Annotated in this window: 102 protein-coding genes and 3 tRNA genes (2 of these 105 running past the window's edge); 42 read left to right on the forward strand and 63 right to left on the reverse strand. The window is 66.6% G+C overall.

The features are described from left to right. The 8 genes from octT to ACLMAJ_RS25290 form a co-directional block, all read right to left on the reverse strand. A protein-coding gene (gene octT, locus ACLMAJ_RS25255) for a diglucosylglycerate octanoyltransferase (RefSeq protein ID WP_412016439.1) crosses the window boundary here: on the reverse strand, positions 1-329 show its beginning. The gene continues 394 nt to the left of window position 1, outside the view; the window shows 329 of its 723 coding nt (coding positions 1-329); its start codon is at positions 327-329; its stop codon lies beyond the left edge, outside the window. A gap of 751 nt (positions 330-1,080) precedes the next feature. Beyond that, positions 1,081-1,740 carry a histidine phosphatase family protein gene (locus tag ACLMAJ_RS25260; RefSeq protein WP_412016307.1) on the reverse strand — a complete coding sequence of 220 codons (660 nt, stop codon included), beginning with the start codon at positions 1,738-1,740 and terminating at the stop codon, positions 1,081-1,083. Beyond that, entirely contained in the window at positions 1,737-2,180 is a 444-nt protein-coding gene (gene rsfS / locus ACLMAJ_RS25265) for a ribosome silencing factor (protein ID WP_412016308.1), read from the reverse strand. The genes ACLMAJ_RS25260 and rsfS overlap by 4 nt, the downstream gene beginning before the upstream one ends. Positions 2,181-2,208: 28 nt before the next feature. Beyond that, positions 2,209-2,850, reverse strand: coding sequence for a nicotinate-nucleotide adenylyltransferase (gene nadD / locus ACLMAJ_RS25270; RefSeq protein ID WP_412016309.1), 642 nt, complete (start codon positions 2,848-2,850; stop codon positions 2,209-2,211). Between the two features lie 69 nt (positions 2,851-2,919). Continuing rightward, on the reverse strand, positions 2,920-3,642 hold the full coding sequence (locus tag ACLMAJ_RS25275; RefSeq protein ID WP_412016310.1) for an RsiV family protein: 723 nt from the start codon (positions 3,640-3,642) through the stop codon (positions 2,920-2,922). Positions 3,643-3,739: 97 nt separating this feature from the next. Next, positions 3,740-5,131: a vWA domain-containing protein gene (locus ACLMAJ_RS25280; RefSeq protein ID WP_412016311.1), complete on the reverse strand. Its 1,392-nt coding sequence runs from the start codon at positions 5,129-5,131 to the stop codon at positions 3,740-3,742. A 38-nt stretch (positions 5,132-5,169) separates the two neighbouring features. After that, positions 5,170-6,045, reverse strand: a complete 876-nt coding sequence (locus tag ACLMAJ_RS25285; protein ID WP_412016312.1) for an AAA family ATPase — start codon at positions 6,043-6,045, stop codon at positions 5,170-5,172. 60 nt (positions 6,046-6,105) lie between these two features. Then, positions 6,106-7,368 carry a glutamate-5-semialdehyde dehydrogenase gene (locus ACLMAJ_RS25290; RefSeq protein WP_412016313.1) on the reverse strand — a complete coding sequence of 421 codons (1,263 nt, stop codon included), beginning with the start codon at positions 7,366-7,368 and terminating at the stop codon, positions 6,106-6,108. 227 nt (positions 7,369-7,595) lie between these two features. On the opposite strand from ACLMAJ_RS25290, the gene ACLMAJ_RS25295 reads away from it, so the two are divergent. From ACLMAJ_RS25295 to ACLMAJ_RS25305, 3 genes are all read left to right on the forward strand, one after another. Next, positions 7,596-8,474, forward strand: a complete 879-nt coding sequence (locus tag ACLMAJ_RS25295; protein WP_412016314.1) for a ribokinase — start codon at positions 7,596-7,598, stop codon at positions 8,472-8,474. A gap of 98 nt (positions 8,475-8,572) precedes the next feature. Continuing rightward, a complete protein-coding gene (locus ACLMAJ_RS25300; RefSeq protein WP_412016315.1) occupies positions 8,573-9,949 on the forward strand; it encodes a type I glutamate--ammonia ligase in 1,377 nt (458 codons plus the stop codon). Between the two features lie 236 nt (positions 9,950-10,185). Then, positions 10,186-11,409, forward strand: a complete 1,224-nt coding sequence (locus ACLMAJ_RS25305; protein WP_412016316.1) for an RtcB family protein — start codon at positions 10,186-10,188, stop codon at positions 11,407-11,409. A gap of 62 nt (positions 11,410-11,471) precedes the next feature. Here ACLMAJ_RS25305 and ACLMAJ_RS25310 read toward each other — a convergent pair whose 3' ends face one another. Next, positions 11,472-11,954 carry a hypothetical protein gene (locus tag ACLMAJ_RS25310; RefSeq protein ID WP_412016317.1) on the reverse strand — a complete coding sequence of 161 codons (483 nt, stop codon included), beginning with the start codon at positions 11,952-11,954 and terminating at the stop codon, positions 11,472-11,474. Positions 11,955-12,233: 279 nt separating this feature from the next. On the opposite strand from ACLMAJ_RS25310, the gene ACLMAJ_RS25315 reads away from it, so the two are divergent. After that, positions 12,234-14,357 (forward strand): RecQ family ATP-dependent DNA helicase, encoded by a 2,124-nt coding sequence (locus tag ACLMAJ_RS25315; RefSeq protein ID WP_412016318.1) that lies wholly within the window; start codon positions 12,234-12,236, stop codon positions 14,355-14,357. A 37-nt stretch (positions 14,358-14,394) separates the two neighbouring features. On the opposite strand, the gene ACLMAJ_RS25320 is transcribed toward ACLMAJ_RS25315, so the two are convergent. The 3 genes from ACLMAJ_RS25320 to ACLMAJ_RS25330 all read right to left on the reverse strand — a co-directional run bounded on the left by ACLMAJ_RS25320 (position 14,395) and on the right by ACLMAJ_RS25330 (position 15,219). After that, a complete protein-coding gene (locus ACLMAJ_RS25320; RefSeq protein ID WP_412016319.1) occupies positions 14,395-14,601 on the reverse strand; it encodes a hypothetical protein in 207 nt (68 codons plus the stop codon). A 76-nt stretch (positions 14,602-14,677) separates the two neighbouring features. After that, positions 14,678-14,890 carry a hypothetical protein gene (locus ACLMAJ_RS25325; RefSeq protein WP_412016320.1) on the reverse strand — a complete coding sequence of 71 codons (213 nt, stop codon included), beginning with the start codon at positions 14,888-14,890 and terminating at the stop codon, positions 14,678-14,680. A gap of 92 nt (positions 14,891-14,982) precedes the next feature. After that, positions 14,983-15,219 (reverse strand): hypothetical protein, encoded by a 237-nt coding sequence (locus ACLMAJ_RS25330; RefSeq protein ID WP_412016321.1) that lies wholly within the window; start codon positions 15,217-15,219, stop codon positions 14,983-14,985. A gap of 64 nt (positions 15,220-15,283) precedes the next feature. On the opposite strand from ACLMAJ_RS25330, the gene ligD reads away from it, so the two are divergent. From ligD to ACLMAJ_RS25370, 8 genes are all read left to right on the forward strand, one after another. Then, positions 15,284-16,240: a non-homologous end-joining DNA ligase gene (gene ligD / locus ACLMAJ_RS25335; protein WP_412016322.1), complete on the forward strand. Its 957-nt coding sequence runs from the start codon at positions 15,284-15,286 to the stop codon at positions 16,238-16,240. Between the two features lie 32 nt (positions 16,241-16,272). Beyond that, the gene (locus ACLMAJ_RS25340) at positions 16,273-17,229 is read left to right on the forward strand and encodes a D-isomer specific 2-hydroxyacid dehydrogenase family protein (RefSeq protein WP_412016323.1); all 957 of its coding nucleotides are present in this window, start codon (positions 16,273-16,275) and stop codon (positions 17,227-17,229) included. Between the two features lie 206 nt (positions 17,230-17,435). Continuing rightward, complete coding sequence (locus tag ACLMAJ_RS25345; RefSeq protein WP_412016324.1) at positions 17,436-18,425, forward strand: alpha/beta hydrolase; 990 nt, start codon at positions 17,436-17,438, stop codon at positions 18,423-18,425. 1 nt (position 18,426) lies between these two features. Next, positions 18,427-19,332 carry an SDR family NAD(P)-dependent oxidoreductase gene (locus ACLMAJ_RS25350; RefSeq protein ID WP_412016325.1) on the forward strand — a complete coding sequence of 302 codons (906 nt, stop codon included), beginning with the start codon at positions 18,427-18,429 and terminating at the stop codon, positions 19,330-19,332. Position 19,333: 1 nt separating this feature from the next. Further along, complete coding sequence (locus ACLMAJ_RS25355; protein WP_412016326.1) at positions 19,334-20,260, forward strand: ferritin-like domain-containing protein; 927 nt, start codon at positions 19,334-19,336, stop codon at positions 20,258-20,260. Further along, on the forward strand, positions 20,257-21,765 hold the full coding sequence (locus ACLMAJ_RS25360) for a flavin-containing monooxygenase (RefSeq protein ID WP_412016327.1): 1,509 nt from the start codon (positions 20,257-20,259) through the stop codon (positions 21,763-21,765). The genes ACLMAJ_RS25355 and ACLMAJ_RS25360 overlap by 4 nt, the downstream gene beginning before the upstream one ends. Positions 21,766-21,860: 95 nt before the next feature. Beyond that, a complete protein-coding gene (locus ACLMAJ_RS25365) occupies positions 21,861-22,640 on the forward strand; it encodes a MerR family transcriptional regulator (RefSeq protein WP_412016328.1) in 780 nt (259 codons plus the stop codon). A 99-nt stretch (positions 22,641-22,739) separates the two neighbouring features. Further along, positions 22,740-23,843, forward strand: a complete 1,104-nt coding sequence (locus ACLMAJ_RS25370; protein WP_412016329.1) for a methyltransferase — start codon at positions 22,740-22,742, stop codon at positions 23,841-23,843. A gap of 37 nt (positions 23,844-23,880) precedes the next feature. On the opposite strand, the gene ACLMAJ_RS25375 is transcribed toward ACLMAJ_RS25370, so the two are convergent. From ACLMAJ_RS25375 to ACLMAJ_RS25410, 8 genes are read right to left on the reverse strand one after another with little or no spacing between them, the layout of a single operon-like run. Continuing rightward, positions 23,881-24,822, reverse strand: coding sequence for a UbiA prenyltransferase family protein (locus tag ACLMAJ_RS25375; protein WP_412016330.1), 942 nt, complete (start codon positions 24,820-24,822; stop codon positions 23,881-23,883). Further along, positions 24,819-25,451 carry a nitroreductase family protein gene (locus ACLMAJ_RS25380; RefSeq protein WP_412016331.1) on the reverse strand — a complete coding sequence of 211 codons (633 nt, stop codon included), beginning with the start codon at positions 25,449-25,451 and terminating at the stop codon, positions 24,819-24,821. The genes ACLMAJ_RS25375 and ACLMAJ_RS25380 overlap by 4 nt, the downstream gene beginning before the upstream one ends. Continuing rightward, positions 25,451-26,443: a ScbA/BarX family gamma-butyrolactone biosynthesis protein gene (locus ACLMAJ_RS25385; protein ID WP_412016332.1), complete on the reverse strand. Its 993-nt coding sequence runs from the start codon at positions 26,441-26,443 to the stop codon at positions 25,451-25,453. The genes ACLMAJ_RS25380 and ACLMAJ_RS25385 overlap by 1 nt, the downstream gene beginning before the upstream one ends. After that, a complete protein-coding gene (locus ACLMAJ_RS25390) occupies positions 26,440-27,390 on the reverse strand; it encodes a nucleoside-diphosphate kinase (protein WP_412016333.1) in 951 nt (316 codons plus the stop codon). The genes ACLMAJ_RS25385 and ACLMAJ_RS25390 overlap by 4 nt, the downstream gene beginning before the upstream one ends. Continuing rightward, entirely contained in the window at positions 27,387-28,478 is a 1,092-nt protein-coding gene (locus ACLMAJ_RS25395; RefSeq protein WP_412016334.1) for an SDR family oxidoreductase, read from the reverse strand. The genes ACLMAJ_RS25390 and ACLMAJ_RS25395 overlap by 4 nt, the downstream gene beginning before the upstream one ends. Then, positions 28,475-28,741 (reverse strand): acyl carrier protein, encoded by a 267-nt coding sequence (locus ACLMAJ_RS25400; RefSeq protein WP_412016335.1) that lies wholly within the window; start codon positions 28,739-28,741, stop codon positions 28,475-28,477. The genes ACLMAJ_RS25395 and ACLMAJ_RS25400 overlap by 4 nt, the downstream gene beginning before the upstream one ends. Next, the gene (locus ACLMAJ_RS25405) at positions 28,738-32,244 is read right to left on the reverse strand and encodes an AMP-binding protein (RefSeq protein ID WP_412016336.1); all 3,507 of its coding nucleotides are present in this window, start codon (positions 32,242-32,244) and stop codon (positions 28,738-28,740) included. Before ACLMAJ_RS25405 ends, ACLMAJ_RS25400 begins: the two co-directional genes overlap by 4 nt. Then, a complete protein-coding gene (locus ACLMAJ_RS25410; protein WP_412016337.1) occupies positions 32,234-34,960 on the reverse strand; it encodes a phosphoenolpyruvate synthase in 2,727 nt (908 codons plus the stop codon). Before ACLMAJ_RS25410 ends, ACLMAJ_RS25405 begins: the two co-directional genes overlap by 11 nt. A gap of 221 nt (positions 34,961-35,181) precedes the next feature. Between ACLMAJ_RS25410 and ACLMAJ_RS25415 the strand changes: the two genes are divergently transcribed. The 3 genes from ACLMAJ_RS25415 to ACLMAJ_RS25425 all read left to right on the forward strand — a co-directional run bounded on the left by ACLMAJ_RS25415 (position 35,182) and on the right by ACLMAJ_RS25425 (position 37,832). Then, entirely contained in the window at positions 35,182-35,892 is a 711-nt protein-coding gene (locus ACLMAJ_RS25415; protein WP_412016338.1) for an ESX secretion-associated protein EspG, read from the forward strand. Between the two features lie 136 nt (positions 35,893-36,028). Beyond that, positions 36,029-36,403, forward strand: a complete 375-nt coding sequence (locus ACLMAJ_RS25420; protein ID WP_412016339.1) for a hypothetical protein — start codon at positions 36,029-36,031, stop codon at positions 36,401-36,403. Between the two features lie 43 nt (positions 36,404-36,446). Beyond that, complete coding sequence (locus ACLMAJ_RS25425) at positions 36,447-37,832, forward strand: hypothetical protein (protein ID WP_412016340.1); 1,386 nt, start codon at positions 36,447-36,449, stop codon at positions 37,830-37,832. Between the two features lie 151 nt (positions 37,833-37,983). Here the strand turns inward: ACLMAJ_RS25425 and proB are convergent, their stop codons facing one another. The 9 genes from proB to ACLMAJ_RS25470 all read right to left on the reverse strand — a co-directional run bounded on the left by proB (position 37,984) and on the right by ACLMAJ_RS25470 (position 50,492). After that, positions 37,984-39,099, reverse strand: a complete 1,116-nt coding sequence (gene proB / locus ACLMAJ_RS25430) for a glutamate 5-kinase (RefSeq protein WP_412016440.1) — start codon at positions 39,097-39,099, stop codon at positions 37,984-37,986. A gap of 100 nt (positions 39,100-39,199) precedes the next feature. Beyond that, the gene (gene obgE / locus ACLMAJ_RS25435) at positions 39,200-40,660 is read right to left on the reverse strand and encodes a GTPase ObgE (RefSeq protein ID WP_412016341.1); all 1,461 of its coding nucleotides are present in this window, start codon (positions 40,658-40,660) and stop codon (positions 39,200-39,202) included. Between the two features lie 187 nt (positions 40,661-40,847). After that, a complete protein-coding gene (gene rpmA, locus ACLMAJ_RS25440; RefSeq protein ID WP_412016342.1) occupies positions 40,848-41,114 on the reverse strand; it encodes a 50S ribosomal protein L27 in 267 nt (88 codons plus the stop codon). 40 nt (positions 41,115-41,154) lie between these two features. Beyond that, positions 41,155-41,466 (reverse strand): 50S ribosomal protein L21, encoded by a 312-nt coding sequence (gene rplU / locus ACLMAJ_RS25445; protein ID WP_412016441.1) that lies wholly within the window; start codon positions 41,464-41,466, stop codon positions 41,155-41,157. Between the two features lie 341 nt (positions 41,467-41,807). Further along, entirely contained in the window at positions 41,808-44,837 is a 3,030-nt protein-coding gene (locus tag ACLMAJ_RS25450) for a translation initiation factor IF-2 N-terminal domain-containing protein (protein ID WP_412016343.1), read from the reverse strand. A 412-nt stretch (positions 44,838-45,249) separates the two neighbouring features. Beyond that, positions 45,250-45,666 (reverse strand): nucleoside-diphosphate kinase, encoded by a 417-nt coding sequence (ndk, locus tag ACLMAJ_RS25455; protein WP_412016344.1) that lies wholly within the window; start codon positions 45,664-45,666, stop codon positions 45,250-45,252. 200 nt (positions 45,667-45,866) lie between these two features. Then, positions 45,867-46,208, reverse strand: coding sequence for a DUF4233 domain-containing protein (locus ACLMAJ_RS25460; protein ID WP_412016442.1), 342 nt, complete (start codon positions 46,206-46,208; stop codon positions 45,867-45,869). A 142-nt stretch (positions 46,209-46,350) separates the two neighbouring features. Further along, positions 46,351-47,772 (reverse strand): bifunctional tetrahydrofolate synthase/dihydrofolate synthase, encoded by a 1,422-nt coding sequence (gene folC / locus ACLMAJ_RS25465; protein ID WP_412016443.1) that lies wholly within the window; start codon positions 47,770-47,772, stop codon positions 46,351-46,353. A 41-nt stretch (positions 47,773-47,813) separates the two neighbouring features. Beyond that, positions 47,814-50,492, reverse strand: coding sequence for a valine--tRNA ligase (locus ACLMAJ_RS25470; RefSeq protein ID WP_412016345.1), 2,679 nt, complete (start codon positions 50,490-50,492; stop codon positions 47,814-47,816). A 481-nt stretch (positions 50,493-50,973) separates the two neighbouring features. On the opposite strand from ACLMAJ_RS25470, the gene ACLMAJ_RS25475 reads away from it, so the two are divergent. Then, positions 50,974-51,678 carry an AAA family ATPase gene (locus ACLMAJ_RS25475; protein WP_412016346.1) on the forward strand — a complete coding sequence of 235 codons (705 nt, stop codon included), beginning with the start codon at positions 50,974-50,976 and terminating at the stop codon, positions 51,676-51,678. Positions 51,679-51,718: 40 nt separating this feature from the next. Here the strand turns inward: ACLMAJ_RS25475 and ACLMAJ_RS25480 are convergent, their stop codons facing one another. Together ACLMAJ_RS25480 and ACLMAJ_RS25485 are read right to left on the reverse strand one after the other, a co-directional pair. Then, a complete protein-coding gene (locus ACLMAJ_RS25480) occupies positions 51,719-52,678 on the reverse strand; it encodes a diacylglycerol kinase (RefSeq protein WP_412016347.1) in 960 nt (319 codons plus the stop codon). Next, entirely contained in the window at positions 52,675-54,252 is a 1,578-nt protein-coding gene (locus ACLMAJ_RS25485) for an FAD-binding oxidoreductase (protein WP_412016444.1), read from the reverse strand. The genes ACLMAJ_RS25480 and ACLMAJ_RS25485 overlap by 4 nt, the downstream gene beginning before the upstream one ends. A 167-nt stretch (positions 54,253-54,419) precedes the next feature. On the opposite strand from ACLMAJ_RS25485, the gene ACLMAJ_RS25490 reads away from it, so the two are divergent. Beyond that, entirely contained in the window at positions 54,420-55,088 is a 669-nt protein-coding gene (locus ACLMAJ_RS25490; protein ID WP_412016348.1) for a TetR/AcrR family transcriptional regulator, read from the forward strand. 121 nt (positions 55,089-55,209) lie between these two features. Beyond that, complete coding sequence (locus ACLMAJ_RS25495; RefSeq protein WP_412016349.1) at positions 55,210-56,763, forward strand: glycerol-3-phosphate dehydrogenase/oxidase; 1,554 nt, start codon at positions 55,210-55,212, stop codon at positions 56,761-56,763. A 5-nt stretch (positions 56,764-56,768) separates the two neighbouring features. Here the strand turns inward: ACLMAJ_RS25495 and ACLMAJ_RS25500 are convergent, their stop codons facing one another. Together ACLMAJ_RS25500 and ACLMAJ_RS25505 are read right to left on the reverse strand one after the other, a co-directional pair. After that, positions 56,769-57,296: a GNAT family N-acetyltransferase gene (locus ACLMAJ_RS25500; protein WP_412016350.1), complete on the reverse strand. Its 528-nt coding sequence runs from the start codon at positions 57,294-57,296 to the stop codon at positions 56,769-56,771. Positions 57,297-57,314: 18 nt separating this feature from the next. Continuing rightward, complete coding sequence (locus tag ACLMAJ_RS25505; protein ID WP_412016351.1) at positions 57,315-57,986, reverse strand: TetR/AcrR family transcriptional regulator; 672 nt, start codon at positions 57,984-57,986, stop codon at positions 57,315-57,317. Positions 57,987-58,115: 129 nt separating this feature from the next. Here ACLMAJ_RS25505 and ACLMAJ_RS25510 point away from each other — a divergent pair, with 129 nt between their 5' ends. The 6 genes from ACLMAJ_RS25510 (at position 58,116) to ACLMAJ_RS25535 (ending at position 65,834) form a co-directional block, all read left to right on the forward strand. After that, positions 58,116-59,537 (forward strand): DHA2 family efflux MFS transporter permease subunit, encoded by a 1,422-nt coding sequence (locus tag ACLMAJ_RS25510; protein WP_412016352.1) that lies wholly within the window; start codon positions 58,116-58,118, stop codon positions 59,535-59,537. A 55-nt stretch (positions 59,538-59,592) separates the two neighbouring features. Continuing rightward, on the forward strand, positions 59,593-60,429 hold the full coding sequence (locus ACLMAJ_RS25515; protein WP_412016353.1) for an NAD(P)H-binding protein: 837 nt from the start codon (positions 59,593-59,595) through the stop codon (positions 60,427-60,429). Positions 60,430-60,595: 166 nt separating this feature from the next. Further along, a complete protein-coding gene (locus tag ACLMAJ_RS25520) occupies positions 60,596-61,753 on the forward strand; it encodes an FHA domain-containing protein (protein WP_412016354.1) in 1,158 nt (385 codons plus the stop codon). A gap of 242 nt (positions 61,754-61,995) precedes the next feature. Further along, positions 61,996-64,305, forward strand: a complete 2,310-nt coding sequence (locus tag ACLMAJ_RS25525) for an FdhF/YdeP family oxidoreductase (RefSeq protein WP_412016445.1) — start codon at positions 61,996-61,998, stop codon at positions 64,303-64,305. A gap of 48 nt (positions 64,306-64,353) precedes the next feature. Next, positions 64,354-65,217: a formate dehydrogenase accessory sulfurtransferase FdhD gene (gene fdhD / locus ACLMAJ_RS25530; RefSeq protein ID WP_412016355.1), complete on the forward strand. Its 864-nt coding sequence runs from the start codon at positions 64,354-64,356 to the stop codon at positions 65,215-65,217. A gap of 83 nt (positions 65,218-65,300) precedes the next feature. After that, entirely contained in the window at positions 65,301-65,834 is a 534-nt protein-coding gene (locus ACLMAJ_RS25535) for a hypothetical protein (protein ID WP_412016356.1), read from the forward strand. Between the two features lie 19 nt (positions 65,835-65,853). Here the strand turns inward: ACLMAJ_RS25535 and ACLMAJ_RS25540 are convergent, their stop codons facing one another. Further along, complete coding sequence (locus ACLMAJ_RS25540) at positions 65,854-66,264, reverse strand: NUDIX hydrolase (RefSeq protein ID WP_412016357.1); 411 nt, start codon at positions 66,262-66,264, stop codon at positions 65,854-65,856. A gap of 24 nt (positions 66,265-66,288) precedes the next feature. After that, complete coding sequence (gene mihF / locus ACLMAJ_RS25545; protein ID WP_412016358.1) at positions 66,289-66,603, reverse strand: integration host factor, actinobacterial type; 315 nt, start codon at positions 66,601-66,603, stop codon at positions 66,289-66,291. Positions 66,604-67,235: 632 nt separating this feature from the next. On the opposite strand from mihF, the gene ACLMAJ_RS25550 reads away from it, so the two are divergent. Together ACLMAJ_RS25550 and ACLMAJ_RS25555 are read left to right on the forward strand one after the other, a co-directional pair. Beyond that, on the forward strand, positions 67,236-67,613 hold the full coding sequence (locus ACLMAJ_RS25550) for a nuclear transport factor 2 family protein (RefSeq protein WP_412016359.1): 378 nt from the start codon (positions 67,236-67,238) through the stop codon (positions 67,611-67,613). A gap of 107 nt (positions 67,614-67,720) precedes the next feature. Then, entirely contained in the window at positions 67,721-68,296 is a 576-nt protein-coding gene (locus ACLMAJ_RS25555; protein WP_412016360.1) for a carboxymuconolactone decarboxylase family protein, read from the forward strand. Positions 68,297-68,359: 63 nt separating this feature from the next. Here the strand turns inward: ACLMAJ_RS25555 and ACLMAJ_RS25560 are convergent, their stop codons facing one another. The 7 genes from ACLMAJ_RS25560 to ACLMAJ_RS25590 form a co-directional block, all read right to left on the reverse strand. Continuing rightward, complete coding sequence (locus ACLMAJ_RS25560) at positions 68,360-68,773, reverse strand: STAS domain-containing protein (RefSeq protein WP_412016361.1); 414 nt, start codon at positions 68,771-68,773, stop codon at positions 68,360-68,362. 186 nt (positions 68,774-68,959) lie between these two features. After that, positions 68,960-69,253, reverse strand: a complete 294-nt coding sequence (locus tag ACLMAJ_RS25565; protein WP_412016362.1) for a hypothetical protein — start codon at positions 69,251-69,253, stop codon at positions 68,960-68,962. Positions 69,254-69,280: 27 nt separating this feature from the next. Beyond that, positions 69,281-70,561, reverse strand: coding sequence for an ATP-dependent Clp protease ATP-binding subunit ClpX (gene clpX / locus ACLMAJ_RS25570; protein WP_412016363.1), 1,281 nt, complete (start codon positions 70,559-70,561; stop codon positions 69,281-69,283). 399 nt (positions 70,562-70,960) lie between these two features. Next, positions 70,961-71,629 (reverse strand): ATP-dependent Clp protease proteolytic subunit, encoded by a 669-nt coding sequence (locus ACLMAJ_RS25575; protein WP_412016364.1) that lies wholly within the window; start codon positions 71,627-71,629, stop codon positions 70,961-70,963. Positions 71,630-71,689: 60 nt separating this feature from the next. Beyond that, the gene (locus ACLMAJ_RS25580) at positions 71,690-72,277 is read right to left on the reverse strand and encodes an ATP-dependent Clp protease proteolytic subunit (protein WP_412016365.1); all 588 of its coding nucleotides are present in this window, start codon (positions 72,275-72,277) and stop codon (positions 71,690-71,692) included. 219 nt (positions 72,278-72,496) lie between these two features. Continuing rightward, positions 72,497-73,873 (reverse strand): trigger factor, encoded by a 1,377-nt coding sequence (tig, locus tag ACLMAJ_RS25585; protein WP_412016366.1) that lies wholly within the window; start codon positions 73,871-73,873, stop codon positions 72,497-72,499. 112 nt (positions 73,874-73,985) lie between these two features. Continuing rightward, on the reverse strand, positions 73,986-74,561 hold the full coding sequence (locus ACLMAJ_RS25590; protein WP_412016367.1) for an FKBP-type peptidyl-prolyl cis-trans isomerase: 576 nt from the start codon (positions 74,559-74,561) through the stop codon (positions 73,986-73,988). Between the two features lie 203 nt (positions 74,562-74,764). On the opposite strand from ACLMAJ_RS25590, the gene ACLMAJ_RS25595 reads away from it, so the two are divergent. From ACLMAJ_RS25595 to ACLMAJ_RS25610, 4 genes are all read left to right on the forward strand, one after another. Continuing rightward, a complete protein-coding gene (locus ACLMAJ_RS25595; protein WP_412016368.1) occupies positions 74,765-77,233 on the forward strand; it encodes a phosphoketolase family protein in 2,469 nt (822 codons plus the stop codon). 74 nt (positions 77,234-77,307) lie between these two features. Beyond that, positions 77,308-78,882, forward strand: a complete 1,575-nt coding sequence (locus ACLMAJ_RS25600; RefSeq protein ID WP_412016369.1) for a 3' terminal RNA ribose 2'-O-methyltransferase Hen1 — start codon at positions 77,308-77,310, stop codon at positions 78,880-78,882. Beyond that, the gene (locus tag ACLMAJ_RS25605) at positions 78,882-81,452 is read left to right on the forward strand and encodes a polynucleotide kinase-phosphatase (RefSeq protein WP_412016370.1); all 2,571 of its coding nucleotides are present in this window, start codon (positions 78,882-78,884) and stop codon (positions 81,450-81,452) included. The genes ACLMAJ_RS25600 and ACLMAJ_RS25605 overlap by 1 nt, the downstream gene beginning before the upstream one ends. 25 nt (positions 81,453-81,477) lie before the next feature. Beyond that, a complete protein-coding gene (locus tag ACLMAJ_RS25610; RefSeq protein ID WP_412016446.1) occupies positions 81,478-82,122 on the forward strand; it encodes a serine hydrolase in 645 nt (214 codons plus the stop codon). A gap of 75 nt (positions 82,123-82,197) precedes the next feature. Here the strand turns inward: ACLMAJ_RS25610 and ACLMAJ_RS25615 are convergent, their stop codons facing one another. From ACLMAJ_RS25615 to ACLMAJ_RS25630, 4 genes are all read right to left on the reverse strand, one after another. Beyond that, positions 82,198-82,602, reverse strand: a complete 405-nt coding sequence (locus tag ACLMAJ_RS25615) for a DUF1801 domain-containing protein (RefSeq protein WP_412016371.1) — start codon at positions 82,600-82,602, stop codon at positions 82,198-82,200. 69 nt (positions 82,603-82,671) lie between these two features. Then, positions 82,672-83,088: a hemophore-related protein gene (locus ACLMAJ_RS25620; RefSeq protein ID WP_412016372.1), complete on the reverse strand. Its 417-nt coding sequence runs from the start codon at positions 83,086-83,088 to the stop codon at positions 82,672-82,674. Between the two features lie 320 nt (positions 83,089-83,408). Then, positions 83,409-83,482, reverse strand: a tRNA-Pro gene (locus ACLMAJ_RS25625). 48 nt (positions 83,483-83,530) lie between these two features. Beyond that, positions 83,531-83,604 (reverse strand) — tRNA-Gly (locus tag ACLMAJ_RS25630). A gap of 495 nt (positions 83,605-84,099) precedes the next feature. Here ACLMAJ_RS25630 and ACLMAJ_RS25635 point away from each other — a divergent pair. Continuing rightward, positions 84,100-85,056, forward strand: coding sequence for a diguanylate cyclase domain-containing protein (locus tag ACLMAJ_RS25635; RefSeq protein WP_412016373.1), 957 nt, complete (start codon positions 84,100-84,102; stop codon positions 85,054-85,056). 56 nt (positions 85,057-85,112) lie between these two features. Here ACLMAJ_RS25635 and ACLMAJ_RS25640 read toward each other — a convergent pair whose 3' ends face one another. Next, entirely contained in the window at positions 85,113-85,928 is an 816-nt protein-coding gene (locus ACLMAJ_RS25640) for an Fpg/Nei family DNA glycosylase (RefSeq protein WP_412016374.1), read from the reverse strand. Positions 85,929-85,951: 23 nt separating this feature from the next. Further along, positions 85,952-86,425 (reverse strand): ribose-5-phosphate isomerase, encoded by a 474-nt coding sequence (locus tag ACLMAJ_RS25645; RefSeq protein WP_412016375.1) that lies wholly within the window; start codon positions 86,423-86,425, stop codon positions 85,952-85,954. A 134-nt stretch (positions 86,426-86,559) separates the two neighbouring features. Between ACLMAJ_RS25645 and ACLMAJ_RS25650 the strand changes: the two genes are divergently transcribed. Further along, positions 86,560-87,678 (forward strand): M48 family metallopeptidase, encoded by a 1,119-nt coding sequence (locus ACLMAJ_RS25650; protein ID WP_412016376.1) that lies wholly within the window; start codon positions 86,560-86,562, stop codon positions 87,676-87,678. 56 nt (positions 87,679-87,734) lie between these two features. Here the strand turns inward: ACLMAJ_RS25650 and ACLMAJ_RS25655 are convergent, their stop codons facing one another. Next, positions 87,735-88,373, reverse strand: coding sequence for a mycothiol-dependent nitroreductase Rv2466c family protein (locus ACLMAJ_RS25655; RefSeq protein WP_412016377.1), 639 nt, complete (start codon positions 88,371-88,373; stop codon positions 87,735-87,737). A 196-nt stretch (positions 88,374-88,569) separates the two neighbouring features. Between ACLMAJ_RS25655 and ACLMAJ_RS25660 the strand changes: the two genes are divergently transcribed. The 4 genes from ACLMAJ_RS25660 to ACLMAJ_RS25675 all read left to right on the forward strand — a co-directional run bounded on the left by ACLMAJ_RS25660 (position 88,570) and on the right by ACLMAJ_RS25675 (position 92,264). Next, positions 88,570-89,784, forward strand: coding sequence for an NAD(P)/FAD-dependent oxidoreductase (locus ACLMAJ_RS25660; protein ID WP_412016378.1), 1,215 nt, complete (start codon positions 88,570-88,572; stop codon positions 89,782-89,784). Between the two features lie 115 nt (positions 89,785-89,899). Beyond that, positions 89,900-90,301 (forward strand): YciI family protein, encoded by a 402-nt coding sequence (locus tag ACLMAJ_RS25665; protein ID WP_412016379.1) that lies wholly within the window; start codon positions 89,900-89,902, stop codon positions 90,299-90,301. Positions 90,302-90,420: 119 nt separating this feature from the next. Further along, on the forward strand, positions 90,421-91,650 hold the full coding sequence (locus ACLMAJ_RS25670) for an RNA polymerase sigma factor (protein ID WP_412016380.1): 1,230 nt from the start codon (positions 90,421-90,423) through the stop codon (positions 91,648-91,650). A gap of 134 nt (positions 91,651-91,784) precedes the next feature. Continuing rightward, entirely contained in the window at positions 91,785-92,264 is a 480-nt protein-coding gene (locus tag ACLMAJ_RS25675) for an NUDIX hydrolase (RefSeq protein ID WP_412016381.1), read from the forward strand. 84 nt (positions 92,265-92,348) lie between these two features. Here ACLMAJ_RS25675 and ACLMAJ_RS25680 read toward each other — a convergent pair whose 3' ends face one another. Continuing rightward, the gene (locus ACLMAJ_RS25680) at positions 92,349-93,203 is read right to left on the reverse strand and encodes a phosphoribosylaminoimidazolesuccinocarboxamide synthase (protein ID WP_412016447.1); all 855 of its coding nucleotides are present in this window, start codon (positions 93,201-93,203) and stop codon (positions 92,349-92,351) included. Between the two features lie 102 nt (positions 93,204-93,305). Here ACLMAJ_RS25680 and pepN point away from each other — a divergent pair, with 102 nt between their 5' ends. Next, positions 93,306-95,891 (forward strand): aminopeptidase N, encoded by a 2,586-nt coding sequence (gene pepN / locus ACLMAJ_RS25685; protein ID WP_412016382.1) that lies wholly within the window; start codon positions 93,306-93,308, stop codon positions 95,889-95,891. Between the two features lie 204 nt (positions 95,892-96,095). Here pepN and ACLMAJ_RS25690 read toward each other — a convergent pair whose 3' ends face one another. The 4 genes from ACLMAJ_RS25690 to ACLMAJ_RS25705 form a co-directional block, all read right to left on the reverse strand. Then, entirely contained in the window at positions 96,096-96,560 is a 465-nt protein-coding gene (locus ACLMAJ_RS25690) for a DUF5130 domain-containing protein (RefSeq protein ID WP_412016383.1), read from the reverse strand. Continuing rightward, positions 96,547-96,822, reverse strand: a complete 276-nt coding sequence (gene ctaJ, locus ACLMAJ_RS25695; protein ID WP_412016384.1) for an aa3-type cytochrome oxidase subunit CtaJ — start codon at positions 96,820-96,822, stop codon at positions 96,547-96,549. Before ctaJ ends, ACLMAJ_RS25690 begins: the two co-directional genes overlap by 14 nt. A gap of 69 nt (positions 96,823-96,891) precedes the next feature. Next, on the reverse strand, positions 96,892-98,496 hold the full coding sequence (locus ACLMAJ_RS25700; protein WP_412016385.1) for a glycoside hydrolase family 13 protein: 1,605 nt from the start codon (positions 98,494-98,496) through the stop codon (positions 96,892-96,894). 134 nt (positions 98,497-98,630) lie between these two features. Further along, positions 98,631-99,053 (reverse strand): globin, encoded by a 423-nt coding sequence (locus ACLMAJ_RS25705; protein ID WP_412016448.1) that lies wholly within the window; start codon positions 99,051-99,053, stop codon positions 98,631-98,633. Positions 99,054-99,389: 336 nt separating this feature from the next. Between ACLMAJ_RS25705 and ACLMAJ_RS25710 the strand changes: the two genes are divergently transcribed. Then, complete coding sequence (locus ACLMAJ_RS25710) at positions 99,390-100,124, forward strand: HNH endonuclease (RefSeq protein WP_412016449.1); 735 nt, start codon at positions 99,390-99,392, stop codon at positions 100,122-100,124. A 10-nt stretch (positions 100,125-100,134) separates the two neighbouring features. On the opposite strand, the gene ACLMAJ_RS25715 is transcribed toward ACLMAJ_RS25710, so the two are convergent. Further along, on the reverse strand, positions 100,135-100,704 hold the full coding sequence (locus ACLMAJ_RS25715) for a helix-turn-helix domain-containing protein (protein WP_412016386.1): 570 nt from the start codon (positions 100,702-100,704) through the stop codon (positions 100,135-100,137). Positions 100,705-100,781: 77 nt separating this feature from the next. On the opposite strand from ACLMAJ_RS25715, the gene ACLMAJ_RS25720 reads away from it, so the two are divergent. Together ACLMAJ_RS25720 and ACLMAJ_RS25725 are read left to right on the forward strand one after the other, a co-directional pair. Next, complete coding sequence (locus ACLMAJ_RS25720) at positions 100,782-101,483, forward strand: AzlC family ABC transporter permease (protein WP_412016387.1); 702 nt, start codon at positions 100,782-100,784, stop codon at positions 101,481-101,483. Positions 101,484-101,535: 52 nt separating this feature from the next. Continuing rightward, on the forward strand, positions 101,536-101,856 hold the full coding sequence (locus tag ACLMAJ_RS25725; protein WP_412016388.1) for an AzlD domain-containing protein: 321 nt from the start codon (positions 101,536-101,538) through the stop codon (positions 101,854-101,856). A gap of 56 nt (positions 101,857-101,912) precedes the next feature. On the opposite strand, the gene ACLMAJ_RS25730 is transcribed toward ACLMAJ_RS25725, so the two are convergent. From ACLMAJ_RS25730 to ACLMAJ_RS25760, 7 genes are all read right to left on the reverse strand, one after another. Continuing rightward, entirely contained in the window at positions 101,913-102,605 is a 693-nt protein-coding gene (locus ACLMAJ_RS25730) for a DUF8185 domain-containing protein (protein WP_412016389.1), read from the reverse strand. Further along, the gene (locus ACLMAJ_RS25735) at positions 102,593-103,036 is read right to left on the reverse strand and encodes an acyl-CoA thioesterase (RefSeq protein WP_412016450.1); all 444 of its coding nucleotides are present in this window, start codon (positions 103,034-103,036) and stop codon (positions 102,593-102,595) included. The genes ACLMAJ_RS25730 and ACLMAJ_RS25735 overlap by 13 nt, the downstream gene beginning before the upstream one ends. Before the next feature lie 92 nt (positions 103,037-103,128). Then, positions 103,129-108,069, reverse strand: coding sequence for an NAD-glutamate dehydrogenase (locus tag ACLMAJ_RS25740; protein ID WP_412016390.1), 4,941 nt, complete (start codon positions 108,067-108,069; stop codon positions 103,129-103,131). Positions 108,070-108,486: 417 nt separating this feature from the next. Next, positions 108,487-110,163 (reverse strand): energy-dependent translational throttle protein EttA, encoded by a 1,677-nt coding sequence (ettA, locus tag ACLMAJ_RS25745; RefSeq protein WP_412016391.1) that lies wholly within the window; start codon positions 110,161-110,163, stop codon positions 108,487-108,489. 79 nt (positions 110,164-110,242) lie between these two features. After that, on the reverse strand, positions 110,243-110,767 hold the full coding sequence (locus ACLMAJ_RS25750; protein ID WP_412016392.1) for a single-stranded DNA-binding protein: 525 nt from the start codon (positions 110,765-110,767) through the stop codon (positions 110,243-110,245). A gap of 268 nt (positions 110,768-111,035) precedes the next feature. Continuing rightward, entirely contained in the window at positions 111,036-112,004 is a 969-nt protein-coding gene (locus ACLMAJ_RS25755) for a threonine/serine dehydratase (protein ID WP_412016393.1), read from the reverse strand. Continuing rightward, the gene (locus ACLMAJ_RS25760) at positions 112,001-114,043 is read right to left on the reverse strand and encodes a bifunctional copper resistance protein CopD/cytochrome c oxidase assembly protein (protein WP_412016394.1); all 2,043 of its coding nucleotides are present in this window, start codon (positions 114,041-114,043) and stop codon (positions 112,001-112,003) included. The genes ACLMAJ_RS25755 and ACLMAJ_RS25760 overlap by 4 nt, the downstream gene beginning before the upstream one ends. An 80-nt stretch (positions 114,044-114,123) precedes the next feature. On the opposite strand from ACLMAJ_RS25760, the gene ACLMAJ_RS25765 reads away from it, so the two are divergent. Together ACLMAJ_RS25765 and ACLMAJ_RS25770 are read left to right on the forward strand one after the other, a co-directional pair. After that, entirely contained in the window at positions 114,124-114,498 is a 375-nt protein-coding gene (locus ACLMAJ_RS25765; protein ID WP_412016395.1) for a DUF4345 family protein, read from the forward strand. A 103-nt stretch (positions 114,499-114,601) separates the two neighbouring features. Further along, positions 114,602-114,675: transfer RNA gene (locus tag ACLMAJ_RS25770), tRNA-Arg, on the forward strand. Positions 114,676-114,968: 293 nt separating this feature from the next. Here ACLMAJ_RS25770 and ACLMAJ_RS25775 read toward each other — a convergent pair. Next, positions 114,969-115,343: the 3' portion of an ANTAR domain-containing protein gene (locus tag ACLMAJ_RS25775; RefSeq protein WP_412016396.1), read on the reverse strand. It continues 333 nt past the right edge of the window; 375 of the gene's 708 nt are visible here — the last part of the coding sequence; its start codon lies beyond the right edge, outside the window; the stop codon is at positions 114,969-114,971.

Below are 115,343 nucleotides of genomic sequence, written 5' to 3' on the forward strand. Positions count from 1 at the left end.
AGGGCGGGCGGACGCACGTAGCGAATCAACTCGCGCAACGCGGTCGGCAGTGGCGAGGGCAACGTATCCATCCCACCGACCGCGAACACGACAGCACCAGCGCGCGGCACCGCGGCCCACACTCGCGGGTCGCCGATCAGCGCCCAGTACCCGTCGCGACAGGTCCAGCCGATTCGCCCGACCAGCTCGACATCCCAATCGAGTTCGGCACCAACGAGGTTGGGCCAGATCTGCGGATGATCCGCGGCCAACCCACCCTTCGGCCCGAAGTAGGACAGCGAATCCGCGATCACCAGCAATACCGGCCGCCCCGTGGACTGATTCGCCACCGCGGCGGAGTCCGCAACAGCGCCGACCGCATCCACGGAACTACCGGATTCGGCTGCCGTTGTACCCGATTCGGTAACGGAAACCTCAGTATCCGAGGCTGCCGACTCTCCTTCAAGACACTCGGCTTCTGTTGTGCCGAGCGCGGTGGCAACAGACCCCGCAGAACCGACGCTGCCCGCCGCAGCGGCTGCCGGTGCCCCGGCCTCGTTCGTGAGCGCACCAACGCTGGTAGCCGGTCGGGCCGGTTCGGCCGCGGGCTCGACAACGCCGGGCACAGATTCCACTGCCGCGGCAGACTCGATATCGAGAGCTGGTGCGTCGGCATCGACAGCGACCGTAGCAGCGACCGAATCCGTCTCAACGGGTACGGAATCGGCACCTCCTGGAGGTTCTCCGGCACCACCGGGCGGCGCGGCCGGACCTCCTGCGGACTGGGCGGCGTCTCCCACCGACTCGGCAGTTCCGGATATCGGCTCGGCAACTCCGGAGGCGGATTTCACTCCGCCGGATGCGGATTCGCCCTTGCCGGACGCAGACTCCACCGGCTGTGCTGCGGGTTCCGCTGCGGTGGAATCGGACTCGGCGGTGCCGCGCCCCGATTCCACTGTGCTCGCCTCGGGTTCGGCCGCAGCCTCGGGTTCGACAGGCTTCTGCACCGGCGCGGGTCCGAACAGTGCGTCGGGGGCAGCCCGTTCGGGCTTGGCCGATACGCGCCGGAACAGTTCGTCCGGAACCTGCCGAATCGGATCTTCAGAGGACATCGGGTGCCACTTTCGCCGCTGCGTTCCACACATCCAGGCGCCAGCCGGGTTGATCGATGCTCGGGCCGTGGCTGCTCAGCTGCACCCAGCTGGTATTGGCCAAACCCCCAAGGGCAGGCCAGTTCCGCGGCGGCAGGTCGAGCAGCGCGGCCGTGAGGGCGGCGATCAGCCCGCCGTGCGCCACCAGGATGATAGTCCGGCCCGGCCAATCCTGCCGGTCGGCGAACAATTCTCGCACCACCGGAAGTGACCGCGCGCCGACCTCGAGCTTGCTCTCGCCGCCGGGCGGGGTGTAGGCCGCGTCCAATCGCCAGGCCACCCGAGCCCCGGGATAGTCGGCGTCCACGTCGAGGTGGGTCAGGCCCTCCCAGTCGCCGAGATCGGTTTCCCGAAGCCGCGCATCTTTGACGACCGGCACCGTGGTGTGGTCGGCAAGTGCGGAGGCGGTATCGAGAGCGCGCCGCAGATCGGAGGACACGATGGCGATGGCGTTGCGCGAGACCAGCTCACGCGCCGCCTCCTTCGCCTGGCGGCGGCCGAGCTCGGTCAGGTCGGTATCGATCTGACCTTGCATCCGGTCGGAGGCATTCCATTCGGTCTGCCCGTGCCGCAACAGGATCAGGGTGCGGACGCCGGCATGTCTACTCACTCGGCGTCGTCCCCCGCTTCGCCGCGCTCAGACTCGCCGTTCACGGATTCGCCATTGCTCGCGACGGGCACGTTCCGCTCGCCGAGGCCGTCCACCGCGACCACCGGGCAGTCTTTCCAGAGCCGTTCCAGCGCATAGAAATTGCGCTCGTCATTGTGCTGGACATGCACAACCACATCGACGTAGTCGAGCAGCGCCCAGCGACCCTCGCGGGTACCCTCGCGCCGCACGGGCTTGTGCCCGGCCTCGCGCAGCCGCTCCTCGATATTGTCGACGATGGCGTTCACCTGCCGCTCGTTGGGCGCGGAGGCGATCACGAAGCAGTCGGTGATCACCAACTGCTCGGAGACATCGAGCACCACCACGTCGGAGGCCAGCTTCTCGTCGGCCGCACGGGCGGCAACCTGCGCGATCTCTACCGATTCGACAGATGCGCTCATGCCTGCACCTCGCTGCGCTTGCTCACGTTCAGCTACCTTCCGATTCTGCGGGCACGTACAGGTGCCGCTTAGATATGTACTGCACTACCCCGTCAGGGACGAGGTACCACACCGGCCGATTCTCGGCCGCGCGGCGACGGCATTCGCTCGACGAGATCGCCAAGGCCGGGACCTCGATCATGGTTACCGCATCGACCGGCAGGTCGCGCAGATGTTCCGCGAGATGATCGGCATTCAGCTCATACCCCGGTCGGCTCACCCCGACGAACTTCGCCAGTTCGAACAGTTCGGCCCAATCCTGCCATGTCAAGATGTTGGACAGAGCATCCGCTCCAGTGATGAAGTACAGCTCGGCATCCGGATAGGTGCTGCGCATCTCGCGCAGGGTGTCGACCGTGTACGTGGGTTTTCCCCGGTCGATGTCGACCCTGCTGACGGAGAATCGCGGGTTGGAGGCGGTCGCGATCACTGTCATCAGATAGCGATCCTCGGCGGGGCTGACCTGTTTGTCGGCCTTCTGCCAGGGCTGTCCGGCTGGGACGAAGATCACTTCATCCAGGTCGAAACGATTCGCGACCTCGCTGGCCGCGACCAAGTGACCGTGATGGATGGGGTCGAAGGTGCCACCCATCACCCCCAGCTTGCGTCGGCGCCGACCTGTCTCGTGCATGAGTGCCGAGCTTAACGGTTGCCCGCCCGCGACGTCGGCGAGCGTGCGCTCAGCGCGCATTCCCTCCCGTCAACTGCTGACGACTGCCAGCAGACCAGGCTTCAAAACACCCTCCAGCGCGGACCACGGCACGGTGAGGTCGATATAACCCATCGCATGCGAGGCGAGCTCGCCGAGGTAGATGCGCATACCTGCCGGTGTCGCCACCCAGCGCTCGAAGTTCTGTACCTTCGGCTCGAGGTCTTCCTTGAAGTAGAAGTTCGTTCCGACCCGAGTCTTGGGGAGCAGTTCCGTCGCCTGCGTCGAGAGCACATTCAGCCCCTGCTGCAAGTCGGTGAACAGATCGGGCAGGGTGAGCGGCGCCGCGGTGTCGATGTTCGTGACATGGGTGGCCTTGAAGGTCGCCGGATGCGCGCCGCCGGTGTCGACTTCGATCCCCAACACGCCGCTGAGCACGTGACTGCCGATACGAGTGATCTCACTCCGGAATCCGGTGACCTTGACTTCCGGCCCGGCTTCCCGGATGAATTTGTCCGCTTCCGCGCGCATGCCATTGTTGAATTCGGTACGCGCGTCTTCTTTTCCACCGGCCACCTGCGGCAGATCTACGTTGTAGCCCACGCCTTCCAGACGCACCGAGCTCACGGTGAAGCCCCAAGTCGAGTCGGGCGCCGGTGACGTGGTGGTGGAAGTGCTGGGTACCGGGTTGGCCGAGCCGGCCTCCTCGGTGGATCCACATGCGGTGAGCACAACAGCCAACGCGGCGGCCACTATGGCTGCGGTCTTCTTCATTCGCGGTACCTCCCCAGACGATGCCGGTACAGCTTAGTGATCAACCGCGGGATCGTCGGCGATCACCGCCGCATGTCGCACAGGCCGCATCGGGTTCTCACACCGGCAGTAGGCGAGACACCACGGCGGTCAACTGGCTGGCGGAGCGACATTCGTGCATCTCGATCACCTGCCGGTACTTGTCGGCGGCGGAATCACCCGAACCCCAGTTGGTTTGCATCTCCGGATTGAGCCAGTGCGCGTGCTTGGCGGTACGCACCAGCGACCGCAATGTCTCCAGTTCGGGGTCGCGGTAATTGGTGCGCGCGTCGCCGAGGATCAGCAGTGAACTGCGGGCGGTGACAGCATCGGGGAAGTTTCTGGCGAATCCCGCCAGCGCGTGGCCGTAGTCGGAGTGTCCGTCCATGCCGACGACGCCCGACTCGGTGAAGATCCTGGTCATCGCCTCGTCCAACTGGGTGCGCGGATCGAAGAACTGCGTCACCTCGTCGGTCTGGTCGACGAAAGCGAAAATCCGCACCCGCGAGAATTGTTCGCGCAGCGCGCTGACCATCAACAGGGTGAAGTTACTGAAGCCTGCCACCGAGCCGGACACGTCGCACAGCAGGACCAGCTCGGGACGCCCCGGCCGCGGCTTGCGATTCACCAGGTCGACGGGCACGCCGCCGGTCGACATCGACTTGCGCAGCGTCTTGCGCATATCGATCTCCCCGCGACGGGAGTGCCTGCGCCGCACCGCGAGCCGCGAGGCGAGGATGCGCGCGAGCCGTTGGGTGCTTCGCCGCATTTCGATCAGCTCGGATTCCGAGGCGCGCAGGAAGTCGACCTCCTCGGCTTGACGGGCGACACCATAACTCGCGACTCGCTCGCGGCCGATCCGCTCGGCGACTCGCCGCCGGGTCTCCGCTTCCACCGATGCCCGGAACTTGTCGATGCGGGCGCGCGCGGCGCGGCGGGCGATCTCGGTGTCGAACGCGCTGACATCCGGCCCGGCCACCAGTCCGGCCAGAATCTTGGCGAGCAAGGTCTGCGGCTGCACGTCTTTCAATGCCTGATATGCCGAGAACGACGACCGGCTCGCGGACTGATACTGGCCGAGCTGATCGACGAGCTGGGCGGCAAGCGCCTCCAGCTGGGCTTCGGCCGATCCCCCGGTCAACAGTTGCGCGAGCAGTTCCCGCACCGCCTGGATATCCACTTCGCCCGAGGGCGTCCTCGGAATCTCGACCAAGTCCTCGACCCCGGTACGCTCCCCGATCGCGCTCGGAAACCACAGATCGAACAGTCCGTCGAAGGTCGCACGATGGGTGTTGCGACGCAAAAGCGCACAGGCCAGTCCCTCGCGCAATACCTCGCGGTCCATCAGGTCGAGCACGGTCACCACTCGGCCCGCGTCCACCGTCTCCGAGGGACCCACCGGAATACCGCGCGTGCGCATAGCCTCGACGAATCCGACGAGGTGCCCCGGCAATCCGTGTGGCGCGCTCATCGGCGTGAGTTCCGCAGGGCCCGGTCCCGCAGGCATGCTCAGGCCAGCTTCAGCTCGGCGACCGCACGCTGGTGGTCGGCCTGATGTTTGAGCACGACACCGAGGGTGGCGCGCACCGTCTTGTCGTCGAGATCGTTGAGCCCGAGTGCGAGCAGCGTGCGGCCCCAGTCGATCGACTCGGCGACCGAGGGCAGCTTCTTGAGCTGCATGCCGCGCAGCACGTGCACGATCCGCACCAGTTGGGCGGCGACCACGGCGGACAACTCCGGCACCCTGCTGGCAAGGATGCGGCGCTCCAGCTCCTCGTCGGGGAAGTCGAGGTGCAGGTAGAGGCAGCGGCGTTTGAGGGCCTCCGACAGCTCGCGGGTGGCGTTGGAGGTCAGCACAACGAACGGCTTGCGCTCGGCGACGATGGTGCCCAGTTCCGGGACGGTGACCGCGAAGTCGCTGAGCACCTCGAGCAGCAGGCCCTCGATCTCGACGTCGGCCTTGTCGGTCTCGTCGATGAGCAGCACGGTCGGCTCGGTGCGCCGGATCGCGGTCAGCAGCGGCCGGGAGAGCAGGAACTCCTCGGTGAAGACGTCGGCTTTGGTCTCCTCCCAGTCGTTTTCGCTGGAGGCCTGGATGCGCAGGATCTGCTTGGCGTGATTCCACTCGTAGAGTGCGCGGGCCTCGTCCACGCCCTCGTAGCACTGCAGGCGAACCAGCTCGGCGCCCGCGGTCTGCGCCACCGCCCTGGCAAGCTCGGTCTTGCCGACACCGGCGGGTCCCTCGATCAGTAGCGGCTTGCCGAGCCGGTCGGCAAGGAATACCGAAGTGGCGGTGGCCTTGTCGGCCAGGTAGCCGGTGGTCGCCAGCCGTTCGATCACGTCGTCGACCGAGGTGAAAATCGGCTCTTGCGGTGCATCCGCCACGGGGTTGTCCTTCCTGGGGGTGAGCGGACCAGCCGCCGCACGCCTCAACTATCCAGAGCTTTAAACGGGCCGGATCTGGCCTTCGCCCCACACGATCCACTTGGTGGAGGTCAATTCCGGCAGCGCCATCGGGCCGCGGGCGTGCAACTTCTGAGTAGAGATGCCGATCTCCGCGCCGAAGCCGAACTGCTCACCGTCGGTGAACGCGGTGGAAGCGTTCACCATGACCGCGGCCGCATCGACGCGGCTGGTGAATTCGTGCGCCGCGGCGAGCTCGCCGGTGACGATGGCTTCGGTGTGCCCGGTGCCCCAGGTGTTGATGTGCTCGACGGCCGCGTCGAGATCCTCGACCACCTTGAGCGCGATGTCGAGGGTGAGGTACTCCTCGCCCCAATCCTTCTGGTTGGCGGGCACCAGGCCGGGCAGGTCACCGTGGACGGTGACGCCGTGGCGTTCCAGTGCTTCGATCAGGTGCGGCACCGCGGTGGTGGCGATCGCGTCGTCGACGAGCACCGTCTCGATCGCGTTGCACACGCTCGGGCGACGGGTCTTGCCGTTGATCAGGATCTTCTCGGCCATGTCCAGATCCGCGGCGGAATGCACGTAGAGGTGGCAGTTGCCGGTGCCGGTCTCGATGGTCGGCACCGTCGCGTCACGGACGACCGCGTTGATAAGGCCTGCGCCGCCGCGCGGGATAACCACGTCGACAAGGCCGCGCGCTTGGATCAGATGGGTCACACTCGAGCGATCGGCGCTGGGCAGCAGCTGTACGGCGTCTTCCGGAATGCCTTGTGTGGCAAGCGCTTCCCGCAGCACCTCGACGAGGGCGACGTTCGAATGTGCCGCAGAGGACGACCCGCGCAACAGCACGGCATTGCCGGACTTCAGTGCCAGCCCGAACGCGTCGACGGTGACATTCGGCCGCGCCTCGTACACCATGCCGACCACGCCGAGCGGCACCCGAACCTGGCGAATCGCCAGGCCGTTGGGCAGCGTCGAACCGCGAATCACCGTCCCGATCGGATCCGGCAGCCCGGCGACCTGACGCAGGCCGGAGGCGATGCCGTCGACCCTGGACTTGGTCAGCCGCAGCCGGTCGAGCAGCGACTCCTCGATGCCGGCCGACTTCGCCACCAGCAAATCCTCGACATTGGCGTCGAGCACCTTGTCGGCGGAGCCGAGCAGTGCATCGGCCGCGGCATGCAACGCGGCATCCTTCTGCGCGGTGGTCAGCCCAGCAAGTACACGGGACGCGATGCGAGCTTTGCGCGCGGCCTCGTGCACCACCTCGCGGGTATGCTCGGTCGTCGTACCTGACGTCATGGGGTACAGCCTACGCACCCGGTTGCTACCGGTTTCACCCGCTCGAGGCCGTCCGTACTGCCCCGACGAACAGGCCCGCGCGCCCGCGCGAGGTCATAACGAACGTCCGCCGGAATCGGGATCGCGAAGGCCATACGAACGCCCGCCGGAAGCGGGCGCCGTTGCCGAGCAGTGCGCGCACGGCCCATGTGAGACCGAAACCGAGCGCTGGGACTACCGTCGCGCGTATGACCGCCGACTCGAGCAAGCCCGCCATCGCCGTGCTTGGCAGCATCAATATGGACCTTGTCACCACCACTGAACAGCGCCCAGCGCCGGGCGAAACCGTGCTCGGCACCGGATTCACCATGGTGCCCGGCGGCAAGGGCGCCAATCAGGCGATCGCGGCACAGCGCGCCGGCGGTGCCGTGGACTTCCTCGGCGCGGTCGGCGACGACGTGTTCGCCGATGAGCTGCGCGGTGTATTGAGCGATTCGGGTGTCGACACCGGGCGACTGCGGACTGTCGCCGGTCCCAGCGGAATCGCCGCGATCGTTGTCGATTCCGGCGGCGAGAACAGCATCATCGTGGTCGGCGGGGCCAACACGACCATGACCGGCCTCACCGACGAAGATCTTGCGGTCATCGCGGCGGCCGATATTCTGCTGTGCCAGTTGGAAATTCCAGTCGAGACGGTGGTGGCGGCGGTAATGCACGCGAGCGCGAACGAAACCGTCGTCATCCTGAATCCCTCTCCGGCCCAACACCTGATGGCCGATCTGTGGGCGCATGTCGATGTGGCGGTGGTCAATTCGGGCGAAGCCAAGCAACTGGGCTCCGATCTCGATCCCGTCGCGCATCTGGTGGTCACCCACGGTGCGGACGGCGCGACCTACCGCGGCCCCAACGGCCGTGAGCTGTCGCAGCCGAGCCCGCCGGTCGAGGCGATCGACACCACCGGCGCGGGCGACACCTTCACGGGCGCTCTCGCCGCCGCCTGGCACCACGGGCCGCAGACAGCACTGGCGTGGGCGTGCACGGCAGGTGCGCTGGCGACGACCACACTCGGCGCGAGTTCCTCGATACCGACACGGGATCGCATCGAGGCGGCGCTCCCGACGGAATAGCGCACCTGGGCTGCGCTTGCGGCGCGGTTACCCGATATCGAACACGCTGGCGCCGAGTCTGCTCCGACCGTGGCCGCCGACGATTATCGTTACGGTTCGTGCCAACCAAGCCGGAGCGCATACCTGCCGACGACGACGCGGAGGCCATGATCGGCAGGCTGGGCGCCGATATGATCATGCTGTCGTTCGTGGACAACGCCGGTATCACCCGGGTGAAGACGGTGCCGAGATCCCGGCTCGCGCATGCGGTGCAGTATGGGATCGGGGTGTCGCCGTGCTTCGAGACGTTCGCGTTCGACGATCTGATGGCCGTCGGGCGGTATCTCGGTGGCCCTGACGGTGATCTACGCCTGGTTCCTGATATGTCCCGGCTTACCGAACTCGCCTGCCAGCATGGCTGGGCCTGGGCACCCGCCGACAAGTTCACCCAGGACGGCGCGCGTTTCACCGCGTGTCAGCGCGCCTATGCGGCGCGGCAAACCGAGGCGGCGCAGCGAGTGGGCGTGCGATTGTCGATGGCCTTCGAGACCGAGTGGTCGGTCGGACGGGACGATCCCGACGACCGCGCCTTCACCCCCGCCGTGCACGGCCCGGCCTACGGCATAATTCGTTTCGGCCAGGTCGGCGATTACGCCCACGATCTGGTCAACGCGCTACAGCGGCAAGGGATCACCGTCGAGCAGTTCCATCCCGAATACGGGCTGTCACAACTGGAACTGTCTGTCGCCGCGACGGATCCGGTCGCGGCCGCCGACGATGCGGTGCTTGTGCGGCACACCATTCGGCAGGTCAGCCTGCAACACGGTTGGCGAGCGCTGCTCGCGCCCTGCATCGAACCCGGCGGCACCGGTTCCGGTGCCCACCTACACCTTTCGGCACACGACAAGGAAGGGTCACTGTTCGTCCACGGCTCCGGCCCGTATGGCATGCGCCATACCGGCGAGTCGTTCCTGGCCGGTGTGCTGCGCGAACTGCCCGCCCTGATCGCCGTCGGCGCGGGTAATCCGGCGAGCTTCCTGCGCTTGGAACCGTCACGGTGGGCCGGGATTTGGCAATGCTGGGGCCGCGAGACCAGGGAGGCGGCGCTGCGTTACGTCACCGGCGTGCGCGGCACCGAAGCATGGGCGGCAAACGCCGAGGTCAAGTGCTTCGATGCGACCGGAAATCCGTACCTGATCGTCGGCTCGGTCATCGCAGCCGGGCTCGCGGGCATGGATGAAGAACTTCGGCTGCCCGCCGAAATTACCGGCGACCCGGCCACATTCGATGCCGAAGCGATGATGATCTCCGGTGTTCGTCGACTGCCGATCTCACCGGCGGAGGCAGCCGACCGGCTTGCGGAGTCCACCGTGCTCGCCGTGGCCATGGGGCCCGAACTATACGATGCGCTGCTCACCGTGCGTCGCGCCGAGACCGAACGCTATCGGGACGCCACCCCCGCGGAGCTGGTCGAGCTGACGCGCTGGCGGTTCTAGCGGTGCTCACCGACGACGTCCCGCTCACCGATCAGCCGGCAGAAGTCGGTGTCGTTCGCGGGCCTGTACCTGGTGGCAGGCCAGGATCCCCTGGTCCGGCGCGACGAGGCGGCGCATGGAAGCTGTGCGGGCTTTCCGCCGACTTCGTGGTCCGTAACCGCGAATAATGGAGTGCGGAGGCGGACGCACGGCCTCTAGCGTTGTGGAGACAGATCAATCGAGAGAAGGATGTTTCCATGTTTCCCGTCGAGCTGCGCGGTACCCGAGCGCAGACGCTGATGTGGGCCGAAGAGCACGACATCGAGCAGGCCGCGCTGCGGCAGTTGCGCAATATCGCGCAATTGCGCTGGGTGTACGGCGTGCGCGTGATGCCGGACGTGCACCTCGGCAAGGGCGCGACGGTCGGCTCGGTCATCGCGATGAAGGACGCGGTGGCACCCGCCGCCGTCGGTGTCGACATCGGCTGCGGCATGGAGAGCGTGAAGACCGATCTGACCGCCGCCGACCTGCCGGACAACTTGCATTCGCTGCGCTCGCGCATCGAAGCGGCGGTGCCGGTGGGTTTCCAGGCGCACAAGGACGCGGTCGATATCGCTCGGCTCGGCACGGAATTCGCCGCGTCGCACGGCGAGCTCGCCAGGTACAAGACGGGCTGGAATCGGTTCTGGTCGTCCTTCGGTTCGTTGGATTCCGGCGTGCAAGCGCTGGAGTCCAAGGCGCACAGGCAGATCGGCTCGCTGGGCGGCGGCAATCATTTCATCGAGCTATGCCTCGACGAGCACGATTCGGTATGGATTCTGCTGCATTCCGGCAGCAGGAATATCGGTAAGGAACTCGCCGAGCGGCACATGGCCGTGGCACGGACGCTGCCGCACAACACCGATCTGCCAGACCGCGATCTGGCCGTATTCCTTTCCGGCACACCGGAGATGGATGCCTATCGGCGCGATCTGACCTGGGCGCAGGAATATGCGGCGCGTAACCGTGCGGTGATGCTGTCGCTGGTCTGCCGCGCGGTACGAGACGAGTTCGCCGGACGTCATGTGCTTTTCGACGAGCCGGTGTCGTGCCACCACAACTATGTGGCGGAGGAGCTGATCGACGGTATGCCGATGCTGGTGACCCGCAAGGGCGCGGTGCGAGCGGGAGCGGGCGACCTCGCGCTGATCCCCGGCTCGATGGGCACCCGCTCGTATGTGGTGCGCGGCAAGGGAAATCCGGCCTCGTTCCAGTCGGCATCGCATGGTGCGGGACGGCGGATGAGCCGTAATGCGGCCAAGAAGCAGTTCACCGTCGCCGACCTGATCGCCCAGACCGAGGGTGTCGAGTCCCGCAAGGACGCGGGCGTCGTCGACGAGATCCCGGCCGCGTACAAGGACATCGACGAGGTCATCGCCGCGCAGCGGGACCTGGTCGACATCGTCGCCACCCTGCGCCAGGTGCTCTGCGTCAAGGGCTGAGCCGGGTCGGACCGCGCCCACCGGGTGTGTGGGCGCGGTCCGCGGCGGCGGGCCCGGCCGGGTCAGCGGCGGCGCATGGTCGCGGCGATGCCGGAGCCGATCAGGAGCATGCCGGTGATCAGGGCGAAGCCGTTCATCAGCCAGGCGTGCAGCGCTTGATGCATCTCGCCGGAGAGACGGGGTAGGTCTTCGACGAATCGCCAGGTGTCGTCGGGGAAGGTGAAGTGGGCGATGCCAGGGATGATGCCCCAGACCAGGCCCGCGATAACCGTCCCGAACGGCGAGTAGCCTGCCAGCGTCGCGACCAGGAACAGCAGTAGCGCGCCCCCGACCATCTGGGAGGTGGATCCCCACCGCGCGCCCGCGTCACCGAAGATGACCCATTCGCGGGTGTCGAGCGCGCCGTTGGCGGCGAGTCCGATACCGATCGGCGTCACAACCAGCCCGATCAGGGTGCCGACGACCGTCCTGACCCCGTTGCCCCTGGTGCGGAACTGGGCGCCGGGCGGCGACCAACCTGGCGGTGGCTGATAGCTGCTCGACATGGTGTACCTCCTGCGCGGTCCCACGGTGCAGTGCGAATCCTCTCACCCTATTGTCCGTTGTCCAGCGGGATTTCACATTTCGTAACGGGAACGGCTCCAGGACAAGTCGGTGCCCAGCCGGTGTCCGGACGCAACGGGCCGGCCCTGCGGCACCGAGTCGGTTCGCCGTAGCCGATATGCAGAGCCGCCTGCCCGATCACGTCGACGGCGACCGCGTCGCGCGGCCACCTGCGACGGCGGGCCGGACGCCTGTCGGTGCCATCCGGCACGATGGAGCCCATGACCACGGCGGCGCACAGCGAAGCGATCGACCTCACCGCACCAGATCTGCGTGAGCGAGCCGAGGAACTGCTGCGCGAACTCGCGGGACCGCAGGCGCGGCTGCGCGAGGATCAGTGGACCGCGATCGAGGCACTGGTGGTGCAGCGGCGGCGGGCGCTGGTGGTGCAGCGCACCGGCTGGGGTAAGTCGGCGGTGTATTTCATCGCGGCCAAACTGCTGCGCAGGGCGGGGCGCGGGCCGACAGTGATCGTGTCGCCGTTGCTCGCGCTGATGCGTAACCAGGTCGCGGCCGCGCAGCGCGCGGGAGTTGTCGCCGCGACCATCAACTCGGGCAACGTCACCGAATGGGACGAGATCCACGATCAGGTGGCGGCGGGCGATGTGGACGTGCTGCTCGTCAGTCCGGAGCGGCTGAACAACCCCGACTTTCGCGACCAGGTACTGCCGAAACTGGCCGCCGACGCCGGGCTTGTCGTCATCGACGAGGCGCACTGTGTCTCCGACTGGGGGCACGATTTCCGGCCCGACTATCGCCGTATCCGTACGTTGATCGCCGATCTCGGCAGCGATGTTCCGGTACTCGCCACCACCGCGACGGCCAACGATCGGGTGGTCACCGATGTCGCAACACAGATCGGCACCGACACGCTGGTGCTGCGCGGCACACTGGATCGGGAGTCGCTGCATCTATCGGTGGTGCGTTTCGCCGACGCGGTCGAGCGCACCGCCTGGCTGAGCGGCCACCTCGGCAAGCTCTCGGGTTCCGGCATCGTCTACACCCTCACCGTCGCCGCCGCGCACGATCTCGCCGACGTCTTGAATTCGCACGGACACAATGTCGCCGCCTACACCGGGCAGACCGACACCGCCGAACGCGAGGCGCTGGAGACCGCGCTGCTGAACAACGAGGTCAAGGCGCTCATCGCGACCTCAGCACTGGGTATGGGCTTCGACAAACCCGATCTCGGTTTCGTTGTGCACGTCGGCGCGCCGTCCTCCCCCATCGCCTACTACCAGCAGGTCGGCCGTGCGGGTCGCGGGACCGAGCGCGCCGAGGTAGTGCTGCTTCCCGGCCCGGAGGACACCAGGATCTGGAGTTACTTCACCTCGGTCGCCTTTCCGCGTGAACACCTCGTGCGGTCGGTGCTGGACGCGCTCGATTTCGATAGGGCCATATCGACCGCCGCGCTGGAGCCATTGGTCGAGCTGAACCGCTCCCGGCTGGAGATGGTGCTCAAGGTGCTCGATGTCGACGGCGCGGTGCGTAGGGTGCGCGGCGGCTGGATCGCGACCGGCCAGGAATGGACATACGACACCGACCGCTATGAGCGTCTCGCCGCGGCGCGCGAGGTCGAACAGCAGGCCATGATCGATTATCAGTCCACCGCCGGTTGCCGGATGCAATTCCTGCGCCGTCAGCTCGACGACCCGGGATTACCTGCGCTGGAAGGGAATTCACCCGGCTGCGGCCGCTGCGACAACTGCACGGGCACCCGCCCCGACGCCACCGTCGACGCCGAGGCCATCGCCGCCACCCGAGCCCGTCTCGACCGGCCCGGCCTCGATCTCGCACCACGTAAACAGTGGCCGACGGGCATGTCGAAACTCGGAATTCCCTTGTCCGGCAAGATTTCCGGCGGCGCCGAAGTCGGCCGCGTGCTGGGCAGGCTCACCGATCTCGGCTGGGGCCAACGCCTGCGTACCCTCCTGGACGCCCCCGACGACCCTATCCCCGACGCGGTCTTCGACGCCTGCATCGCGGTCCTGCGCGACTGGAACTGGACAACCCGCCCGACCTCGGTGATGGCCCTGGAATCCCCCCGGTACCCGGTCCTGACCGCCACCCTCGCGGCACGCCTTGCCGAAGTAGGCCGCCTCCGCGACCTCGGCACCATGCAAACCCGCCCCGGCAGCCCGCCCGTCTCGGCCGCCAACTCCGCCCACCGGGTGGCCGCCCTGCACAACTCCTGGCTGATCCCCGATCTCGGTTCGGTAGACGGCCCGATCCTGCTGGTGGACACTCTCACCGACACCGGTTGGACCATGACCCTCGCCACCCAAGCCCTCCGCGCCGCCGGAGCACCCGCGATACTTCCCTTCGCCCTGGCCACACCCACATGACGAACTAGGCAGCGCGCCACGATCGGCCGGTCTCACGTCACTGGCGGGGGTCCCGGAAGGTAAGGGTCTTCGGATCCGGGTCGAAGGGGCGCGTTGCGCTCAAATGGTCGTCGGGCGGCGGTGGTTGGAGTGGTTCTCGTACGCCTGCGGCACCGCCGCCGTCGGGGCCGCGACCACCGCCGTTTCCGGCCGATTCCTTCCGCCCGAGCAGTCTGCGGATCGCCCGCAGCAGTTTTCGTTTCATTCCACCAGTGTGCTCGCATAGCAGGCCGGAAGCACCGATGCTCTCGGGCGGCGAAGCCATCGTTGTGGTCCGTCGGCTACAGACTGAGTGTGGCGCGCAGCCGGGCGTCGAGGGAATCGGTTTCGGTCGACGTCAGCTCGCCGAGGCATGTGGTCAGCCAGGGACGGTAGATGCGGTGTAGCTCCAGGGCGTCGGCCCAGCCGTGCGCGGTCTCGGTGGCCAGGACATGGCCGGGGTCGGCGTCGACTATCGGTACGGCGCTCAGCCAGCGGTACGGAGCGGTGATCACCGCACAATCGGATACCAGCACGACTCTGGTGTGCCGTGGAAAAGGCGTTCCGTCACTCAATGTCGGTGCGTAACGCCAGATCTCGCCGCGTCTCATGCCGCATCGTGCGGGCCACGGTCGTCGGCCTCAGCAGCCATGATGTGGTCGAGGTCGGCGTAGGCGGCGGCCAATTCGGCGGCATCGTCTATGGCCAGCGTCGCCACGCTGTCGTGCACCAGTGCGGTGCGCAGCGAGGAGTTGATCACCGACGACAGGCTGCGGTGCTGCCGGTCGGATGCCTGCTCGGCCCACGCGGCCACCTGCGAGTCCAGCGTGATCGTCACACGCATCGCCTTGCTCATACACGAATACATACCAGACCGATGCGGAGGCGAATCGGCTATCGTCGGACTCGTGGCCAGCAAATCTGCGACGCCCGCCATCGAGCTGGATGTCGGCGACCGCACGATTCGTATTTCCAACCCGGACCGGGTCTACTTCCCGGAGACCGGCGCGACCAAGCTCGACCTGGTGCAGTACTACCTGAGCGTCGGGGACGGCATCGTCAACGCGCTGCGGGACCGACCGTGCATGCTGCACCGGTTCCCGAAGGGGCTCGCGGGCGACAAGGTGCACCAGAAGCGGCTGCCCGCCGGTGCGCCGGACTGGATTTCGACGGTGCGAGTCTTCTTCCCGCGCTACGGAAGACACGCCGACGAGCTGTGCGTGCGCGAACTGGCCGATGTCATCTGGGCGGTGCAGATGTCGACAGTCGAGTTCCACCCGTGGAACTCCCGTGCCGCGGATACCGAGAGCCCGGATGAATGGCGCATCGACCTCGATCCGATGCCGGATTGCCCATGGCCGCGGGTGCGTCGCGTGGCAGGTGTCGTGCACGAGGTGCTCGACGAGCTCGGTGCGGTCGGCTGGCCGAAAACCTCCGGCGGTAAGGGCCTGCACGTATACGTCCGCATCGCACCGGAATTCGGCTTCAAGGATGTGCGAAAGGCCGCGCTCGCCTTCGCGAAGGAGGTCGAGCGGCGGGTGCCCGACGACGTGACAACCACCTGGTGGCGGAAGGATCGCGACCCGAAACTGCTGTTCGTCGATTACAACCAGAACGCCCGCGACCACACCATCGCGGCCGCCTATTCGGTGCGTGGCGTGCCGGAGGCCACCGTCTCCACGCCGATACGCTGGGACGAGTTGCCGGATGCGGATCCGCGCGACTTCACCATGAAGACTGTGCCCGCTCGCTACGCCGAACTCGGCGATCTGCACGCGGACATCGACGACGCGGTGTTCCACATCGACCCACTGCTGGAGTGGGCGGAACGCGACGGCGTCGAGGTCGACCTGGACGAGGAATAGCGGCGCGATTGCGCACTGAAGGAGGTCATGAGATGAGCCGACCAGAGGCCCCGGTGCCACTTGCGATCGGACCGACTGTTCCCGCTCCCACGCTGCTGGAGAAGGCCGTGGTCGAAGGCGGAGCAACCCTGTCAGATCTGGACCAGGCCCGGGGATTGATCTGGGCCGGCGGCCCTGGCGAATTCCCCGACAAGCTGCCCGAGAGCCTCGAATGGGTGCAGCTGCCCGCCGCGGGTGTCGAGGAGTGGTTCACCGCGGGCATCTTCACCAGGCACCCGAATATTCGATTCACCTCCGCCGCAGGCGCTTTCGCCGCCAGCGTGGCCGAACACACGCTGATGCTGCTGCTCGCCGGTGTGCGCTACCTGCCCGAGCATCTGCGTGCGGTGAGCTGGCGGCAGCAGGACTTCTTCCCACACGTCGGCACCTTACGCGGCAAGACCGTCACCATCATCGGCGCGGGCGGTATCGGCCGCGCCCTGATCCCCATGCTGGTCCCGCTCGGCGCGCACATCATCGCCGTCAACCGTTCCGGCCGCCGGGTGACCGGCCCGGGAATTCCCGAGACCGTCGAGACGATCTCCACCGACCAACTCGGCAAGGTCTGGTCGCGCACCGACCACGTCGTGATCGCCGCCCCCGCGACCCCGGCCACCGAACACCTGGTCGGCGCGGAGGAACTGGCCCGCCTGAAGCCGTCTTCCTGGGTGGTCAACGTGGCCCGCGGCAGCCTCGTCGACACCGACGCATTGGTCGCCGCCCTGGCCTCCGGCGCGATCGCCGGAGCGGGCCTCGACGTCACCGACCCCGAACCGCTCCCCGACGGGCACCCGCTCTGGCACCTGCCGAATGCCATTGTCACGCCCCATGATTCGAACCCACCGCAGCTGCGTCTGGCGGCCTTCGCCGACCACGTCGCGGCGAACGTCGCACGGTTCGTCGCGGGCCGCGACCTGCTTGCTCCGATCGATACCGAGCGCGGCTACTGAAGTTGCCCCCACCGCCACGGAGCGCGGTCGGCTCAGCCATCGAGGTGCGGTACACACCGAACCGCCACCCATAGCCCGACTCACGCCGTACCGATCGAACGCTCGACTCGAGCGACCGACCCCCGGCCACCGACCTGAGCGCCCATTATCGGCCTGTTTCGAATGTGCCATTGACAACTGGCACATTCGTAGATGACGCTTAGATCATGACAAGGTCAATGCGGACCTCGGTCCCCGGCGTTCCCTCGACGCCATCCGCCCGATCCCGGCTCGCCGCCACGGCGGCGGAGATCGGGATGCGGCCGCTGAACAACGTGGTGCCGATGAACACCCCGGGAGTGTGGTTCGCCCGCAAGCTGATCGCGACGGTGATGGCCGCGGCGGGGCCGCCGGTGCGCGGTACGGCCGTTACCCAAGTCCGATCCGGTGTTGTCCGAGGCGAATGGGTCCGGGCTCCCGGCGTCGATTTCGGGCTGCGTGCGATCTACTACATCCACGGCAGCGGATACGTGCTCTGTTCAGCCCGCACCCATCGCGGACTGGCCTCACAGCTGTCGAGGAAGACCGGGCTTCCGGTCTTCCTCACCGACTACCGGCTCGCGCCGGAGCATCGGTTTCCTGCCGCCGCCGACGATGTCGAGGCAGGATACCGATGGCTGCTCGGCCGCGGCATCGCGCCGCAAGACCTGGTGATCGCCTGTGATTCGGCGGGCGGACACCTGGCGTTGGACCTGCTGATCGAGAACGGGCGCAGATCGAGGCCACAGCCCGCCGCGGTCGCCATGTTCTCGCCGCTGATCGACCTCACCCTCGCCCTCGCGGCCGAACAGGAACGGCGCCAACGCGATCCGATCATCTCCGCGCGCGCGGCGAGCAGGCTGCCCTATGCCTATACCCGCGACCTACCCGCCGACACACCTCGGCTGCGACTGACGGTGCCACCCGGCATCGCGCTGCCACCGATGCTGGTGCAGGCGGGTGGCACCGAAATGCTCAGTGCCGACGCTCGACATCTGCACGAGATGGTGCTGGCCGCGGGCGGCAGCTGTGAACTCGAGATCTGGCCCGGCCAGGTGCACGTGTTCCAGGCACTGCCGCTACTGACCCCCGAAGCGAACCGGGCCCTCGACCGCGTCGCCGACTTCCTGCGCGCCGCAATGATTTCCCCCGCCGACCTATCCGAGAAGGTGAGCTGACATGTTCGGACTCGAGAGGCTCATCCCCCTCGGCATCCGCCCGCGCCGCACCCACAATGCGCGAGCGGTGGTAACCGGTGCCGGCAGCGGCATCGGCCGCGCCTTCGCGCTCGAAATCGCCCAGCGCGGTGGGCAAGTGGTCTGCGCTGACATCGATGAGACACGCGCTGACGAGACCGTTGCCCTCATCGAGCGCGAGCACCCCGGCGTCGCGTACGCATTCCGATGTGATGTCGCGCGCCGCGCAGACGTGGAAGTCCTCGCGCGCTTTGCCGAATCACTGTTCGAGCGCCCCGTCACGCTGGTGATCAACAACGCGGGTGTCGGAATCGGCGGAAAGCACGTCGGTGATATCGGATTCGACGACTGGGAATGGGCACTCGGCATCAACCTGTGGGGCGTCGTGCACGGCTGCGAGATCTTCGCTGCGCAACTGCGCCGAGCCGGCCGCGGCGGCATCATCAACGTGGCGTCGGCGGCCGGGTTCGCCGCCGCGCCATCGATGGCCGTCTACAACACCTCCAAGGCGGCGGTGATGTCGCTCTCGGAGACCATGGCCGCCGAAATGAGCGGCACCGGCGTCGCGGTCACCGTGCTGTGCCCCACCTTCGTCAAGACGAATGTGGCTCGCGACGGCCGCATTACCCACGAGGCGACCCGCCTGGCCGACACCCTCATGCGGTTGACCGGATTCACCCCCGAACAGGTAGCACGCACCACTCTCGACGCGCACGATCGCGGGCAATTGTATGTGCTTCCGCAACTGGACGCGCACATCGTGTGGCGGCTGAAGCGCTACTTCCCCGCCCAGTACACCTATGCCCTCGGCCTGCTGGATCGGCTACTGCCGCAGGAGAACTCGACCACTACCGACCGTCCAACGGTCACCGACAAGACAGGAGTCTGACATGGCCAACGCTATGGACTTCGACGACATGCTCCGCAAGATCAAGGATCGGCAGTGGGCGCTCGCCGACATCGACTGGGACGCACCGGGCGTCGAGACGATCACACCCGAATTGCACGCCAAACTCGCGCCGTTCATGGCCGATCTGATGTGGATCGAGAACGTCGGTGCCCGCGGCTTCGCCGCGATGGCGAAGAAGGCGCCCACCGAGACACTTCGTGAGATCTACCGCTACTTCCACGCCGAGGAGCAGAAGCACGCCAATGCCGAGCTCGCGCTGATGCGGCGCTGGGGCATGCTCGACGGCGACGAGATCCCGCAGCCGAATATCAACGTCAAACTGGTCATCGATTTTCTCGACAAGTACTCCGACGACATGTCGCTGTCGTTCCTCGGCACCGTGATTCCGATGCTCGAGGTCACCCTGGACGGCGCGCTGGTCAAGTTCATCATGGACGAGATCCACGACCCGGTCTGCCAGGAGGTGTTCAAGAAGATCAACGCCGACGAATCACGGCATCTCGCCGTGGATTTCGCGGTCATGGACGTGCTCGGCCACGCCACGCTGCGCAAGCTTGCCGTCGATCTGGTCGGCGGCTGGGCGAAGCCCTCGCTGCTCATCGGCGTGTTGAGCTATGTGCCGCTGCTGAACAAGATGCGCGACAACATCGTGGAGATGGGCGTCGACGAGGAGAAGCTGTACTCCGCGCTCAAGCGATACGCCAATGTCGGTGAGCGCAGCGAATTCGCTCGACGACTTCCGATGTATCAGCTGGTCAAAATGCACGGCAGCTGGGTGATCAACCGCGATCATCCCTACCACCTCGTTGCCGACGCGCTGGTCAAACTCAGTGCCAGGGTCCCCAAGCGCTTCCTGCGGCCGCAACCGACGTGGTCGAAGGAACTGACCTACGAGCCCGCCGCATGACCGAGATCAGCACCGAGACCATCGACGTCGCCATTATCGGCGGCGGGTTCGCCGGTATCGGCGCCGCTATTCGCTTGAAGCAGCAGGGAATCAGCGACTTCGTGATCTTCGAACGCGGCACGGCGATCGGCGGCACCTGGCGCGACAACACCTATCCCGGTGCGGCGTGCGACATTCCGTCGCGGCTGTATTCCTACAGTTTCGCGCCGAATCCGAACTGGTCACACACCTACTCCGGTAGCAACGAGATCCTCGGCTACATCGAGTCGATGGCCTCGGAGCTCGAGCTGCACAGCCATTTCCGCTTCGGCCACAACATCTCCGGCATCGAGTTCGACGAAACGGCCGGGCTGTGGGACATCACCATCGAAGGCAGGACGGATACCGTCCGCGCGCGCGCCGTGGTGCTGGCGTCGGGCCCGCTGGCCAATGCCAGCTTTCCCGCCATACCCGGGCTGGAAAACTATCAGGGCCACAAGATCCACAGTGCCCGTTGGGATCACGACTACGACTTCACCGGCAAGAAGGTCGCGGTCGTCGGCACCGGAGCCAGTGCGGTGCAGATCATTCCGGAGCTCGTCGCAAAGGCCGCCTCGGTCAAGGTGTTCCAGCGGACGCCGGGATGGGTGCTGCCCCGGGTCAATCGACGCACCAACTCGCTGACCAAACAGCTCTACCGGCGGGTGCCCGCCGCCGAGAACCTGGCACGGCGGGCCTGGTTCTACGGGCACGAATCGGTCGCACTCGGTGTCGTCTGGAATACGCCGCTGACCAGGGTGGTCGAGCTCGTCGGTCGGGCGCAGCTGCATCGGCAGGTGAAGGATCCGTGGCTGCGACGCCAGCTCACCCCGGACTTCCGGGCGGGCTGCAAGCGGCTGCTGATGACCGACGATTACTACCCGGCCTTGCAGGCGGAGAACTGCAAGCTGATCTCCTGGCCGATCGCCCGGCTCTCGGAACGAGGCATCCGTACCGCGGAAGGCATTGAGCACCAAGCCGATTGCATTGTCTTCGCCACCGGATTCGATGTGTCCAAGACCGGAACGCCGATCCCGATCACCGGACGCCACGGCCGGGTACTCGCCGAGGAATGGCAGCGGGGTGCTTACGCGTTCAAGAGCATCGCCGTGTCCGGATACCCGAACCTTTTCCTCACCTTCGGCCCGAACTCCGGCCCCGGCCACAACTCGGCGCTGGTGTACATGGAGGCGCAGATCGACTACCTGGTCAGCGGGATCAAGACCATTCTCGATCAGGATCTGCGGATGCTGGATGTGCGACGCGATCGGCAGGACCGCTACAACGCGGGCATGCAGCGCAGGCTCACCGCGACGACGTGGAATTCGGGCTGTAGCAGTTGGTATCTCACCGAGGACGGATTCAACGCGACCATGTACCCGGGCTTCGCGACGCAGTATGTCAATCAACTGCGAACCGTCGATCTCGACGACTACAACGTGGTGCCCGCGGCGGCGCGGACACCACGGATCGCGGCGGTCTCCTAGGGTGACGGTCGCCGGCGGCGAGGACGTTAGAATCGGTCGATCGACGACCGTGTCGTTCGGCTGCCGGCAGACCGGCGCCACCGTGGGCGAGGGAGGTGATTTCGACGCCGGAGTATCGGATCGATGACCTCGCTCGCGCCGCGGGCACCACCACCCGCAACGTCCGCGCCTACCAGGAACGCGGCCTGCTGCCGCCGCCCGCGGGCAAGGACGGCAGAGCCAGCATCTACGATGACGCGCACCTGGAGCGGCTGCGCCTGATCGACGCACTGTTGCAGCGTGGCTTCACCACCGCGCACATCGCCGACTTCATCACCAGCTGGGAGACCGGCAAGGACCTCACCGAGGTGCTCGGCCTCCAGCACGCGGTGACGGCCTCCTGGGCGAAGGACGAAACCTTCGAGGTGTCGCGCGAGCTCATCGGCACCATCCTCGGCGCGGATACCGACGAACTCGTCGACCGGCTCGCGGAGATGAAACTGGTCAGGTTCGAGGGCGACACCGTGGTGTTCACCGACACCCAGCTGCTCGCCTCCTTCGCCGAACTGCACGAGTACGGCATCGAACTGCGCACCCTCATCGAGATCTACGCGAAGGTCGCCGACCGGATCGACGACATCACCCACCTCATGATCACCGCGGCCAAACAACACATCGTCGACGAACACGGACCCGGCTGGCTTCCCGAGACCAGCAACGAAATCGCCGACACCACAACGATGCTCAATAAAATGCGCGAACTCGCCGTCGCCTCGGTGCACACCACTCTTGCCCGCTCCCTCGATGTCACCCTGCGCCATGAACTCGGCGACTACCTCGCTACCGCGGCCGAGCGCGAACGCCAACGCCTCGTCGACAACCCCGCCACCCACTGACGGCATTCCGACCGCGTTGGCATCCATTTCTCCGCGAAAGCGGCGAAATGCCACGTAGCCTCCTTTACACACTGTCGATACCGACGGCATGGAGGCAGGATGGCATCCAACCGATCGAAAATACCGCCGCAGGCGCTGGTCCGGGTCGTCGAATTCGTCCGAAATTCGATGGCCGGGCTGCATCGGCGACTGGTGCCGGGACACATCGCGCTGCTCGAGATGGTCGTCGCGGGGTTCCTGACCCAGGCGATCCACGCGGCCGCCGCGCTCGGTGTCGCCGACGCGCTGGCCGACGGTCCGCGTAGCGGCGCGGAGCTGGCGCGCGCGACCGGCGCGAACGAGGACGCGCTGCATCGACTGCTGCGGCTGCTGATCAGCCACGGTATCTTCGCTCGACGATCGGACGGCAAATACACGCTGACTCCGATGGCGCGGGTGCTGCGCCGGGACGCCGAGGTTTCGTTGCGCGATGCGGTGCTGTTCTTCGGCTCGCCGGTGCATCGCAATCACTGGACGCACCTGGTCGACGCGGTGCGCACCGGCGAAACCGTTGGCACCGACCTCGACGGCATGTCGTTCTTCGACTACGTACAGAAGGACCGCGAGCTCGGCGAATTGTTCGACCGCGCCATGACCAGCATCAGCACCCTGTCGATAGAGCCGCTGTTCGCCGCCTACGACTTCGCCCAGTTCGGCACGATTGTCGATGTCGGCGGCGGCCACGGGACACTACTCACCGAGATCCTTTCTCGCACAAAGACTCCACGCGGGATCCTGTTCGATCTGCCGGAGGTGGTCGCCTCCGCGCCCGCCCGCATCGCCGAACTCGGTCTCACCGACCGCTGCACGGTCGAAGGCGGTTCCTTCTTCGAGACCGTGCCGGAGGGCTGCGACGCCTACATTCTCAAACACATCATCCACGACTGGAGCGACGACAAGGCCGAACAGATCCTGCGCACCCTGCGTGCGCGGATGCCCGAGGGCGCCACCCTCATCCTCATCGAACTCGTTCTCCCCGAAGACAATCAACCGCACCCGGGCAAATACATCGACCTCGAAATGCTCGTCAACGCGGGTGGCCGCGAGCGCACCGAGGCCCAGTACCGAGACCTGCTCGCCGACTCCGGCTTCACCCTCTTGCGCCGAATCCCCACCGCCGCCCCCGACAACATCCTCGAAGCGCGACCCACGAGAGGTTCATGAGTCGGATGCGGGCGGTGGCGTTCGATCGAGCTGGTGATCAGGTCAGGGTCAGGGCCTGGATGATCAGCACGATGTAGAGGGCGAGAATGAACAGGACGGCCGGTACCACCGGGTAGTCCGGTGTGGTGGTGCGCCGGAACTTCGATGCGCCGATGACTGGAATCAACAACAGCGCCACGGGGATCCAGGCGATCAGTGCCTGTGGTGGCGAGTAGGTCCACGGTTGGACCAGGGCAAGGTCGGCGAGGACCGCTACCGTGGCGCAGGCCAGCGAAGCGATCGCACTGCCGTTGGCGCCCAGGGCGTTCGAGTAGTACATCTCGCCGGGGCGCGGTGCTTTGGAAGTCTTGCGGGCGAATTCGAATTGCAGAAACGCGCCGGCGAAGATGATCGCGACGGCCGCTGCCTGCCAATGGAATTCGACCTCGCCGGTGCCGATCGCGGACACGACAACGTAGGCGGTGACCAGTAGCTGCACGGGGTAGGTGATGACCAGGTTCAGCACGATGTCGGTGCGCACGGTCGCCGAAAGGCTATCCAGACCCCACAGGGCAAGTCCATAGGCGAGTACCGCGGCGATCAGGACCGCCGAGCCCCACGAGAGGAACAGGCTGGTCGCGATGGCACCGACCGCGATCACCGCCATGGCGCTACGCAGTTCGTTCGCGCTGATCGCCCCGGTCACCAGGGGGCGGTCGGGGTTGTGCACCCGGTCGTAGTCGAGGTCCTTCTGCTCGTCGACCATGCGCAGATACAGCAGCACGAACGCGACGACGACGATGCGGACGACGGTGGACCCGGTCGGGTGCCACGACGAATCCGGCCGGGAGACAAGAGCTGCCGTGCCTTCGAGTGCGAGCACCCAGAGTATGCCGTACAGCAGATAGTGCGGCTTGTACATCACCGCGGTGAACCGGGCGATGCGAGCAACAGATCCGAACAGACGCGGAGCCGACGGTGTGCCTGCGACCGCGCTCACTGCTCGCCCCACTTATTCCACATCGTCACATCGGCGGCGGGGGTGCGACGCGGCCCTTGGGCCGTTGTGCCGGGGAGGAGGTGGGCTACCGGGAGCATGGCGACCTGGGTTACCTGGTCGAACGGGATGCCGAGCAGGTCGGCGATCTCGCGTTCGTAGAGCAGGTGTGCGGTGGTCATCGTCGAGCCGAGGCCGTGGTCGTGCAGGGCGAGCATGAAGTTCCAGACAGCCGGGTAGATGGAACCGTAGAAGCTGGCGAGGTGCAGGGCCGTGGCGTCGGCGGGTGGGCGGCCGAGGGAACACACGACTACGAGGGCGGGGACCTCGGGCAGGTGGGCGGCGAGGTACCGGCCGGAGGCGAGGTCGCCGAGTTGGTCCGGGCGTGGCGTGCGGGCGGAAAGGTAAGCGGAGAAACCCTTTCGGTAGTAGTCGGCGATCCGCTGCTTGATGTCGGGATCCTCGACGACAAGAAAGCGCCACGGCTGCCGGTTCGTGCCGCTCGGGGCGTGGACCGCAACGTCGAGGCAGTCCAGCAGGTCCTGCCTGGCGACCGGCCTGGTGAGGTCTAGGCGGCGGCGGAAGGCTCGGGTGGTGGTCAGTAGGTCGTTGCCCATGGAACTCCTTGCCATCAGAGGCTTCCTGATTGCGGCTCGGCCTCGGGATCCAGCGTGTCCTCCGCGAATTCGAGATCGATCTGAGCGGCGATGGCATCGGCCTGGCGGATCTCGCAATGGAACACCACGGTGCCCGCACCCTGTTCGACAATCTCCGCTACGCACTCGGCCGGTAGGTCGAGCTCGACAAATCGATCGAAAGTGCTTGCCACGCACTCCAATTGTGGCAGCTCATCGACGATCATCGAAAGCGCGGTCTGACGACACGCTTCGATGAGCAGGCTGCCGGGGACGTGGTCGAGCTGGTGGTCGAACAAGAAGGGGTGGCCGAGGTCGGCGACGAGCGAGGCACGTGCGGTCCCGCCTTCCCCGCGCGGCGAGCCGATGACCACGTTGCGCCAGTTCTCTCGGCCCACCGCGGCAGGCGTGGCGCGTTCGGTCAGCGCGGAGGCACCGTGGAAAGCGCCGAGCCCAAGGCTGTCCCGGAACGCCGAGCGCAGACCCGACCATTGCCGCGAGGTGACCCAGGAGAAGGAGCCGTCGACAGTCAGCATCGGCTCGCCCGCGGATTCGATTTCCAGCACCATGTCGAGACCATGCAGCACACCATCGCGGCGGTGTTGCTCTGGAACACGCACTCGCATCACCAGATCGGCGGGGGCGATGCCGACTTCCCACGCGGCGGTGTCGGCGGCGGTGCCGTTGAATGTCCTCACGACGAACGCCATTTCGGGCGGCACTCCGTAGAACTCGTGGGTCAGCGCGATCGCGGCTTGCCTGGCCGCCTCCATCACCAGCAGCGGATCATGGCGCATCGCAAGCGATCCGGCGTGGTCGCCGTAATAGGCGTGCATCCTCGGCAGCTGCGCGCCCGCGACGAAAACGTCGGGCGCGACGGTGTCCAATGAGGTAACGAAGACCTCGGACACCGCACAGCGGTGCGCCAGCTCGCGGGAGATCGTGCGGACGTGGCTAGCTGTCCATGTCGATGCTGCGTCTATCGTCACGATCGACCCTCCAACCAATCTTTCGCGGACACGGGCCGCAAGGTCTGCGACCGAGTACCGGTCCGCATGGGTAGTACGTAGGAGCCGAGCACGATCACCGACCACGGATCCAGCTGTTGGTCCGCGGCCCAGGCCGAATACAGCAATTGCGCGCAGCCTGCGTCCGTGTCGAGGTCGAGCTCGGGCGGAAGCGCGAATTGTGCCTGTTCGAGATCGCTCAACAGCCGTGCGAGCGCGTCGGCACGGTCGAAGCTGCGGGCGGGAGCGAGTTCGTACAGATCCTGCGCGATCGCGGCGGCATCGGCCGAGCGGTCGGCGCCCGTACTCACTTGCGCGATCACCCTCGCCCGCCGGCCCTCGTCGAAGTAGATGGCCAGCTCCCGCAGCACGTCGGCGGGGTCGTCGGGCGAGTGCACCAGATTCAGCAGATAGTTGTGCCTGCCGAGCAGATAGCGCAGCTCACCTGGTCGGCGTTTGCGTGGGTCGGTCGCGCCTTTCGCCTCGGTGAGCCGCACCGAGACCGGCAGTTGGCCTTCCTGGCCGTGCACAACCAACACGAGCACCTCCGAAATGCCGACCAGCAGATCGGCAAGTCGTCGACGTTCGGGCGATGCGATGTTCCATGCGAAGTACCAGAGCGCGCGGGCCAGATGCCGCTCGACCGGGACACGATAGGCGCCGACCACCCGAAAGTCATTGTCGGCAAGCCAGGTCAGTGTCGGCTCGACGACACGGGCGACGAGCGCGTCCGGCTTGAGCAAGAGCAGCGAATGCTGCATGGCGAACTTCACGGCGTCGACGCCCATCCGGTCGAGCTGGTCTATCGACTCCTGCACATAGGTGTCATCGACGTAGATTTCGACTTTCTCCGCCGAAGGAGTCGAGGCGGCCAGCAACTCCCGGAGCGGATCGCCGATGATCCGCTCCGGCGATGGTCGGTCGCTCATCGCCCTGCTCCGCCGGACTCGTTGCCCGCCAGTACATCTTCGATCGAAGGCAGCGCAACACCCAGGTATCCCGACTCGAGGCAGTAGTCGAGCAGCAAGCGCAAGTACTCCTGGCCACTCGGCGGAGACGGCTCGCCGAGCAGTACGTCGGCTCGCGCGGTGTCGAACTGCAAGCGCCGCTGAAAGTAACTCGTGTAGAGCACACCGATGCGCCGGTAGTACTCCCGCTCGATCGGATCGAGGTCGTCCTCGGAGAACGTCGCCACCGGCACGAAGGTCGCCACCTCGAAGGACGGATATTCGGCGAGTACGTCGGAAATCTCGCGCAGCGAGAGGGTGTCCCGTCCGAGCGCATGGAAGGTGCGGCCGTGCGCGGAGTCGAAATCCAATACGGCCGCGGCGATGACGTCGGCGACGTGGTCGACCGGTGCCAGCGACAGGGTCGCGTCATACCGGCCGGGTAGCGAGCGGAGTTTGCCTTCGACCATGAGCTTCAACACGGTGTACAGGTTCTTGTATTCGCGGATCGCGCCCGTCGCACTGTTGCCGGTCACGATGCCCGGCCGCACGATCGCCCAGCCCAATCCCTCCTCGCCTGCGGCGTGCACCAGCTGTTCGGCGCGAAACTTGCTGTCCTCATAGCCGTTTCCGAACGACTGGCCCACCTCCAGCTCGTCTTCGGTGACCATGCCGCCCCGCATTCCGCACACGTACGCGGTGCTGACGTATACCAACGGTACGTCCCATTGCCTGGCCAGCGCGATGGCGTTGACGGTGCCGCGCACATTCAGTTCTTCGTAGTCGGCGATCGGCGCGTCGAACGCGGTGGTCGCCGCGCAATGCACGATGACCTCGACTCGCTCGCCGAGGTCCGCAGTGTCGCGTTCCGACATGCCGAAACCGCGTGCCCTGACGTCGCCCGCCACCGCCGTACCCGCCTCCAGCACCGTGCCGTCGTTACGGACGATACTCGAGTTGCTGTGCAGCACAGCGGCAATCGGTCGGCTCGCGGCGGCAAGCCGCGCCACTACCTCGGCACCGACCAATCCGGTCGCGCCGGTCACCAACACCGTGTCACGCGAGCTCATGATGGGCTGCCTTCGGCCATGGTCCCCGAGACGAGGGCGATCACTTCCCTGACGCGGCGCACACCGATCAACTGCTCCGGGCGGTAGCGCGGCAAGTCGAAGGTGCGCTCCAGGACCACGGTGAGTTCCATCAGGCGCAGCGAGTCGAAGCCGAGGTCTTCGATCAGCCGCTTCGTGTCTTCGAGTGTGGAGGGACGTGGCGCCATCGTGAGCACGAGGCGACGGACCTTCGCTGCGGTGGCGGTGTCGGCGACGGCGGTCATGCCGACTCTCCTTCCCGTAAATGGGGTTGGTGGCCACCGGAGGTCAGCAGGTCGCGGACCTCGTCGAGCGGCAGGTCGGTATTCAGGTAGCCGGCGATACGCAGCCAGTCGTAGCCGATCGCCAGGGTGCGGCGCCATTGTTCGCGGGAATCGAACGAGGCGGGGAAACCGGTCTCGGAGTCGGAGTCACCTGCGATCCGACGCACCAGTGCGACAAAATCGTCGAGGACCTCGATACCGGCACTGATGTCGCCGCTGGCGTCGATGATGTCCGAGAAGCATACCCGCTGAGCCGATTCCAGTTGGGCGAGCAGCTCGTCACGACGCGGAGCATGCGGCGGCAGTATCCGCCGCAAGGTTTCGGATGGGGCCACGTCGGCGGGCAGCGGGTGAATACCGAAGGCGGACAGCACGACCCGGACACTCATGGCGATGAGCCGGTGGGCGGCGATGTCCGCGACCGCGCCCTGGGAGTTCTTCACCGCGCCCGCGAGATCTTCCCTGGCGTTCTCCAGAACGATGTTGGACCACACCAGATTCAGCGCGCATTCGGTGAATCTGATTGCGGGCAGCGCAGAGAGGGTCGCGATCGGCTCACCTCTCGCTGCTCCTGTCACACCGAGTGCAGGGGCGATCGCGCTCGGCACGGGGGTGAACGGCCGCATCGGCTTGCACATCGCCAACGCGGGCTCGATGAGTTCGTCACCGCGCCACCGCAAGCCGACGAGACCGAGCCGGATGAACTCCGCCAGCTCGGTGCTGATGTCGGACTCGGCACGGGCGAGCACATCGCGCACCGAATGCCGGAACACCACCGAGCGCCAGGCCCGCGCCGCCGGGTCCGACAGCACCAAAACATCTCGGTCGTCGCGAATGACATGCACACGCCCGCCGATCGCCCAGGTAGTGACGCGCGGGCGGCGGGCGAACAGAACCTGATGCGGATCGTCTACCACCGCGGGCACGCCAAGTTCGGCGGCCAATTCCCACACCTGTGCCCAGGTCTGCTGTTCGGTCAGCAGCCCGACTCGGTCGTCGTCGAGCCCGCCCGTGTCCGCGTCGACGATCTTGCGTGCCTGGTCGTCGAACGTCACGGCGCTGGAGCTCCGATAGCGGTCGATGAGTTCGTCACGGCCGATTCGATCCAATTGCTGCGGCAGCCATTTGGTTTCCAGATAGCTTTCGCCGCGCCGGGCCGCCCAGCCCTTCATCGCCTGCAACAGACCATCACGCGCCCAACCGCCCGCCTCGGCGCGCGCACCGAGCGCGCGCAAGGCCACGGCGAAACGCAAAGCCTGTGTCGCGCGGCTGGTCCACCAGTCCGCCATCAGCCCGATGAAGCTGGAATAGGGCAGCAGCGCACGCAATTCGACAACGTCCGGAGCTCCGGCCACGACTACCGTCGCCCGTAGGAACCGCTGGCACCGATTGAGCAGATCCTCCTCGAGTTCAGTAGGTTTGTCCGCCCGTGCGACCTGCGTCAACTGTCTGCGCAGTTGGGCCTGTGAGCGCGTACGTACCTCGACTCGACGCCCATCGATGAACAGCACCGTCGGCAGCGTCGGCATCTCCTCGTCGCCGGGCGCGAGCACAAGGAAGTCCACATCCGAGCCCTCGTTGCCGAACCCTTCGGCAAGCGATCCTTCGAACAGCACCGTCGAATCGAGCGGTATTGCCACGGTTTCCAGTGCACGCGCGAGCAGCTGGCGCATCCGATCGGCAAGCAGAGTCGGCTCGGGCGCAACATCACGAGCGGCGGGATCGAGACCTACGTCGGCGCCCTTGTCGTCCGCGGCGGCGCCTTCCGCTTCGTGGGCGACAGCGCCATCGAGCACCCCATCGCGAAAAAGCTGCCACATGTGGCGGCGGCGTGGTTTGCCGCTGGAGGTGCGGCGGATGGTCCCGCGCGGCCCGGTGACTATCGAGACCGACTGGGCAGGGCCGAGCTCGCCACGAATGATGTCGCGGGCCTCGGCGATCCAGTCACCCGGCGCGGATTCGGCGAACAGGGCGATGCCCTGGGACCCCGCCTCGGTGATCGTGACCGCGGCCAATTTGCCCTTGGTGATCCCCGTTTCCTGGGCGACCCTGGATTCGATGTCCTCCATGAATACCGAGCGACCGCGCACCTTCAGGCTGGAGCCCATCCGGCCGAGCACGAAAACCTCACCGCGATAGAGGAATCCCGCGTCGCCGCTGTACAGCCTGCCGTCGGTGATCCTGGTGGACGAGCTTGCGGCCGACTCCGCCGAATCCGTCACCGAGTACCCGAGCGCCACCGAATCGCCGACCACCACCATTTCGCCGAGCGTGCCGTCGGGTAGCTCGCGGCCGTCCTCGTCGACCACCGTCACCGTCGATTCCGGAGTCGAATATCCGAGCCCGGTGATCCAGCCGGGGCCCTCGACCCGATGGGTGTCGTCGAGCAGTTGCTCGTCCAAGATCGTGACACGGGTGCCGAAGCGCAGTCGCGGGTTGTCGATGCGCAGGGCGGTGATGGGACGGTTACGCGCGGACGAGGTCACCATCAACGTCGCCTCCGCGAGCCCGTAGGCCAGCGTGTACGCCTTCGTCGAGAAGCCTTGTTCGCCAGTCAGATTCGCAAACGATTGCAGGTCGGCGACCTCGACCGGTTCGGAGCCGACCGCGAGCGTGCGCCATCCGGACAGGTCGAGCTCGGCGATGTCGCGCGGCGCGACCCGATGCGCCACATAGCCGAGCGCGAACGACGGGGACGGCGAGTGCTGGGCGTGGGTCATCGCACGCAACCAGCGCAGGGGGTCGCGGACGAACTGATCGGGTCGCATCAGGTATAGATCGCCCTGATTGGTCACGGCGGTGAGGAATGCGCCGACCAGGCCCATGTCGTGATAGAGCGGCAGCCACGAGACCATCGACTCACCCGGTCGCCAGTCGACAAGTGTGGAGATCATCGCGATGTTGTTGGCCAGGTTCTGCCAGCTCACGCGGACCCCGCGCGGCGTGCCTGTGGAGCCGGAGGTGAATTGCAGCAGCGCGCACTCGTCGGGCTCACCGAACTCGCGTTTCACGGGCGGCGGGCCCAAGGTCTCGGCATCGATCACCAGCGGTTCGTCGGTGCGGCCCGCATCGATCGCCGCCTTGCGGACGAACTGCTCGAACTCCGTCGAGGTCACCACCAGCCGAGGACGGGCCTGGGTCAGAATCGCCGCGATGTGAGCGATGATCTGATCGAGATCGCCGAACATCGGCGGGGCGACCGGCGTGAAGACCCCGCCACCGGCCCACACCGCGTAGAACGCTGCGGCGCAAGGGAATCCGGTCGGCATGATCACACAGACACCGTCGCCGCTGCCCATGCCGTGTTCGCGCATCAGCGCGGCGATGGACCAGGTCGTATCGGCGAGATCACGATAGCTGCGGTAGCTCCAGCCGTCACCTTCGTCGGCCAGGTGGATGCCCGCGTCCTCCGCTGGCTCTGTCAACCAATTGCGAACCGCCGCAACATATTTGTCATGCCCCATCGCGGAGATCTCCTTCGGACAGCACAGTAACCGTTCCATTGGTTCCATCGACCCGAATTCGCATACCGGTCCGTATCTTTTTCGTCAGGTCCTTGACTTGCACCACGGTGGGCACTCCCAATTCCCGCGCCACGATAGCGACGTGCGTCAGCGGACTGCCACGCTCGATCACCAGGGCCGATGCCGAGGGCAGCGCGGCCACCCAGCCGGGGTCGGTGCGGTAGGCCACCAGGATGCCGCCTGCCACGTCGCGTGGCTCGTCGACCACGATCGCCGTACCCTCGACGATCCCAGAAGCCGATGGCGTCCCCGGCAGCACCGTTCCGACGGTCGCGGGCGGAGTGTCGGTGACCGGCACCCAGCCCTGACCCGCGAGCTCGGCGCGGCCGAAGGTCGAGCCGGTCGTGACGAAGCGTGCCGGTGCGACCAACACACTATCCCTGGCGCGCTGAGCCTTTCGCGCGGCGACCAGATCGCGCAGCGGCTCGGTCTCGGCGGCTTCGTAGCAACCGCGCAACTCCTGCACGGTCAGGAAGAACACGTCGCCGAACTCGTCGATGACCTCGCGCGCGACCAGGTCGCGGCCCATCACCCGAATCATTCGCTTCACCATGCCGAAGGCTCTCGTTCGGCAGAAGCGCAGCCGCTCGCGGTGCGCCGCACAGCGATTCACCTTGTGGCGCAGACGTTCATAGATGCGGCGCCGGAGGCCGCCGAGGTGAGCGTCGAGATACTCATCGGCCTCCGCACTGCGACTGTGCTGTGTGGTGTCGCCGACTCGGCCGATGGCGCTGCGCAACATGACGAACAGGCTCGCCGGATCTTCCCGCAGGTCGGGTGTCTCCAGCTTCAGCTCGTCCAGGCTGCGGTAACCGTAGCGGTCGATGTAGGAGTCGACACGAGCCAAGAATTCGGCCCGGTCGGATCCCCGCAATTCGGAGTAGATCTGTTCCGGTGGAGTCGAATTGACCAGCGAGACCAGTTCCGGATCGGTGCGGACGAACCGCGCCAGCTCCGTCATCGCGCGGGCCGGCTCCGCCGATTCGACATCCGCGCCAGGGCCGACGACGGCGTACAGGAACCATTCCGGCGCCTTCGGCAACAGCAGCTTCGTCAGCAGAAACATCAAACCGGTACAGGTCAACAGGATCGCGTCCAGCACCATCAGCGGACCCCAGCGGTGCACAAGATCCCGGTCCACCGTGCGGTAGGACGCGTAGGCCCGTTCACCGGACAGTGTCGCGTAGTCCATGGCGTCGTATTCGTCGTAGACGCGGTAGAAGTCGGTGATGAACTGCTCGACCATGTCGTCGATGCCCAACAGCTGCCGCATATAGGTCACCGTGGTGACCGTGCGTGCACGTAGTCGCCCGAGGGGTGAGCGGAAAGTGAACGGCCGCAATGTCTTCGCGAGATCGTCGGCCAGCGGTTCGTCGACGCCGAGCGCGGCCTCCAGGACCTTCCTGTTCAACGGGTAGCCGGGCGCGATGCCGACCATTCGATACCAGTGCAGGAGATTGTAGTAGACGCGGCCGTGGAAATAGCCGAGCAGCACCGGTGTCCAGCGGTCGGTCTGGCGCAGCTGCTCGGCGGGAACCCGCAACGATTTCGCGTAGCCGTGATAGACCCTGCCGTAGATATCGGCCGCCGTGGTGAAGGTCAACGGCGAAGTGATGCCGCTGAAGCTCTCGATGATGTTGGAGTTGTCCCAGATCCGCATGTCGTCGTCGGCGAGGTCCTCACCGGCGCCGCGCAGCTGCGCACCCTCGGATCGGGAGCCCGCGCGCACCGCCGTGGTGATCGGCCGGGTCTGTAGCAGCCAGATCCCGTCGTCGTCGATCGCCCACTCGACATCCTGCGGGGTACCGAGCCCGGCCTCCAGCTTGCGGCCGAGCTCGGCGACCTCGACGAGCTCGGCGTCCGACAGCGCGGCGCGGTCCCTGCGCTCCTTGTCGACCGCACCGACCACGCAGCCCTGCTCGCCCGCGGGCGTGTAGGAGCTCTCCTTGTCCCCCAGCACCGTTTCCAGCACCGTTCCGGAGGATTTGTCGATGGTCACCGAGTCGGCGTCCACCGCGCCCGACACCAGGCCCTCGCCCAGGCCGTACACCGCACTGATCACCATCTCGTCCGCGGCGCCGGTGATCGGGTTCGCGGTGAACATCACCCCGCTGGTCCGCGCCGCGATCAGCCGCTGCAAGACGACGGCAGCGGCGCCGGTCGGTGCGAGCTGGTGCGCGAAGGCATATCGGATGGATCGCTCGGAGAATGCCGAGGCCCAGCACTCGCGTACCCGGGACGTCACGGCGTCGAGGCCGTTCACGTTCAGGAACGAGTCGAACTGGCCCGCGTACGAGTGGCCGGGGCCGTCCTCCGCGGTCACCGACGAGCGCACCGCGATCGCGCCGCCGCCGAGCCGCTCATAGGCGTCGGTGAGCAGCTCGAGGACCGTCGGTGGCAGCGGGACCGCATTGATCTCCGCACGCAGTGCCGCGCCGGCGGCCAACGCCCCTTCCAGGTCGTCGGTGGCCAGGAAGGCCGTCAACTGTCCGGTGAGATCGCCCGCGCGCAGCAGCTGCTCGAACGCATCGGTCCCGAGCACGACCCACTCCGGCACGCGGAAGCCGCCGGTCTGCAAACTGTGCAATCCGCGCGCCTTACCGCCCGCCGACACCGCGATGGTCGCCGTATCGGTCCACGGTCCAAGTACCTGCAAGGCGTCTCTCCCATCGGCCCCTCATCACCAGGAGCGGAGCACGGTGCTCCGGCACAGGGCACGGCGAACAAACTGAGGAGACTGTCTGGATATATCCGAGAATTCACCTCGACGTTAGCCCGCAATCCTGCGGGCACGCTTATCGAAGAGTTGACCGAGACCCTCGACCCGCCGCTAAGCTTCAGACTGATTCGGTGGGTTCGGTGAGGATGTGATTCGACGTGAGTTGGACCTTCACCCCGGACGAGTTCGCCCATATTTGGCGAGAAACCGAGGTAGATCGCCATCCGTACCCCATCCGCATCCTCGAGACACCGCGCACCGAACGCGAGGCCGAGGTACTGCGCGCACAGCTGAACGAGCGTCTGGCGCCGGGCAGCGACCCGGATCTGACCGCGTGCCTTCGGATCCTGGCACGGCCACATACCCGAATCGTTGTAATCGGTGGGGCCCACAGCCCAGGTACCGAGATCCGATTATTGGCAGGCACGATCTTCGATCACGCCGTGCTCGCATTGCAGGAGCCGGGGATCCTCCCGGATTTCGGTGGCCGAGTGCGCATCTCGATCGGGCACAGCGCGAAACTCGGTGCCAGGATCACGGCGCTACTGCCGAAGACTCCGCCAGGACGGGAACCGGCCCGGGCCGCGACCGACGATACGATCCGCGACCAAGAGACCGTCGCGCGTCAGCCCGCCGTGCCGCCGATCCGCAAACTGTTGCTCAAACCGCACACCGCGGAGGGACACATCCGAATCGAGCCGCGGCTGGATAGACCGGAACCGACACCGCCGGTGCATTACACCTGGATCGATGTGCAGGGTGATGGGCGCTATTTGATAAAAGCCGGTTCGACCGTGCACGTCGTGCCCGCATCGGCCGAGCAACTCGCAGCCCAGCTGCAGAAACGCATTCCGGCGCAGGCACGATGACCATCGCCGACAGGTAACCGTTGCTGCGCCCGTCAGGCGTACCTTCGCCTTCGCTCCGGCCATGCGCGGTCTAGGACGGACTTCGTCCGGCTGCGCCCGTTAGGCTAGAACGGACCGACCGATCTCAGGGGTGCGCATGACGATCGAGACCAGCCGGGCCGATATCGCCCGGTTCAAGCAACAGGCGCAGGCAGGAACCGTCAAGTTCGATCCCGCCGCGGCACGGCGCTGTGCCGAGATGTACGACCATCAAGCCGATCGACTGATCTATCTACAACAACGCCTCGACGCGGCGTCCGAATCACAGGGTTTCGGCGGGTTCGTCTCCGCTCAACAGCTGCAGGCCGGGTTCGGCCACAAGGCTCGCGATGCCGCAACGCTGCTCGACCACTACATCGAGGCCGCCTACCGGATGAAGGAGGCGTTCCTGATCAGCGGAGGCCTGATGGAAGAGGCCGACGCGGCGAATGCCGCCGCGGTGCGGGCCATCGAAACGAGGGTGCCGCGATGAGTGAGCGCAGCATGGCGGGGTCGAGCGCCTGCGAGGTACGGCCGTGAGTGGCAATGACCCTGACTACATCAGCTCCATGGAGCACTTCGAGTCGATGCGGCACGAGGAGATCTACGCCAAGACCCAGCAGATCGACGCCGCGCAAATCCTGAACGCCTCGGTCACCTGGCTGGAAGTGGCAGGCACACTGGCTACTTCGTTTCCGCTGACCCGCGCCAGCTCGGATCGGGTGATGAACTCCATGGAATGGGAGGGCGCCGCGGCCGACGCGGCGTATGCCAGCGCCCGCAGCTACGCCGAGTCCGTCGACGAACTCGCCGCCATCATGGGCCAGGTGGGTGCCAGGCTCGGTGGGGTTGCCGCGGCCGCGGAGGCGGTCAAGATCGCGGTCATACCCCCCGGCACTTCGGGCCCCATCGGCGCCATCGCGAAAATGCTCGAGGCGGGCGGCATTATCGACGCCCAGATGGCGGAGGAGGCACTGCGCCAGGAGGCCGTGCTCGCGATGAACATGGTGTACAAACCGGCCTACGGAATGGCAGGCACCGGCATCCCCGCGCTCCCTGACCCGCCACAGCTACCCGGTGCGATAGCGCCGGAAGGGCGCCAACGGCAGGCCCAGCCCGATTACTCCGAACCTGCACTGCCGCGACAGGACCAGCAGCCGACCACGCCGCCGGTTCCGGCTGCTCCGACGCCGCCCGGAACCACCGTTCCGCCACCGGCTCCATCGACACCGGCTCCATCGACACCGGAATCACAAGCCCCCCAGCCTGTTCCGACGCCGTCGACACCATCACCGACACCAACCGCGCCGCCACCGACTCCTGACCCCCAACCAACTCCCACCCCGGACCCAACCCTCGCGCCTGCTCCATCGACCCAGCAGGCACCACCCCCGGACCCACAGCCGCCCGCTCCCCCACCGGAGCCAACCCCGCCGCCTGCTCCCCCGACCGAGCACGCGCCACCCCCGATCCCGACCCCAGAGCCACCCGCTCCCACCGTCGAGCCAACCCCGCCACCAGCTCCCCCGACCGAGCAGGCACCCCCACAGCCACCCGCTCCCACACTGGACCCAACTCCCACACCGGCACCGCCGACCCAGCAAGCGCCGCCTCCCGAACCACCACCGGCACCGGCACCACCAGCGCCGGAGCCATCACCTCCACCTGCCCCGCAGGAACCACAACCAGAGCCACCAGTTCCGACACCGGAGCCACCTCCGCTGCCTGCCCCGCCACCACAACAAACACCACCACCAGCCCCACAACCAGAGCCACCAGCTCCCGTGCCGGGAGAACCCACGCCCCCACTCACCGACCCCGGCGGTCAGCCGGGTGTCACCGGCCCCGTCACGGAAGGCCAAGACCAGCAATCACCTTCGACAACCAACCAGCCCGGAGTCATCCCCGCGCCCCACAAATAGCCAGCGTGAGGACTGGCTGTGGTTGCGTTACAGACACTTTGGTAATCGAGGGTAGTCAAATGGTGGCTGTGAAGGCGTCGGGCGCAACCATTCGACTCCCCGCGATAAAGAACGCTCGAGGAGCGACGTTGCCTCGGTGACCAGGTGTCCGTTAGACGTTGACGAGGTCGTCGGCGTGGATTACGGGGCGTTGCATGGTGTCCGGGAGTTCGGCGGTTGAGCGGCCGAGCATTCCCGCGAGTTCGGTGCTGTCGTATTGCACTACGCCGCGGGCTACCACTTGGTTGTCGGGGGCTACGAGGTCGACTACGTCGCCGCCGTGGAAGCGGCCGCGGACGCCGGTGATGCCCGCGGCGAGCAGGGAGCGGCGGCGGTGGGATACGGCTTGGACCGCGCCGTCGTCGATGAGGACGCCGCCGCGGCTGTCGGCGGCGTGGCGGACCCAGAATTTGCGGGCCGAGAGGCGGACCGGGCGGGCGGCGAAGGCCGTGCCGACTTTGCCCGTAGTCAGTGCGTCAGCGGCTTCGGTTGCGGCCGCGAGGAGTACGGGCACGCCCGCGTCCGCGGCGAGACGCGCGGCGGACAGCTTCGATCCCATGCCGCCGGTACCGAGTGCGCCACCGCCGCCTGCGATAACACCGTCGAGGTCGGCACTGCTACGGACCTCGGGAATGAAGTTGGCGGCGCCCTTGCGTGGGTCGCCGTCGTAGAGGCCCTCCACATCGGAGAGCAGGATCAGCGCGTCCGCGCCGACCAGATGGGCGACAAGCGCGGCGAGTCGATCGTTGTCGCCGAAGCGGATCTCTTCCGTTGCGATGGTGTCGTTTTCATTCACCACGGCAATGGCGCCGAGCGAACGCAATCGGTCGAGGGTGCGCTGCGCATTGCGGTGATGCTCGCGGCGGGAGAAGTCGTCGGCACTGAGCAGCACCTGTCCGACGGTGCGACCGTACCTGGCGAACGAGGTGCCCCACGCATGCGCAAGCGCGAGCTGGCCGACGCTCGCCGCGGCCTGCTTGGTGGCCAGATCACGCGGGCGGGTGGTCAGGCCGAGCGGCGCGATACCCGCGCCGATCGCGCCGGAGGACACCACGACCACATCTGATCCGGCACGCATGCGCGCCTCCACCGCATCGGCGAGCCGATCGAGGCGGGCGGTATCGAGCCCGCCCTTCAGGCTGGTGAGCGCGGACGAGCCGATCTTCACCACCACACTGCGCGCCGAAGCGATCGCAAGCCGGGCCTCACTGAGCCCGTCCCGTGACATCGCATCCGCCATACCAGAACTCACCTGCATCGCAACCGAACTCCCTGTACCGCAACAGAACCCATCCTGGTCCCGGTGAACACCGGGACCAGTAATGGCATCATTCCTGTTCCTCGTCCTCTTTCAGCAGGCCGCGGCGCACTCGGGACGCATGCTTGCGCTCGGCCGCGCCGATTCGATCGTTCTGCTCCAGCCGCAGGTCGGTGCCGCGACCGGTGGGCACCATATCGACACCCGCCGAGATCTGCGGCTCCCACTCGAAGGTGACGTGGCCGATGGTGACGGGCGCTCCAGGAACCGCGCCTTGCTTCACCAGTTCGTCCTCGACACCGAGACGAGCCAACCGGTCGGCGAGATAGCCGACGGCCTCGTCGTTGTCGAACTGGGTCTGGCGCACCCACCGCTCCGGCTGGTTGCCGCGCACGATGAAGCCACCCGGCTCCTCCGGATCGGCGATCACGGTGAAGCCGGTCTCGTTCGTCGCGATCGGCCGGATCACCGGGCGCGTCGGCGCCGCCTTCGGATGCGCCGCGCGGTAGTTCTCCACCAGTTCGGCGAGCGCGAAAGTCAAGGGGCGCAAGCCCGCTCGGCTCACCGCGGAAATCTCGAATACCGGCCAACCGCGTGCGGTGAATTCGGTGGTGACCATCTCCGCCAGTTCGGCGGCGTCGGGCACGTCGATCTTGTTCAGGATCACGATGCGCGGCCGATCGGCAAGATCGCCGAGGCCGGTATCGGCGTTGAGCGCCGACTTGTAGGCCGCCAGCTCCGCCTCCAGCGCATCGACATCGGAGACCGGGTCGCGGCCCGGCTCCAGGGTCGCGCAGTCGACAACGTGCGCGAGCACCGCGCAGCGCTCCAGATGCCGAAGGAAGTCCAGGCCGAGCCCGCGACCGTCGCTGGCGCCGGGGATCAGACCAGGCACATCGGCGATGGTGAATGTGGTGTCGCCGCTCGAGACCACGCCGAGGTTGGGCACCAGCGTCGTGAACGGATAGTCGGCGATCTTCGGTTTGGCCGCCGAGAGCACCGACACCAGCGAAGACTTGCCCGCCGATGGGAATCCGACAAGGCCGACATCGGCGACGGACTTCAGCTCGAGGACGAGATCGCCCTCCTCACCGTCCTCACCGAGCAGCGCGAAACCGGGCGCCTTGCGCGCCTTCGAGGCGAGCGCGGCATTGCCGAGCCCACCGCGACCGCCGCGCGCGACAATGAACCGGTTGCCGATACCGACGAGGTCGACGAGCACCTTACCGTCGTTGTCAAGCACCACGGTGCCGTCGGGCACCTTCAGCAGCAGGTCGGTACCGTGCTTGCCATCCTTGTTACTGCCCTCGCCCGGCTTGCCGTTGGTTCCCTTGGCGTGCGGATGGAAGTGGAAGTCCAGCAGGGTGTGCACGTTCGCGTCGACCTCGAGGATCACGTCCCCACCACGGCCGCCGTTGCCGCCGTCGGGTCCACCGAGCGGCATGAACTTTTCGCGGCGCACGGAGGAACAGCCGTGACCACCCTTGCCCGCACTCACGTGCAATACGACACGGTCGATGAATTTGGACATAAGCCGAATCATCCTCCTTGGTGGTAGCCGTAGCGACTGCTTGCAGGTCGCTCGAAACGGTCGGCTCTGTGGGAACGCGGTCTTTCGAAAACGCGAAAAGCGGGCCAGGGTGAGACCCTGACCCGCTCGCGTCTGTCTGGAGTGGGCGAGAACCGGACTAGGTCCGGTTACGCCCGGGAAGAGGCGGTCAGGCCTCGACCGGCTCCGGGATGACGATGTTGACGGTCTTGCGGCCGCGCTTGGTGCCGAACTCGACCTTGCCCGCCGCGAGGGCGAACAGGGTGTCGTCGCCGCCACGGCCGACGAGCACGCCGGGGTGGAAGTGCGTGCCACGCTGGCGAACCAGGATCTCGCCGGCCGAAACTGCCTGGCCGCCGAACCGCTTGACGCCGAGTCGCTGTGCGTTCGAGTCGCGACCGTTGCGCGAGCTGGATGCACCCTTCTTATGTGCCATTTCTGAACTCCTGTGAAGTAACTGGAGGAAGCGCGGAGGCTTACTTGATGCCGGTGACCTTGATGACCGTCAGCGGCTGACGGTGACCCTGACGCTTGTGGTAGCCGGTCTTGTTCTTGAACTTGTGGATGCGGATCTTCGGGCCCTTGGTGTGCTCGACGACCTCGGCGGCCACGGAGACCTTGGCCAGATCGGCCGCATCGGTGGTCAGATCGGCGCCATCGACGACGAGAACCGGGGCCAGCGCCACGGACGAACCGGGCTTACCCTCGAGCTTCTCGACCTTCACCAGGTCACCGACCGCGACCTTGTACTGCTTTCCGCCGGTCTTGACGATCGCGTACGTTGCCATCGGTCGGCTGCCCTCTTCCTGTAATGCGCGCAGCTGATGCTCACGCGGCCGCATGCTCCCGCCCGGACAATTCCGTTCGGAAACCACAGCACTCTGGTCTGGTTAGTCACCGCCGCCTCAGCGGAACTGAAGGCCCTCGGCTTCGGGGCCGAGTCACAAACACAGCGCGGTAGAGCGCTGTCGCCGGGCAGTGACTGTTCGAGATTACAGGACTCCTACCACCCGATCCAAACCGGCGTCCGCCGAACAGGCCCCGCATGCTCGAAACGCGAGACCCCCGTCACCATCGTGACGGAGGTCTCGGTCATTCAGCACGGTCCGATCAGGTCGGATCGGTCAGTTCACTCGTCCACCGGCGGCCCAGCGGGGCGGCCCGCGGCCCGACGGCGCGTCTTGCGTACGGGGACCTCGACAGGAACCTCGGCCGTGAAATCCACGACCGGCGCCGCGGCCGGCTGGTCTGCCGTCAGCACGAACACCGCGCCGCTGCTGTCGGCAGCGGGTGCGGCGGCCGAACGGGCCACCCTGCGCCTACGACCGGTCGTACGCTGCGCGGCGGGCTCGGGGGTCCCGTTGCTCGCAGTAGCGGCTGCTACCTGCTCAGACGCGGCGGTAGCGGCCGGCTCGGCCGGCTTCTCCGCGACTGGCTCGACCTCGGTAGCCACTGCCTCTTCGGTCACCTCGGCGACGATTTCGGCCGGCTCCGACACCTCGGTCGACACCTCGGTCGCCACAGCCTCGACATCGGCCATCTCGATCGCATCGCCGTCGACATCGATGTCATCGCCGTGGTGCGCGGCCATCGCCAACGCGACTGGATGCGCCCGCTTGACGGCAGCGTCCTCCTCGATGACCTCGGTCACCGGCGCGGTGCCATTGGCCGAGGCGGGCACGGGTGCCGCACCCTTGTCCTTGCCCCTGCGCCTGCGCGAACCGGTCTCCCGGCTCTTGGCGGCGCCTTCCTCGCCGGAGGACGACTCCACCGGATAAGCGTGCACCAGAATGCCGCGGCCGTGGCAATGCTCACAGGTGCTGGAGAAGGCCTCCACCAGTCCGGTGCCCAATTTCTTGCGGGTCATCTGCACCAGGCCGAGCGAGGTCACCTCGGAGACCTGATGGCGGGTCCGGTCGCGGCCGAGCGCCTCGGTCAGTCGACGCAGCACCAGGTCGCGGTTGGACTCGAGGACCATGTCGATGAAGTCGACGACGATCATGCCGCCGATATCGCGCAGCCGCATCTGGCGCACGATCTCCTCGGCCGCCTCCAGATTGTTGCGGGTGACCGTCTCTTCGAGGTTGCTGCCGCCCGCACCGGTGAACTTGCCGGTGTTGACGTCGACCACCGTCATCGCCTCGGTGCGGTCGATCACCAGCGTGCCACCCGAGGGCAGCCACACCTTGCGATCGAGCGCCTTCGCGAGCTGCTCGTCGATCCGGTAGGTCTCGAACACGTCGACACCGTTGTTCTCGTGCCTGGAGACCCGCGCGAGCAGGTCCGGCGCGACGGTGCCGATGTACTTCTCGACGGTGCTCCACGACCGCTCACCCTCGATGACGAGCGTGGAGAAGTCCTCGTTGAACAGGTCACGGATGACCTTCACCAACATGTCGGGCTCTTCGTACAGCGTCTTCGGTGAGCCGGAGTCCTTGCCTTCGGCGGCCTTCTCGATGGTGCGCCAAGTCGCCTGCAACCGCTCGACGTCGCGAGCGAGCTCGTCCTCGGCGACACCCTCCGATGCGGTGCGGATGATCACGCCGGCATCGTTGGGCACGATGTCGCGCAGGATCTCCTTGAGCCGCTTGCGCTCGGTGTCGGGCAGCTTGCGGCTGATGCCGGTGGACGAGCCGCCCGGCACGTACACCAGGAAGCGTCCTGCCAGGCTGATCTGCGTGGTCAGACGGGCGCCCTTGTGCCCGACCGGGTCCTTGCTCACCTGAACGAGCACCTGATCGCCGGGCCTGAGCGCCTGCTCGATCTTGCGCTCCTTGCCGCCGAGTCCGGCGGCCTCCCAATTCACTTCACCGGCGTACAGCACACCGTTGCGGCCGCGGCCGATGTCGACGAACGCCGCCTCCATGCTCGGCAACACATTCTGCACCTTGCCGAGGTAGACGTTACCGACCATCGACGCGGAGCCTGTGCTCGTGACGAAGTGCTCGACGAGGATTTTGTCCTCGAGCACCGCGACCTGGGTGGCGGTCGCCTGATCGGGGAAGGCCTTCTCACGTACCACCATCACCCGGTCCACCGCCTCGCGGCGAGCGAGGAACTCCGACTCTGTCAGGATCGGCGGGCGACGGCGACCGGCCTCGCGGCCGTCACGCCTGCGCTGACGCTTGGCCTCGAGCCGGGTGGAACCGGAGATGCCCTGTACCTCGTCGGACGCGGCGGCGCGGGCGCGGCTCTTGTTCCGCGGTTCGCGTTCGTGCACGACGGTGTTCGGCGGATCGTCCTCGGCGACGGGCTCGGATTCGGCGCCATCGCCCGCCACCTTGCGGCGACGGCGGCGACGGCGACGGCGGGTCGTGCCGTCCGAATTGTCGGCATCGTCGTCATCGGAATCAGCGGCGTCGTCGGTGGTATCGGCGGGCTCGGCGGCAGCGACGCCTGACTCGGCGACCGGCTCGTCCTCGGTGTCGGAGTCAGCGGTGTCGTTCTCATCACCGTCGGCATCACTGTGCTGTTCACCCCGACCGCGGCCACGGCCACGGCGGCCACGGCGCCTGCGGCGCGGCTGGTCGTCGGCATCACCCTGCTGGTCGGGCGAGTCCTGATTGTCTTCGGAGGTGTCGGCCTCTTCCTCGACCACCTCTTCCACCTCGACCGGTGGCTCTTCGGTGCGGCGGGTATCCCGCTCGACTCGACGCTTGCGCCGGGTCTGTTCGGCGGCGGCCGCATCCGGCGGCAGGAACAGCGGTGCCTGCACCGACGCGGCGGCCTCGAACACCGTCGGCGGCGTGACGTGCGGCTCCCCGCGATCCAGGTGTGTGAACAGCTGCACCGACGGCTGGTGGGCGGGCTGGACCGCACCGGTAGTCGCCGATCCGGACTGATCGATCACCGGGTCCGGCGCGGAGAAGAGCAGCCCTGGCTCCCTGGTCGGGGCAGGTTCGGGCTCCGGCGCGGGGGCGGGCGGCTCTGGCGTCGCGACGGCCGCGTCGGGCTCGACCAGCGAGTCACGGACCGTCTGCGCGACCGCTCTATCGACATTCGACTGCGCACTGCGCGCGTCGGACCCCAACTCGGTGAGCTTGGCCAGGATGCGCTTACTCGTCACTCCTAGCAGCTTGGCAAGTGCGTGAACTCGGATTCGCTCCGGCAATTGTTCGGCATCCTGTGATGTTGTTTCCAGCGGCTCTTGATCGGCCACGAAGTCTCCTCGGGACCCCCGGGCGCGTCCCTCCTGGCAGAAGTGACGCGGCCGACGCGGGGGCATCAATCGTTCGCCTCACGCGGTTGACGCAAGGTCATGTGGTCTCGCCCCGCATGCCCGGTTACCACCATGGATATTCGTCGGGCTAACTGGTCACGCGGCGCCTGGCTGTTGGCTGAACTCCACGGAGCGAGCGCTCATCCAGCGTGCCGACGCGAACAATCAACCCCCAACGACCGGGCCGTTTGTCCGTGGCAGCGATGATCGGCATCCAACCGCGGTGTCATCCGGCTGCTTCCGTCACCGATTGCTCGCGTACCAGCGCGAACAGTCGATATCGGTTGCATCCTCTGTCAGTATCCCACACCGCGCGCCGACGGCGAGCCATCGGAAGCTTTCGAACTAGGGATCAGGCCGGGAACTCGGGGAACCAGAGGGCAATCTCGCGCTTGGCCGATTCCGGCGAGTCGGAGCCGTGCACCAGGTTTTCCTGGGTCTGTAGTGCGAGGTCACCGCGGATGCTGCCCGGCACGGCCTTCTCGACCGGATCGGTGCCGCCGGCGAGCTGACGGAATGCCGCGATGGCGCGCGGGCCCTCCAGGATGGCCGCGACAACAGGCCCCGAGGTGATGAACTCGATCAAGGAACCGAAGAACGGCTTCTCGGCGTGCTCGGCGTAGTGGCCGCGGGCGACCTCTTCGGAAACCTGCTTCAGCTCGAGGGCGACGATCTTCAGGCCCTTGCGCTCGATCCGGGCAAGTACCTCGCCGACCAGGCTGCGGGCCACGCCGTCCGGCTTGATGAGTACCAACGTCTGCTCAGTCACGGCGCACAGCCTAACGGACGCGGTCGGACGTAGTCCGTCCCAGACCGCGCATGGCCGGAGCGAAGGCGGAGGTACGCCTCATTAGGCGCAGCCGGACGAAGTCCGTCCGTAACCGGTAACCGCGCATGGCCGGAGCGAAGGCGGAGGTACGCCTCACTGGGAGTCGGGCAAAGTATTCAATTGGCGAGGGTGCAGCGTGACTAAGAGGAGCGTTGGGCGCGCTGGCTCGGCAGCAGGCCCTGCTCCATGCGGCGCTTGACGTCGTGACGCAGTATCAGGATGAAGGCCCACACCACGGCGAACAGAATCCCCATCACCCCGATGGCGACGTGCACGAAGACTCCGAGAATCAGCAGCACCTGAAGGGCGAGGTTGAACGGGACGGCCCACGTGCGACGCTGGAATCCGGCACCGGCGATCATCACCAGCGCCAAGATCACCAGATAGCTGCCCGAGGCCCAGCCGACACCGCCGCCGACGGTCCCGACGACTGGAAGCGCGAGCAACACCGTGATCGCCTCGAGGATCAGGGTGCCCGCCATGACACCGCGCAGCCCCTTCCACGGGTCGGGGACATCAGGAGTGACCGCCTGATCCCCGTCGCTTGTCTCACTCACGCTGTCTCCTCACCGGCATTCGTCGGCCCTCGGTGGTTACCCAGGCAGCCGCTTCCGGGCCACTCGCTCATGCCGGGTCCTTTCCGAACAGCGCGCGGGCCGCGCCCGCTGTGACCACCGAACCGGTAACCACGACGCCCGCGCCGGACACCATCTCGCCGGGGTCGCCGACCTCCTCGGCCATTGCTATAGCCGTTTCGAGGGCGTCGGGCAGTGTCTCGGCGGTGACGACCCGCTCGTCCCCGAAGCGTTGCACGGCCAGGTTGGACAACGTGTCGATATCCATCGCACGCGGCGATCCGTTGCTGGTGACGACGATTTCGTCGAGGACAGGCTCCAGCGCCTCCAGGATGCCCGCGGCGTCCTTGTCGCCGAACACCCCGACGACACCGACCAATTTGCGGAAGTCGAACTCGGAGGTGAGCGTCGTGGCAAGGGCTTTGGCGCCCGCGGGGTTGTGCGCGGCGTCGATGAAGATTGTCGGCGCGCTGCGCATGCGCTCGAGCCTGCCCGGACTCGTGACGCTCGCGAAACCGGCTCGGATCGCCTCGATGTCGAGCTGGCGGTCGGCGCCCGCACCGAAGAACGCCTCCACCGCCGCGAGAGCGAGCACGGCGTTGCGCGCCTGATGCTCACCGTGCAGCGGCAGGAAGATCTCGTCGTACACGCCGCCGAGGCCCTGCAATTCGAGCTGCTGGCCGCCGACCGCGACCTGCCTGGCAAGTACCCGGAACTCCGAGCCCTCGCGAGCCACCGCGGCATCGACCTCGACGGCACGGCGCAGCAGCACCTCCATGGCCTCGGGGTCCTGTTCCGCGATCACCGCGACGGTGTCGCGCGGAATCAGGCTCTCGGGCGCGCGTTTGATGATCCCGGCCTTCTCCCCCGCGATGGAGGTGAGGTCGGGGCCGAGGTAATCGGTGTGGTCGAGGCCGATCGGGGTGATCACCGCGACCTGCCCGTCAACCACATTGGTGGCATCCCAGCTGCCGCCCATGCCGGTCTCGACGATCGCGACATCGACGGGCGCCTCGGCGAAGGCCGCGAAGGCCATGCCGGTGAGCACCTCGAACTTGCTCATCGCCGGACCGTCCGCGGCGGCGGACTGCTTGTCGATCATCTCGATGTAGGGCAGCAGCTCACGATAGGTCGCCACGTACTCGGCGGGCGTGATCGGCTTGTTGTCGATGCTGATCCGCTCGGTCGCCAGTTGCAGGTGCGGGCTGGTGATCCGGCCGGTGCGCCGATGCAGCGCGGTGAGCAGCGCGTCGATCATCCTGGTCACCGAGGTCTTGCCATTGGTGCCCGCGACGTGGATCGCCGGATAGTGCTGCTGCGGCGAGGCGAGCAGATCCATCAGGGTGGAGATGCGGGCGAGCGACGGCTCGATCTTGGTTTCCGGCCAGCGCCGATCGAGTTCCGCCTCGACAAGGGCCATTTCGGCCAGGTCGACCGGGGAGGGCCCGGCACCCAGCCGGGTTGCGGGGATCGGCGAGCCGTCGTCGTCGTACTGGGGTTCGGGTTCGGCGTTCACTTGGCACTCAATTCCGTGAGCCGGGCGCTGATGCGGATGACTTCGGACTCGGCGACATCGCGTCGGCCCTTGATTTTGTCGACCACCGGCTCCGGCGCCTTGGCGAGGAAGGCCTCGTTGCCGAGTTTGGTCGTGGTTGCCGCGAATTCCTTCTCGGCGGCCGCCAGATCCTTCTCCAGACGGCGACGTTCGGCGTCCAGGTCGACCGAACCGGAGGTATCGAGCTCCACGGTGACGGTGGCCGCGCTCAGCCGGATCTCCAGTGACGCGGTCGCGGTGAACTCGTCGCCGGGCTCGGTGAGCCTAGCCAGGTTGGCCACCGAGGCCCGCTGGTCGGTGAGGTCCGCCGGGTCGAGGCCGATCAGCTTGGCCGCGACCTTCTGCTTGTCGGCCAGGCCCTGATCGCTGCGGAACCGGCGGATCTCGGTGATCAACCGCTGCGCGTCCGAAATACGACGCGCCGAGGTCTCATCGGTCGGCACGCCGGTGGCCTGCGGCCATGTGGCGATGACGACCGATTCGCCGCCGGTCAGCGCCTGCCACAGCGATTCGGTGACGAACGGGATCACCGGGTGCAGTAGGCGCAGCACCGAGTCGAGGACATTACCGAGCAGCACTGCGGTCGTTTCGGCGCGCGAGCCCTCCGCGGCGAACTGCACCTTGGCCAATTCCAGGTACCAGTCACACAATTCGTCCCACGCGAAGTGGTAGAGCGCCTCACACGCCTTGCCGAACTCGTAGGCGTCGAACGCCGAATCCACTTCGGCGCGAACCTCTTCGAGCCGGTCGATGATCCAGCGATCGGCGTCGGTGAGCTCGGCGCGCGCGGGAAGATCACCGGTGTGCGCGCCGTTCATCAGCGCGAACTTGGTGGCGTTGAACAGTTTTGTCACGAAGCTGCGCGAGGCGAGCGCGTGCGGTTCGCCGACCGAAAGGTCACCGCCGGGCTGCGCGCCGCGCGCCAGGGTGAAGCGCAGCGCGTCCGCGCCGTAGGACCTGATCCAGTCCAGCGGGTCGATGCCGTTGCCGCGCGACTTGGACATTTTCTTACCGAACTGGTCGCGAATCAGGCCGTGCAGGAACACATCCTTGAAGGGGACCTGCGCCACGTCGTCCTTGCCCGCGGTGAGCACCGGGTCCTCGGCGACGAAGGTGCCGAACATCATCATCCTGGCCACCCAGAAGAACAGGATGTCGTAGCCGGTGACGAGCACGCTTGTCGGATAGAACTTCTCGAGCTCCACGGTGGAGTCCGGCCAGCCCATGGTGGAGAACGGCCACAGACCCGAGGAGAACCAGGTGTCGAGCACGTCGGGGTCCTGCACCCAGCCCGCAGGCGCGGTCTCGTCCGGCCCGACGCACACCACTTCGCCCTCTGGGCCGTACCAGATCGGGATGCGGTGGCCCCACCACAGCTGCCGCGAGATGGTCCAGTCGTGCATGTTGTCGACCCAGTCGAACCAGCGCGGCTCCTGGCTGGCCGGGTGAATCACGGTGTCGCCGTTGCGAACCGCGTCACCGGCGGCCTTGGCCAGCGTCTCCACCTTGACCCACCACTGCATCGAAAGCCGCGGCTCGATCGCCTCGCCGCTGCGCTCGGAGTGCCCGACGCTGTGCATGTAGGGCCGCTTCTCGGCGACGACGCGCCCCTCGGCGGCCAGACGCTCGCGCACCTTGACGCGCGCCTCGAACCGGTCCATGCCGTCGAATTCGGTTCCGGTATCGGTGATCCGGCCACGCTCGTCCATGATCGTCGGCATCGGCAGGTTGTGCCGCAGCCCCATCTCGAAGTCGTTCGGATCATGCGCGGGGGTGATCTTCACTGCGCCGGAACCGAATTCGGGGTCGACATAGTCGTCGGCGACGATCGGGATCTGACGTCCGGTGATCGGGTGATACAGGGTGGTGCCGATCAGGGCGCGGTAGCGCGGGTCCTCCGGATGCACCGCGACGGCGGTGTCGCCGAGCATGGTCTCCACGCGGGTGGTGGCCACGATCACGTGCGGCTCGCTGTCATCGAGTGAGCCGTAGCGCAGCGAGACCAGCTCGCCCGCCACATCCTCGTGCTTGACCTCGATGTCGGAGATGGCGGTGCGCAGTTCCGGCGACCAGTTGACCAGCCGCTCCGCGCGGTAGATCAGGCCCGCCTCGAACAGGCGCTTGAAGATGGTCTGCACGGCCCTCGACAGGCCCTCGTCCATGGTGAACCGGTCACGACTCCAGTCGACGCCGTCGCCGAGCGCGCGCATCTGCCACTGGATAGCGCCACCGGACTCGCGCTTCCAGTCCCAAACCTTGTCGATGAACAGTTCGCGGCCGAAGTCCTCTTTGGTCTTGCCATCCACCGCGAGCTGCTTTTCCACGATGTTCTGGGTGGCAATGCCCGCGTGGTCCATGCCTGGCAGCCACAGCACCTCGAAGCCCTGCATCCGCTTGCGGCGCGAGAGGGTGTCCATCAGGGTGTGGTCCAGCGCGTGGCCCATGTGCAGGCTGCCCGTGACATTCGGCGGCGGCAGCACGATCGAGTAGCCGGGCTTGTCGGTGGAGGTATCGGCGGTGAAATAGCCGTCGGCTACCCAGCGCTCGTACATCTCGGCCTCCACTTCGCTGGGGTTCCAGCTCTTGGGGAGGGCATCGGCACGATTACGCGAGTTGTCAGAGGCTGCGCTGGTCACCCGACGATTCTAGTGGCCGGGTTCGACGAGCTCACACAGGCCACCGGGCATAGAAGAAAGGCGGAGTCTTCGGTGGATGAGGGACACCGAAGACTCCGCCTACGCCCCAGAGCCTACCGTCGATGCTGGCCCGTCCACGGAATCCATAACCAATTCTCAGACTCTTGACGCATTCGATACACAGCCGTTCGACCCGTAGTCGCCGGAACACTTGCGTCCTGTTGCATAGACGATGATCGCGCACGCATCGCAACATGATGCTGAATACGCTGCCGGACCGATTGCGCCTGGTCGCTGCCGAGCATGATGTGGTTCTCGGCCCCGGCGTAGTCGCCGCTTCGATACCGGCAGTCACATGGGTTCGGCAGCGGAGGGCGAGCGCATGGGGTGACGCGACGGGTCAGCGTTTTCATGGAATTCTCAGCGAGAATCAGGGTTTTCCCTGTTGTGTAATCGAATTCGGCTATGGACGCTTGAAGGGGTGAACCCTCCGCTCGACGGGCCGCCTTCCCCTCCCGAGAATTCGCGGCCGCCCGGCTCTGAATCGTTTGTCATCGCACCGGATTCCGTCCACGATCTACGCGGCAGGATCGTCGATGAACTGCGGTACCCGGCCATGGTCGCGCTGATAGTCGCTGGAGTGCCCGGTGCGGGCAAGAGCACCGCGCTGCGAGTGTTCTTCGGTGCGACAGCGGATGCCGACCAGGCGACGAACGGACCTGAGGGGTCCGTCGTGCTCGATTCGAACCAGACTCGCAACTGGTGGCGGCACCGAGTCGGCTGGTTGCCCTATCTGCTGTGGCGTCCTGTGGTGCACATCGCGCACTTCGCCAGGATTCGGAATGCACTGCGCGACAACGCGGGACCGGTGGTGATCCACGACTGCGCCACCTTCGGATGGACGCGGCGACTGCTCGCGCGGTGGGCCGCAGGGTACCGCAGGGAAGTGCATGTGATCCTGCTCGACGTACCCGCCACCACGGCTCGCGCGGGTCAGTTCGCGCGCGGGCGCCGGATCAACGGGCCCGCCTTCAGCCTGCACTGCCGTCGCTGGCGACGCCTGATCCGCGAGCTCGGCGCCGGCCACGTGCCGCGGCCCGCGCCTGCCTCGATCGTGCTCATCGACCGGACAAACGTCGACCGGATCAGCCGAATCGGCTTCGTGAAGTCGGAATCCGACGTTTAACGGACGCGGCCGGACCAAGTCCGTCTCCCGACCGCGGCGCTCAGCGCGGTACCAGCACGGTGAGTGCGCCGGGTACGGCGCTGATAGTGACGGGCAGGTTTCCGGCTGGTTCACCATCGGCGGTCGCCGGAGCACCGCGAGCGGTCAACCTCACCCGCTCGGCCCGATACAGCTTGGTGGCAGGGTGATCGATCCGCTTGCCCGCCGACAGGGCGGGCAGCAGGCGGAGCATATCCAGTCGCGATACCGCGCCGACCACGGTCAGGTCGAGCAGGCCATCGTCCATGCTCGCGTCCGGGCAGATCAGCATGCCGCCGCCGTAGGTGCGGGTGTTACCGACCGCGACCATGACCGCCGCGGTCTCCACGACCGTGTCCGCCGCCGGATTGTCCTGGACGCCGGGCACCACGCCGGTCAGCTCGATACGGTAGGGGACGGTGAAGCGGCCCGAGATCTCGGCCAGCGCCGCGAAGGTGTACCGCAACGGCCCCTTCGGCCAGCGCATATCGTTGGCGCGCAGGGTGACTCGCGCATCGAAGCCGGTGCCCGCGACGGTGGCGAACCACATCGGCTCCGATCCGGCCGATTCGATCCGGCCGAGATCGATGGTCCTGGTGTGGCCGTCGAGTACGAGATCCGCGGCGGCCACCGGATGGTCGGTGGGGACGCCGAGTTCCCTTGCGAGGTCATTGCCGGTGCCCGCGGGCACCAGTCCGAGCGGGACGCCGGTCTCGGCCAGCGCTTCGAGGATGACGTTGATCAGTCCGTCTCCGCCGATGCACACCACCGCGTCCGGCGCGCGGTCGGAGTCCGCGATCGAATCCCGCACCAGGCGAACCGATTCGGCGGCCGAAGGCGCACGCACCTCGGTGACCTCGACGCCGCGTTCGGCGAACCTGGCGAGCGCGGCGGCCGCGACGTCGTGTCCCTTACCGACTCCCGAAATGGGGTTGGTCACCACGGTCACCGCACCGATGGTGCGGGTCGAATCCTGCTTCATGGCACCAGCTTTCCCGGATTGAGGATCCCCGCCGGGTCCAATTCCTCTTTCACCGCGCGCAATACCCGTACGCCCAGGTCTCCGACCTCGGCGGACATCCATGGGCGGTGGTCGGTGCCGACCGCGTGATGGTGGGTGATGGTGCCGCCCGAGGCCACGATGGCGTCGCCGGCCGCCTTTTTGGCGATGTGCCACTGTGCGATCGGATCGTCGAGTTGCTTGGCGATGATCGTGAAGTACAGCGACGCTCCGGTCGGGTAGGTGTGCGAGATGTGGCACATCACCAGTGGCGGTGTGGCCTGTGCCGCAAGCGAATCCGTCAGTGCCGCGGTGACCTTCGCCTTGAGGTCGTCGAGATTCGACCAACTGGTCGCCGTCTCCAGGGTTTCGCACAGCACTGCGACATCGAGTAGCGCGTCACGCATGTAGGGCGCGGCGAAGCGGCCGTGCTCCCACTCCCGAGCCGGGGCCGAACCGAGGTCTGTGCCGCCCGACGCGGCCAAGAGCGCACTCGCCTCGGCGCTGCGCGCAGCGACGTGGGCCTCGGTGCCTTCGAAGGTGGTGATGGCAAGGCAACCCGACACTGGATTGCCGCCGACGTCACCGGAGCGGGCCAGGTTGATACCGGTCTCGACCTCGTCGGACAGCCGAAGCACCGTCGGCGCCGCACCCGCCTGCACTACCGAACGCAGTGCGGCCGCACCGGTGGCGAAGTCGGGGAACGACCAAGCCAGGTAGGAAATGGCTTCCGGTATCGGGTGCACCCGCAGGGTGACCTCGGTGAGCACGCCGAGGGTGCCCTCCGAACCGACGAACAGTTCGCGCAGGTCCGGCCCCGCGGCCGAGGCAGGGGCGCGGCCGAGTTCCAACGTGCCGCTCGGCGTGGCGATCTTCAGGTGCTGGACCATATCGTCGAAGCGGCCATAGCCCGCGGACGCCTGCCCCGAAGACCGGGTCGCCGCGAAACCGCCGATGCTCGCGAATTCGAAGCTCTGCGGGAAGTGACCGAGCGAAAGCCCATGGGCGGCAAGCAGTTCCTCGGCGCGCGGACCGGTGAGACCGGCGCCGAGGGTGGCCGTACCGCTGATCGGATCAATGTCGGTCACGGTGTCGAGGCGGCGCAGATCGAGTGCGATGACGGCCTCGAAGCGGCCGCGCACCGGATCGACACCGCCGACAACGCTGGTGCCGCCGCCGAAGGGGACCACCGCGACTGCGTGTTCGGCGCAATAGGTCAGTACCGCGAACACCTGTTCATGGTCGGCCGGGAAAACGACAGCATCCGGTGCGTCCTGCGGCCCGTCGGCGCGGCGACGCAGTAGGTCGGGGGTGCTCTTGCCGCCCGCGTGCAGCAACCGATCGTGGTGATCGACCGAAACGTTGTCCGCGCCGACCACCTCGATCAACCCGTCTCGTCGGGCAGGGGTCAGGACCGAGTCGCGCAGCGGTACCTCGCCCGCACCGCGGCGCGTCACCGGATCGCCGGACACTCCGAAAACCTGGGTCAGCAGGCCACGGATCTGTGCCGAAAGCGGCTTGTGACCGGCCGGAATACCCCAGGCATCCCAAACCATACCCACTGCCTGTGCCTGCGCGCCCGGCGTTGCCGGGTGGGCGTCCGAGTGGGAAGCCGAATCCTCGTCGGCATGCGGTTGCGTCTCGACCATACGTTACAGTTTTACATAGACTGTCAAGCAGTAACGAAGCTAGTCCGTTCCGATACCCGGTGGTGACACCCGAAATGCCTGCCCCCCACGAGACCGATACCACGCTATCGGCCACCGACCTCGCGATCCTCGACGCCGCACGCGACTGCGTCGAGGAGTTCGGCGTGCGCCGCACCACCCTCACCGAGGTGGCGCGCCGGGCGCGGGTGAGCAGGCCGACCGTCTACCGTCGGTGGCCCGACACCGGCGCGCTGGTTGCCGAACTACTGGTGCGCGAATTGCGCGCGATCGTCACCACGACCATGCCGACCGCAGGTCCCGCCCGCACCCGCCTCGTCAAGGGCATCGTCACCGGCGCGGCGGCGATCAGGGAAAACCCATTGTTCGGCAAGATCTTCCGTACCGACACCGACCTGATGCTCACCTACGTGTTCGGCCGCCTCGGCCGCAACCAACGCCACCTGATCGCCCTGTTCACCGCCGGCATCCGCGAGGGCCAACAGGATTCGTCGATCCGCGACGGCGATCCGGAACACATGGCGACCATGCTGCTGCTGATCGCGCAATCCGCGGTGCAGTCGGCGGGCACCGTCTCTCCCATCCTCGACGGCGCGGCACTCGACACCGAACTGGCGCAGGCCATCGACGGCTACCTGAGTCCACCGAACGGCCCTGCTCACCGAACCACGGCCGACGGCCGCGGTGCCGATCCGGCGAATACCGCAGAGCAGGAGCCGTCATGAATCGGCCCGCCACCGTCGATCCCCGTCCCCACGACACCACTCCCCACGACGCCCGATCCACATCGACAACGCCCGATCACCTCCGCACCGGCGGCAGGTCCGACCTCGGAACGAGACTGTGATGACCGCGAATTCGGCCACTGACGGCGACTCAGCCCTGAACGCCGCCCGCCGCGCGCACGAGCTTGCCCTGCTCGGCGACGAAACCGATATCGATGTGCTGGTGATCGGCGGCGGTGTCACCGGCGCGGGCGCCGCGCTCGATGCCGCCGCGCGAGGGCTGCGCACCGTGCTGGTCGAACGACAGGATTTGGCGTTCGGCACTTCGCGGTGGAGTTCGAAACTCGTCCACGGCGGACTGCGCTATCTGGCAAGCGGTCAGGTCGGAATCGCGCATGAGAGCGCCGTCGAGCGCGGCATCCTGATCGGCACCACCGCACCGCATCTGGTGCGAGCGCTGCCTCAGCTGGTGCCGCTACTACCGGGCATCGGCCCTGCCCGAAGTACCTTGATTCGTGCCGGTTTCGTCGCGGGCGACGTGCTGCGACGTGCCGCCGGAACCCCGGCCGCGATACTGCCCCGCTCGCGTCGCGTCGCGACCGCCGAGGCGCTGCGACTCGCGCCGACCGTCCGACGAGACGGGCTGCGCGGTGGCCTACAGGCCTGGGACGGGCAACTCGTCGACGACGCCCGCCTCGTGGTCGCACTCGCCCGTACCGCGGCGGCCACCGGCGCGACCGTGCTCACCCGGGTGGAAGCCCTTGCTGTCGAGGGTAATTCGGCGACCCTGCGCGACACCCTGACCGGCGAGTCGATGACCGTCCGACCACGCACCGTCATCAACGCCACCGGCGTCTGGGCCGACCAGGTCGATCCGAGCATCGAACTGCGCCCGAGCCGCGGTACCCACCTGGTCTTCGACGCCAAATCCTTCGGCGGCCTCACCGCCGCACTCACGGTGCCGATCCCCGGAACCACCAGCCGGTTCGTGTTCGCATTCCCCGCCGCGCACGGCCGGGTGTACCTCGGCCTCACCGACGAGGACGCCCCCGGCCCCGTCCCCGACGAACCACAGCCCACCGATGCCGAGATCGGCTTCCTGCTCGACACCATCAACACCGCATTGCGAGAACCATTGACCCGCGCGGACATTCGCGGCACCTACGCCGGACTGCGCCCGCTACTGAAGACCGCCGACAACAGCACCGCCGATATCTCCCGTCAGCATGCGGTCCTGCGCTCCCCCACCGGCGTCATCACCATTGTCGGCGGCAAACTCACCACCTACCGCCAAATGGCCGAGGATGCCGTAGATGCCGCCGTCACCCACGGCGGCCTCACCGCGGGCCCCTGCCGCACCAAGCGACTCCCGCTGGTGGGAGCGGTATCCGGGGCCGCACGAGACCGCATCGCCGCCCCACCGATCCTCGTCGAACGCTACGGCAGTGAAGCGCCGGCCGTTCTCGCCGCAGCACAAGACAATTCGGCCGCACTGGATCAGGTGGCTCCCGGCATCGATGTCACCACCGCGGAATTCGCGTTCGGCATCACACACGAAGGCGCTCTCGATACCGACGACCTACTGGACCGGCGCACCCGCATCGGCCTCGTCGCCGCGGACCGCGCCGCCGCCCTCCCCGCAGCGCAAGCCGCCTTCGCCCAGGTGCGGGGCTGATTGCATCAGGCAGGCGGCCAGTGCGCCAGGTCGGCGCGCATACAGGCGCGCGGCCATTGATCCAGGCCGCCGGCGGCCTCGGCGGCACGGATCTCGCGTAGCCCAGACGTCTCATCTTCCACGCTCAGGTACCGAAAGCCGAGGCGCTCGTAGTACGGACCGTTCCACGCGACGCCGGTGAAGGTGGTCAGCGTGATCGCGGGCAGCCCTTGCGCTTTCGCCCACCGTGCCGCGTGGTCGATGAGCCGTTTGCCGATTCGGTTGCCCGCGTGGTCGGGATCCACCGACACCTGGTCGATGTGCGCGTCGCCGTCGACGATGCCGAGGATCAGGTAACCGATCGGGCGGTCGGCCTCGTCGGGGTATACCCACGCACGGCCTGCCTGCTGGAACTCACGCAGGGTGTCCAACGGCGGCGGATCATCCTCGGCGACGGCCGTCATGCCGATGTCCGCGAACGGCTTTCCCGCGGCACGCTCGATATCCTGCATGACCGGCAGGTCGCGCTCGGTCGCCGGTCGAATTGCTCGCATTGCCGCTCCTCGCGGTGCCTACTCGGCCGGGGTGGCCAAGATGCCGTTGATCAGCACCCGCAACGCCCATACTTCACGCTCGTCGCCGTTGCCGCTCATCATTTCCTCGCGCATACCGACAAGCATCGGATACCGGTCCGCGGGCAACTCCGCGAAGTGCCGCTGGACCTCGGCGACATAGTCGCTCTCCTCGCGTCCTCCGGTGTTGTAGGCGCTCTGCTCCGCCGCCTGCGCGGTGATGTGCAAGTAGATCAGGTCGACGGCCCAGGAATTGGTTTTCCTGTCCAGACCCGCCTCGTCGAGCAGCGTCACCAGCCGCTCGACGAGCAGCAGCGCGTTCGGGCTGGTGGGGATCGAGCCGAGCGCGACGAGCGCGAGCCCTTCGTGTTTGCTCATCGCCGCGACGGTCGACTCGACGAGCGCTGCGAGCCGTTCGCGCCAACTGCCGCCGGTCGGTGCGGGCACCGTGCCGAGCACCTGGTCGAGCATCGTGGCCATCAGGTCGTCCCGGTTGGCGACGTAGACGTACAACGACGCCGCGCCGGTATCCAGGTCCTGGGCCACACGACGCATGGTGAGGGCGGCGAGGCCGTCGTTGTCGAGGATGCGGAGGCCGGCCTCGACGATGACCTCACGGCTTAGTGGAGCCTTCGCGGGACGGGCCCTGCGGCTCACGGGTGCGGCGTTCATGACCTCGAGCATACGCCCTAACGAACACCGTTTGACACGAACGTCGTTCGTCTTCTAGAGTTCGAGTCAACCGAACAGTGTTCGTAACGATCGCAGTTCGCCCCACTCTTCCTCGTAAGGAGGTACCCGATGTCCAACATCACCCATCAGGACACCGCGGAAAACACCAAGGTCGGAGCCCGCATGTGGGCGATACTGGCCGTCATCCTCGCGGCCGACGTCCTCGACCTGCTCGACTCGACCATCACCAATATCGCGGCCCCCACCATCGCCGAAGATCTCGGCGGCGGGCAGTCACTGATCCAGTGGCTGGGCGCGGGCTACGCCCTCGCACTCGGCGTCCTGCTCGTCGTCGGCGGCAGGCTCGGCGATCGCTTCGGCAAACGCCGGCTGTTCCTGATCGGCGTCGCCGGATTCACCGTGGCCTCGGTCGCCTGCGGCCTCGCCATCGACCCGACCTCGATCATCACTGCCCGGCTCGTGCAGGGCGCGTTCGGCGCACTGCTCATTCCGCAAGGCTTCGGCATCCTCACCCAGGTCTTTCCACGCGAACAGCTCGGCAAGGCATTCGGCGTATTCGGACCCGCACTCGGCCTTTCCGCGGTCGGCGGTCCGATCCTGGCCGGCTTCCTGATCGACGCCGACCTGTTCGGCCTCGGCTGGCGGTCGATGTTCCTGATCAATATCGTGCTCGGCTCGCTCGCCTTCGCCGCCGCATACCGCCTGCTGCCCGCCGACAACGGCGATCGCACCGTCTCCATCGACGCACTCGGCTCCGCCCTGCTCGGCGCCGCCATGTTCGGTTCGCTGTTCGGCCTCATCGAGGGCTCGTCCAACGGTTGGACTGCCGCGCCCTTCGGCTTTCTCGGCGCGGCTGCCGCCGCCTTCGCACTCTTTGCCCGTCGCCAGCTGACCGCGGCGAACCCACTCATCAAGCCCTCACTGTTCGCCAACCGCGGCTTCACCTCTGGCCTGCTACTCGGCCTTGTGTTCTTCGCCGCGGTCTCCGGACTGCTCTACGTGCTGTCGCTGTTCATGCAGACCGGCCTCGGCTACACCCCCACCGACGCGGCCCTCGGCCTCGCACCGCTGGCCGTCGGCATCATCGCTGCCTCGGTCGCCGCACATCAGCTGCTCGCTGAGCTCGGCCGCAACCTCATCATGATCGGCCTGCTGATCACCCTCGCGGGCACCAGCCTGCTGCTGATCCTCGCGCTGACCGTCGGAACCGGCATTACCGCATGGGCGCTCGCCGCGCCCGTCTTCATCCTCGGCCTCGGCCTCGGCACCTGCTTCGGCACGATCTTCCAAATCACCATCGGCGATATCGACCCCGCGGAGACCGGCAGCGGCAGCGGTTCCCTCTCCGCCGTGCAACAGCTCGCCAATGCCATAGGCGCCGCCGCTGTCACCACCGTCTACTTCCACACCGTCGGCTCCGGCCAGGCGCACGCGCTGATCGTCAGCCTGATCGTCGTCGCCGCGATCGCCCTGGTCAGCTGCGGCCTTGTCCGTCTGCTCCCGCAGCGAGCACCCGCCGACGAGCACTGACCGGCGCACCGCTCGACCACCCACCGATACCTGTACCAATTCCGAAGGAGTCGTCATGATTCTCATCACCGGAGGCCGCGGCGCGGTCGCCACCAACCTCCTGTCCCTGCTGCTCGCCGACGGCCACGCCGTCCGCGTGGGCTCCGCTCTGCCCAGCAAGCTCGAACTACCCGACGGGGTGTCCGCCGTCGCATGCGACCTACAGGACCCGGCCACCTTCCCTGCCGCATTGGCAGACATCACCTCGGTCTTCCTGTACGCCGAGCCCGCACGCATCACCGAATTCGTCACCGCCGCAACCGAAGCCGGTGTCCAGCACATCGTGCTGCTGTCCTCGTCCTCGGTACTCGATCCCGACGCCGCAACCAATCCGGTCGCCAAGTCCCACCTCGAAGCCGAACTCGGGCTCGCGCACGCACCCATGACCGTCAGTGTGCTGCGCCCCGGCGCCTTCGCGGGCAATGCCCGTGGCTGGTCGTTTTCGATCAAGGCCGACCGCCCGGTCAGCCTGCCCTACCCCAACGCCTACGCCGACCCGATTCACGAACTCGACGTCGCCGAGGCCGCCCTCGCCCTGCTCACCAAGCCTGATCACCGTGGCGCCGCCCATAATCTCACCGGCCCGCAGACCCTCACGTTCACAGCGCAAGTCGACCTGATCGCCGAGCTCATCGGCCGTCCGGTCACCATCGACCACCTCACCCCCGACGCGTGGCGCAAGGAGATGGCCGAGTACATCCCCGACCGCTATGCCGACGGGTTGCTCGACTACTGGCAGCGCTGTGACGGAGTGCCCACCGTGATTACCGACACTGTCGCCACCCTCACCGGCCACCCGGCTCGCACCTTCGGCGACTGGATCCGCGATAACGCCGCCGTGTTCACCGCCTGAACTTCGCACGCACACACGACGACCCGATAACGCAACACCTCGCACCACCGACAAGAGGGCGGGCACGGACAATTCCGTGCCCGCCCTCAGGTCGTTCGAGGCCCCGTTCCGAGTGCCGCGCACGCTCTATGCTGGACGCCGTAGTACGCCGGGAAGGAGGGCACGGGTGCCAAAGAACCCGTCCACCGTTGGTATCGCGCCGGGCGATGGTTTGATCGCACGCTTCGGTGCCGTGGTGGTGTACCTGGCCGACGAAACGTCTTCTACCGACCGCATACTCGGCGCGATCGAAGCCGTCGCCGACGAGGAACACCCAGGGGCGGCGATCGTGCAGCGGCTGGCCGCGGTGGTGTTCGGCAGTGGGTCGCAACCGCCGCCGTTCGGAGTGGTCGCCCCAACAGCCGATGGCACCGTCATTCTGTTGCGGGGACCGGTCAGCGCCGAGATCCAGAGCGCGGAAGGAACACGTCGGCTGGCCGGTGCGCGCGCGTTCACCTGGGTGGACGAGATCGTGCGCGAGCCGGTACGGCAGATTTCGGTCGGTGCCGATACCGCACTGCCGTTGACCACCCACCCGCGCAGCAACTTGCGCGACGGCGTCGTTCCCGGTGGCGGGTTCGTGTTCCGTGTGGCGGTCCGCAAAACCGGGAAATCCGGGAAGCCCGCACCCGCCACGCCGCAGTCCGACGGCGGGGACGAACCGCCACCGACTGCTCCGGCCGGAATGCTCGCGCTGTCCGAATCCGACACCGAGGCGAGCTCCGAGGCTCGCGCGAGCAAGGCCGGGCCGCTGGCATGGTCGCAGACCTCCGATGCCACCAGGCCCACGTCACCGTCTCGACCACAACCTGTTGCGTTGGACAAGGTTCCGGTACCGGCGGGCGCGCGGCCGCGGCGCGTGCGTCCTACGAGCGGTGCGCCCGACACTTCGACGCCCGGTCCCACCACGGGAGCGCTGATCTTCGAGGACGGCGCCGCCTACCCGCTCGATCGCCCGTACGTCATCGGCCGCAGCCCCACGACCGACGATTCGGTGCGCAACGCCGCCGCCTCACCCATCGCAGTCCCGCGCGATCGGCACGTTTCGCGCGTGCACGCCTATGTCTCACTCGACCGCGGCAAGGTCTATGTTCGCGACGCGTCCACCCCCGCGGGCACTTTCATCGCGGCACCCGGCGCCGAGCAGTGGACCCGCGTCGGCACCGCGCCCATCGAACTCCCGCCCGGCTGGAGCGTCCGCATCGGCGAGCGAATCGCCACCCACCGCACCGAAGATCGGCGCAAGGACGCCATCGAGATCTCCGCTGAGCGCCGCCGCACCTGACCGATCACGGTTTTCCCCGGTCGCCGTCGGAGGTCAGCGACGACCAGTCCCCGCGCGTAGGTCGTCGAGTGCGGCGCTGGGGAACATGACCCGATGACGCACCGCATACCGGGCCGCGGCGCGCTCGGCCCTCTCGCGTAGCGGCGGGTTGCGGAGCGGACCCGCGGCGAGTACGCACGATCGGACAGGCTGATCTCCGGCCCCGCCGAGGCAGTCTCCCCGCGGAGAGGACAATGACGACCATGCACCGTAACGGACCGACACGCGACATCGACGAGTCCGAGCTGAGCGTGACCGAGCCGAAGAAGCAGGCCGCGGGGGTCACCGCCGTCGCCGTCGCGCTCGGGCGCGCGGTCGAGGAGATGGGCGTTGTCCGCACCGCCCGCACCCTGGCCCGGGTGAATCAGGTGCACGGTTTCGACTGCCCCGGCTGTGCATGGCCGGAGCCGACGGGCCATCGTCGCCCGGCCGAGTTCTGCGAGAACGGCGCGAAGGCGGTCGCCGAGGAGGCGACGTTACGCACCGTCACCCCCGAGTTCTTCGCCGCGCACTCCATCGAGGAACTGGCGGACAAGTCCGGTTACTGGCTCGGTCAGCAGGGCAGGCTCACCCATCCGATGGTGTTGCGCCCCGGCGACACCCACTACTCCCCCATCGAATGGACTGACGCCTATCGGCTGGTCGCGGAACATTTGCGCGCCTTGGCAACTCCGGACGAGGCGCTGTTCTACACCTCGGGCCGCACCGCGAACGAGACGGCGTTCCTCTATCAGCTGCTTGTCCGCAGTTACGGCACCAACAATCTGCCGGACTGCTCGAACATGTGCCACGAATCGTCGGGCACCGCGCTGACCAGCTCCATCGGCATCGGCAAGGGCTCGGTATCGATCGATGACTTCGACGCCGCCGATCTGATCATCGTCGCGGGCCAGAATCCCGGTACCAACCATCCGCGCATGCTGAGCGCGTTGGCAGGCGCGAAGGCCAAGGGCGCCACCATCATCGCGGTCAATCCGCTGCCGGAGACCGGGCTGCTCGGTTTTCGTGATCCGCAGACCGTCAAGGGTTTCACCAGCGGCGTGTCCATCGCCGACGACTTCCTGCAAATCCGCCTCGGCGGTGATATGGCGCTGTTCCAGGGGCTCGGCCGACTGCTGTTCGAGGCCGAGGATGCCGCACCGGGAACGGTGGTGGACCACGAATTCGTCGACACACACTGCGCGGGCTTCGCCGAATACGAAAAGAATACGCGTGCGGTCGATCTCGGCACCGTCCGTGAAGCGACCGGACTGACCGACGACGAACTCGGCCGCACCGCAAGGCTGTTGGCCGAATCGAAGAACATCATCATCTGCTGGGCGATGGGCCTGACCCAACAGGCACACGGTGTCGCGACCATCGAAGAGGCGACCAATCTGCTGTTGCTGCGCGGCATGATCGGTAAGCCCGGCGCCGGCGTTTGCCCGGTGCGCGGCCACTCGAACGTGCAGGGCGATCGCACCATGGGCATCTGGGAGAAGATGCCGGACGCCTTCCTCGACGCGCTCGATCGCGAATTCGACATCACCAGCCCGCGCGAGCACGGCTTCGACACCGTCAACGCCATTCGCGCGATGCGCGCGGGTAAGGCGAAGGTATTCGTCGGTATGGGCGGCAATTTCGTGTCCGCGACGCCCGATACCGAGGTTACCGAGGCGGCGCTGCGCGGCTGCGCGCTCACCGTGCAGGTCTCCACCAAACTCAACCGCAGCCACGTCGTGCACGGACAGACGGCGCTGATCCTGCCCACCCTCGGCCGCACCGACGAGGATCTGCGCGACGGCGTGAAACAGCAAGTGTCGGTAGAGGATTCGATGTCCATGGTGCATCTGTCCACCGGACGGCTGAAGCCGGTGAGCGATGAGCTGCGCAGCGAGGTCACCATCGTCTGCGAGCTCGCGCAGACCCTGCTCGGCGCCGATCACCCGGTCCCGTGGGCGCAGTACCAGCGCAACTACGACAAGATTCGCGACGCGATCGCGCGCGTGGTTCCCGGCTGCGCCGATTACAACACCCGGGTGCGCCAGCGCAATGGCTTCGTGCTGCCCCACCCGCCGCGCGACTCCCGCGAATTCCGCACCACCACAGGCAAAGCCAACTTCGCGGTGAACGAACTCACCTGGACGCCGGTCCCGCACGGCAGGCTGATCCTGCAAACACTGCGCAGCCACGACCAGTACAACACCACCATCTATGGCTTGGACGATCGTTACCGCGGTGTGCACGGCGGCCGGAAGGTGATCCTGGTGAATGCCGAGGACATCGCCGAATCGGGTTTCACGGACGGCGAATTGGTCGATCTGATCTCCGAGTGGACCGACGGCACCGAACGCAAGGTCACCGGCTTCCGCATCATCGGCTACCCGACCCCGCGCGGCAACGCCGCCGCCTACTACCCCGAGACCAACCCTCTTGTCCCGCTGGATCATGTTGCGGCGCGCTCGAATACACCGGTATCCAAAGCCGTGACGATCCGGCTCGAGCGGCACAGGCATGTCGGGCCGCCGTCGTGACCGGGCAGGTGCGCTACCGCAGCACACCGATCGAGGTGAGGTGCCGTCATGAGTAGAATTACCGCGCGCCGCAAGACGATTCGTATCACCTCGCACGGCGAAATCACCAGGCCCGACACCCTCGCGGTGGAGGAGCCGCTCGAAATCCGGCTCGGCGGTGAACAACTCACCGTCACCATGCGCACCCCCGGCAGCGATATCGACCTGGTGCATGGATTCCTGTTGGGCGAGGGCATCATCGGCAGCGCCGACGACGTGGTGAGCGCCCGCTACTGCGCGGGCACCGACGAAAACGGGCACAACACCTACAACGTCCTCGACGTCCAATTACGCACGCCTGTCCCGGTGCGCGGTCGTCATGTCCTCACCACCGGTGCCTGCGGGCTCTGCGGCAAGACCGCGCTCGAAGACGTACGCACCCGCACCCGATACCCGATACCCGCCGACGGCCTGCTGGTAGACATCGGCACCCTGGCGACCCTGCCCGCCGAATTGCGTACCCGCCAAGCCGTTTTCGATGCCACCGGCGGACTACACGCGGCGGGACTTTTCACCGAGGACGGCGCCGCCCTTGCCGTCCGCGAGGATATCGGCAGGCACAATGCCGTCGACAAGGTGCTCGGGTGGGCGATGCGCGAAAACCGCATCCCCGCCAATGATCTGGTGCTGATCGTCAGTGGCCGCGCCTCCTTCGAACTGGTGCAGAAGGCGGTGATGGCGGGCATCCCGATGCTCGGTGCGGTGTCCGCACCCAGCTCACTCGCCGTTGACATGGCCGCCGAATCCGGCCTCACCCTCGTCGGTTTCCTGCGCGGCGAAACCATGAACATCTACACCGGCGCGCACCGGCTCCACCGCAGCGCGGTCACCGAATCACCGATCGCGCCCGCGACCGCGGGGAACCACTCCTGACGGTGGGCCTATTGCCCGTTCCCGATGTCCGAATTACGGTTGCTTCACCCGGTCGGAGAAGTTCGGCATGAACGGAGCGTCTGATGCGGATCTCGGTGGAAGGCAAGTCCGGCGGCGTGCGGGTGCGCATGCGATTCGAACAGTTTCGCCATCGGCTGCTGATCGTCCGCATCATGTTGACGGTCCTGGCCGTCCAGGGCGCCATCGTGGGTCTGTGGGCGGTCTTCGCGCCGCACTCCTGGTACACCAGCTTCCCAGGTTTCGGGATGCACTGGATCTCGCAGGACGGGCCGTACAACCATCACCTCGCCGGCGACGTCGGAGCCTTCTTCCTCGCCTTGACCGCGATCACCATCGCCGCGCTCGTCATCGACGGAACAGCGGTCGCCCGAGTGGCGGGCATCGGCTGGCTGACCTTCGGTCTACCGCACTTCGTCTACCACGCCTTCCACAAACCGGCCGAGATGGGCGCGGCCAGCTTCACCCTCAGCTTGCTCGGCGCGGCCGCTCTGATCGTCCTCGGTCTCGGCTGCCTCGTCGTCCCACCGCGCGGCGACATCCCCATGTCCGATCCTGCGCCGATGGATTTCCGGCTCCCACGCCGCCGCACTCGCTGACGATCAGCGACCGGCCGAATTACGGCGGACCCCAGGCGCCGATCGCGGTCAGGTGATCCAGCGCCTTGCCGACAGCGGGGGCGCACAGGTGATGGTCCACGGGCCCGAGCCACGCCATTTCCGCGATCTCGGCGGCTGGTGCTGGGCGGCCGTGGCCCGGCGCGGCGAAGCAGTGCATTTCGACGAGAGTGCCGGGGCGCCCGTGGGCAGGAGCGGTGATGGTCACCACGGGCGTGATCCGATGCGCCTCCAACTCGACGCCGACTTCTTCTCGAACTTCACGAACGAGCGCTCCCGTCAGGGTTTCACCCGGTTCGAGCTTGCCGCCCGGCAGGTAAAAAGCGTCGCGTCCCTTGGTGCGGACGGCAAGCAAGCGGCCCTTTTCGACGCAGAGCCACGCCACCGACGTGAGCGTTCGTTCCTCGATCATGGTTGCTCGGACACTAAGACGCGGTCAGGCGTCCAGTGCCTCGAGCAGTGCGGCACGCTGGCGAGCGCCGAGTCCACCGATGCGGCGGTCCTCGGGGATCTCGGCCTGATCGAGCATCTTGGCGGCCTTTACCGGGCCGACGCCGGGCAGGGCCTTGATCACGGCCGCGACCTTGGTCTTCTTGACCAGCTCGTCGCTATCGGCCTTTTTCAGCAGATCGGCAACAGAAACCTTGCCGGCCTTCACTTGGCCGATCAGTTCGGAGCGCGCCTTGCGGACCGCAGCCGCCTTGGCCAGCGCCTCAGTGCGCTGCTCCGCGGTCATGGTAGGCAGTGCCATGTCTCCTCCGCTTTCACTCGTCACTCGAACATCTGGTTGACCGGACCGATTCAACAGCACGCCGACGACAGCGCAAGCCCGACACACCGGGCGCGACCGGCGGAAATAGCGATGAGTTTTCTGAACCCGTGCCGCCACGGAGCTGTCACCGCACTCAATTCGTTCCTCGAGAACGCGGTGAGCACCCATTTGACCCCCGCGGCAGCACGGGGTGCTACGCGGCGGGGTCTCCAGTGATCCCGTCATCAGCACCGGGTGTCGTCATCGCGGCCTACCGCAAGGCGAACCTTCCGGAGTACGGATCGTATAAATAAGTGACCAGCGTAACACCAGAGGCCCCGCACACGACAGCATCAACGAAAGCACCCGAAAGGGACGAAGGTTCAACGGTGAACCAGGGGGATCAATGGCGATCCCCAACCCCGGGCGCGATCGAAAGGGCAGCAGCCGATCGATTGTCACCGTGTCCGCCGAAGGCGCTACAACCAAATAGTTTTTTTCCGGTCCGTCGGCGCGTACGCGTCCGCGCTGCGGTCCGTCCGGGGTGGATCGGGTGCACAATCGCCGACCCGCGTGCCATGGACACTGCTACGCTCAGAATTAGAACACGTTCCAATTCTGTAGGAGTTTCCATGGCACAGCAGGTTCGCGATGTGGTCGAGCAATACGTCAAGCTGGTCGGCTCGGGGCCGACCGAGGAGATCGTCGATCTCTACGCCGCCGACGCGACCGTCGAGGATCCCATCGGCACCGACATCAAGCGGGGCCACGACGCCATCCGCGAGTTCTACGATGTGATCGCCAACCTCGATCGGGAAACCGTGCTGAAGCCGGAGACCATCCGGATCGCGGGCAATCACGCCGCCTTCATGTTCACCATCGTCACCAAGTTCGGCGATCAGCGCTTCACCCTGACGCCCATCGACGTGATGGAATTCGACGACGACGGTAAAATCATCAGCATGCGCGCGTACTGGACACCCGAGGATATGAGCAGCGAAGCGGTGTAAACACCGGCGGGCAGTCCGTGCGCTGGATCACACGCGACTGCCCGTCACATTTCACGATGCGTCCTCGTCCTAGAAGAAGAACCTCTTCGGATCGAAGGAGAACCGTGATGGGCACGACCCGAATTTCCGCCGTCCGCCCCGAGCAGGCCGGCCCGCTGACCAAGCTGTTGTACCGCATCGCCAAGCGTCGCCTCGGCGAAGTTCCCGAACCGTTCGCGGTCACCGCCAACCACGGAAAGTTGCTCGCCGCCTCGGCGATTCACGAAGTACTCGTCGAGCGGGCAAGCGCACAACTTCCCGCCAATATCCGCGAGATCGCCGTTTACCGCGCCGCCTGGGTCGTCGGCTGCTCCTGGTGTGTCGACTTCGGAGCCATGCTCATGAAGCACGGCGACCTCGACATCGCCCGCCTCGAGCACATTGCCGACTACGAGACCTCCCCGCTCTACAGTGCGGACGAACGCGCGGCGATCGCTTACACCGACGCGATGACCGAGACGCCGACCACCGTCACCGACGATCAGGTCGCCGACCTCGAAAAGCGTTTCGGCCGCGCGGGTGTCATCGAGCTGACCTACCAGATCAGCTTGGAGAACTCGCGCTCACGCTTCAACTCGGCACTCGGGATAACGGCCCAGGGTTTCAGCACCGACTCCTGCCGTGTTCCGTGGGCGCAGGACTGATCCAGCGCAGACGCCCGTGCCGCTCGTCGAACGATATCGACGAGCGGCACGGGCTCGAGACACTTACGCGGCGTCGGTAACCGCCTCGGCCAGGCTGGTCACCACCCGGAAGGTCGCGACCTCGTCGGCGGCCGCGAGCAATCGGTCGACACAGCGTTGACCGGTGATCAACGCGAGCGTGCCACCGGCGCGCGCTTGCACTTCGGTCAATACCCGTAGACCCGCGATGCCGAAGAACGTCACCCTGGACAGATCGACTACCACCGCCGATGCGGCGGTGCGCAATGATCCGATCAAACGGCTCCGGAAGATACCGGCGGTGTAGTAGTCCACCTCACCGACCAGCGCACACAGCGTGATCGAATCCGTGGGTGTCATCACGGTGACCTGTAAACGGCCCGAGGGATCGCACCCCGCGTGGCGCGGCCCGGCGATGCCACCGATGGATTGAATGAGGGTAGCGACAACAGTCGACATGAGGACCTCGGTCCGGTCGCGCACGGCACCCCGCGGGGAACGTTGCCGGCGAAGACTTTTCGCCCCGGACATCTGAACTCCAGGACTGGGCTGGCTGCTCAACCCTGAACAAGGTTTACCCCGACAGCCCGGTCCGTACACCCCGAAATGGTGGATGAATATCCACCATTGGCGGTGGTCCGGTCGCTAGATCTCGCGCCGACGCCGCAGCATGGCGTAGTAGATGTACTGACGCTCGAGCGGATTGGCGAAAACGTTGACCAATTCGAACCCGAAGTGCTCGTCCAGCCATTCGACACACGTCGTCAGAGTCGCCAGCAGGCCGCCCATATCCGGGAACGTGCCCCAGCCCTGTCTGTCATTGTTATGAACGAAGACAACGAGATGTTTGTGTTGATAGGTTCGCATGTCGACGGCACCGCTGAGCACGCCACGGACATCGAGCACCTGCCCCGGCCCTGCCGGATGCAGCGGTTGCACCCCGAAATCCCTACCCCCCGCGAGCGACTACGCCGACTTCTCGCGCCGCTCGGTGCGCTGCGCCTTGCGCGGCACGATGGTCGGCAGCACGTTGTCGATGACCGTATCGGCGTCGACGACCACCTTGGCGACGTCATCGCGGCTGGGGATGTCATACATCACCGGCAGCAGGACCTCTTCCATGATGGCGCGCAGACCACGAGCGCCGGTGCCACGCAGGATGGCCTGATCGGCGATCGCCTCCAGCGCGTCCGTGGTGAACTCGAGGTCGACCCCATCCATCTCGAAAAGTCGAATGTACTGCTTGACCAGCGCGTTCTTCGGCTCGGAGAGAATCTTGACGAGGGATTCCTTGTCCAGATTGGTCACCGAAGCCACGACGGGAAGGCGGCCGATGAACTCGGGGATCAGACCGAACTTGATCAGGTCCTCGGGCATCACCTCGGCGAAGTGATCCGAGGTGTCGACCTCTGCCTTGGAACGCACCTCGGCACCGAAGCCGATGCCGCGGTGGCCGGTGCGTTCGGAGACGATCCGCTCCAGTCCCGCGAACGCGCCCGCCACGATGAACAGCACGTTGGTGGTGTCGATCTGGATGAATTCCTGGTGCGGGTGCTTGCGTCCACCCTGCGGCGGAACACTGGCCTGGGTGCCCTCCAGGATCTTCAGCAGCGCCTGCTGCACACCCTCGCCGGAAACGTCGCGGGTAATCGACGGATTCTCGCTCTTGCGAGCGATCTTGTCGACCTCGTCGATGTAGATGATGCCGGTCTCGGCCCGCTTCACGTCGTAGTCGGCGGCCTGGATCAGCTTCAGCAGAATGTTCTCGACATCCTCGCCGACATACCCGGCTTCGGTCAGCGCGGTGGCATCGGCGATGGCGAACGGAACATTGAGCATCTTGGCCAGGGTCTGCGCAAGATAGGTCTTGCCGCAGCCGGTCGGCCCGAGCATCAGGATGTTCGACTTGGCGAGCTCGACGACCTCGCCGCGACTATCGCGCCCCTTGTCACCCGCCTGGATGCGCTTGTAATGGTTGTAGACGGCCACGGCAAGCGTGCGCTTGGCGGTGTCCTGCCCGATTACATAGTTCTCCAGGAAGTCCCGGATCTCGGCAGGTTTGGGCAACTCATCGAGTTTGACCTCGCTGGACTCGGCCAGCTCTTCCTCGATGATCTCGTTGCATAGATCGATGCACTCGTCGCAGATGTACACCCCTGGTCCCGCAATGAGCTTCTTGACCTGCTTCTGGCTCTTTCCGCAGAACGAGCACTTGAGCAGATCGCCGCCGTCTCCGATGCGCGCCATCTCGTGGGTCCCTACTTCCTTGTCCGCGTGCAACCGTCTGTCCAGGTTGCCAGCTATCCGCCACCCTCGGGTGTAATCACGAACACCTCGAGTGCTTCCTGCGGGTCGAGCACCGCCGTCAACCGGGAGCAAAGGCCCCTTAGTTGACCGTACCCGGTGTGCGCGATGGAGGTCGACAACTCGAGCATGTTTCTCGCCGGGGTTATCCGAGTTCTCACGGCAATAGAACACGTTCGCCCCGATCTGCGGCCGAAACCAGGTCCGGCCGCCCGCCCCGTGGCCTCTCCCGCCGGACACCCTTCCGGCGGGTCGGTTCCCACGAAGCAATCCGGCCGAAACGGATGCCGAGTGGCGTCCGTCCCGGCCGGATTTTCTTGGCTTACAGCAACTTACGAGCGACTACTTCTGTGCGCTCAGCTTACGGTAGTCGAACACGGTGTCGATGATCCCGTACTCCTTGGCGTCCGCCGCCGTCAGAATCTTGTCACGGTCGGTGTCCTTGCGGATGGTATCCGCGTCCTTGCCGGTATGGAAGGCCAGTGTGGTCTCCATCAAGCGGCGCATGCGCTCGATCTCGGCGGCCTGGATCTCCAGATCCGAGACCTGGCCCTGGATGCCACCCTCGAGCGACGGCTGGTGGATCAGCACGCGGGCGTTGGGCAGGCAGGCACGCTTGCCGGGGGCACCCGCGGCGAGCAGCACGGCCGCGGCGGAGGCCGCCTGGCCGAGGCACACCGTCGCGACATCGGCACGCACGTACTGCATCGTGTCGTAGATGGCCATCAGCGAGGTGAACGAGCCACCGGGCGAGTTGATGTACATGGTGATGTCGCGGTCGGGATCGAGCGACTCCAGTACCAGCAGCTGCGCCATGATGTCGTTGGCCGAGGCGTCGTCGACCTGCACGCCGAGGAAGATGATGCGCTCCTCGAACAGCTTGTTGTACGGGTTGGACTCCTTGACGCCGAAGCTCGAGTGCTCGATGAACGACGGCAGGATATAGCGCGACTGCGGGCTCTGCGGCGCGATACCGCCGAGGCCGGCGCGTGGGTCGATCAGATTGGCCATCTTTTCTCCAAAGTCTGAGTGGGTCAACGGTCGTCAGCCGTCGTTAGCGAGCTTGTCGGCTTACTTCTTCGCGCCGTTCGCCTGATCCGCGTGGCTGATCACGTGGTCGATGAAGCCGTACTCCAGCGCCTGCTTCGCGGTGAACCACCGGTCGCGATCGGCGTCGGCTGCCACCTGCTCGACCGGCTTGCCGGTGTGCAGCGCCTGCAGCTCGTTGAGCTCGCGCTTGGTGTGCGCGAACTGCTCGGCCATGATCGCGATGTCGGCCGCGGAACCACCGATACCCGCCGAAGGCTGGTGCATCATGATGCGCGCGTGCGGCAGCGCGTAGCGCTTGCCCTTGGTGCCCGCGGTCAGCAGGAACTGACCCATCGAGGCCGCGAGACCCATGCCGTAGGTGGCGATGTCGCACTCGGCGAACTGCATCGTGTCGTAGATGGCCATACCCGCGGTCACCGAACCGCCGGGCGAGTTGATGTAGAGCGAGATGTCTTTGACCGAATCCTCTGCCGAGAGCAGCAGGATCTGGGCGCACAGCTTGTTCGCGATATCGTCGTCGACTTGAGTGCCGAGGAAGATGATGCGCTCACGCAGCAGGCGCTCGTACACCGAATCACTGAGGTTGAGACCAGCAGTCGCGGATGTCATGACGACCCCTGCCTGGTTGATTGTCACGGATACCTGCCTTCTCTTCTCAACGGCTAGTCACTGATTACCGCACAGCGCTGAGTGCTGCGCAGTCATCTGGTTCGCTTGTCACAAACACTAACGAAACAGGGCGGCGCCGAACTCCCGGCACCGCCCTTATTCGCTCACAGCACAATCACCACACCACGGGGGCGCCGATCACGCTGGCATTCCATGGAATTATTCGGCGCTCGTTGCGGCGGCTTCTTCGACGATGGCCTCGTCCGCGGAATCCTCAGGGCCACCGAACATTTCGGTGGTATCCACAGCGTTGCCCTCGGAGTCGGTCACCTTCACCCTGCCGACGACGCCGGCCAGAGCCTTGCCGCGGCGGACATCAGCGAACACCGCGCCGAGTTGGCCCGCCTGCTGCACCTGCTGGATGAACTGCTCCGGCGACAGGCCGTAGCGCTGCGCCTGGAACAGGATCCGCTCGGTGAGCTCTTCCTGGCCGACCTGAGTGTTCTCCTCCTCGGCGATGGCGTCGAGCAGCAGCTGGGTCTTCACCGACTTCTCGGCGGACTCCTTGGTGTCCTTGTCGAACTCCTCGCGGGTGCTGCCCTGCGCCTCGAGCGCGGCGGCGAAGGCGTCCTCGTCGTGGTCGAAGCCGTGCACGGCGTCGTGCTGCACGGCGTCGATCTCGGCCTTGACGACCGCCTCCGGCAGCGGCACCTCGACCTGCTCCAGCAGTGCCTCGAGCACCTTGTCGCGAATTTCACCGGCCTGCTCGACCTTCTTGACCCGCTCGACGCGGGTACGCAGATCGGCCTTCAGCTCTTCGAGGGTGTCGAATTCACTGGCCAGCTGGGCGAAGTCGTCGTCGGCCTCGGGCAGCTCGCGCTCCTTGACCGAGCCGACGGTCACGGTGATGACCGCTTCCTTGCCCGCGTGGTCACCGGCGACGAGCGTGGAGGTGAAGTCGGCGGTCTCACCGGCCGACAGACCGGTGAGCGCCTCGTCGAGACCCTCGATCAGCTGGCCGGAACCGACTTCGTGGGAAAGTCCGGTGGTGGCTGCCTCCGGCACGTCCTCGCCGTCCACGGTGGCCGACAGGTCGATGGAGACGAAGTCACCGTCGGTAACCGCACGCTCGACGCCGGTCAGGGTGCCGAAACGCTGGCGCAGCGACTGCAACTGCTCCTCGATGTCCTCGTCGCCGATGCTGAACGCGTCGACCGACACCTCGATGCCGTCGTAGGCGGGCAGTGCGATCTCGGGACGAACGTCGACCTCGGCCGTGAACGCCAACTGCTCGCCGTCCTCGATCTTGGTGATCTCGATCTCGGGCTGGCCGATGACCTTGATCTCCGAGGTGGTGACGGCCTCGCTGTAGCGGGCGGGCAGCACATCGTTGACGACCTGCTCCAGGATCGCGCCGCGGCCGACGCGGGCCTCGATCAGCTTCGCGGGAGCCTTGCCGGGACGGAAACCGGGGATACGGACCTGGTTGGCCAGTGCCTTGTACGCCTTGTCGAAGTCCGGCTTGAGTTCCTCGAAGGGCACCTCGACGTTGATCCGGACCCGGGTCGGGCTCAGCTGCTCGACGGTGCTCTTCACGGACATGCTCCTTGGCTCGTTGGTTCTTGTAGAGGCAGCGCGCCCACACGCACGCATCCCGGCAAGGTTAGTTGACCGGTCGTCGTGCGTTGCGGGCAGCACCTTCTAAGAGTCAGCTCTTGGGAACGGTGACCGCGTCGGTGACGAAAACCAGGGTCTCGTTCGGCTTGATGCCGTTGCCGCCCGCGCCGTATCCGAGGTCCGGCGGGATGATCAACAGTCGCCGCGCGCCCTGCTGCACACCGACAAGGCCCTGGTCCCAGCCCGGAATGACCTGCCCGGCGCCGAGGGTGAGCTGGAAGGGCTTACCCCGGTCGAAGGAGCTGTCGAGCTTCTTCTTGTCCGACCAGGTGATCAGCGAGTAGTTCATGGTGAGCTGCTGGCCCGCTGCCGCGCCAGGTCCGCTGCCCTCGACCAGGTCCTTGACGATGAGCTGCTTGGGCGGGTCGCAATCGTCCGGGACGGTGATCTTCGGATTGGCCCCGAACCCGCCATCGACTTTCACGTCGTCGGCGGTGCACTCGCGGCCTTTGCTCTGCGGGGCCGCTACCACGGACGACGCGGTCTTGGCCGAGGCCGTTGTTGTCGCGGATGCCGAGTTGTCGTCGTCCCCCGACCCACACGCGGTCAGCGCGAACGCGGCCGCGGCAATGGTGCCGAGGCCGATGATCCTGCCGAGTATCTGCATGCGGCGCACCCTAATCCACGGGCGGCCGCAAGTCTCGTGACGCCCTGATCGCGACACCCGACTTCACGCGTCATCTGCCGGTACCCTGGCTAGGAATTCTTCACCCGTTGTTGTCGATCGGTTTCGGCAACAGTGCAGGACCCGGCGATAGCGGCGCCTTCTCGGTGCCGCCCCCGAAGCCCAGCGTGAGGAGAGTCGGCGCGATGACACAGATGGCTGGTGCCGGGGGCGATACCTCGGCCGACAATGTCGACAACGGTGGCGGCGCGACGATCGCGCCACGGCCGTATCGACTGGCGGAGGTGTCCGGGCCGCTCGATCGCGGCGAACTGGAGTCGATCGACGCATGGTGGCGGGCAGCGAACTATCTCGCGGTCGGACAGATCTATCTGATGAGCAATCCCCTGCTCCGCGAGCCGCTGCACGCCGAGCACATCAAGCCGCGGCTGCTCGGACACTTCGGGACGGTACCCGGCCTGAATCTTGTATGGGTACATGCCAATCGGGCTATCAGACAGCGCGATCTGAACGCGGTGTTCGTCGCCGGGCCCGGACACGGCGGGCCGGGGCCCAATGCGTGTGCCTGGCTGGAGGGCACATATTCCGAGCTCTACAGCCATATCCCCCGGAACGGCGACGGGATGGGCGCGCTGTTCGCGCAGTTCTCCTTCCCTGGTGGCGTGCCGAGTCACTGCGCCCCGGAGATGCCCGGTTCGTTCCACGAGGGCGGCGAGCTCGGCTACTCCCTGCTGCACGCGTTCGGCGCGGCGCTCGACAATCCGGATCTCACGGTGTTCTGCGTGGTCGGTGACGGCGAGGCGGAGACGGGCCCGCTGGCCACCAGCTGGCACGCCAATAAATTCCTCAACCCGGGGCGCGACGGTGCGGTACTGCCGATTCTCGCGCTCAACCAGTACAAGATCGCCAATCCGACCATCCTGGCGCGTATCCCGGAATCCGAACTGCTGATGCTGATGCGCGGGTACGGCTACGAGCCGATCGTCGTGGCAGGCGACGACCCTGCGGCCGTGCATCAGGCAATGGCCACCGCCGTCGACGACTGTCTCGAACGAATCGAGCGAATCCAACGCAGCGCGCGCGAGGGCACCGACGGGGTCCGCCCGATCTGGCCGATGATCGTGCTGCGCACGCCGAAGGGCTGGACCTGCCCACCGGTGGTCGACGGCGCTCAGGTCGAGGGCACGTTCCGCGCGCATCAGGTGCCGTTGCCCGCCGCGCGTACGGACGACGAGCACCGCGCGGTGCTCGAACAGTGGCTGCGGTCCTATCGTCCGGAAGAGCTGTTCGACGACGCGGGCGGACCGGTGGCCGCCCTGGGTGAACTGGTGCCGAGTGGCGATCGACGGATGAGCGCCAACCCGGTTGCCAACGGCGGCAGCCTTGTTCGCGATCTTCGACTCCCCGATTGGCGTGACTACGGCGTCGAGGTCCGAGCGCGAGGAGCCACCCGGCACGAGGCGACCCGGGTGCTCGGCGGTTGGCTGCGCGATGTCACCGCGGGCAATACCGACAACTTCCTCACCTTCGCCCCCGACGAACTGGCCAGTAATCGGCTCCAGGACATCCTCGAGGTCACCGGCCGCGACTGGCAGGCCGAGATCGGCGAATACGACGTCGACCTCGACCGGACCGGCCGGGTGATCGAGGTGCTCTCCGAGCACATGTGCCAGGGCCTGCTGGAGGGCTATCTGCTCACCGGCAGGCACGGGGTGTTCACCTGCTACGAGGCCTTCATCCACATCATCGATGCGATGTTCAACCAGCACGCCAAATGGCTCGACGCCAGTGCCGCGATCGCGTGGCGGCGACCCATCGCGAGTCTCAATTACTTACTGTCGTCGCATGTTTGGCGCCAGGACCACAACGGTTTCACCCATCAGGATCCCGGTTTCCTCGATGTGGTGCTGAACAAGAAGCCCTCGATCGTTCGCGTGTATCTGCCGCCGGACGCGAACACCCTGCTGTCCACCTATGACCACTGCCTGCGCTCGCGGCACTACGTCAATGTGGTGGTCGCGGGCAAACAGCCTCAGGCGGACTGGCTTTCGGTGCCCGACGCCGCGGTGCACTGTGCGCGCGGTGCGGGAATCTGGGAGTGGGCGGGCCACAACGACGAAACGGGCACGACACCCGATGTCGTGCTCGCCTGTGCGGGTGACGTGCCGACACTGGAAACCCTTGCCGCCGTGGCTATCCTGCGTGATCGGCTGCCCGAGCTGCGTATCCGGGTGGTGAACGTCGTCGACCTGATGCGGCTGCAACCGCCCGAGGAGCACCCACACGGCCTGCCTCACAGTGAGTTCGACACCCTGTTCACTCGCGATCGCCCGGTGATCTTCGCCTTCCACGGCTACCCGTGGCTGATCCACCGCCTTACCTACCGGCGCGCCAACCACAGCGGAATGCATGTCCGAGGGTACCGGGAAAAGGGCACCACGACAACGCCTTTCGATATGGTCATGCTCAACGACCTCGACCGGTTCCACCTGGTGATGGATGTCGTCGATCGAGTGCCGACGCTGGGCGACAAGGCGGCGGGCCTGCGGCAGGAGATGGTCGACGCACGCTGGAACGCGCGCGTCTGGACCAGAGAGCACGGCGAGGACATCCCCGCTGTCGCCGACTGGACCTGGCCCGAGGTCAGCCTCTGACCTGGCCGAGCCGCCGCGACGAGCGGCGGTGAAACTTCCTTGCGGCGACCGCGCGGGTGGGCGACGATCGCAGGATGCTCTTGACGATCACCTGCACACCACCCGAAGGCGCCGCATGGCCGGCGACCGACCTGGGGTTCTTGCTGCACAAGAACCCCGACCGGGTGCAGGCGTTCGAGCAGTCCTACGGCGTCGCGCACGTGCTGTACCCGGAGGCGAACGCGGCGCGATGCACGGCGGCGCTGGTACTGGAGATCGACCCGATCCGGTTGGTGCGCGGACGTTCGCGCGGCACGCCGGATTTCAGCCTCGGACAGTACGTCAACGATCGCCCGTACGCGGCATCGTCGCTGCTGTCGGTCGCGCTCGGTGCGGTGTTCCGCACCGCATTGCACGGCCGCTGCGATCAGCGTCCCGAACTGGTTCGCACCGCGCTGCCGCTGCGGATCGAACTGCCCGCCGTCCCGTGCAAAGGCGGCCCGGAGGCAGCCGAGCGGGTCTTCGCGCCGCTCGGTTGGTCCGTGGCGGCCATTCCCCTTCCGCTCGATCCGGCCTTCCCGGAATGGGGCGATTCCCATTACGTGCGAATCGAACTCACCGGTATCGTCGCACTTACCGACGCCCTCTCACACCTGTACGTACTACTGCCGGTCCTCGACGGAGCCAAGCACTATTGGGTGGCGGCGGATGAAGTCGACAAGCTGATCCGCGCCGGATCGGGTTGGCTCGCCGAGCATCCCGAACGCGCCTGGATCGCCCGGCGCTACCTGGCCCGGCGCCACTCGCTGGTCCGCACCGCCCTTGCGCGCCTCGCCGAGATCGACGACACCGACCCGGAACAGCTGGACGCGGTCGAGGACACCGGCGACGAGTTCGATACCGAACAGCCGAATTCGGGCGACATTGCCGCCGCGAGTGCGACCACCGATGATTCGGCCGTCGCGGCCACCGTCGACGCGAAAGTTGTGGTCACCGAACGGATCTCCATCGAAACCGATGGACATACACCTTCGCTGGCAGTACAGCGGAGGGCGGCGGTGCTCACAGCACTGCGCGCCGCCGGGGCACGACGGGTGCTCGACCTGGGCTGCGGCGAAGGTGCTCTTCTTCGGGAGCTGTTGGCGGACACGACCTTCAGCGAAATCGTCGGTGTCGATGTGTCGATGCGCTCGCTGAACATCGCGAAGCGGCGACTGCGGCTGGAGCGGATACCGCAGCAGTCGGCTCAGCGGCTGACCCTGCGCCAGGGTGCGCTGACCTACACCGATGCGCGGCTACGCGGCTACGACGCCGCGGTGCTGATGGAGGTCATCGAGCACGTGGACGCGCCGCGCCTCGGCGCGCTCGAACAGTCCGTATTCGGTTCGGCGGCACCCGGTTCGGTGATCGTCACGACACCCAATGCCGAGTACAACTCACTCTACGAGGGGCTCGCGGCAGATAAATTCCGACACTCCGATCATCGGTTCGAATGGACCCGCGCCGAATTCACGGCGTGGGCACACGGTGTCGCGAATCGGTATGGATACCACGCGCGTTTCGCCCCGATCGGGCCCGAACATCCCGACGCCGGTTCGTCGTCTCAGCTTGCGGTGTTCACCAAGGCCACCGCCGAAACCGCCGACGGCGCAGCGAAAGGAGCCGCGTGATGGCCGAGCTTTCCGTCCCTGAACTCTCGCTCGTCGTGTTGATCGGCAGCACTGGTTCCGGGAAGTCGACGTTCGCGCGCAAGCACTTCCGCGCGACCGCCGTCGCGTCCTCGGATGCCTGCCGCGGGATCGTCAGCGACGACGAAAACGACCAGTCGGCCACGCCGGAGGCCTTCGCGCTGCTGCACCACATCGCGGGGATGCGGCTGCGGCGCGGCCTTCGCACCATCGTCGACGCCACCAATGTGCAGCCGAAGGCACGTCAGGAACTGGTCGCGGTGGCCCGCGAGCACGATGTATTCCCGGTGGCCATCGTGCTCGACGTGCCGGATTCGCTGTGCTTCGAACGCAACACGCTGCGCGCCGACCGCTCGCATCTCCAGCGCCACGTCGTCACCAGGCAGCAGCGCGAACTGCGCCGCGGCCTGCGCGGCCTGGAACGCGAGGGCTTCCGCAGGGTGTACGTGCTGCGCGGGGTCGAGGAGATCGAATCCGCGACGATCGTCGATGAGCGGTCGTGGAACGACAAGCGTGACCTGACCGGCCCCTTCGACGTGATCGGCGATGTGCACGGCTGCCGCGCCGAGCTGGAGACGCTGCTCGGCCGGCTGGGCTACGAGCTGCACCGCGACGCCGTGGGCCGTGCCGTCGGGGCTGCCCACCCGGATGGGCGCACCGCGGTGTTCGTCGGCGACCTCGTAGACCGCGGCCCGGACACTCCCGGCGTGCTGCGGCTGGTCATGGGCATGGTGGCCGCGGGAACGGCGTTGTGTGTCGCGGGCAATCACGAGAACAAGCTGGTGCGCGCGCTGGACGGGCGAGGTGTCCGCATCGCACACGGGCTCGCCGAGTCGCTCGCTCAGTTGGAGGCGCAGGACGAGGACTTCCGTAAGGCGGCGCACGACTTCTGCCGTGGCCTGGTCAGCCACTATGTGCTCGACGGCGGCAATCTGGTCGTCGCGCACGCCGGGCTGAAAGAGCAGTACCACGGCCGCATGTCCGGCCGGGTCCGGTCCTTCGCCATGTACGGCGAATCCACCGGGGAGACCGACGAATACGGCCTGCCGGTGCGCTATCCGTGGGCCGAGGATTATCGCGGTCGCGCCACGGTGCTGTACGGCCACACACCGGTCACGGACCTGCGGTGGGTGAACAACACACTGTGCCTGGACACCGGTGTGGTGTTCGGCGGCAGGCTATCGGCTTTGCGGTACCCGGAGCGAGTGCCGGTTTCCGTTTCCGCCGAAAAAGTTTGGTACGAGCCGGTGCGGCCGCTCCAGGCCACCACCATCGCGACGGCCGAGGGCGTCGTGCACCGTGATCCCGGTGTGCTCGACCTCGACGACGTGATCGGCCGCCGCGTCGTCGAAACCCGCCAGCACGGCCGTGTCGGCGTGCAGGAGGAGAACGCGAGCGCCGCACTGGAAGTGATGAGCCGCTTCGCGATCGATCCGCGCTGGCTGGTGTACCTGCCGCCGACCATGGCGCCGTGCGCGACCTCGGAGCTGGACGGACTGCTGGAACACCCGGCCGAAGCCTTCGCCTATTACCGATCCGAAGGCGTCGAGCGGGTCGTGTGCGAGGAGAAGCACATGGGCTCGCGCGCCGTTGTACTGGTAGCGCGTTCCGCGCAGGCGGCGCGCGACCGGTTCGGGGTCGAGGATGGCAGCACCGGCGTGATCTACACGCGCACAGGCCGTCCCTTCCTCGACGACACCGCGCAGACCGAGGCACTACTGGCCCGAGTGCGCGCGGCCGCCGAGACCGCCGGACTTTTCGAGGAACTGAACAGCGCATGGCTACTACTGGACACCGAATTGATGCCGTGGTCGGCGAAGGCCGTCGGCCTGCTGCGAACGCAGTACGCGGCGGTGGGCGCGGCGGCGCGGGCATCGCTCGGCGCCGCCGCCGAACTGCTGAGCGCCGCGGCAGGCCGTGGTCTCGACGTCGCCGACCTCGCGGGTCGCACCGCGGCCCGCAGGACGGATGCCGATGCTTTCACCACCGCGTACGGCCGGTACTGCTGGCCGGTCGACGGGTTGGCCGGGCTACGGATCGCCCCGTTTCAGATTTTGGCCGCCGACGGCGTCAACTACGCAGTGCGCGACCACGATTGGCACTTGGAACACATCGACCGGCTGGTTGCGGCGGATAGCGACCTGTTCGCGCCGACCGCACGCAAGATCGTCGACCTCACCCAGCCCGAGGGCGAAGCGGCCGCCACCGCGTGGTGGTCCGAGCTGACCGCGACGGGCGGCGAGGGCATGGTCGTCAAGCCGCTCGACGCGCTGGTGCGCAACGCGGCGGACCGGCTGGTCCAGCCGGGTGTGAAATGCCGTGGATCCGAGTATCTACGGATCATTTACGGCCCGGAATACCTGCGCGAGGACAACCTTCGACGTCTACGCGCCCGCGGACTCGGCCGCAAGCGCTCGATGGCGCTGCGCGAGTATGCACTCGGTCTGGAGGCGCTGGATCGTTTTGTCGCGGCCGAGCCACTCTGGCGTGTTCATGAAGCGGTCTTCGCGGTACTCGCCCTGGAAGCGGAGCCTGTCGACCCACGGCTCTGACCGCGGGAAGTAAGTCAGGCACACACTGCTCGACGGTGGCTGGTTCGGCGTTCCCGAACACCAGCGCCACCGCCTGGCCAGGCTCTCGCCACGCCTCGGTGTCGCCAGGGTGCCGTTCGATACGCTGATCGCCCCTTTCGCGGCGGTGCGGCTGGTGCGCTCCGCGCGCAGCGCCGTCTACGACGGCTGGGCCGACATGGCACTGGGCATGCGCCCCTACGACGCCATGATGCCCGGCTGGAACGGCGTTTTCACGGCCCGCTCGCTGGCCAGGATGTACGGCGCGATCGCCAACGACGGCATGGTCGGCCACCGCCGCCTGCTGCGTCCCGAAACCACCCGACTCCTCGCCGAGATGCCACCGAACAGCCGCTATGACTACGTGCTCGGCGCGGCACCGCACTTCGCCCTCGGCTACCACCGTGCCATCGTCGGCACCAAGCTCACCCGGCGTGCGCTCGGCCATTTCGGTATCGGCGGATCGGGCGGTATCGCCGTGCCCCGCCTCGGCCTGTCCATCGGCTTCGTCACCAACCACCTCGGCAACCACGCCATGTCTCTGGGCGACGCCCGCCTACCCATGCTCGCCGCCATGTCCGAGCGTGCGGCCTGCTGGTCGAGCGCCGGCGTCGCGACCGACATCCTCGACGCCACGGCGGCAGCGAGCTGACCGGCCGCCACCTACCCGCGTCGCCACCGCGATATGCGCTGCGGCGCCGCACTATCGGCCACCGCGCACGATCGGCTACTGCGCGGACCCTTGCGCCTTCAGCTTGCGCCACCCACCTGCCCGATTGTTGGCGATGATCTGACGGAACATCGCCAGCAGGGCCGGGGCGTTGAGGGCCTCCTCTTCGCGGACCGCCACCGTGCGCGCGGTCTGGTTGTCATGGCCCGCGGTAATGATGCCTTCGGGGTCGGGCACAATCGCGCCGTCGTAGAGGAACACGTTGACGTGCAGCCGCGCCGCGAGCAGAGCGCAGATGTTGCCATCCAGCACGAAATACGGCTGCACGGTCCGCTTGATGGTCTCGACGACCTCCGGGTCCGCCTCGTGCACCAGCTCGCGGACCTCGTGGCAGATCCGCTGCTGCCATTCGGGTAGCACGTCGATGTAGGCATCGACGCGTGGGTCGGCCTTGTAGGACATGTAGTAATCCAAACACAAACACCCGCCGTCGGGTGCCGTCTCAGGGCAGCCGACGGCGGGTGTTCGCGGTCAGTAGTTGTGGCAGGTATCGGCCACCGTGTTCATCTTGTCGCGCATCTGCGCAAAGCGCGGATCGTCGCGGCGTTCCTCGATCTTCCCGCGATGCTCCTGCATCCGCTCCTTGACCTTCGGATCCTCGAGATGCTGCTGGATGGCGGCCTTGCGCTGCTCGGGCGACAGGTTCAGCAACTGTTCCAACTTCGCCTTACGCTCCGGGTTGGCGTCGAGGCGATCGGCCAACTCGGGGGCCGTCGCGCGCAGCGCGGCGTCCACCTGAGCAAACGAGCATGTCGTTTCCGCGAGCAGCCTGCCGGGCCCGCCCGGCGCCGCCGCCGCGATACCGGGAGCCAACAACGCCGCCGAAGCGCCTATGACGAGCGCGCCGCCCGCGATGGCGATCCGGATACGACTCGATGTGGACCTCATGTTCGAACCTCTCACAGTAGGTAAATCGAATGTCGATCAACGACACCGTGGGAGCAAACCCGGAAATTCTAAGGCGGGCCTGGGAATCAGCTGCGAACCACATCCGCATCGGATTCGAGGCGTGATCCGATGGTGGGCGGTGCCCAACGCACGGACAGCTATCACACCGCTTCCTCTCAGCACACTTGATAGCTACAGCCAAGGGCGACGGCCTCGAGGTGATCGATGCGCTGGATGTGATTGCGCGGAGGTTTTCGGTGAGGTGAAACGACCGGTGCGAGCCGCCGTGATCGCACGCGGCATCGCTGTTCGAACTGTTGTCGGGGTGACAGGATTTGAACCTGCGACCCTCCGCTCCCAAAGCGGATGCGCTACCAAGCTGCGCTACACCCCGTTGCTCTCCCGGCGGTATCGGCCGCCGCGGAGGATGAATTCATCTGTGTGGAGCGGGTGACGGGAATCGAACCCGCACTATCTGCTTGGAAGGCAGAAGTTCTACCATTGAACTACACCCGCAGGCATACGACATCTATGGGATCGCCACGATGCCGTGTGCGTACCGACTGTACCGAACGTCGCTTCCGAAACACTAATCGCCCCACACGGACCGATGCGGCGCAATCATTCTCGTCGACAGCGACATGGTCGAACATCCGTTGTAGCCGTCGGCTATGACCGTGAGGCGGGGCACGTCGGCGTGCCGTCGGCATGTCGGTCCGCGACTTTCCAGCGAACAGAAGTCATGTGTAACGCCGGGGGCCTGAGAGCGATGTCATACCCGACCGCCATTCGCGAGGGTTCGAGAACACGTTGTAAAACAGCGTTTTTCGAAGCCGGGTGGCTTGCTAGGATCCTTTTTGCCGGACGGGGGGTATCTGGAAAGGGGGCGGTGAGCGTGCACCATGCAAGGTGGACTCGACCGCGTGGCAGTGGGAACGATCGGGGTGAAGCCTGCGCCGGTGTGGCTACGTCGCACCGCGTTATCGACCCGAGCTGTGCCGGGTGAGTGCGATGCCGACAGACATCGGGCCCCCGGTAGCCGACATGGCCAGGGCGTGGGCGCGTGCTGTCTGCGCCGAGCCCGGTTCACACGCGGCACCCAAACAGCTGGAACCAGTTCTGATCGAGATCATCGAACGACTGCTACAACTGGCCAGGTCCGAGCCTTTCCCCGTGCCGGAGGCACGGATGCTCGGCGCCCGACTCGTCGAGGCACCTTTCGAGCGGACCAGGATGCTGGCGCAGGCCACCCGGTGGCTGCTCGGCTTCCCCGCCGGCGTGCCGGGATCGCTGGTCGCCACGCGCTGGCCGCTGGTCGCGAGCCAGGCCATCGACAGCTATGCCCAGGCGCTGCAGGAGCGCGCGCTGGCCCAGCAGGAACAACATATTTCGGCGGCGGTGTCGTTACGGGTGCAGGAAATCGCGGCATTGCAGCATCGGCTGCGCCACGAGGCGACGCACGACGCGCTCACCGATCTGGCCAACCGCACGCTGCTGCAGGACCAGGTAAAGCTGATGGCGGCCGACCCGACCCGAGGCGTCGGCCTGCTGTTGATCGACCTGGACCGCTTCAAGCAGATCAACGACGGCTTCGGGCACTCGGTCGGCGACGAGGTGCTCGTCGAGCTCGCCCGCAGGCTGCGTCAGATCTGTCCACCGGAGACGGTGATCTGCCGCTACGGCGGCGACGAATTCGTACTCGCCACCAACCCGTTTCGCAACAGCCTCAGCGAGCTCGCCCACCAGATCGTCGGTGCGCTGCACGACCCGGTGTGGTCGACGGCAGGTCCGGTGCCGGTGTCGGCGAGCGTCGGCACCGCGTACTGCGCGCCGGGCAATCCCTGCGATTTCACCGATCTGCTTCGCAAGGCCGATCGCGCGATGTACTCGGCGAAGACCGCGGGCGGCAGGCGTTTCGCCCTCGCGGAATCCGACGAACCGGATATCACGACGGCCGTCGCGGGCTGAGCAGGACGATCCACAGACTGTCTGTCCGTCCTAGGGACGCACAGCGGGTCTGTGGGTCAGCCTGCTTGGCAGCTGGGGCACCAGAACAGGTTTCGCGCCTCGAGCACGGAGTGCGCGACCGGGGTGCCGCAGACGCGGCATGCGGAGCCGGGACGGCGGTACACGTAGGTGCGCGGCCGATCGACCGCATACGACGGTTCGCCGCGATCGTGTTCGGGCCGGACGACGACCATCTTGCCGACCCGCACACCGACTCCCATCAGCGCGACCAGATCGGTCCACATCGCGTCCCACTCCCCCGCGCTCAGCGCGGTCCCCGGACGCTGTGGCGAAATGCCGTGCCGGAACAACAGTTCCGCACGGTAGACATTTCCGACGCCGGCCAGTACCTGCTGGTCCATCAGCAGCGCACCGATCGGCCTGCGCGAACGGTGAATTCGCTGCCAAGCTCGATCAGGGTCCGCGCCGCGCCGCAGCGGGTCGGGGCCGAGCCGGTCGGTCAACGCCGCCACCTCGGCGTCGGTGTACACCTCGCAGGCGGTCGGCCCGCGCAGATCGGTGCCGAAGCCTGGCGCCTCGCCGGGCCCGCCGCCGAATATTCGCATCCGCACCTGCCCGACCGGCTCCCCCATCGGGACGAGCCCCTCGGTGAACTTCCCGTACAGCCCGAGATGCACATGCACGACGAGTCCCGACTCGTAGTGGTGCAGTAGATGTTTGCCCCACGCCTCGGCCCGCACGAGCAGCTGCCCGTCGACCCGGGCGGCACCCGCGGCGAACTTCCCCTGCGGGCTCGACACCCGCACCACACCGCCCGCGAGACGCCGCTGATGCAGCTTCGCGAGACGGTGCAGCGTATGTCCCTCAGGCACAGCCGACTACGCCCTCGCCCGGATCAGTACGCGGGGACGGCCGGTGCGACACCGGTCTTTTCGTACTCGGCGAGGATGTCGATGCGGCGCTGGTGACGCTCTTCGTCGGACCACTCGGCCGCGAGGAAGGCGTCGACGATCGCGAGGGCTTCCTCGGTGGAATGCATGCGGCCACCGATACCGATCAGCTGCGCGTTGTTGTGCTGGCGGGCCAGTTTCGCGGTCTCCACGCTCCAGGCGAGGGCACAGCGAGCGCCGGGCACCTTGTTCGCGGCGATCTGCTCGCCGTTGCCGCTGCCGCCGAAGACGAGCCCGAGGCTGCCAGGGTCGGCAACGGTGCGCCGGGCCGCCTCGATGCAGAACGCGGGGTAGTCGTCGATGGCGTCGTATTCCAGGGCGCCACAGTCGATGGCGTCGTGGCCTGCCTGCTCCAGATGGGCCTTGACGAGATTCTTCAGTTCGAAACCGGCATGGTCGGCACCCAGGTATACGCGCATGGCAGCGATTCTCTCAGGCCGCTTCGGCGGATTGACACCGGCACCGCTTCCCCGCGAAATCAGTTGTGCACGATGCGGTGATCGAACGGTCGCTCGGCACTCGTGTGACACTCCTACTGAATAGAGTTCTTCCCATGCAGCCGCACGAACCCCCGCCGGCGGGCCCGCCGGTCGACCCTTATGCCCCGCAGGCCGGGTGGGCACAGGCTCAGGACACGCCCGCAGGGCCTTACGGCTCCGCGCAGTATCCGTCGGCGCCACAGCCCTATCCCACCGGGCCTTATCCTGGGCCTTATCCCACGCCGCCCTACGGGCCCGCGCCCTACGGCGGCGCGCCGGTGCCGCCGGCGATACCGCCACAGCAGCAGCCGCGCGGGCTATCGCCCTTCGGGATGCCTGCCAGGCACAGCTGGGAGATCCCGCTGCTCATCGTCGTCGTGATGCTGACCGTTGTCACGTTCCTGTTCGCGATCCTGTTCGCGGCGCTCGGCACCATCAATCAGTACATCCTGTTGTTCCTCGCCGCACCGTTGCTCGTGTGGCTCGTTCGTGGTCAGACGTTCGCGAGTTTGCGCGTCAACGGCGTCAAGATGTCGCCGACCCAGTTCCCCGAGGGCTATCAACTGGTGGTCGAGGCGGCCGCCAGGTTCGGTATGAAGAAGGTGCCCGACGCCTACGTGCTGCTCGGCAACGGCCAGATCAACGCCTTCGCCTCCGGGCACGGATTCCGGCGCTTCGTCGCGGTCTACAGCGACCTCTTCGAGGTCGGCGGAGCGGCACGAGAACCCGACGCGCTGGCGTTCATCATCGGCCACGAGGTCGGCCACATCGCCGCCGGGCACGTTTCCTACTGGCGGCAGCTCGGCATGTACCTGGTGCCGTTCCTACCGATCCTCGGCAGCTCACTGATCCGCGCGCAGGAGTACACCGCCGACAATCACGGCTTCGGCTACCGGCACCTCGGCGCGCCGACGGCCATGGGCACCCTCGCCGCCGGCAAGTACATGAACACCCTCGTCGGCTTCGACGAGATGGCCGATCGGGCGGCGACGGAGAAGGGCTTCTTCGTCTGGATCGTCAACGCCATGTCCTCACATCCCGTGCTGACCTGGCGCATGTGGGCGCTGCGCGATCGCAGCAGGCACGGCAATATGTTCCTGCGCCCGAGCCGGCCCGCGAGCGCGCCACCGGCGGGCAACTACCCGAGCAGCTACGGCCTCGTCCCCACGCAACCGCCGAAACCGGTGCCGTAAATCCGCCTGATCGGTGGCACCGCCGACCGCGGTGCCACCGATCGCAAGCCATCAGCTCAATCGAAGGCAGGGTCTTCGGTGCGGGTGCGCTTGAGCTCGAAGAAGTGTGGGTAGGACGCCAGCGCGACCGCGCCGTCCCAGAGCTTGCCCGCCACCTCGCCGCGCGGGATCCGGGAAAGCACCGGACCGAAGAAGGCATTGCCGTTGATGTGAATCGTCGGGGTACCGACGTCGGGGCCGACCTTGTCCATGCCCTCGTGGTGGCTCTTGCGCAGCGCCTCGTCGTACTCGGTGCTCTCGGCGGCCTTGGCGAGGTCCGCGGAAAGGCCGACCTCGGCGAGGGAATCGGCGATCACCGCGGCGAGCGATTCCGCCCGTGACTCCCGTTCGTACTCCTCGCGACGATTGTGGATGCGCGTCCCCATGGCGGCATAGAGCGGGGCGAGCACCTTGTCGCCGTGCTCCTGCGCCGCGGCGATCGCGACCCGGACCGGGCCCCAGCCCGTGGCGAGCAACTCCTTGTACTGCTCGGGCAGGCCGTCACGCCCCTCGTTCAGCACCGACAGGCTCATGACGTGGAATTTGACGTCGATGTCGCGGACCTGTTCGACCTCGAGGATCCAGCGTGAGGTAATCCAGCACCATGGGCACAGCGGGTCGAACCAGAAATCGACAACATCCTTTTCGGCGCTCACAGGTCGCTTCCTCTCGATCTCATGCGCTAACAGCGGCGGATATGACCCGCCATTATTCGAGCCAACCACGCGATGGCGCGATTCGTTCCCGTCTCGAGGTCCGTATTTCCGATGGGTCGTTTTCGAGAACGGCGAGCAGGAGTCCCAGTAGGGTTGGAGCGCAGGAGTCCGGTTCCCTCTCGACAAGGAGTCCGCAATGACCTCTGATCGACGTTTCGTCATCGTCGGCGGCGGACTGGCCGCGGCCAAGCTCGCGGAAGCGCTGCGAGACAACGACTTCGACGGATCCGTCACGGTGATCGGCGCCGAGGAACATCTGCCCTACGAGCGGCCACCACTGTCGAAGGAATACCTGGCGGGTAAGAAGTCGCTCGCCGATTTCACGGTGGATCCGGCCCAGTGGTACCGCGATCACCACATCGATCTGCGCCTCGGGACCACCGTGACGGGCATCGATCCGGTCGCGAAGACCGTCACACTGCCCGACGATTCGACGCTCCCCTATAGCAAGCTGGCGCTGGCGACCGGTTCGACGCCGCGGCGCCTGCCGATCCAGGGCGCCCAGGCGCCCAACGTGTACACGCTGCGCACCATCGACGACTCCGACACCCTCATCGAGCTCTTCGGCCGGGCACGGCGGATCGTGATCATCGGGGCAGGCTGGATCGGCTTGGAGGTGGCCGCGGTCGCGCGCGCCAACCAGGTCGAGGTGACCATTGTCGAGTCCGCCGAACTGCCGTTACTCGGAGCGCTCGGGCCGGAAATGGGCACGGTGTTCGCGGACCTGCATCGGGCACACGGCGTGGAGTTCCGGTTCGGCGCGCAGGTCGCCGAGATCGTCACCCACGACGAGGTCGCGACCGGGGTCAGGCTCGGCGACGGCACCGTCATCGAGGCCGAGGCCGTGCTGGTGGCGATCGGCGCCAGTCCGAACATCGAACTCGCGGTCGATGCCGGGCTCGCCGTCGACGGCGGTGTGCTCGTCGACGAGGGCCTGGCTACCAGCAATCCGGATATCGTCGCCGTCGGCGACATCGCCGATCAGCTGCATCCCGTGCTCGGGCGTCGAATTCGGGTGGAGCACTGGGCAAACGCGCTCAACCAGCCCGCCGTCGCGGCCGCGACCATGCTCGGCAAGCCCGCCTCATACGACCGCATGCCCTACTTCTTCACCGACCAGTACGACCTGGGCATGGAGTACAGCGGCTACGCCGCGCCTGGCGACTCCGCACAGGTGGTGGTGCGCGGCGATCTGGAGAAACGTGAGTTCGTCGCGTTCTGGCTCGATGCCGACAACCGGGTGCTCGCGGGCATGAACGTCAATGTCTGGGACGTAACCGACCGGATCAAGGCACTGATCGGCGAACAGGTCGAGCCGGACCGTCTCGCCGATACCGCGGTGCCGCTCTGACAATGGTGATGCGGATCACACGACGAACATTCAGAATGTGTCGAAGCGGCGCGGCGGGCTCCGACCTCACCGCGAGAGCGTCACACGGGCGCACCGAACGACAGGGAGCCGTGCCATGAAGTACATGCTGCTGAAGACCTACAGCCCCGCCGCCCACTGCGACACCCCGATCACCGAGTGGTCACCGGAAGAGATCCAGGCGCACATCGACTTCCAGCGGGCGCTCGGCGCGGAACTCGCGAAATCGGGCGAGCTCGTCGACGCCCAGGGCCTGGCCGGACCCGAGCAGGCGGTGCTGGTGAGCTCCGATGGGCGGTCCGCGCCGGTGGTGACCGACGGCCCGTTCCCGGAGACCAAGGAGTTCCTGGCCGGGTATTGGCTGGTCGACGTGGACAGCCCCGAGCGTGCGCTGGAGATAGCCGCGAGGGCGTCGGAAGGCCCCGGCCCCGGCGGCAAGCCGATCGGCGAGCACATCGAGGTGCGTGCGGTGATGGGCGCTCCTGCCACCGAGCAGTGACCCGATACGGCGCAGCGGCCGCCCCCAGCACAGCGAACCCTCGCACCACTGCGAGTACTGCGCACAGCCGATGACGCGGTGATCTTGTCCCGCACCGTCGAGTCGCGGACAATCACACGATGACCAGGACGCTGCCCGTCGGCACCGAGGACCTGTTGCGCGAGCTCGCGCCGCAGGTTCTCGGCATGCTGGTGCGTCGATTCGGCGATTTCGATACCGCGGAGGACGCGCTACAGGAGGCCATGATCGCGGCAGCGAGGCAATGGCCGACCGAGGGACTGCCGGACAACCCGCGCGGGTGGCTCATCCAGGTCGCGCAGCGTCGAATGGCCGATGTAGTGCGTGCCGAGGTCGCCAGGCGGCGCAGGGAGGCAACGGTTTTCGAACGGGATGTGCCCGAAACCGAGGCCGTCGACCGTGATGACACGCTCGCTTTGTTCTTCCTGTGCTGCCACCCGGCGTTGTCCTCGGCGAGTGCGATCGCATTGACGCTGCGGGCCGTCGGCGGTCTCACCACCGGCGAGATCGCGCACGCCTTCATGCTGCCGGAAACCACCATGGCGCAACGTATCTCGCGGGCGAAGAAGCGGCTGTCCACGCTCGACCGCCCCTTCGCACGGCCAGGCGACGCCGAATGGCGCGAGCGACTCGGCTCGGTACTGCACGTGCTCTATCTGATCTTCAGCGAAGGCCACACCACCACCTCCGGCCCGGACCTGCATCGCGCGGATCTGTCCACCGAGGCGATCAGGCTGGCCAGGTCGATTCACGGTCTGCTGCCGGACGACACCGAGGTCACCGGGCTGCTCGCGCTGATGCTGCTCACCGATTCCCGCCGCGGCGCGCGGACCGGAACGCACGGCGAACTGATCCCGCTCGCCGAACAGAATCGCGCACTCTGGGATCGCGTGGCAATCACCGAGGGCCTACGGCTGACCACCAGCACCCTCGCACAAGGATTGTCCGGCCCCTATCAATTGCAGGCAGCCATTGCCGCCCTGCATGCCAAGGCAATTCGCGCCGAGGAAACCGAGTGGGGCCGAGTCCTCGCTCTCTACAACATGTTCGAACGGATGGCACCGAACCCTATGGTGACCCTCAACCGCGCTGTCGCCACGGCGATGGTGCACGGCCCCGTGGCAGGACTCGAACTCGCCGACACCCTCGACGACCAACTGGTAGGCAACCACCGGCTCGACGCCGTCCGCGGCCATCTGCACGAAATGGCAGGCGATGTCGACGCCGCCATCGCCTCGTACACGACCGCCGCGGGCCGCACCACCAGCACACCCGAGCGCGACTACCTGACCATCCGTGCCGCCCGACTCCGCACTGCGGCGCGCGACTGACAGATCGGCCGCGCTGACCGACCTCACGGACAGCCCGGTTCGGATCGTGACCAGGATGCGCCGTTGCGGTACGCGAGTGCGCGGACTCCGTGTCGGTCAGCGGCCCCCCGGCAACGCACGGCAGACTGCATGGTGTGACAGGCAAATACAGCGCGGGCGTTCTCCTATTCCGCAGGATCTCCGGCGGCACCGAGGTGCTGATCGGACATATGGGTGGGCCGTTCTGGGCGCTTAAAGACAACGGCGCCTGGTCGATTCCCAAGGGCGAGTACGACCAGGGGACCGAGGACGCAGCGGCCGCTGCGCGCCGCGAGTTCACCGAGGAGCTCGGCTTGCCCGTGCCGGAAGGTGAGTGGATACCGCTCGGCGAGGTGCGCTACGGCAGCGGCAAGAGCACCAAGGACCTCACCGTCTGGGCAATCGAAGCCGACCTGGACCCGGCCGAGGTCGTCCCGGGCACCTTCGAGATGGAGTGGCCGCCGAAATCCGGCCGCCTGGCCACCTTTCCGGAAATCAATCGCGCCGCCTGGTTCGACCTCGCCACCGCGCACGACAAGCTCGGTACCGGTCAGCGGCCGTATCTGGATCGTCTCGCCGAACGTCTCGCCAACTGAACCGCACCTCGAGCGGGCACTGCCGGGGCCACCCGGCAGTGCACCGTGGACGTGGAAAGTGGCTGCCCGAACCGGAATTGCGACCTACGAACTCCAGGTCTTCCCGGTGATCAACTCGTATGCCTGCATGTAGCGCTGCCGCGTCGCTTCGACGATGTCGGCGGGGATTTCCGGGCCGGGGTACTCCCTGTTCCATCCGGTCGAGGTCGACCAGTCCCTGACGAACTGCTTGTCGAAGGAGCGCTGCGCGCGGCCGGGTTCCCATTCGGCGGCGGGCCAGAAGCGCGACGAGTCCGAGGTGAGGACCTCATCGCCGAGCGTCAGAGTTTCACCGTCCCAGCCGAATTCGACCTTCGTGTCGGCGACGATGACGCCGCGCTCGGCCGCGTGCGCCGCGCCGCGGGTGTACAGGTCGATGGTCACATCGCGCAGCTGCTCGGCGACCTCGCGGCCCTCCTGATTCACCACGTCCTGGAAGGTCATGAACTCGTCGTGGCCGGTATCGGAGATCTTGGTTGTCGGTGTGAAGATCGGCTCGGGCAGCTTGTCGCCCTCGCGCAGGCCCTCGGGCAGGCGCACGCCGGAGACCGCGCCGTCTCGCTGGTACTCGCGCAGCCCCATGCCGACCAGGTAGCCGCGCGCGATGCATTCGACCTGCACCATCTTCAGCGGCTTGACCCGGATCGCGCGGCCGGCGAACTCGGCGGGCACATCCGTGGTGGACAGCACGTGGTTGGGAATGTCGGCGAAGAACTCGAACCACCAGTTCGACAGCTGGGTCAGCAGCTTGCCCTTGTCCGGTATCGGGGTGGGCAGCGACACGTCGTACACCGACACCCGGTCGGTGGCCACGAGCAGCAGAGTGTCGTCGTCCTCGTAGAGGTCGCGCACCTTTCCCGCGTGGATGTGCTTCACGTCGCAGCTCCGATTCTGGTCGATAAGGTTTCTGAGAAAAGTTCCGCGCGGGCAACCTTACCGAGGTGGCATTGTGGTCAATGTCGTGCCTGCCCGGGCACAGTTCTTCGACCACGAAGGAGACTCATGTCTGCACCCAACCTGACTCGTGACCAGGCGATCGAACGCGCCTCGACAGTGTCGGTCGAGAACTATCGCATCGAACTCGACCTGACCGACGGGGCTGGTAAACCGGGTGAGCAGACATTCTCCTCGCGCACCACGGTCACCTTCACCGCCACCGCCGGCGCGAGTACGTTCATCGACATCGTGGCGCGCGCGGTCCGCTCGGCGGTGCTCAACGGCGCCGCGATCGACGTCGCCGATTACGACGAGTCCACCGGGTTGACGCTGAGCGGTCTCGCCGAGCACAACGAGCTCGTCGTCGAGGCCGACTGCGAGTACTCGAACACCGGTGAGGGCCTGCACCGGTTCGTCGATCCGACCGACGACGCGGTCTACCTGTACTCGCAGTTCGAGACCGCCGACGCCAAGCGGATGTTCGCCTGCTTCGACCAGCCCGATCTCAAGGCCACGTTCGACATCTCGGTCACCGCGCCGGCGGACTGGAAGGTCATCTCCAACGGCGCGGTCGTAGAAACCCTTGCGGCCGACCCCGGCAAGCACATTTTCCGTGCCACTCCGAGGATGAGCACCTACCTGGTCGCACTGATCGCGGGCCCGTACGCCGTGTGGACCGACGCCTACACCGACGACCACGGCACCATCCCGCTCGGCATCTACTGCCGCTCCTCGCTGGCAGACCATATGGACGCCGAGCGCCTGTTCACCGAGACCAAACAGGGATTCGGCTTCTACCACAAGAACTTCGGCGTGCCGTATGCCTTCGGCAAGTACGACCAGCTGTTCGTGCCCGAGTTCAACGCGGGCGCCATGGAGAACGCCGGCGCGGTGACCTACCTGGAGGACTACGTCTTCCGGTCCAAGGTCACCCGCGCCTCCTACGAGCGGCGCGCGGAGACGGTGCTGCACGAGATGGCGCACATGTGGTTCGGCGACCTCGTCACCATGAAGTGGTGGGACGACCTGTGGCTGAACGAGTCGTTCGCGACCTTCGCCTCGGTCCTGTGCCAATCCGAGGCCACCGAATACACCAGTGCCTGGACCACTTTCGCGAATGTGGAGAAGTCCTGGGCCTACCGGCAGGACCAGCTGCCCTCCACCCATCCGATCGCCGCGGACATTCCTGACCTGGCCGCCGTCGAGGTCAATTTCGACGGCATCACCTACGCCAAGGGCGCCAGTGTGCTCAAGCAGCTGGTCGCCTACGTCGGGCTCGAACCGTTCCTGGCCGGGCTGCGCGCCTACTTCGCCGATCATGCCTACGGCAACGCCACTTTCGACGATCTGCTGACCGCGTTGGAGAAGTCCTCCGGCCGTGATCTGTCGGACTGGGGCACGCAGTGGCTCAAGACCACCGGCCTGAATACCCTGCGCCCCGACTTCGAGGTGGACGCCGAGGGCGCGTTCACCTCGTTCGCGGTCGTGCAGGAAGGCGCGACCCCAGGTGCGGGCGAGCAGCGCGTGCACCGGCTCGCCATCGGCGTCTACGACGATCAGGACGGAAAGCTGGTCCGCACCAAGCGAATCGAACTCGACCTGGAGGCGGCCGAGCGCACCGACGTCCCCGAACTCGTCGGCGTCGCGCGCGGCAAGCTGGTGCTCGTCAACGACGACGACCTCACCTACTGCTCGGTCCGCCTCGACCCCGATTCGCTCGAGGTCCTCGTCAACCGCATCGGTGACATCGCCGAACCACTGCCACGCACCCTGGCCTGGTCGGCCGCGTGGGAGATGACGAGGCAGGCCGAAATGCGGGCGCGCGAGTTCGTCGCACTGGTCGAGCGTGGCATCGGCACCGAGACCGAAATCGGTGTGGTGCAACGCCTGCTGATGCAGGCCAACACGGCCATCGGCAGCTACGCCGATCCCGAATGGGCCGCGACCGCCGGCTGGCCCGGGTTCGCCGACCGCCTGCTAGAGCTCGCCCGCGAGGCCGCGCCGGGTTCGGATCACCAGCTCGCCTTCGTCAACGCACTCACCGGCGCCGAGCTCTCCGCTTGGCACACCGAGGTACTGCGTGAACTCCTGGATGGCGATGCCGCCCCCGCCAAGATGGGCCTGCCCGGCCTGACCGTAGACGCCGACCTGCGCTGGCGGATCATCACCGCGCTCGCGGTGGCGGGCGAGATCGATGCCGACGGCATCGACACCCCGCTGATCGATGAGGAACTGGCCAATGACCCGACCGCGGCGGGCAAGCGGCACGCCGCGGCGGCAGCGACCGCGCGGCCGATCGCCGAGGCGAAGCAACAGGCCTGGTCGACGGTGATGGACGACGATTCGGTCCCCAACGTCACCGCCCGCTCGATCGTCGGCGGCTTCGCCCCGACCGGCCAGAACGAGTTGCTGACGCCGTATGTGGACCGGTACTTCACCGAAGTCCCCGGAGTCTGGGACCGCCGCTCCAGCGAGGTGGCCCAAACCGTGGTGATCGGCCTCTACCCCGCATGGGCGATCAGCGCGGACGCCGTCGCGAAGGCCGACAAGTTCCTCGCGGGCGACCATCCGCCCGCCCTGCGCCGCCTCGTCGTCGAGGGCAAGGCGGGCGTCGAACGCTCACTGCGAGCTCGCGCGTTCGACGCCCAATAGGAGCCATGATCAACGGGGCATGACTGCGGCACCACACGAGTGACCGCACCGTCGTGTCCCGTTGATCGCGGGTGCCCAGCTCCCCTACCCAAGGCAAGTCCCAAAGCGCAACTACACACCATGATCGACATGTCCCGGGTTGACAGCGCTCGGCGCGCCCACCCGTTTCGGGTGAGCGCGCCGGTGGCTACCGAAGTCGGACTGTCAGCGGCCGATAGCCGCGGCCATGACGCGGACCGCGGAGATCAGACCGTCGATGAGCTGGCCCTGACGGAAGGAGCTGAGCGCGGCGGTGACGCCGAGCTGGCAGACCCGATCGTTTGCGCGGTCGGCGACCGCACTGCCGGAACGGACCTCGATCGCGCGATCGTTGGGCGAGACGGCGATGAGTACCGAGTGCGTCGCCTCGGGGGTCGTGGGGAAGATCGCGTCCACGCCCGCTGCTGCGTCCTCACCGAGATCGCCGATGTAAATGTTGAAGCGGACCTTGGTTGCCCTGGTCGCCTCGGTGAGCACATTGTCCATCGCAAGCCGCTCGTCATCGCTGAAGGGGGCTTCCTTGAAGACATCGCCTGCTTCGTGCACGCCGGACACCCGTCCACTGGTCGTGACGACGTATCCGTGCGGTAGATCGGCCTCGACCACCGCGGGCCAATTAGAACTTGCCACTTGCCCGGCCTCCGATCAGCTCCGCCTCGGCGGATTCGATAGCCGCATGACTGCCATGCTGGCTCTCACCGTGGTGACCTCGGCTGGTCACCTCGTCGGTAGCACTCCACAGCACCGGCGGCTGTGTCCACTTCTGACCGAGGTCGTAGTGGACCGGCTTGTCACCGGCCAGTGGCTTACCGAGAAACGACAATCCGGCGATCGCACCGTAGATCACCAGCGGGATGCCGAGGAAGATCAACACTGTCTCGAGAATGCTCACGCACCAACGGTAGACGATCGCGTGTAGTAGATCCTCTTCTGGTCGAGTGCTTTCGCGGATCGTGTCGAGTCAGATCAGCCAGGCCGCGGCGTTCGCGGGCAGCTGCCCGTTCTCCGGTCGCGCGCTCGCGAGCGATACTTCGCCGGGCGGCAACGAGATGGGGACGGCGGAGGTGTTCAGCACGCAAACGAGCCCACCGGGTCGCCGGAAGGCCAGGCAACCCGCTGGACTGCCGTACCACTCGATCCTCGGCCCGGCGAATTCCGGTCGCACGCCGCGCAATTGGATGGCCATCCGGTAGAGCGACAGGGTGGAACCCAATTCCTCCAGCTGCGACTCCACCGTCAGCCCCGCCCATTCCGGTGGCATCGGCAGCCAAGACGTCGCGGCGGCGGTGAACCCGAACGGCGGGGTGGCTCCCTCCCATGGCAACGGCACCCGGCAGCCGTCGCGACCGCGTTCGGTGTGCCCGGAGCGTTCCCAGACCGGGTCCCGCAGCACCTCCTCCGGCAGATCATCCACATTGGGCAGGCCGAGTTCGGAGCCGTTGTAGATGAACACCGCGCCGGGCAGCGCCAGCTCCACCATGAACATCGCCCGCGCCCGTGCCACGCCATCGAGACCGCCACCGTAGCGAGTGACCTCGCGTGCGATGTCGTGATTGGACAGCGTCCAGGTGGGCGATGCGCCGACCGGTGCCACCGCGGCAAGGGAGTTGTCGATCGCCGCGCGCACGGTAGCGGCGGTGAACGCGGCCTGGGCGAGCCGGAAGTTGAAGGCCAGGTGCAGCTCGTCGGCGCGCACGTACTCGCCGAAACGGATGTTGTCGTCCACCCATACCTCGCCGATGGACACCGCGTTCGGGTACTCGTCGAGCACCTTGCGGATACGGCGGTGGATCTCGTGCACCTCAGGATTGTTGAAACGCGGGTCGCTGTCGTCGTTCACCAGCATCGTGGTCTGGACACGCGCCATGTCGGGCAGTCCGTCCGGCTTGGCCATGCCGTGCGCGACATCGAGGCGGAACCCGTCGACGCCCCGGTCGAGCCAGAAGCGCAGGGTCTGCTCGAAATCGGCGGCCACCTCTGGGTTCTCCCAGTTCAGGTCCGGCTGTTCGGCCGCGAATATATGCAGGTACCACTCGCCTGGCGTGCCGTCGGCCTCGGTGACGCGGGTCCAGGCGGGGCCGCCGAAGATGCTCGGCCAATTATTCGGCGGCTGCGCGCCGCTCGGCCCTCGGCCTGCGCGGAAGATGTAGCGGTCGCGGTCGCGGCTGCCAGGCGCGGCGGCGAGTGCCGCGACGAACCAGGGATGCCGGCTGCTGGTGTGGTTCGGCACCAAGTCCATCGTGACCTTGATATGACGGTCGTGCGCCTCGGCGATCAGTTCGTCCATCGCTGCGATGCCACCGAACAGCGGGTCGATATCGCGTGGATCGGCCACGTCGTAGCCGCCGTCTGCCATGGGCGAGCGCATCACCGGACATATCCACAGCGCGTCGATACCGAGTAGTTCCAGGTAGCCGAGCCGCTCGCGGACCCCGCCCAGGTCACCGACGCCGTCACTGTCGGAGTCCGCGAAGGATCTGGGATAAACCTGGTAGAACACGGCAGACCGCCACCATGGTTCAGTGGTGCGATCCACCGACGCCGGAGCGGCTGGTGTATCAGTCACACCGCTTATAGTGCCAAAACTATGCGGCAAAATCGCTCAGGCTGACGAGCGTCCTCGACATACGGCTAATTATCAGCATTCAACGCTGTCTGCCGAAAACCCAGGCGCCATCTCGATAATCGACGACCAAGATCTCAGAAGGTGGCGTTCATCATCGAATTCGCCGCCATCTCCAGATAATCCAGCAGCGCCTTGCGGCGCTCGTCATCGAGCGCAGCAGGCTCGATCTCCGCCACGCCGATGCGCATGCAACGCAGCCACGCGTCGCGCTCCACCGGACCGATGGTGAACGGATTGTGCCGCATCCGCAGCCTCGGGTGGCCGCGCTCCTCGGAGTAGGTACGTGGACCGCCCCAGTACTGCTCCAGGAACATTCGCAGCCGACGCTCGGCGGGGCCGAGATCCTGCTCCGGGTAAAGCGGGCGCAGCACCTCGTCGGTCGCCACTTCGCGGTAGAACACGGCGACGATCCGCTGGAACGTTTCCGCACCACCGACCGCCTCGTAGAACGACTGCTCCGCGGTCTTTTGACCCGCCGCTTGTTCGCCGGAAGTCATCAGGTCCTCTCGATCGGTGCCGATGCTGATTGTTTCCATTGTGCTCGTGTCACAAACGCGCGGCCCTTCGACCACCACTAGCGACCGCCGCTCGAAACAACGCCGCCGCTAGCGACTGCTTGCAGGTCGGTCGAAACAACGCCGCCGCTAGCGACTGCTTGCAGGTCGGTCGAAACAACGCCGCCGCTAGCGACTGCTTGCAGGTCGGTCGAAACAACACAGTTCATCTGACATTGTTCGAAATCACCGTGCAATAGCCGACGTTCCATGGTCAACTGGGTGGCAGTGTCTGTCGAGATACCACATGATCTTGAAATCGACGAAATCGGGGCCCCCATGAAGCAGCGGCACGGCCGATCACGCGAGGCCAGAACGCATCGACAACTCCAGCCCGCCGACGTCCACAATCGTGGGTCGGGGGCTGCTCCGCTGCACATCTTGTCCGATCACTACCCGGGTGCGCATCGCACCGATGACCTTCCTCACCACGGTGACGCCTCCCCGCACAGTGAGCATGGTCACTACCTCGCGTCCGTCCCCAGCGAGGGCACAAACTGGTTGAAGCGCCGGGTGTTGCTTCTCAACGCCACCTACGAGCCGCTCACCGCCCTGTCCGCGCGCCGCGCCGTCGTCCTGCTCATCTGCGACAAAGCAGACACCGTCCACCACGACCCCGAGGGGTCGGTAGTCCATTCTGCCGAGGCCGCGGTCAACATTCCTTCGGTGATCCGGCTGCGCAGCTACGTGCATGTGCCCTACCGCGCCCGCGTCCCGATGACCCGTGCCGCCCTCATGCATCGCGACCACTACCGCTGCGGCTACTGCGGCGGCAAGGCCGACACCATCGACCACGTCATCCCGCGCAGCCGCGGCGGCGAGCATTCGTGGGAGAACTGCGTTGCCAGCTGCGCGCCCTGCAATCACCGCAAGGCCGACAAAATGCTCAGCGATCTGGGCTGGACGCTGCGCTCGCCGTTGGTCTCGCCGAAGGGACCGCACTGGCGACTGCTGTCGACGACCGCCGATCTGGACCCGGTGTGGTTGCCGTATCTCGGCGAGGGCGCCGCCTGAGCGGTTCCGCTCAGGTGTACTCGGCCACCAGGATTGCCCAGGTGCCCGGTTCGAGCGCCTCGAACACGTGTGGGACATCGCCCGCATACGAGATGTAGTCACCGGGGTGCAGTTCGACGGGTGCGTCGATGAGACCGACCAGCGCCCGCCCTGCGGCGATCAGCACGTGCTCGACGACACCGGGGATATGCGGGGCGGATCTGCGCGCGTGTCCCGGCTCCGCGGTGATACGGAACAGATCGCGCCGGGAACTGGTCGGAGCCGCGGCGAGCAAGGTGGCGCGGTAGTCGGATTGCTCGGCGACCACCACCGGCCCCTCCCCCGCCCGAATTACCTGGACATGTGGCCGCGGCGGGTCGAGCAGCCGGGAGAAGGGCATCTCCAGCGCTACACACAGCGCCCAGAGCGTTTCGAGGCTCGGATTGCCGGTGCCCGATTCCAGTTGGGACAGAGTAGATTTCGCGATGCCCGCCCGGCCCGCCACCTCGGTGAGTGACAGACCGGCACGCGTACGTTCGCGGCGCAACGACGCGGCGATCACCGCCTGCGGCGTCGCGACCGTCGATTCTTCCCGCACCATGCCAGCTCCCGTCGAGTAAGACCGCCCAACAGAAAACCATATTGACGAACCGCTCGACCATGTTCAGTATAAGAAACATGCGTTCGATATGGCGAACACTCGATCGGGACACGCTCTCCGGCATCGCGGCGGTACTGCTCGCGGTCGGGCTGATCGGTGTTTCCTACGGCGCCACCGCCGTCACCTCCGGTTTTCCGCTCTGGCTACCCATTGTGCTCGGTGTGCTGATTCTCGCGGGAGGCTCGGAGTTCCTGTTCATCGGCATCGTCGCGGCGGGCGGCAGTCCGGTCGCGGCGGCGTTGGCCGGACTGCTCGTCAATGCCAGACATGTGCCGTACGGGTTGTCGATCCCGGACGTGGTCGGCACCGGCTGGCGGCGGCCGATCGGCGTGCACGTGATGAACGACGAATCCGTCGCGCTGGCCCTTGCGCAGCCCGATGTCGCGCGCAGGCGTGCCGCGTATTGGATCAGCGGGCTCGGGGTGCTCTTGGCTTGGCCGGGTGGCGCGGCGATCGGCGCCCTGATCGGGACCGTCGTTCCCGATACCTCGGTGATCGGGCTGGATGCGGTGTTCCCCGCGGTGCTGCTCGCATTGGTCGTTCCAGCTCTGCGGGCGCGGGCGGCGACCATGCGCGCGGCACTGTTCGGCGCGGCCGCCGCCGTCCTCAGTTCGCTGTTTCTGCCTGCCGGTATGCCGGTATTGGTCGCGCTCATCGGCGTCGTCTTCACCGCGTGGGGCCGGGGCGAGGAAGCCATATCGGAACCGGGCATCGAATGAGTTCGGCGGCAACAGCTTTTGATCGCACGGAACTCATAGGGCGGACGGTCCGATGATATCGCCGTTATTGATCGTCGCCGCTCTCGCGCTGGCGGTGGGAACGTATGCGTTCCGATGGGCCGGCCCCGCGTTGCGCACGCGGATCCGATTCCCGGCTCGGGCAACGGCATTGCTCGATACCGGCGCGGTTGTCCTGCTGACCGCGCTGGTATCGATCACCGCCCTGCCTGTCGGCTCCGGCCACCTCGGATTCGCGCTGCCCGCAGGAGTTCTCGTCGGTGGCCTGCTCGCGTGGCGCAACCAACCCATGCTTGTGGTCATCCTTGCCGCGGCGGCCACCACCGCGCTACTGCGCCTGGTCGGCGTCACCTGACGATCCTGTTCGGAGCGCCTACAGACCGTGCGAATCCCGATGAGGGGTGCGGAAATTCAGCTGGGGGTCAGCGGAATGGGGCCGCCGGTGCGGCGGGCCACCGAGCCGTAGCGCGCGTCGATGCGCAGCCAGGTTTTGGTGGCGCGGACGCGCACTATCTCCGACGGCATGATGCGCCGGGATTCGGCCTTGTCACCGGAGTGCGGGATGAAATCCATTGCGGTGAGGGCGAAGACGACTCGCATCGGTACTTCCACGTGTGTGTCTGCCGCGGATACCGTCAGCACCGTTTGATCGAGCAGCGAGGCGGGCGGGCCGTGGCTGCTGCCGTGATCCTTGGCCAATTGCGCGCCCTGTTCGGCGAGTTCGACCAGGGTGCGGGCAGGCACATCGTCGACGTGCACGAAGCCATCGACGGGTGGCAGGGCACCGCGCCATGCGGAGTCCATCGAATAGCCGAGGTCGATCGGGCCTCCGGTGGCCAGGCCCGCGAGCACCAGATCGGCGCCGACGGTGACATCGTCGACGCCGAGCTCGGCGACCACAGTCCGCACCGCGAGCGCTTCGAAACCTGTTGCTACCCAGCCGGACACCAGGCGTTCCCCGCGACGGCGCAACCGCACCACCGCCGCGGGATCCAGGCGAACTGCCCTGGTGAGAAAAGTCGCGAGATTCTCGCGCTCGGCCGGATCGGACACCTCCAGCACGCGTTGTCCTGACATCACGCCGAGGTCACTCACGCCAGCCATTCGGCGAGATACTCGCGTTCTGCCCCGGCGATCCGGCGCAACCGCTGCTGCTGGATATCGAACGCGGCGATCTGTGTGGAGGCGATCACCGCGGGCGGCGAGTCCGGTGCGGCACCCGCCGCGCGCACCTCGTAGCCGATGGTGAAGTCGACCGCGCGCAACTGCTCGATCCACATGGCGATATCGAGCGGGGTGTCCTCGTGACGCAACTGGCCGCGGTAGCGCACCCGCAGGTCGGCGAGCACACAGCCCTCCCGCAACGGCGCGGTCGGCCGGCCGTCCTCGAACAGCCACGGAATCCGTGCCTCTTCCAGCAGCGTCACCATCCGGGCATGGTTGACGTGCTGGAACACGTCCATGTCCGACCACCTGACATCTACCTTGGCGTGGAAGCGCTTAGGGAGAACAACACCGCTAGCGGCTGCTTGCAGGTCGCTCGAAACAACACCGCTAGCGACTGCTTGCAGGTCGCTCGAAACAACACCGCGCCCCGGCGCATGCCCGTTTCCGTTCAACGAACTGGTCAACGTGGTACCTCCGATTGGGCGCCCACCCCGCTCACCATGCTTCGCACTTGCCGCGCTGCAACCGACAACGTGGCGAGATCGTGGGTTCCGGACTCGAACAATTCCGACAGTGCGGCGCGGGCACGGCCGAGCCGAGACTGATTCTTCGACTCCCAGTATGCAATCTTTTCGTCGGCGGTCTCTTCCGGGTCACCGGCGGACAGCACGTCGAGGGTCAGCGAACGCAGCGAGCCGTACATGTCGTCACGCAGTGCGAGCCTGGCAAGTGAGTGCCAGCGATCACCGCGTTCCAGATGGCTGACGGCCTGCAAGAGCCAGTCGATCTTCAGATGGTCGTTGAGCGCGTAGTAGAGCGCGCCGACCTCGTCGCCGCCACGATCGGTGATGTCTGCGATATCCAACACATCCAGCAGCGGGAAAAGATTCAGCTGCCCGAAGACCTCGGTGGCCAGATCAGTCGGCGCGCCGAGGGCGATCAGTTCCGCCGACTGATCGGTCAGCGTCGCGACGTGGTGGCCGCGCAGCCAACCGGGGACCTGCGGCGCCAACTCCCGCACGCCCCTGCTGTACCTGTTGACCTCGGCACCGACCGCGATCGGCTGCGGCCGGTTGCTCAACAGCCAGCGCGACGCCCGATCGAGGGTGCGCTTGGTTTCCAGCTCCAACTCGTCACGGACCGTGACCGAGGCGTCGGCTGCGCGGATGCGCGCCCACATGTTGTGCAGGTCGAAGATCTCGGTGGTCGCCGCGAACGCGCGTACCGCGTCGGTGGCGGTGGCGCCGATCTCCTCGTTCAGCCGATGCGCGTAGGTGATTCCGCCGTAGTCGACCATCTCGTTCACCAGCACCGTGGTGACGATCTCCCTGCGCAGTCGGTGCTTCTTGATCGCGGCGCCGAACTCGCCGCGCAGTGGCGTCGGGAAATAGTCGGGCAGCCTGGCCGCGAAGTAGGTGCTGTCCGGCAGATCGGTGTCGAGCAGATCGGCCTTGAGCGAAAGTTTCGCGTGCGCCATGAGATTGGCGAGCTCGGGCGAGGCAAGGCCGGAGCCCTCGTCCATCCTGTGCTTGATCTCGACATCGGAGGGCAGCGCCTCCAACTCGCGGTCGAGGCCGCGGCGCTGCTGCAGGTCCTCGATGAGGCGTTGGTGCACATTCAGCATGCGCGGTGCCTCGGTGCGTGAGAGGCCCATCAGGAAGTTCTGGGACACGTTGTCCTGCAACACCATCTGCGCGACCTCATCGGTCATCGAGGCGAGCAGCGGGTTGCGCTCGGCCTCGACCAGCTGGCCCGCGCTGACCACGCCGTCCAGCAACACCTTGATATTGACCTCGTGGTCGGAGCAGTCGACGCCCGCCGAGTTGTCGAGGGCGTCGGTGTTCATCTTGCCGCCGCTGCGGCAGAACTCGATTCGGCCGAGCGCTGTCGCACCGAGGTTGCCGCCCTCGCCGATCACCTTGACCCGCAACCGGTTTCCATTGACCCGCACCGGATCGTTGGACTTGTCGCCGACCTCGGCATTGGTCTCGGTGCTCGCCTTGATGTAGGTGCCGATGCCGCCGTTCCACAGCAGCCCGACCGGTGCGAGCAGGATCGCGCGCACCAACTCCGGGGGCGACAATGCCGCGACGTCATCGGCCAGACCGAGCGCCTCGCGCGCCTGGGGGCTGATCGGCACGGACTTCACCGTGCGATCCCACACACCGCCGCCCGCACTGATCTGCGAGAGGTCGTAATCGGCCCACGAGGACCGTGGCAGGCCGAACATCCGCTGCCGCTCGACGAAGGAGCGGGCGGCGTCCGGGTTCGGGTCGAGGAAGATGTGCCGGTGGTCGAAGGCGGCGACCAGACGGATGTGCTCGGAGAGCAGCATGCCGTTGCCGAATACGTCACCGCTCATGTCCCCGACGCCGACCACAGTGAAATCCTGGGTCTGAGTATCGAGGTCCATCTCTTGGAAGTGGCGTTTCACGCTCTCCCATGCGCCCTTGGCGGTGATTCCCATCGCCTTGTGGTCGTAGCCCGCCGAACCACCAGAGGCGAACGCGTCACCGAGCCAGAACCCGTAGCGCTTCGCGACATCGTTGGCGATGTCGGAGAACGTCGCGGTGCCCTTGTCCGCGGCAACCACCAGATAGGTGTCGTCACCGTCGCGCCGGACCACCCTTGCGGGCGGCAGCACGTCGCCGGTCGCGAGGTCGACATTGTCGGTGACATCGAGCAGGCCGGAGATGAAGGTGCGATAGCAGTCGACACCCTCCGCGCTCAGCGCCTGTCGATCCACGCTGGGGTCACCGGTGGCCGCGGGCGGCTGCTTGACCACGAAACCGCCCTTGGCGCCGACCGGAACGATGACGGCGTTCTTCACCGCCTGCGCCTTCACCAGACCGAGGATCTCGGTGCGGAAGTCCTCGAGCCGGTCCGACCAGCGCAGCCCGCCGCGCGCGACCGGGCCGAAGCGCAGGTGCACGCCCTCGACGCGCGGCGAGTACACGAAGATCTCGAATTGCGGCTTCGGCTTGGGCAATTCGGTGATCTCGCGCGGCTCGACCTTTACCGACACATACGAACGCGACATGCCTTCGGCATCGGTCACGTAGTAGTTGGTCCGCAACGTCGCCTTGATCAACGAGAGGATGGCGCGCAGGATGCGGTCGGCGTCGAGGCTGACCACCTCATCGATCCTGCCGCGCACCTGGGTCTCCAGGTCGGTGGCATGCAGGGACTCTTCGCCGTCCGGATCGAACCGCGCCGCGAACAGGTCGACGAACAGCCGCGCGATATCAGGGTAGGTCAGCAGCACCCTTGCGATATTCGCCTGACTGTACGGAAAGTCAGCTTGCTGCAAGTACTTCGAGTACATGCGCAGAATCGACACCGCGCGCCATGGCAGCCGCGCGCGCAGTACGAGTTCATTGAGCGCGTCCGCCTCGGCGCGGTCGTACCAGACCGCTTCGAAGGCTTCGGTGAATCGCTCGCGCAGCCCACGCACCTCCGACTCCAAAACCGCCACTCTGGCGGAGGATTCCAGCAGCTCCGCGTCCAGGTCCCGATCCAGCGAACTGCGCAGCAGTTCGGGCCTCGCGACGAGGCCGAAGTCGTAGATCCAGCGTTCCAAGGCCGGATCGCCACCGGGCTGCGCGTCGAGCTGTACCCGGTAGGGCCGCTCGTCGACCACCTCCACCCCGAGGCTCTGCAACACCGGAAGCACCTGGCTCAGCGATACTCCGGTACCGCCGATGTACAGGGTGAACCGCCAGGAACCCGGGTCCGAACCCGGACGGCGGTACAGGTTCTGGTTGATGGAGCCCTCCGAGAGGCGCTCCAGCCGGACGACATCGAACAACGCCCTGTCCGGTGCGAAGTCCTGTTTGTACCCCTCAGGGAAGACCTCGGCATAGCGCTGGACCACACCGGGATCCAATACCGTCGAGGTGCTCACCGCGTCGTTGAGGTGATCGTCCCAGGTTCGGCTCGCCTCGGCCAGCAGGTTCTGGATGCGCACCCGATTGCCCTCGGAGGTATCGGCAACGGCCTCCGAGGTGCGCGGCACCCCGAACTCCGCCTCCGGCATCCGGACGGTGAAATAGACACTGGCCAGCTCGCTTTCGCTGACGCGTGCCGAATAGTCGATGGAGACACCGCCGAGTTCGCGCACCAGGATTTCCTGCATCTCCAACCGCACCCGCGTGGTGTAGCGGTCGCGTGGCAGGTAGACCAGGCAGGCGACGAACCGGCCGTAGCCATCCGAGCGAAGGAACAGCCGAACCTGCCTGCGCAGGCCGACATTGAGCACCGCGGTCGCGGTCTTGCGCATCGTCTCGATATCCGAGGAGAACAGCTCGGTGCGCGGGAACGCCTGGATGACCTCGAGCATCGCCTGCCCGGAGAAGGAGTCCAGATCGAACCCGCTCTCCTCGATGACCGAACGCACCCTGCGCTCGATGACCGGGATGTCCAGCACGTTCTCGTGTACCGCGGTGACGGTGAAGACGCCGATGAACAGATGCTCACCGATGATGGTTCCCGATTCGTCGAAGTCAGCGACGCCGACGAAGTACGGGTACACCGAACGATGCACGGTGGCGGGCACCAAGCCCTGGGTCAGCATCAGCAGCGGCCGCTCACCCGCATTGACGGGAACCCGGAAATCGGTTCCGACATCGGGGCGAAGCACACCGAGGCAAGTGCCGGGCAGCGGGGCCGACACGGCCTTGCCCTCAGAGGTGCTCAGCCGGTATCTGGCGTAGCCGAGCACAGTGAAATTGCCACTTGCCAACCAACGCAACAGGTTCGCGCAGTCCACCAGATCGGTGCCGGAGAAGGGTGCGGTACCCGTTTTCGCCGCGAGCTCGAGGTCTTCGGCCAACTGGCTCTGCACATCGCGAATGGCTTCGGTGTCGCCGGTCACCTGGCGCACGTCGGCGACCACGTCCGGCATCGCCGCCTCGATCCGGTCGAGCAGCGCCCGGCTCGTCGAGGGGTGCAGCTGAATGTGCATCCATGATTCGCGCAACCCGGTATTACCGTTGCCGTCCACCTCATGCGGCGCCGCCCTGAGCAGTCGTCCGTCCGCAGCGCGCTCGACCTCGAAGATCGGGTGGATCACCTCGCTCACGCTGACGCCCATCCGGCTCAGCGAGGAGGTGATCGACTCCACTAGCAACGCCATGTCGTCGGTGACCAGTTGCACCGCGGCGCCGAGGCCGGACCCGTCGTCCGGGTGATACACCCGAACCAGCGCCCGCCCGGCAGGTCGGGTCATCGCCAGTTCCGTGTGCCGCCGGAAGATCTGGGTTATTCCGGTGATCGCGCAGTCCACATCGCCCGCGTCGACGTGGCGAAAATACGCCTCCTCGAGGGGACCGAGGTCGCCGCGCAACTCCTGCGGCAAACTCGCGGCCCACGCCGCACTGGACAATTCGGACGAGACCGTCATTTTTTCGCCAACTCCCTCGGATTCGGTTCCGCACCAAAGTGACGCCGGTCCGAGAGTAGCTGCGACTCACGCGCTAGGGGTGAATTCCCTTTCGATCCCAGGGTGTTCACCACTATTGCGAGGTTCGCCGCTCGATTGCCGTGATCGACGATCCCGGCACGGCAACCGATCGGACCGACGAAGTTATGTGGCCGCGTCGGCGAAAAGACCTACTCAGTGCTCGGACTGCGCCTTCGCATGCACAGACTCCACCCTAACCAGATCCGATTCGCCGCGCGGACCGACCGTATTTCCTTCGACAACGCGTCCGTTGTGGTGGTGTTGTCCGCATTTCCTTCGGCTGAGCGCCCGAAACAACCCACTCTGCTCGACCGCTGCGATGAGCCGCGCGCCACGGCGCGGCCCATCGAACCGCACTCAGTCGCGGGTGAGCTTGCGGTGCGTCACCCGGTGCGGTCGAGCCGCTTCCAGGCCGAGGCGTTCGATCTTGTTGGCCTCGTATGCCTCGAAGTTGCCCTCGAACCAGAACCACTTGGCGTCATTGTCGTTGTCGCCCTCCCACGCCAGGATGTGCGTGCAGGTGCGGTCGAGGAACCAGCGATCGTGAGAGATGACAACGGCACAGCCGGGGAACTGCTCGAGCGCGTTCTCCAGCGAACCCAGGGTTTCCACGTCGAGGTCGTTGGTCGGCTCGTCGAGCAGGATCAGGTTGCCACCCTGCTTGAGGGTCAACGCCAGGTTCAAGCGGTTGCGCTCACCGCCGGAGAGCACGCCCGCGGCCTTCTGCTGGTCCGGGCCCTTGAAACCGAAGGCGCTGACGTAGGCGCGCGAAGGCATTTCCTGGTTGCCGACCTGAATGAAGTCCATTCCCTCGGACACGACCTGCCAGACATTCTTCTTCGGGTCGATGCCTGCCCGGTTCTGGTCGACGTAGCTCAACTTGACCGTCTCGCCGACCCGGACGATGCCGCTGTCGGGCTCCTCCAGCCCGACGATGGTCTTGAACAGCGTGGTCTTACCGACACCGTTCGGGCCGATGACGCCGACAATGCCGTTGCGCGGCAACGTGAACGACAGATCCTTGATCAGCTGGCGGTCACCGTAGCCCTTGTCCAGGTTCCCGACCTCGACCACGACACTGCCGAGGCGAGGACCGGCTGGGATCTGGATCTCCTCGAAGTCCAACTTCCTGTGCGTATCGGCCTCCGCCGCCATCTCCTCGTAGCGGCCGAGGCGAGCCTTGTTCTTGGCCTGGCGGGCCTTGGCACCCGAGCGCACCCAGGCCAACTCGTCCTTGAGCCGCTTCTGCAGCTTCTGGTCCTTCTTGCCCTGGACCTCGAGCCGCTGGGCCTTCTTCTCCAGGTAAGTGGAGTAGTTGCCCTCGTAGGGGTACGCGCGGCCGCGGTCGAGTTCGAGGATCCACTCGGCGACGTTGTCGAGGAAGTACCGGTCGTGAGTAACGGCGAGCACGGCGCCCGCGTACGCGGCGAGGTGCTGCTCGAGCCACAACACGCTCTCGGCGTCGAGATGGTTGGTCGGTTCATCGAGCAGCAGCAGATCAGGCTTGGCAAGCAACAGTTTGCAGAGCGCCACGCGGCGGCGTTCACCACCGGAGAGGTTGGTGACCGGCTCCTCCGGCGGCGGGCAGCGCAGCGCGTCCATCGCCTGTTCCAGCTGGGAGTCGACATCCCACGCGTCGGCGTGGTCCAGGTACTCCTGCAGCTTGCCCATCTCGTCCATGAGCTCGTCGGAGTAGTCGGTCGCCATGAGCTCGGCGATCTCGTTGAAGCGATCCAGCTTCACCTTGACCTCGCCGAGCCCCTCCTCGACGTTGCCGCGGACGGTCTTCTCCTCGTTCAGATGCGGTTCCTGCATGAGGATGCCGACCGTTGCGCCGGGAGCGAGGAAGGCTTCCCCGTTATTCGGCTGATCCAATCCGGCCATGATCTTCAGCACGCTGGATTTACCGGCACCGTTGGGACCGACGACGCCGATCTTGGCGCCTGGAAGGAAGTTCAACATGACATCGTCGAGTACGACCTTGTCGCCGTGCGCCTTGCGAACTTTCTTCATTTGGTAAATGAACTCAGCCATATACACAAGCCTATCGGTGTGGGGTTTGGTGGAACGAAGCAGAGCTACCACTGCCGTCGAGCGCATACCGGCCGTGCGGTCAGGCGTCTACCGGCGCGGATTCGTTGATCCGGGCCGGTGCGGAAGGCATGGTCGTAGCGCCCTCCGCCAGCCCATCGCCGTCGACGCGTGCACAGTCTTCTGCACTCGATCGGTCACAGGTATTGGGGGCAAGATTACTCGGGCCGAATGAACGGCCCGCTTCGGTCCGACGGATCGGCTGCGCGGTGCAGCGCGCCAGGTCGGGGCCGAGCGCGCTGGCGCGCATTTCGAGGTCGCGCCGTTCGACGCCGTCCTTCGACCGATATTCATGCGACCGCAGCTGGCCGTACACGACGATCGGATCGCCGCGGCGGATCGACGCGTCCACCCCGGTCACCAGCCTGCGCCAGCAGCTGATCGTCAGGTACAACGTCCCGCTGTCGACCCACTCCCCGGTCGCGGGGTCGAGCCTGCGGGAATTGCTGGCCATCCGGAAGGTGACCACCTGCTCCCCGTTCGTCAGATCCCGCTTGACCGGATGGGTGACCACAGTGCCGATCACCGTTGCCATTGCCTCGTACATGGTTCCGCCCCTTCATGTTCCGCCCCTCGACGAGCCGCCTCGGGTGCTTCCTCCCCCCGCCAGGAGGGCACCTCCAGCCTGACCGATCCCAGCCCGTAGAGGCCCCCCGATTCCGCAGGTGTGGACAACAATCCCGGATGTGGACAACGGCCACTTCAGGCGGTTCCGATCGCACGCCTGGTCCTGCGCTCCCGACACGCTGGTACCGACCACGACGACCGCAGCCCGCGCGAGGCCACCGCATCGGCGATCACGCCTTTGCGGCGAGCTACAGAACGGCTAGATCCGTATTCGCCCCACACAGCACGACTACCGGGCGTTCGCCGTCCGCGGGGATGTAGGCCCCACTCTGCACAGCGGCCAAGGCGGTCGCACCCGCGAGTTCGACCACGACCCGGAACTCCCGCCACAGGTACTCGCGGGCGGTCGCGATGGCGTCGTCGGTGACCAGTACCGAGCGCACGTCGTAGCGACGCGCGATGTCGAGGCCGATGTCACCGATCCTGGTGGCACCCAGCGAGTCCGCGGCGATGCTCGACACGTCGATATCCACCGGACGATTCGCGGTGAGCGCCGCATGCAAGATGGGGATACCTTCCGGCTCGACGCCGATAACCTGCTGGCGGCGTCCGAGCGCGGTGGCGATCCCGGCGACGAGCCCGCCGCCGCCGACCGCGACGAGCACGGGCGGCCGTCCACGCACCTGCTCCTCCAGCTCCAGGCCGACCACGCCCGCGCCCGCGACAACGGCGGGCAGGTCGTAGGCGTGCAGCTGCAAGGCCGCGCGTTCGGTGGCCAGGTCGGTCGCGTACGAGTAGGCCTCGGCGTAGGTGGTTCCATGCCACAACACTTCGGCGCCATAGGACCACATCGCGGCAACCTTGGTGTGCGGCGCGGACTCGGGGACGACAACGGTGCACGCCTTACCGAGGCGCGCCGAAGCGAGCGCGGCGGCGATACCCGCGTTGCCACCGGAGGCGATGACCACCTGTTCGGTGTCGGTGCCGGACTCGAGCAGGGCATTGAGGCTGCCCCGAACCTTGAATGTGCCTCCGTGCTGGAGGTATTCGAGTTTCAATGTCACCGGCACCGGCCCGTGCGGACCCGCCACCGTGGTGTGGAAGACCGGCGTCTTGCGAATCTGTCCCGCCAGTCGCTTCCGCGCGGCACGGACATCCGACCGGTACACCCGCCGAGACGTTCGGTGCTGCGGCTCGACTAAAGCCCGCTCACTCACTTGCGCACCTCTCGGTCACGTTTGGCCAGCTCGGCGAACATCGCGTTGTGCGCGCCGAGGTCCGCCTCATTATCCCGGTCGGCGGCCCGGTCGGTCCGCTTGGCGAGCTTCGCATCGCTGCGCGACCATTGGATGAGCAGCGCAAGCATTACTACGACCAGCGGCACCTCACCGCTGGCCCATGCCAGGCTACCGCCGGTGCGCTGATCCCCGAGCAAATCGTTGTTCCAGCCGAGACCGAGGCTGCGGAAGAACCACCCACCCATCACGGTGGTCATGCTCATCAGCGCGATACCGAAGAAGGCATGGAAGGGCAGCGAGCCGAACACCATGCCCAGCTTGGTCAGCGGTTCGACCTGACGCGGCTTGGGATCGATGCCGACTACCACCCAATAGAACAGGTAACCGCTGAACAGGAAGTGCGCGTTCATCAACAGGTGCGCGGCATGCGAGTCGACGAACGAGTCGTAAATGCCACCCATGTACAGCGCGTAGAAACCGCCGACGAAGATCACCGACGCGACGATCGGGTGTGTCAGAAGGCGCGACACCGGATTGTGCACCGCGGCCTGGATCCATTCCCGCGGCCCAGGGATCCCACCGCGCCCCGCCGGCGGCAACGCGCGCAGTGCCAACATGACACCGCCGCCGAGCGCGAACAGGATGGGCGCCAGCATCGACAACGCCATGTGCTGGCCCATGTGCACGCTGAACACCGCGGGCGAATAGCGCCCGACCCCGGACGACGTGGCGAACAGCAGCACCACGCACCCGGACATCCAGGCAATGGTTCGGCCGACCGGCCAGGCGTCCCCTCTGGCACGCAGCCGTCGCACCCCGAGTAGGTACAGCACCGCGAGCACGATGGCCAGCGTGCCGAACATCAGGTCGAAGCGCCAGTCGAACAGCAATCGCGCGGTCGTCGGTGGCCCGGCCAGGTTGTAACCGAGCTCCACTTCGGCGGGTGTCGGCACCGATATCGGCGGTGGCGGCGGTGTGCGACCGAGGCCGACGGCAAGGCCCATGGTCGCGGCGAAGATCAGCGCCTCGACCCCACCGAAGCGGATCAGCGCGGCGCGGTCACGCGGGTTCGCGGCGAGCGCGGGCAGCGAGGCACGGCGTTGCAGATAGCCGAATACGCCGAGCACGACGAGGGCTGCGACCTTCGCGAGTACCAACCGCCCGTAGGTGGTGCTGAACAGGTCACCGAGGGTCGGCACGCGGACCCAAGAGTTGATCACCCCGCTCAGGCCGATCGTCACGAACGCGATCGTCGCGGTGATGGAGAACCGCCGGGCAGCGACATCGGTGTGAGCGCCGGCGCGCATGGCGTGGGCGAGCACCGCGAACAATCCGCCGACCCACACCGCGGCGGAAACCAGATGCAGGATCAGGCTGTTGGTCGCGAGGTCGTGCGCGCCGCCCGAGGACGAATGTCCGGTCAGCGCCAGCGGCATCATGGTCAGGATCGCGCCGCCGAACAGCACCGGGGCCCAGCCCCAGCGCAGTGCGAGCCTGCAGCCGACCGCGACGATCAGCGCGAATACCACCGTGGTTCGCCAGGCCCCGGCCAGGTCGACCTGGCCGATCGCCTGCCACAGCTGGTCGGGCCGCCAGACCTCGCCGACCGGCTGCCCGGTCGTATCCGAGACGGTCAGCGGGATCAGCACCGCCGCACAACACGCCCAGACGACGGCGAAATTCGACGCGCGACGCACGGCGCGATATCCGCCGACATCCAGCAAGCCATCGGCCTGCGGCGGCACCAGAAACGCCGCGAAAAGCAGCGAGCCGACGGTTAGCGCCGCGGCGAGGTCGGCGAGCGCGCGGACCGCCGGTAGGCCGTAGGTGGTCAGCGGTCCTGGATCGGGAATGCCGAGCAGGCTCAGCGCCTGCGCCGCGGACAGTCCGACCACCAGTGCGGCGAGTACCGCCGCGCACGCACCGGCCAGCGCGGTCAACATCGCGAAGGTCGCCCCGGAACCCGACTTGCCTGTCTCGACATCGAGTTCTAGTGGCGGGTCCTGCGGTGACGACATACGACTGAGCGTAGTTCGGCCGGTATAACGTGGCCCGGTTGGGTTTGGGCCGATATTGTGGGCCGCGAACCGGAGGTGCGATGTCGATCGTGTTTATTGCCGTGGTGGCGTTGTTCTTCGCCGGCATGGGAATTTACGGGCTGCTACGGCCCAGCCAGCTGGTCGATCCGCTCGGGCTGCTTGCTGATCGTCCCGACGCCCGCGCCGAGGTGCGTGCGGTCTACGGCGGTTTCGGCATCGCCATCGCCGTGGTCCTCGGGCTCGCCGCCGCCGATGTCGGTGATCTGAGATACGGAGCGTGCCTCGCCGTCGCGGCCGCCCTCGGCGGGATGGCGTTCGGCCGGGTGTGGTCGGTCGTCCTCGAACGCCCCTCCGCCTTCTATCCGGTGTGGTTCTTTCTGATCTTGGAACTGATCATGGCCGGAATGCTGGTACTCGCCGCACTACTCGACTGAGGTGACTGAAATGTTGCTAACACTAAGAACATAACAATCTGGACGGTCGCTATACTTGCCCTGCTGGACAGCGCGACCAATGTCGGCAATGGTGGATGCCACTGCCTCCGTAGCTCAGTTGGATAGAGCAAGGGCCTTCTAATCCCTAGGTCGCAGGTTCGATTCCTGCCGGGGGCGCTCCGAGCACGGGAACGCCGCCGCTGTACCGGTCGGTACGCGGCGGCGTAGTCCCATCGCATGGTTCTGCTCGTTGTACTGCGGTTCGGCCGCGCCGCGTCTTCCTGCGCGCGGTCGCGGCGGACCGAGCAACGAGCGTTACGCGGTAGGTCGCACGGTTGACGTTCGTGCCGTAACGGATCTCCAGTCGTAAGGCCTCGAGCAGTGTGCGAGGGGGTTGCTCACGCATTGTCTCGACTAGGTGTACCCAATTGGCGGCGTATCAATCAACGCGGAGTCACGCGCAAGGCGCGCTATTCAAGACTCAGCCGCCCCTGCACGACCTCGAGCGCCACGTCGACCAGCAACCGTTGGTGAGATCGGGCGTAGCCGCGCAGGAGGTCGAAGGCCGCTGTCATCGTGATCGCCCGACGAGCGGAGAGGATGCCCTTGGCCTGTTCGATGACGACGCGGCTGCTGAGGGCGCCCTCGAGTTGAGTTGTCCGCTTCCGCCGGTCGTTCAACTCGCGCTCGCGAATCAGTGCGATGGCGGCGGCGTCCGCCAAGGCTTGGCCGAGGGCCAACGCATCCGGATCCAGCGAATCGGCACCGGACCACAGCAAAACCAGCGCCCCGACGGACTCGCGCTGATGACGCAAAGGCAACGCCGCGACTCGGGTGTAGCCCAA

This window comes from Nocardia arseniciresistens (assembly GCF_046764875.1).
Taxonomy (GTDB): domain Bacteria; phylum Actinomycetota; class Actinomycetes; order Mycobacteriales; family Mycobacteriaceae; genus Nocardia; species Nocardia arseniciresistens.

Coding starts and splice junctions, on each gene's coding strand:
- ACLMAJ_RS25305 (WP_412016316.1), top strand. CDS start 10,186: ATGTTTCCCGTCGAGCTGCGCGGTACCCGAGCGCAGACGCTGATGTGG.
- ACLMAJ_RS25505 (WP_412016351.1), bottom strand. CDS start 57,986: ATGAACGCCGCACCCGTGAGCCGCAGGGCCCGTCCCGCGAAGGCTCCA.
- ACLMAJ_RS25350 (WP_412016325.1), top strand. CDS start 18,427: ATGTTCGGACTCGAGAGGCTCATCCCCCTCGGCATCCGCCCGCGCCGC.
- ACLMAJ_RS25590 (WP_412016367.1), bottom strand. CDS start 74,561: ATGCAGATACTCGGCAGGATCATCGGCCTCGGCACCATTGCCGCGGCC.
- ACLMAJ_RS25620 (WP_412016372.1), bottom strand. CDS start 83,088: ATGAGGTCCACATCGAGTCGTATCCGGATCGCCATCGCGGGCGGCGCG.
- ACLMAJ_RS25580 (WP_412016365.1), bottom strand. CDS start 72,277: ATGACATCCGCGACTGCTGGTCTCAACCTCAGTGATTCGGTGTACGAG.
- proB (WP_412016440.1), bottom strand. CDS start 39,099: ATGTCACGGGACGGGCTCAGTGAGGCCCGGCTTGCGATCGCTTCGGCG.
- nadD (WP_412016309.1), bottom strand. CDS start 2,850: ATGCACGAGACAGGTCGGCGCCGACGCAAGCTGGGGGTGATGGGTGGC.
- ACLMAJ_RS25525 (WP_412016445.1), top strand. CDS start 61,996: ATGCACCGTAACGGACCGACACGCGACATCGACGAGTCCGAGCTGAGC.
- ACLMAJ_RS25615 (WP_412016371.1), bottom strand. CDS start 82,602: ATGTCCTACAAGGCCGACCCACGCGTCGATGCCTACATCGACGTGCTA.
- ACLMAJ_RS25705 (WP_412016448.1), bottom strand. CDS start 99,053: ATGACTTCCGGCGAACAAGCGGCGGGTCAAAAGACCGCGGAGCAGTCG.
- ACLMAJ_RS25380 (WP_412016331.1), bottom strand. CDS start 25,451: ATGGCAAGGAGTTCCATGGGCAACGACCTACTGACCACCACCCGAGCC.
- ACLMAJ_RS25510 (WP_412016352.1), top strand. CDS start 58,116: ATGTCCAACATCACCCATCAGGACACCGCGGAAAACACCAAGGTCGGA.
- ACLMAJ_RS25650 (WP_412016376.1), top strand. CDS start 86,560: ATGCAGCCGCACGAACCCCCGCCGGCGGGCCCGCCGGTCGACCCTTAT.
- ACLMAJ_RS25360 (WP_412016327.1), top strand. CDS start 20,257: ATGACCGAGATCAGCACCGAGACCATCGACGTCGCCATTATCGGCGGC.
- ACLMAJ_RS25495 (WP_412016349.1), top strand. CDS start 55,210: ATGACCGCGAATTCGGCCACTGACGGCGACTCAGCCCTGAACGCCGCC.
- ACLMAJ_RS25740 (WP_412016390.1), bottom strand. CDS start 108,069: ATGACGGTCTCGTCCGAATTGTCCAGTGCGGCGTGGGCCGCGAGTTTG.
- fdhD (WP_412016355.1), top strand. CDS start 64,354: ATGAGTAGAATTACCGCGCGCCGCAAGACGATTCGTATCACCTCGCAC.
- rplU (WP_412016441.1), bottom strand. CDS start 41,466: ATGGCAACGTACGCGATCGTCAAGACCGGCGGAAAGCAGTACAAGGTC.
- ACLMAJ_RS25460 (WP_412016442.1), bottom strand. CDS start 46,208: ATGGCGGGCACCCTGATCCTCGAGGCGATCACGGTGTTGCTCGCGCTT.
- ACLMAJ_RS25750 (WP_412016392.1), bottom strand. CDS start 110,767: ATGTACGAGGCAATGGCAACGGTGATCGGCACTGTGGTCACCCATCCG.
- ACLMAJ_RS25330 (WP_412016321.1), bottom strand. CDS start 15,219: ATGCGTGTGACGATCACGCTGGACTCGCAGGTGGCCGCGTGGGCCGAG.
- ACLMAJ_RS25355 (WP_412016326.1), top strand. CDS start 19,334: ATGGCCAACGCTATGGACTTCGACGACATGCTCCGCAAGATCAAGGAT.
- ACLMAJ_RS25290 (WP_412016313.1), bottom strand. CDS start 7,368: ATGACGTCAGGTACGACGACCGAGCATACCCGCGAGGTGGTGCACGAG.
- ACLMAJ_RS25760 (WP_412016394.1), bottom strand. CDS start 114,043: ATGTCGTCACCGCAGGACCCGCCACTAGAACTCGATGTCGAGACAGGC.
- ACLMAJ_RS25720 (WP_412016387.1), top strand. CDS start 100,782: ATGCGTTCGATATGGCGAACACTCGATCGGGACACGCTCTCCGGCATC.
- ACLMAJ_RS25725 (WP_412016388.1), top strand. CDS start 101,536: ATGATATCGCCGTTATTGATCGTCGCCGCTCTCGCGCTGGCGGTGGGA.
- ACLMAJ_RS25400 (WP_412016335.1), bottom strand. CDS start 28,741: ATGACCGCCGTCGCCGACACCGCCACCGCAGCGAAGGTCCGTCGCCTC.
- ACLMAJ_RS25500 (WP_412016350.1), bottom strand. CDS start 57,296: ATGCGAGCAATTCGACCGGCGACCGAGCGCGACCTGCCGGTCATGCAG.
- ACLMAJ_RS25550 (WP_412016359.1), top strand. CDS start 67,236: ATGGCACAGCAGGTTCGCGATGTGGTCGAGCAATACGTCAAGCTGGTC.
- ACLMAJ_RS25515 (WP_412016353.1), top strand. CDS start 59,593: ATGATTCTCATCACCGGAGGCCGCGGCGCGGTCGCCACCAACCTCCTG.
- ACLMAJ_RS25420 (WP_412016339.1), top strand. CDS start 36,029: ATGACGATCGAGACCAGCCGGGCCGATATCGCCCGGTTCAAGCAACAG.
- ACLMAJ_RS25560 (WP_412016361.1), bottom strand. CDS start 68,773: ATGTCGACTGTTGTCGCTACCCTCATTCAATCCATCGGTGGCATCGCC.
- ACLMAJ_RS25605 (WP_412016370.1), top strand. CDS start 78,882: ATGGCCGAGCTTTCCGTCCCTGAACTCTCGCTCGTCGTGTTGATCGGC.
- ACLMAJ_RS25665 (WP_412016379.1), top strand. CDS start 89,900: ATGAAGTACATGCTGCTGAAGACCTACAGCCCCGCCGCCCACTGCGAC.
- ACLMAJ_RS25600 (WP_412016369.1), top strand. CDS start 77,308: ATGCTCTTGACGATCACCTGCACACCACCCGAAGGCGCCGCATGGCCG.
- ettA (WP_412016391.1), bottom strand. CDS start 110,163: ATGGCTGAGTTCATTTACCAAATGAAGAAAGTTCGCAAGGCGCACGGC.
- rpmA (WP_412016342.1), bottom strand. CDS start 41,114: ATGGCACATAAGAAGGGTGCATCCAGCTCGCGCAACGGTCGCGACTCG.
- ACLMAJ_RS25395 (WP_412016334.1), bottom strand. CDS start 28,478: ATGAGCTCGCGTGACACGGTGTTGGTGACCGGCGCGACCGGATTGGTC.
- ACLMAJ_RS25370 (WP_412016329.1), top strand. CDS start 22,740: ATGGCATCCAACCGATCGAAAATACCGCCGCAGGCGCTGGTCCGGGTC.
- clpX (WP_412016363.1), bottom strand. CDS start 70,561: ATGGCGCGCATCGGAGACGGCGGCGATCTGCTCAAGTGCTCGTTCTGC.
- ACLMAJ_RS25540 (WP_412016357.1), bottom strand. CDS start 66,264: ATGATCGAGGAACGAACGCTCACGTCGGTGGCGTGGCTCTGCGTCGAA.
- ACLMAJ_RS25555 (WP_412016360.1), top strand. CDS start 67,721: ATGGGCACGACCCGAATTTCCGCCGTCCGCCCCGAGCAGGCCGGCCCG.
- ACLMAJ_RS25485 (WP_412016444.1), bottom strand. CDS start 54,252: ATGGTTTGGGATGCCTGGGGTATTCCGGCCGGTCACAAGCCGCTTTCG.
- ACLMAJ_RS25645 (WP_412016375.1), bottom strand. CDS start 86,425: ATGCGCGTATACCTGGGTGCCGACCATGCCGGTTTCGAACTGAAGAAT.
- ACLMAJ_RS25295 (WP_412016314.1), top strand. CDS start 7,596: ATGACCGCCGACTCGAGCAAGCCCGCCATCGCCGTGCTTGGCAGCATC.
- ACLMAJ_RS25595 (WP_412016368.1), top strand. CDS start 74,765: ATGACACAGATGGCTGGTGCCGGGGGCGATACCTCGGCCGACAATGTC.
- ACLMAJ_RS25310 (WP_412016317.1), bottom strand. CDS start 11,954: ATGTCGAGCAGCTATCAGCCACCGCCAGGTTGGTCGCCGCCCGGCGCC.
- ACLMAJ_RS25730 (WP_412016389.1), bottom strand. CDS start 102,605: ATGGCTGGCGTGAGTGACCTCGGCGTGATGTCAGGACAACGCGTGCTG.
- ACLMAJ_RS25405 (WP_412016336.1), bottom strand. CDS start 32,244: ATGGGGCATGACAAATATGTTGCGGCGGTTCGCAATTGGTTGACAGAG.
- ACLMAJ_RS25575 (WP_412016364.1), bottom strand. CDS start 71,629: ATGGCCAATCTGATCGACCCACGCGCCGGCCTCGGCGGTATCGCGCCG.
- ACLMAJ_RS25660 (WP_412016378.1), top strand. CDS start 88,570: ATGACCTCTGATCGACGTTTCGTCATCGTCGGCGGCGGACTGGCCGCG.
- ACLMAJ_RS25715 (WP_412016386.1), bottom strand. CDS start 100,704: ATGGTGCGGGAAGAATCGACGGTCGCGACGCCGCAGGCGGTGATCGCC.
- obgE (WP_412016341.1), bottom strand. CDS start 40,660: ATGTCCAAATTCATCGACCGTGTCGTATTGCACGTGAGTGCGGGCAAG.
- ACLMAJ_RS25390 (WP_412016333.1), bottom strand. CDS start 27,390: ATGAGCGACCGACCATCGCCGGAGCGGATCATCGGCGATCCGCTCCGG.
- ACLMAJ_RS25320 (WP_412016319.1), bottom strand. CDS start 14,601: ATGAAACGAAAACTGCTGCGGGCGATCCGCAGACTGCTCGGGCGGAAG.
- ACLMAJ_RS25535 (WP_412016356.1), top strand. CDS start 65,301: ATGCGGATCTCGGTGGAAGGCAAGTCCGGCGGCGTGCGGGTGCGCATG.
- ACLMAJ_RS25480 (WP_412016347.1), bottom strand. CDS start 52,678: ATGAAGCAGGATTCGACCCGCACCATCGGTGCGGTGACCGTGGTGACC.
- mihF (WP_412016358.1), bottom strand. CDS start 66,603: ATGGCACTGCCTACCATGACCGCGGAGCAGCGCACTGAGGCGCTGGCC.
- ACLMAJ_RS25710 (WP_412016449.1), top strand. CDS start 99,390: ATGAAGCAGCGGCACGGCCGATCACGCGAGGCCAGAACGCATCGACAA.
- ACLMAJ_RS25635 (WP_412016373.1), top strand. CDS start 84,100: ATGCCGACAGACATCGGGCCCCCGGTAGCCGACATGGCCAGGGCGTGG.
- ACLMAJ_RS25340 (WP_412016323.1), top strand. CDS start 16,273: ATGAGCCGACCAGAGGCCCCGGTGCCACTTGCGATCGGACCGACTGTT.
- pepN (WP_412016382.1), top strand. CDS start 93,306: ATGTCTGCACCCAACCTGACTCGTGACCAGGCGATCGAACGCGCCTCG.
- ACLMAJ_RS25315 (WP_412016318.1), top strand. CDS start 12,234: ATGACCACGGCGGCGCACAGCGAAGCGATCGACCTCACCGCACCAGAT.
- rsfS (WP_412016308.1), bottom strand. CDS start 2,180: ATGAGCGCATCTGTCGAATCGGTAGAGATCGCGCAGGTTGCCGCCCGT.
- ACLMAJ_RS25345 (WP_412016324.1), top strand. CDS start 17,436: ATGACAAGGTCAATGCGGACCTCGGTCCCCGGCGTTCCCTCGACGCCA.
- ACLMAJ_RS25280 (WP_412016311.1), bottom strand. CDS start 5,131: ATGAGCGCGCCACACGGATTGCCGGGGCACCTCGTCGGATTCGTCGAG.
- ACLMAJ_RS25275 (WP_412016310.1), bottom strand. CDS start 3,642: ATGAAGAAGACCGCAGCCATAGTGGCCGCCGCGTTGGCTGTTGTGCTC.
- ACLMAJ_RS25765 (WP_412016395.1), top strand. CDS start 114,124: ATGTCGATCGTGTTTATTGCCGTGGTGGCGTTGTTCTTCGCCGGCATG.
- ACLMAJ_RS25670 (WP_412016380.1), top strand. CDS start 90,421: ATGACCAGGACGCTGCCCGTCGGCACCGAGGACCTGTTGCGCGAGCTC.
- ACLMAJ_RS25490 (WP_412016348.1), top strand. CDS start 54,420: ATGCCTGCCCCCCACGAGACCGATACCACGCTATCGGCCACCGACCTC.